The following is a 113845-nucleotide window of genomic DNA, read 5'->3' as shown; positions in this document are numbered from 1 at the left end:
CCGTCCTGCAGGCCGAGGCGCAGCGCAGCGTCGCGCGCGAACAGGTCCGCACCGTCACTGTCAACCGAGGCGGCCTGCGCGCTGGCGTCGAAGCCGCAAAGGCAGCACTCGAACTCGCTGAGATCGATCTGGCCAACACAGTGATCCGCGCCCCGCAGGACGGACGGCTCGGCGAAGTCGGCGTGCGGCTCGGTCAATATGTCACGGCCGGCTCGCAGCTGACTTTCCTCGTCCCGCCGGTGGTGTGGGTCGCGGCGAACTTCAAGGAAGCGCAAATCGCGCGAATGACGCCCGGCCAGCCCGCGCGAATGAGCGTCGACGCCCTCGGTCACGCCGAAATCAAAGGCCGGATCGAGCGGCTCGCTCCTGCGGCGGGCAACGAATTCCAGGTCATCAAGTCGGATAATGCCACCGGCAATTTCGTAAAGGTGCCCCAGCGCATTACCGTGCGGATTGCAGTAGATCGCAGCGACCCCCTTTATGCGCGGCTGCGGCCGGGCATGTCAGTCGAGGCCAGTGTCGACACCTCCGCCGGCCCGAGGGCTCGGCCGCAATGACACGCGCGTGCACTTTCGTTCTTCTGACCGTCGCCACCCTGAGCGCTTGCGCCGGGCCGGATCGTCCCGTGCCGCCCGAAGCCGCCGTCAGCACGCCAGAGGGGTGGCGCAGCAAACTGACAGCGCCTTCGGACCACAGCCAGCCGGTCAATGCCGACTGGTGGCGCAACTTCGGCGATCCGGCGCTCAGCCGCGTGGTCGAGGCTGCCCTGACCCACAATGTCGACGTCGCCATTGCCATCGCCCGCGTTCGCGAGGCGCGGGCACAGATGGATCTTGCGCGCGCGCAATTATTTCCGACCCTGGACGCCAGTGCATCGGGAACGCACAGCCGTTCCGTCAGCCCCTTTGGAACCCCGGCGGAAGGCACCTCCGGCCAACCCACGGCGCAGGCCGCATATGAGATAGATCTGTTCGGCCGGATAGACGATCAGGTTTCGGCCGCCCGCGATTCCTGGCTGGCGAGCGCGGCAGCACGCGATGCGACGCGCCTCACCGTAGCAAGTACCGCAGCATCAGCTTATCTGACGCTCGTCGGCCTCGATGCGCGGCGCGAGGTCGTGATGCAGACGATCCAGTCACGATCCGAAGCGTTGCGCCTGGCACGTTCAAGAGCGCAGGCGGGCTATACTTCGCAACTCGAACTGCGGCAGGCCGAGGCCGAATATCAGGCGGCCGCGCTGATACTGCCGCAAGTCCACCTTGCCATCCAGCAAGCGGAAAACGGACTTCGCCTGTTGACCGGCGACGTGCCCGGTCCAATCGAACGGGGCCTGCCTCTTGCAAGACTGGCGGCGCCGCCCATCCCGGACGCGGGCCTGCCTTCGCAGCTGCTGCGCCGTCGCCCGGATATCGCGCAAGCCGAATTATCCCTGGCCGCATCCGATGCGTCGCTGTCGGTCGCACGCAAGCAGTTCCTGCCGAGCCTGCGGCTATCCGCTTCGGCCAGCGCTGTCTTCAACAGCCAGTTAGCCGACCCCATCACCATCTGGTCCCTGGGCGGCAGCATCCTTGCGCCACTATTCGAAGGAGGGCGGCTAAGGGCCAATGTCGATGCCTCCGCCGCGCGCCGCGACCAGGCCGCGTTCGCCTATCGCAAGTCGGTCCTTACCGCCTTTCGCGAAGTGGAAGATGCGCTGGCCAGGGTGGCCAGCCTCGCACGGCAAAGGGACGCTGCCGAGGCGCAACGCGCCGCCGTGGCGGAAGCGCTGCGTCACGCCATCAATCGCTATCAGGCCGGCTATAGTGGGTATCTGGAACAGCTCGATGCCCAGCGCACCCTGCTCTCGGCCGATCTCGGGCTGGTCCAGTTGCAGGCCGACCAACTGAGCGCTTTCGTGACGCTGTATCAAGTCCTGGGCGGCGGTTGGGACAGCCCAAAGAATGAATGATTATCTTCCATATTAATAACTTATCTAGGGTTATGCTTCTTGCAGGCATTCATGCCGCAGGCCATGGACAATTTCCACGACGTGGAATAACCTGCCTCAGAATATCGAGAGGGAGGGTGCCGTGCGATGGAAACCCGCTGCGCGTACCAAAAAGGACGCCGTTCGAAAGATTGGGTTGGCCGCATCTGCTGCCATGCGCTGCCGTCGATCCTGCTTGCTGTCGCGGTCGCTGCCGCAACGATGACCAGTTCGCCCGCTCCCGCCAATCCGCTGGCCACCCCCGCGCAGATCGCAGCCGAAAAGAGGATGTTGCAGATCGAAACGGCACCGCCCATCCAGGCGGCGCGCGAAAAACTGCGGCAGCTTTTGCTGACCGACCCCGGCGCGCAGACGGCAGACGGCCGAGCGGCGCTCGATCGCGTACTCGATCAATGGATTCGCCATTTCATCCTGACGACGCTGACAGGCGAACAAAGGGAACCGGCCTTGCTGTGGGTGGCGGATAACACGCCGCGCACATGGTTCGGCCACCTGTTTCCCGGCGATGTGATCGCGGGCGACAATCCCGACAACAGCAACCGCATATCCTATCTGGACGGCGACAGCAGCTATTTGCTCGTCGGACGCTATGGATCGCCCAAAGCCGGTCAATTCAGCCTCAACATATCGGTCTCCCGCCTTGATGGGGGCATGGGAAAACATCTCACGACGCTGACCGACCAGAAGATCGTGCTGGAACAAGATGGCACCTTCCGGGTAACTATCGACAGCAAGCCCGCCAATGGTCGCCGCAACCATCTGCGGGTCGAGCCGGGCCGCCTGCTGCTGGCAGCGCGCGACAGCCGGTCGGACTGGAAACAGCAGGCGACAACCTTGTCGCTGCGGCTGGTATCGGGACCGGGAATGAGGCCTGCGGCAAACGACATCGCACTGATCGCCCGCATCGCCGACGAACTGCCAGCCTTCGTCGACTATTGGCGTAAGTTCAAGGATGGTTTCCTCGGCTTTCCCGAACCCAATATATTGGTGATGCCCAAGCGTCGCGACAGCGAGGGCGGGTGGGGCTATATCGGTGGCGGCCGGTTCAGGATCGCCGATGACGAGGCTATCGTCATCACGATGTGGGACGGTGGCTCCGACTATATCGGGTTCCAGGTGACCGATCCCTGGACCTTGCGCCCCGAAACCGTGTTGCGGACCTCCAGCCTCAACAAAACCCAGGCAAAGCGCAATCCGGATGGCAGCTATACCTACATCGTCGCATTGCAGGATCCCGGCGTCGCGAACTGGATCGACACGGCCGGCCTGCACGAAGGATGGATGCAATTACGCTGGCAGAATGTGCCCTCCGGCGGCAACCCGACGGCTCATTTGGTCAAGGTCGTGAAACTGAAGGACATCGACGCGATTATCGGACCAGGAGTGCCGCGGGCTGACCTCAGCTACCGGCAGGAACAGATCAGGAAGCGCGTGGAGGAATTTGCCTTGCGTACCTCGGAAACGCCCCCCGATCCTCTGCCGCACTGACCATTTCCTCGACGCTCATGTGACAGGTTGCCGGCGAAGAGGTACCGATTGACGGTCATCTGCCGATCTCATCCATCTCCACTGTGCAGCAATTTTTCTCCGACAATATCCGCAAATACTATACACCGTGGAATTTTGGATCATAATAAGCAGCAGCGTCGGCACAGTAACAAAAAGTCGGCGTCGATAGTCTTGTAGGGAGGATATCATGAAAGTAAGTTGGCTGTGGCGGTCCGCCGCGTTAGTATCGCCGTGCCTTATGGCTGCCACTGGGGCAATCGCCCAGGATACGAGCGCCCAGGAAGAGACCGCCGTTCAGCAGGGGCTTCGCGACATCGTCGTGACGGCTCGCAAAACCACGGAAAACCTGCAAACCACGCCTGTCGCGGTGACCGCACTGGATAATGTCGCGCTGGAACAACGCCAGATTGCATCCGTAAACCAGATTGCTGAAGCCACGCCCAGTCTTTCGGTGCAATCAGGCGGCACGGGCAATGCTGCGCTCATCTATCTCGCGATCCGGGGCAACGCCCAGAACAGCCCGAACTCCGCATCCGATTCCGCCGTCGGTATCTATGTGGACGGGGTCTATTATGGCCGTCCCATGGTCGGCAATCTCGGGCTGCTGGATCTGGCAACCGCCGAAGTGCTGCGCGGGACGCAGGGCACGCTGTTCGGCCGCAACACCACGGGCGGGGCGCTCAACCTGACGACTGTCCAGCCTGATGGCGAATTGTCGGGATATGTCCGGGCTTCACTCGGCAACTACAAGTTCCGATCGATCGAAGGAGCCGCGACGCTGCCGATTCAGGGGGACCAGCTTTCCCTGCGAGTGGCCGCCCGTTATGGCGAGCGCGATGGTTTCGGCAAGAATTCGGTTCGCGGGGTGAGAGCGGCCAAGCTCGATCATGACTTCACCGCGCGCGCCACCCTGAAATGGGAACCGGATGCCATGCCGCTCACCGTCACGATCGGTGCGGACATCATGCGGGTGAAGGACACCTATAATAATTTCGCGCTTGTTGGCGTCGATCCCACCGGAGCGGCAGCCAACCTTTATGGCGCCGCCAATCTCGCGCAATATATCGGGAAGAACAGCGATTTTTACCGGACATATGGCAACCCTCACGGCAATCCCAATGTCGAGGACCCACAAAATTATAATCGCGGCGGCGGCATCTATGGCACGATAAACTATCAATTTGGCGATGTGGCGTTGAAATCCATCACCGCTTACCGGGAATCGAAGACCGGTGACGGCAGCGATCTCGACGGAACGCCTTACGATGCATTTGCTTATGCATCCGACTATACGCAAAATCAGTTCAGCGAGGAACTTCAGCTTTCCGGCACTTCGGGCAAGTTGGACTGGATCGTCGGCGCCTTCTATTTCAAGGAAAAAGGCACGGAAAGCTCCGAATCGTTCACTTTCCAGAATGTCGATCTGACCCCATTCGGGATGCCGGGCGCCACGGCGAATTTCGCTCCTTCCGCGCGCGACTTTTCCGATTTCCGCTCGACATCGAAGGCGGTTTTCGCACAGGGAAACTATCACGTCACCGATGCTCTGCGGGTTACCGCGGGTTTGCGTTATACCTGGGACAAGCGCAGCATCAATCGCCATGGCGGGTCAGGGATTACCGGTGCGCCGGAAACCTTCTTCGATCCATCCTTCACGCCCATCACACTGCCTGCTGGTGGCGTTTGCGGCGTTGGTCCCAATGCCGGAATGGTTCCATTGGGGCCGGATTGCAACAATCCCGTCGGACGCAGCTTCAAATATCCCGCCTGGACTCTGGGCGTGGACTATGAATTTGGCGACAATAAATTTGTATATGCCAAGACCGGCGGCGCGGCGATGGCTGGCGGATTCAACACCCGTCCGACATTGCCTGGCTTCGATTCCTATTTGCCGGAGAAGGTCAAGGACGCGGAAGTCGGCTTTAAAGGGGATTTTCTTGATCGCCGCGTCCGCACCAATTTGGCGGGCTTCTATGTCTGGCGCAATGGCGCGCAGAACATCGTCAACATCTTCGATTCGGCCACCCAACGCATTTCGCAATTCGCCCAGAATGCCGGGGACGTGCGTTCATATGGTTTCGAATTTGAAGGAACCGTCCTGCCATGGGAAAATATGGAGATAACGACCGCCGTGTCGCGGCTGTGGTCGAAATACAAGGCTGGGTCATTCCTGGGCGTCGGCCGGAACGGCATCATCGACCGCAGCGGCGAGGCCGTGCCGCAGGCTCCGAAATGGACGTTCAATATTGCGGGCACTCAGAAAATACCGTTCACTGGAGGAACGGTGATCGCCAATCTCAGCTACGCCTATACCTCGTCACGGAACATGGGGCAGGATACGCCGGATCTCACCTATGGCACCGATCCGCTGAATCCTCTCGACACGCAGGCACATCGGATCGAAATCTATAAAGCCTATAATCGTTTCGCCACCCTCAAAGGCTATGGCCTCGTCAACGGCAGGCTGGGCGTCGAGCTGGACAATGGGCTGGAAATCTCGATCTGGGCCAAGAATCTGACCAAAAGCCATTATTATTCAAGCCTGTTCAACCTCTATACGGCAGTCGGCTTGGCCGGGCGATATCAGGCCGCGCCACGCACATTTGGGGGAACCGTCGGGTTCAAATGGTAATATGAGGCTGGCGGCCGGTCCTTTATCCACCCAGGACCGGCCCCTGCTCATGCATAGCTGTCAGACTAACGCGAACGCACCCCAGCACAGCCGCTCTTTCCATGTGCCATCACGAACCGCTGCGCTGCGAAGGCCGGGCAAACAGCGAAGCTCGCTATTCAGACGATCCCTTCAAGGATAACAATTTCTGATCGAAGCGCGCCAAAACGGCCCATTCCATTCAGGGGAGAACCGACATGACGACAATACCACGCAGGACGGCAGTCGTTACGGGCGCGAGCGCTGGCATAGGTCTTGTCGTCGCCCGCGAATTGGCAAAAAGCGGGTGGCGGGTGATCGGCGTCGGGCGGGATGCCGGCCGGGCTGCTGCAGCACAACATGCCATCAACGCCGCCGCGCCCGGCAGCAGCTTCACGATGCTGCGCGCCGACCTGTCGCTCATTGGAGATGTACGCCAACTGGCCAGGGATATTGCGGAAGAAACCGACGCCATCCACCTGCTGGTCAATAATGCCGGTGGCACGCCCGCGCGCCGCATCGTCACGCAGGACGGTTTCGAGCAATGTTTTGCCGGCAACCATCTCGGCCCGTTTCTGCTCACCCAAGAGCTGCTGCCCCTCATCGAGCGAGCCGGCGAAGGCGCGCAGATCATCAATGTGGCATCGGTAGCGCACCGTTTCATCAAGGACATTCAGTGGGACGACCTTCAGATGGAGCGCAAGTTCGACCCGGGCAAAGCCTATTCTCAATCCAAGCTGGCGAACATCCTGTTCACACGGGCGTTGGCCCGACGCCTTGCCGATATCGGAATCCGCGTGAATGCCGTCCACCCCGGTTTCGTGCAGAGTAACTTCGCCAGTCACGGCAATGCGATCGTCAGGCTCATCTATCGCCTTGGAACACCCTTTGCCCTGACACCCGAACAAGGTGCGGACACGATCCTATGGCTTGCAGCGGAGCGCAATCCAGGCACCGGGGGCTATTTCTCGAAACGCCGACTTGCTCCGCTCACGCCTGCGGCGAGCGACGAGGCGGGCGCAGAACGCCTGTGGCGCATCAGCGAAGATCTGCTCCGTGCCACCAGATAGGACATGGCATGATATAACCCATGCTGACCGTTGGGTGATCGCACCCAGTTGGCGGAATTCAGGCGTGCCACACCGCCATGCATGAAGAATGACGCTTTGCGTGGAATAGGACGCGGAAACGCTCCCATCTTGACGGTAATCAGACTGCGTTACATCTAATATAACTCAGGGAGTTGCGCGGGATCGGCATCAGCATCGGAACCCGTGGTCCAGGATGTCGATGAGTTCCATCAGACCCAGCATCCGCCCAGCGGCCGCGCCCGGCAAATTGCGTTTCAACAACATCTGGAAAAATTCAAAAAAGAGGACAGAGGCGCAGTTTTGATCCGACGCGGTAAGAAGAAGGGATCATTCCTGCGTCGTATCTTTCAGCTCTTTCTTTCCCGAGCGAGCCGGAGTTTGATCTTTCCATCGAATCCTAGCTGCATCGCGGGCAATTTCCCGCCTCCGCTCACCACTTAATGTCGCGGCCCTCGCCCGTCCGCCCTTGCTACCTAGTTCAGCAGAGGCTGATTTGACCGGCTCGCGATCATCCTTTTCCTCGTCCGTAGCGATACGGGCGATTTTAATGGCGTCGCCGATCACGTCGGCAGGGCGCTTCTCTCCGTGAGGGCCTTTAGGCAAGGGCGATCTCCACTGTCGCGGCTTGGCGGCGCATATGATCGCTGAACTTCTCGCCCTCATAGGCATCGGTCCGAACCCCATTGACCTTCCATCGCTTGCAGAACTTACACCCTGCCCGTTGATTGCGGGATCGTCCGCGCTTGTGATGCACTACCTCCTCCTTGCTTTCCGCCAAGCATGTAGAAGCGCGATCCGGATGCGACAGGTGATCCGTCAAATTTCAAACTGAGACACTACCGGCCGTCGCGGGCGCTGGCGCGGACGGGTGCGAGGCTGTGGTGCCCAGATCAAAGAATGGGGTGGCGCGCCCGAGGCTTCGATCGGGTCCTATGGCGGCAGGGTTCCAGTTCATGCCGCGGTGCTGGCGAACAGCACTATGGCGCGCACTCGATATTTGTGATTTTGCAGTGCCGGGGCAACGGCTCGGCACCGTCTATATCGACCTTTATTTCATGCACTGGTGGGATTTCACGACGCCGGTGGAGGAAGTCCAGCGCGCCCTGACCGATGCCGGTCTAGCTCCACCCACGGGCGATATCGTCAAAAAACCTTTGGGGCAGCTTAATTGCCGCCCTTTCTTTTAGGCTGGGAACTAGCTGAAACCGTCATCTTTATGTTGGCCGGGAAGCATTGAACTAAAAATTATCTAGTAAAATCAATATGGCATTGAGGTAAATGGCGGTGGGAACGAGACCGATATTCGACCTTATCCATCAGCCCTGCCAGCAGGGCCGTGTTTCCCAGTTGTCAGGGAAACCCATGGCGCGTTGATTGGCTGCCGACCGCGTTTTGATCAAATCAGCCACGCGCCCCGGGAATGTCGTGTCCGCACTTTGATGCCGCAGCATATGGATCAGCGCGACCAGCGCATTGTATATCTGGTTTGCAGGCTGGTTTTGAATACCACTTTCTGTCTTCACCTGCCCGATAACCAGATCGTCCCGGAAACGCTTGATGTACGGCAGCCGCTTCACGGTATGGCGGTTCCAAAGCCTGCCATGATGCGCGCAGATGTTCCGGATGTAGGCGAGCAGCTGCAGTGTGCCCTCAAGCACCTCGCGGGAGGGCAAGCCAAGATCTCTGGCTACCGCGCCCCTGATTTTCGGGTCTCTGGTGGCAGCAAACCATCGCGAGAGTTCGCCGAATGTCATCAGTTCGGTGACAATCCAGATCGGCGGCATGAACGGCGCGGAATATTTCCGGCGGTAATGTTCGACAAACACCTCGTTGCTGTCCTTGGCCCTGTTCGCGAGAGCAGAGAGCAACCCGATATGGTCGTAGCCGGATTGGAAGACCGAGACATCAAGGTGCGCATGAGAGCCGTGCGCCAGCGCCAACCGGTTTGTCCAACGCGAACGTAATGCGATTTCGATGCGCTCGATCGCTTCCATGACCAGCAATCGCAGCTTGCGGTCGAAAACGTAGATGTCGACAATCGTGTCAAACTGCAGGCCAGGAGCAAACTGTTTTGAACGAGTCTGGCCGTCCGCAGGCGGAACCTCGAAGGGCAACCAGTAGGCACTCAACCGGTAATAGCCGACGGTCTCCAACCAGCGACGCATCAGGGCGTCGTCACCCTGCATGCCTCGCTCTATCAGCAGGGCAATCTGTTCGTCGATTGTGGTTGGAGGCTTGTTGAAATGCATGGGGCCCCATCGAATACTCGACGAGGCCCCAAAAAGTAACCCCCCGGTATTGGGCAAGCCGAAGCTCTAGGCCTGGGGGGTGTTGTTGCCCTCCATGTATGCTCCCGGATCCTAACCGTCAATGAATGAATGGGAGGCAGCTGACATCGGCAATGCAGACCGCGATGATCCGTCATGATGCATGCCGGCCGCCTGCCCGCAGCTTCTCTCAGGATTTCGTCTTTTCCCGTAGGTTGCGAGAGGCTTCCGCGAGCTTGCTGGAAAGAGCACTACCCAGCGAGCGAGCGGTGCCGCCGATCACGCTGGCAGCTTCGCCAGCGACCAAGCCTGCCGCCTTGGTCATGTCGGCCAGACCTTCCCCAGCCTTGGCCAGAGTCAGCCGGTTTTGTTCCTGCCACATGCGCTCAATGGCCTCGATCGCCAGTTCCTCCCGTTCATCGATGACGCCGTCGGAAGCGATAAGATCACGCAAGAACTTCAACAGTTCAGCCTGCATGGCAGGCGCGTTGCAATCAGGGTTGGCAGCCTGGAATTGCGCAAGGTCTGCCGCAAGTGCTTTGACCCGCGTATCCGTGGCACGCGGAGCCAGGACATCGAGTGAACGGCTGACGTAGACTGGATCGAACCCCCAGTCCTCGACGAAGTGGTCGCGGATGCAGTCCAGTTCAGCTTGAGCGATTTGGCCGTCAATAGCGGCAACCCGTAGGGCCAAGCTCCCGAGCAGATCGATTAGCGCAGCCCCCAGCACATCTATCGGGGTATTGATGTACTTGGGGATCGTGTCGACGAACGCGCCGGTTTTGTCAGAAAACCAGCGAGAAACTCCGTAGTAGCCTCCACCTGCGACAACAGCTGCCGCCACGACCCAGCCGACAGGGGTCGCCGCCGTGGCCAAGCCAAGCCAGGCCGCCAGTCCAGTCGGTGCAAAGAACGTACCGGCTACCACCGAGGAACCCGCGATGCCGGCACCTGTGGCGGCAGCACCGGCAGTTTCCCACACAGTATAAAGCTGCTTCTTCGCGCGAAGCAGGGCGAATGCCTCCTCTCCAATCTGCAGTTGCTGCTTGAACCGCAGTGGATCGGATACAACCTGATCGATGCCAGTATCATCGATGCCCGGTTCGGGCGCATCAGCTGAATCAGGCACGGGCCATGGCCGCATCAAGCTTGGCGCCGAACAATTCAATCTGTTTGTCGATGCTGCTGTTGCGCATGTCTGCCAGCGCACCACTGGTAATCATGAATGCAGCGAGCAACGGACCGACCAAAGGGCCAAGGATGACGCCCAGGAGCGGGATTGAACTGATAAGCACCGTGACCGTGAGCCCGACGATAGCGCCGAGAGTGGTCGCCGGATACCGTTTGAACAGGTCAAGCACGAACGCGAGGATCTGACGCCCCACCTCAATAACCCGGCCGGCGACCTCAGCAGTCGTGTCGAGCAGCTTGCCCATCAAGACCTTGGCATCAGCTGGAAGGGCCAGGCGATCGAGCCTTTGGTGGAGTTCTCGTCGGCTCGGCAGATTTACCAAGTTTATCTCGATCGGCAGTTGGTTATTCATGGCTAGCACCCGGTGCGAAAATGGGGGCCATCGTGCTTGGTTGGGGCTGAAACATCAAGGGCAGACACAATGACGATGTTTAAGGTGCGCAATTCAACGGATCGGAAGGCAGAGGTGCAGCGATGCAGTTCAGACAATGCTTGCATCCAATGCATCGGCGACTCGCCGCACTGCCTTTCCACTGATTTTAGTGAAACCTTCCGACCAGTTGAGAAAATAGTCCGCGCCAGCGCTGGTAGATTGCCATTGCTTAAGCCGGATGTGGCGGTCTTCGATAACTGCGCTGGGATTCAGCGAGGCGAGCAAGAATAGGTTCTTCGACCGGTAAGGCAAAACGCGCGGAAAAACATTCGGATCGCGAAATGCATCGATAATCGATTTTATGCTCTTATTTGCTGAAAGCGCCGGCTCCAACCGGCAGATCTGTTGATTCAACCTAAAGTCAGCTTTCTCGCGGCGATAATCCTTGGTCCAAGACGCGAGTGGAGTTTGTGTGTTGATCTCCGTCACTAGGACAGCACCAACGGTGGAGCGAAACGCCAAGGCAGGTTGTTCGCGGATTGTGAAGACAGATCCTCGTTCTCGCAACTCTTCTGCCCGGGCCTTTGCTGTCGCGAGGGTGTCGTGCATGCACCTGTCGAAGTAGTGAGTTACCCAAGTGGAATGCCAAGCATTTCGTCCCCGTATGAGGTAGAAAATTTTGGTTTCAATCACATGGTCGATTATTGAAGAGACCAATCGATGATGTGAGCCGTGATGAAATTTTGCCAATGCAGTCATCAGTCGCAGTCTTAAGCCTAAAGGGGCAAGGCTACAGGGCTTCTCATCTAAATCTAGACCAATTCAGCACTCAGGTTTCCGTCTACAGCTCCCGGTTTGGGAGCCTGCTGCGCGCCTACGGCCTGGTCGGGTTCACCCCGGACCGGGATTACCGCTACATTGCCATCAACCGGGCCCTGCGCAGACTGCACCCCGATATACTGCGGCAGGTGCTTGAAGGCCTGCGCGAACAGGGCAGCGATGCCTGGCAGGACCATGCCACCGACCGCGTCGTCGTGAACAACGAGTTCAGCCTGTCGATCGTCATTGCCCGCTGCACGCCGACACCGACCGGCCTGCTGCGCTGGAAGCTGCGCTTTGATACCTCGCTCATGCCCGACATCACGATCGTGGTGCGCATGGACGCGGACAACCGCGCGCCGCTCGATTTCTACCTGTTCCCCCGGCTGGATGTGGCGTCAGATCGCGTGCGCTTGGCCGAGGAAAACGGTCTCAGTCTCGACGCCTACCGTTTTGACACGCTCGACTATCTCTTCGACATCGCCGCGCCGGTCAGCATCGTGGAGGCAGCCTGATGCCGGACATGCATGCCCAGCAGATCGAGATGATCCCAATTTCGCGGATCACGGTGCTCAATCCGCGGGCCCGCAACAAGCGGCAGCACCGCGAGATCGTCAACAACATCGAGGCGATCGGCCTCAAACGCCCGATCACGGTCAGCCGGCGTCCCGGCGATCCTTCGCAGCGGAATGCCCCGTGAGGCTTAGGATCTCCAAGGCCCCATTAAGAGCTGCCCGGCCCCAGTCGGCAATTACGATCGTCAGTTAGCCGACGCGGTCAGCCGGTCAGGTCGCCTGCAATTTCAAAATGCGTCACAAAGCCGGTCAGGTAGGGTAGACCTTTGGGGATGCCAGTTTCGCCCGAGGTGGCTGGGCTGATGGTCCAGGCCATCCAGCGGGTGATGGCGGCGTCGATCGCCGCTTCGAGACCGAGGCCTGCGTGGAGCCCGTTGTGAACGTCATCGGCGAAGTGACGACCGTGTCGGCTGTCGAGAAAATCCCGAACCCCTTCGGCGGTGGCTCCCGTCGCCTTGGCGACCGCCGGAAAGGCAATCGACCAGGCAGCGTCCGCATCGGTGAACCCGGCAGTCGAGCCGTAGAAACCCCAGGCTCCGTTCCGGGTCGGCAGGGTCGAGGCGGTCATTTCAGTCTCCGTACTTTGCGGAAATCAGTAATGCTCTGTTCGCAGGCACTATCCACTCAAATCGGCGGACTTCTGCCATTTTTCCGCTTTGACCCCCGGTCGCTAACTCGCGGGTGTAAAAACTTTGGATCGGGGGCGGTTTCCTTTGCGAACCGTCTCAAGTTTCACCCTCCCCCCCCGGGGGGCATCGATCACGCAGCCAGTTCCGGGGCCGTCACCACCTCGCAACTGGCCAGTTCACCCAAGTGATCCACAAGCCACGATCTCGGGTCCGGGATCAGGTCGAGATCGAAGGTAGCGGTCCGCGGCTTCTGACCTGCACCGACCGGTCGATAGGTTACCACGGCCGAGGACGGGGACATTCTGCTATTATAAGAGCTTCTATAATAGCAATTTGGCCTATCTGGCACCCGCCGTGCTGGATAAGCTGCTCATTGCGCGCGTACCGCCCGCGGTGTCGGTGAAGGGCCTGGCGGCGGCGGCCGAACTATCATGGGCAGTGCAGGAGGCGGTGGTATATGATCAGGGATAAAGGTCCGCTTCGCGCCCCAATGGTCTTCGTTCACGGTGCCGCGCGCAAATCCCGCAATCGGCCGTTCCTCCAAACCTACGTTGCGTGCCGCTGATCTGCGGCAGCTGGGACTTTGCTGCCGTTCCCACGCGACGCTTTGAGCCGAGGACCCGTCCGAACGGTTTGAGTTGGCGAAGCAGCTATTTTTGATTAACGAACTGCCAAACTAATTGTGCGATCATCGGACCTCGATCGCCGGGCGGGACATGGACGAGCAGAAGCACGATATTCAGCTAAAATTCGACGGTGATCCCATCAAGAAGTTGAAGGGTGCGCCGGCTGAAGCCGTGATTGCGTCGCTCAACGCGCTTCAGCGAATGGTCCATATTATTGGGATGCGAGCCGAGGGGCGCGGATTAGGCCAGCGGCTAAAGCCCACGGCGAAGGTGAAGCGGGAATACGCCGTAATCTGCCGCGCTCCACAGTTCGGTAGTCACGTCCAGCCCATAGACATTGCTTCCCAATCCGGGGCGCACACTTCGGCGACAGCCGTGGCCCGGGGCAAGTTGCTGGCGGCGCTGAAGGCTTTTGACAGTGGCGAGGACGACAAGATTGTTGCTGCGCTGCCCGACGCTCGGGAGCGTTGGTTTCTGGCTGATGCCGCCAAGGGCCTTATCCCTGATCCGAGCAGCGGCCTTCGCGTTACCTTGCGGGACGGCAAAATGGGGCGATTCGCGTTCAGTGCCGATCGTGCTCGCGATGCGATCGAACGCTTCCGCGCCGGGCCGGTGCCCGAAGCTGACGAAGAGGAAATCGTCGGCAGGGTTCAATCGATCAATTTTACTCAAACGCTCCTCGTCATAAAGCCGAGTACGAGCCGAGCGGTTCGGATGGACTATCCGCTTCAGCTTGAGCCGATGCTCGAGCACAACAAGCGTGAGCGGTTGCGGCTGCATGGTCGGCCGAAGCTCAACAATGCCGGCGATATCACCTCATTCACCGAGTTGACCTCGATCGGTGAAGTTGAGAGCCGCCTCGATCCGATCGTAGAGTTTACCTCTGGGGGGCAGCGGGTCGGCTCGAATCGTCCGCTCTCGATCCCGGCGACGTTCGATTACGAATCCCGCCTCTTCATCTTCAGCGATCCCGCGCTTGGTATCGATGCATATAGCGACCAATATGAAGCCTTGCGCGACGTTGTGCTCGAAGAGCTTGACGTGGTTTGGCGCAACTATGCCATGGCTCCTGCCTCTGAACTCGCGCCGGACGCTTTGCTCCTGAAAAAGGCTCTGCTTACGCGCTTCCGGGTGATCGAAGAATGACGCGCGAGCGAAGCGATATCGACAAGGCACTAACCCGCAAGGGTTTCGTGAAAGACGAGACGCACCATCACCAATACATCTACCATAACCTGTCCGGACAAAGAACAGCTAAGCGCACGCGAATGAGCCATGGCTCGTCGCACAAGACGATTGGCGACAATCTGTTGGGCCAGATGGCAAAGCAGCTCGGCATCCCGAAAAAGAGCTTCCTCGAACTCGTGGACTGCACGCTCGATCAGACCGGATATGAGAAGCTGATTTCCTGAAAAATCCCTGTCGGCCGTCAGCAGGTCTGAGCCCCAAGTCAGACGATTACAACCATCAGCTGCGGACGCTGCAAAACGCCCACCTCGGGTTCTCTGATTGCAACGCTAACGCGATTGCGCAGAGAACTGGGCGGCAAGGCATAAAGTGCACCTTATTGATAAAAGGCGATATTTCAAATCCGAACCTTTTCCGGCGAGGTTCGGGTGAAAAGAGACAAGAGCCGATCAGAGACTGAATTTGGCGTTTCCCGCAGTCTCTGAGGTTCGGTCGGTATCGGCAAAACCGCGCGGAAGCTGGAGATTTTTCGGCCCGGTGAGGTCCATCTCATTGATTCGCATTGAGATGTTGGCGGGCCGCGACCGATAGTGATGAGCACTACGTTTACGCCATAGCACTATAAATCAATGAGGTGCGCGTGTTTTCACAACACAATGGTCGTATGGTCACAGACCCAGCGACCCCGCCTCAGGAGACCAATCTCGTTTGTGACGACACACCTCACTCAACCAATTCTTATCTCGTATCGATCTGTGCTTATGCGACATTCGGGGCGCGTCATTCATCTCAATGAGGTTTCATTCGCTAGAAAACACGTTACACTCCGATCTCTTACGACGTTGCGAGGGAGAGTGAGGATGTTCTGCCCGGAATGTGGAACAGTGATCGGACCGGGGCCGCTGGACATGCGGCATGCCTGTCACGATAGGAGACACGGCATTGTGCAAGCCGCAAGCCGATGGTTCCGCGCTATTATCCTTCGCGCCCGGCCTCGGAAGAACTAAGCATGGCGCTGCATCATTGCCAATCCGGCGAAGTGACCCATCTCGACACCATCGGCGATGCCGCGACCGTGACGCGCGCGCTGGCGCGGACCTCATCGTTTGAGGCAATCCATCTCGTGGTGCGGGCGGGCCATTCCATACCGGCGCACCATGTCTCTGGCTCGATGACTCTCTATTGCATCTCTGGCCATGCCCGGCTCGAAGGTGACGTTGCGAGCGAATTACGGGCCGGCGACTGGCTGTTCCTGGAACCCGGAACACCGCATGCGGTCGAAGCGATGGCAGACACATCGCTGTTGCTGACAATAATGTTCGACGATGGCGACGAAAGACAAACTTAGCCCATGCGGGGCGACTGACAGGTTTTTTGGAAACGACGGGGACCGTAATGGGGGAATATCGCAAGCTTTGGTGGACGCTGATCGCCGTCCTCGTCGTTACGTTCAGCATATTGGGGTTCTACGGCACCGAGTTCTATAAAAAGCCGCCCCCGATTCCGGCGCAGGTCGTATCGGCCAGCGGCACGGTCCTAATGACCCGCGACGATATTCTTGACGGGCAAACAGCCTGGCAGAGCACTGGCGGAATGCAGGTGGGTTCCATCTGGGGGCATGGCGCTTATCAGGCACCTGACTGGTCGGCGGACTGGCTGCACCGTGAGTTGACCACCTGGCTGGACCTTACCGCGCAGGAAACCGAGGGCAAGCCATTCGACGCGCTCCTGCCGGGAGAGCAGGCCAAGCTCAGATATTGGCTGGAGCAGGAATATCGCAAGAACAGCTATAACCCCGACACCGGCACCCTGACGGTTTCCGACCGGCGGGCGCGCGCCATGGCCATGGTCGCGGACTATTATCAGCGCCTCTATGGCGATGACCCGGCGCTGCGGGAACGACGCGACAATTATGCGATGAAGGAAAACACGCTGCCCAGTCTGGAGCGGCGCGAGGACCTGACCCATTTCTTTTTCTGGACCGCCTGGGCGACCGCCACGGAGCGGCCCGGAACGAATGCCACCTATACCAACAACTGGCCGCCTGAACCGCTGATCAGCAATCATCCCACCCCTGAAAACATCATGTGGTCATTGGCCTGCGTGATGATCCTGATCGCTGGTGTCGGCGGCCTGATCTGGGGCTGGGCGTTCCTGCGCAGCCATGAACCAGAACCACAAGCGCCCGCGAACGATCCGGTGCTGTCCGTCGGGGTGACTGCATCGCAGAAGGCGGTCGGCAAATATCTGTTCGTGGTGATGGCCCTGTTCGTGGCTCAGGTGTTCCTCGGCGGCCTGACCGCCCATTACACGATCGAGGGGCAAGGTTTTTATGGCCTCGACCTCTCATGGCTCCCCTATTCGCTCAGCCGCACCTGGCACGTGCAGAGCGCCATTTTCTGGATCGCCACCGCGTTCCTGGCGGCAGGGTTGTTCCTCGCGCCGCTCATCAACGGAGGCAAGGATCCCAAATATCAGGCGCTGGGCGTCCATATCCTGTTCGCTGCGCTGCTGATCGTGGTGGTCGGCTCCTATGCCGGCACGTTCTTCGCCATCGCGCAGGTGATTCCGCCAAACTTGAACTTCTGGCTCGGCCATCAGGGCTATGAGTATCTCGACCTCGGCCGGCTGTGGCAGATTGCGCTGTTCATCGGCATCCTGTTCTGGCTGCTGCTGATGCTGCGCGCCATGATCCCGGCGATGCGCGGCGGCGGTGACAAGAACCTCATCGCCCTGCTGTGCGTATCGGTGGTCGCCATCGGATTGTTCTACGGCTCCGGCCTGTTTTACGGCGAGCGCACCCACATCACCATCATGGAATATTGGCGCTGGTGGGTGGTGCATCTGTGGGTTGAGGGCATCTTCGAAGTCTTCGCCACCACCGCCCTCGCTTTCATCTTCGCATCCATGGGCCTGGTGTCACGCCGCATGGCCACCGCAGCGGCGCTGGCGTCGGCGTCGCTGTTCATGGTCGGCGGCGTGCCGGGCACGTTCCACCACCTCTATTTTTCGGGCACCACCACGCCGGTCATGGCCGTCGGCGCGGCGTTCAGCGCGCTCGAAGTGGTGCCGCTCATCGTGCTTGGCTACGAAGCGTGGGAACATTGGAGCTACAAGGACCGTGCCCCGTGGATGCAGCGGGTGAAGTGGCCGCTGATGTGTTTCGTGGCGGTCGCCTTCTGGAACATGCTGGGTGCCGGTGTCTTCGGCTTCATGATCAATACGCCGGTGGCGCTGTTCTATCTCCAGGGCCTCAACACCACGGCGGTCCACGCCCATGCCGCCCTGTTCGGTGTCTATGGCTTCCTCTCGCTGGGCTTTGTGCTGTTGATCCTGCGTTATCTGCGCCCCGACATGGCGTTCAACGAAAAGCTGATGAAAACCGGCTTCTGGCTGCTGAACGCCGGTCTGGTGCTGATGATCTTCACCAGCCTGCTGCCGGTCGGGCTATTCCAGTTCCAGGCCAGCACCAGCGTCGGCATGTGGTATGCCCGCAGTGATGAATTTCTCCAGCAGCCGTTCCTCGAAACCTTGCGCTGGATACGGACCTTTGGTGACGTGGTGTTCATTCTGGGTGCGGTGGCCATTGCCTGGCAAGTCGTGATCCTCGGTCTCTGGCGGAAGGGCGCACGGGCGTAGTCATGAGCGCGGACAGTGCCGCCGGCGCGACCGCAGAAACCGGCTCGCCGCTCTGGCTTCGCGGCGGCTATCGCCTGCTCTTTGGCTGCGCCGGATTTTGGGCAGCACTTGTCGTCATTTTATGGGTCGGCGTGCTCGACGGTCGTTGGACACTGCCGACCGCCATGGCGCCGCTCGTCTGGCACCAACATGAGATGCTGTTCGGCTATCTTGGTGCAGTGATCGGCGGATTCGTCAGCGCGGCCATACCCAACTGGACCGGGCGCCCGACGGTGACGGGCTGGCGGGTCGCTGCGGTCGTTGGCGTGTGGTTGGCGGCGCGGCTGGCGATCCTCTTTTCCGCAAGCGTGCCGCCGCTGGTCGGTGCGGGGCTGGACGTGTTCTACCTGCTCATCCTGCTCGCCTATGCAGCACGGGAAATCTTCGCGTCGGGCAATCGTAACAAGCCGATCCTGATTATCCTCTTCCTGTTTGCCGCCGCTTGTGCACTGGATCATGCGGCAGCGATGGGCGCGAACTTCGATGCTGCGCTCGGATGGCGCCTAGGCTTTGCTCTGGTCCTGCTGCTGATCTCGCTGATCGGCGGGCGCATTATCCCTGCCTTTACCCGCAACTGGCTGGTGCAGCAGGGGCAGTCCGAAGCTTTACCGACGATGCCAAACCGCTTTGATATGATCGTCATTGGCACCACAGCTATCGCGCTCGCTGCATGGGTTGCAGATTCCGGCAGTCCTGCCGTCGCTTGGCTGCTGATCGGTGCTGGCGCCCTTCAGGCGGTTCGCCTCGCGCGGTGGGCCGGGCTGAGGGCCTTGCGTGACCCGCTGGTCTTCGTCCTCCACTTTTCCTATGCTTGGTTGCCGGTGGGGCTGATCCTGCTTGGATGCGCGATGCTGGGCCATCTCCTCCCGATGTCGAGTGCCGTGCACGCGCTTGGTGCCGGTGCGATGGGCGCGATGACGCTGGCGGTAATGACACGCGCAACGCGGGGCCATACCGGCAGGCCGCTTGAGGCCAGCCGCGGGACCGTCGTCATCTATCTTTTGGTTCACCTTGGCGCATTGCTGCGCGTGTTGGCCCCGCTCTTACCAATGGATTACATGGTGGTAATCGCGCTGGCAGGCGGATCGTGGGGCGGTGCGTTTCTGCTGTTCCTGTTCCTCTATGTTCCGATGGTGCTTCGACCAGCGACCGAAGCCAATGCCTGATATTTTCGGAACTGCTCATAGAGCCATTCAAGTTCGACGCTGGACTCTACTGATGCAAGAGGAGGCTCCAGTCTCCGGTTTGGCGGGCAGTTCGTCCGCTGCGAACGCCTGCTTCCCCTTTTCGGCCCATAGCGCCAGCGCGCGTTCGCCGTCGTCGCTCTGGAGCTTTTCCGCAGCCCAGATCAACGCGCCGAGGATGGTGGCCCGGTCATCGCCGGTCAGGTCCACGATGCCTGCCTTGACGACGAGGCCGCCGAGTTCGATCAGGTGCCGCGTGCGCTTGCGGCGTTCGACCTGCCATGTCCGCATGTCATGCCGCGCCCGTGCCGCCTGATGCCGGTTGCGCGCCGCCCGATTGCGTTGGAGCGCCGCCGTGGTCGCGGTCAGGCGCTGGTGCAGATCGCCGTGACTTCCCTTGAAAGAACGCCGCGCCGCGCGTGGCCCATGCCTCCCGCTTTCCGGCATCGGTGGTTTCCGCCAGCACGATCAGCGCCCCCGCCAGCTCGTCGGCAGTGAGGTTGTCTGCACCCGTGGCGATCACCAGTTCGCCGAGCCCGAGCACCTTGCGGGTTTTGAGTTCCTTCGCCTTGTCTTCGAGCGCCTTCAGGTCGGCATCATAGTCGCGTGGCTTGCGCATCATCATCTCCATAAGCTGTTGATGCAGCGATGATAGTTGCGCGCGTCCCGGAACGCAGTATTGTTGCCGGAACGGTCTGGGACACGCCGGTCCATCCCGAGATTTTTTCGAGGGAGGGCGCGCTTATACGTCGTTCCGACGTGCGCTTCGCCGTGCCAATGCTTGATCGCGATGGCGATCTATCATCTTCACGTCAAGGTCATTGGCCGCAAGGCCGGAAGCAGCGCGGTGGCCTCCGCCGCCTACCGCTCGGCTTCGCGGATGCGCGACGAACGCATCGACCGCGTGCAGGATTTTTCCAACAAGCGCGGGGTCGTCCATTCCGAGGTGATGTTGCCGGAACACGCGCCCGAGCAATGGAGCGACCGCGAACGGCTCTGGAACGATGTGGAGGCGTTCGAGGTCAGGAAAGATGCGCAGCTTGCCCGCGAGGTGGAGTTCGCCATTCCGCGCGAGATGACGGAGCGCCAAGGCATCGAACTTGCCCGCGATTTCGCGCAAGCCGAATTTGTCGATCAGGGCATGATCGCCGACGTGAACGTGCATTGGGACATGGCCGAAGACGGAAGCCCCAAACCTCATGCCCATGTCATGCTGACCATGCGCAGCGTGGACGAGAACGGCTTCGGCCCGAAGGTGCGCGACTGGAACCGCACGGAGATGGTGGAACGGTGGCGCGAACGCTGGGCAGAGCATGTCAATGAGCGGTTGGCGGACCTAGATATTGACGCGCGCATCGACCATCGCAGCCTTGAAGCGCAGGGTATCGGGCTGGAGCCGCAAAGCCAGATCGGCGCGCCCGCACAGCGGATCGAGACACATAGTGTCGAGGGCGACGGGATCGAGGCTGCCAATGTTGCGGATCGGGCCGAATTGCACCGCGAGATCGCGCGGAACAACGGCGCACGGATCATCGCCGATCCTTCGGTGGCGCTGGACGCGATCACGCAGCAGCAATCAACCTTCACGCGGCGCGACATGGCGATGTTCGCGCACCGGCACAGCGATGGCATCGAGCAGTTCAACGAAGTCATGGGCGCGATGCGCGGTTCGCCCGATCTGGTCGAGCTTGGGCAGGACGGGCGCGGCGAGGATCGCTTCACCACCCGCGACATGATCGAGGCCGAACAGCGCCTGCACCGCGCCGCCGAACTTATGGCCGAAAAGGAATTGCACGAGGTCAGCGACCGCGACAGGGAGGCCGCGCTTGCGCGTGCAGGGGAACGCGGCCTTGTGCTGTCCGGCGAGCAGGCCGACGCGCTGGCGCATGTCACGGACGGACGCGATCTTGGCATCGTCGTCGGCTATGCCGGAACGGGAAAGAGCGCGATGCTGGGCGTCGCCCGCGAGGCGTGGGAAGTGGCGGGCTATGAGGTTCGCGGCGCAGCCCTTTCCGGCATCGCGGCGGAAAATCTCGAAGGCGGATCGGGCATTTCTTCGCGCACCATCGCCAGCATGGAACATGGCTGGAAACAGGGCCGTGACATGCTCACTTCCCGCGATGTGCTTGTCATCGATGAGGCGGGCATGGTCGGCACACGTCAGTTGGAGCGCGTGCTGTCCCATGCGGCGGAAGCAGGCGCAAAGGTGGTTCTGGTTGGCGATCCGCAGCAGCTCCAATCCATCGAGGCAGGCGCGGCCTTCCGCTCGATCCATGAGCGTCATGGCGGCGCGGAAATCGGCGAGGTGCGCCGCCAGCGCGAGGACTGGCAGCGCGCCGCCACGCGCGATCTGGCGACCGGCAGAACCGGCGCGGCGATTCATGCCTATGACGCGCACGACATGGTGCATGAGGCGCAGACCCGCGAGCAGGCGCGCGGCGATCTGATCGACAGATGGGACCGCGACCGGCAGGCGGCACCGGACGTGAGCCGGATCATCCTCACCCACACCAATGCCGAGGTGCGCGAACTCAACGAGGCTGCCCGCGACCGGATGCGGGCGGCTGGCGACCTGGGCGAGGACGTGCGCGTCACGGTCGAGCGCGGCGAGCGCAGCTTCGCCACCGGGGATCGCGTCATGTTTCTGCAAAACGAACGCGGACTTGGCGTGAAGAACGGCACGCTCGGCACTATCGAGCAGGTCAGCACGCAGAGCATGACCGTGCAGGCCGACGATGGCCGGTCCATTGCCTTCGATCTCAAGGATTACGACCGCATCGACCACGGCTATGCCGCGACCATCCACAAGGCGCAGGGCATGACGGTGGACCGCACGCATGTCCTGGCGACGCCGGGCATGGACGCCCACGGCAGCTATGTCGCCCTGTCGCGGCATCGCGACGGTATGGACCTGCATTATGGCGGCGACGACTTCGCCGGTCAGGATAGATTGGTGAACACCCTGTCGCGCGACCGGGCCAAGGATATGGCGACGGATTACGACCAGATCGACCCGGCGCAGGACTATGCCGAGCGGCGCGGCATCACTTTCCGCGCCCGTGTCGCCCAGATCATGCGCAGGCTGATGCCGGAGCGCGTGCGCGATGCCGTCGATGATATGCTCGACAGATTGCACGCGCCCGGTGGCGGCGTGCCTGGCGGAAGTGTTGTGCAGCCGCCGGAAAGGGCGAAGGCCGGAAGGACGGAACCGGAGCGGCAAGCCGATACCGAGCCGGAAGCCGTCTTGCGCCGCGCCCGCACCAGAGCGCTTGTCCGCCATGCGCGTGCTTGCGATGCGATCATGGAGGCCAAACGCGAGGGCCATACGCCGTCCAGTGAGCAGCGGCGCGAGCTTGGCGCGGCGCGCAACGCGTTCGAGGAGGTCCGGCCCCACGGCTGGCAGGACGCGGAAGCCGCCTACAGCAAGGACAACAGCCTTGCCCGCGAAGCAGGAACCGGCAGGATCGACCGGACTGTCCGCGCGCTCTATCAGGAAACCGAACTGCGGCATGATACGCAGCGGGCCGATGATTTTGTGGAGCGCTGGCACAAACTCGACCGGGCCAGCGAGCGCCAATATGCGGCGGGCGATTATTCCGGCTACAAGGCAGCCCGCGCCGAGATGGGCAATATGGCGAAGGCTCTCGAACGCGATCCGCAGATGGAATCCCTGCTCGAAATCCGCAAGAAGCAACTCGGCATCGACATGGATTTCGACTCAGGCATGAGGCTTGGTCGGCAACTTGCCCTCAGTCACGGTCTCGGCAGAGGTCGGGGCATCGGGTTGTAGAGTGAAGAACTTTCCTATTTACCGCCGTTTCTACGCCACGGCCCTACAGCGGCTAAATATTTCTTGCACAATGATAAATCGCTGCTCTGTCTGGTCTCTGCAATCGTCAGAAACGACCAGCAGGAAGCAGCAGAACCATGCGCCAACCAGACCGCATCATCCGCTTTAACACCGTTCGCGCCCGCACCGGCCTGTCACGATCCACCATCTACCGCAAGATCGCCGAGGGCACGTTCCCCGCCCAACTCAGGATCAGCACCAATGGCGCGGGATGGCGGGAATCCGACATCAATCGCTGGATCGCCAACCCTGCAGGATGGCTGCCACGCGGCGAGATCGATTTTGATGACGTCCTCTGATCGTGCCGATGATGACGGCGCAGGCGGCGCGCGCGGTTCCCGGCGAGGCAGGCCCCCCACGGCCTCGCAGCAGCTTGAGGCATTGCTGGGCTGTCCCTGGCCGTTCCCCGGCAGACCGCCCAAGCATGACCTCAGCACATGGACCGTGACCGACGATTGGCCCGATCCCGTGCCGGTCACACAAGCCGAAATCGAGGTGTTCGAGCGATGGTTCGGCGACCTGTTCGATGAATTGTTCGGCTCATCCGACCCTTGATAAATCCGGCAATATGCCGTATGTAACGAGGGAAAGGAGTTCAGCCATGCCCAGACCCGCAAGTGAAATGGAAACCGCCCGCCTTGAGGCGCGCGTCCCTGTCAACGTCTATGAGCAGATGCAGCGCGCCGCACGGCTGCGCGGCATGACGCTGACCGGCTATCTCATCGCCACGGCAGGCGAGGACGCACGCCGCACGGTCGAGGAAGCCGACGTGCTGCGTCTGGCGGCCGAAGATCAGGTGCGCTTCGCCAAGGCGCTGATCGACCCGCCCGCGCCCAACGCCCGTCTGGCCCGCGCCGCGAAGCGTCATGCTGACCTGATCGCGCCCCGGTGAGTGCAAGGTTTGCGATAGAGCCGCTGACCAAAGGTCACCAGCGCAAAACGTTCTTATGTGGCAACGAGCGGATTGATCACTATTTCCGCGAGACGGTTACGCAGGACATCAAGCGCCGATACGCGACCTGTTTTGTCGCCCATGACCTTGAGACCGACCGGATAGCGGGCTTCTACACGCTGTCATCGAACAACGTCCCGCTGACCGCCGTGCCCAAGCCGATGGCAAGCCGGTTGCCCCGCTATCCGACTGTCCCGGCGGTGTTGATCGGCTGGCTTGGACGCGACCAGTCCTATTCCGGGCTTGGACTTGGCGAGGCGCTGCTGTTCGACGCGATCAAGACGGTCGCCGAAGCGCCGATAGGCGCTCACGCCATATTCGCCGACGCCATCGACGGGAAGGCCGCAGCCTTCTACACGGCCTTCGGATTCACGCCGCTGACTGATCGGCCCAATACCCTGTATCTGCCTGTTGCGACCGCACAGCGCCTTTTATCGGGAGAAGCGCTATGACAACTTCGAGCAATGGCGAATCCCAGCATCGGGTGATGCTACGCGCGGCCCTTTACCTGCGCGTTTCGACGGCGCGGCAGGCCGAGCATGATGTCTCCATTCCCGACCAGAAGCGGCAGGGTGAAGCCTATTGCGAATCCCGTGGTCTGCAACTGGTCGAGACTTTTGTAGAACCCGGTGCATCGGCCACCAATGACCGCCGCCCCGAGTTCCAGCGCATGATCGAGGCTGGCACCAGCAAACCCGCGCCCTTCGATGTCGTCGTGGTCCATTCGTTCAGCCGCTTCTTCCGCGATCACTTCGAGCTTGAGTTCTATGTGCGCAAGCTCGCCAAGAACGGCGTGAAGCTGGTTTCGATCACACAGGAAATGGGCGACGATCCCATGCACGTCATGATGCGGCAGATCATGGCGCTGTTCGATGAATACCAGTCCAAGGAAAACGCCAAGCACGTCATCCGGGCCTTGAAGGAGAATGCGCGGCAAGGCTTCTGGAACGGCTCGCTTCCCCCTATCGGCTATCGCACCGTCGCCGCCGAACAGCGCGGCGCGAAGATCAAGAAGAAGCTGGAGATCGACCCGCTGCACGCCGACACGGTGCGGCTGATCTATCGCCTCGCCCTGGAAGGCGATGGCGTCACCGGCCAGATGGGCGTCAAGAACATCGTCTCCTATCTTAACAGCCGCCGCATCTTCACCCGTGACGGTGGACGCTGGGGCATCGGGCAGGTTCACCGCATCCTGACCCGTCGAACCTATATGGGCGAGCACGAGTTCAACAAGCGCAGCAAGACCAAGAAACTGAAGCCGGTCAGCGAGATCGTGATGGTTCCGGTTCCGCCGATTATCGACAAAGAGACGTTCGAGGCGGTGCAGAAGCTGCTCAAGGCCCGCAATCCCAAGGTCATGCCCGCCCGCGTCATTAGCGGCCCGACCATGCTCACCGGGCTGATTCATTGCGCCAAGTGCGGTGGAGCCATGACCATCCGCACCGGCAAGGGCGGACGTTATCGCTATTACGTCTGCTCGATGAAAGCACGGCAGGGACCGACCGCGTGCAGCGGCATGGCGGTGCCGATGGAGAAGCTGGATGATCTTGTCGTCAATCACCTTGAGAAACAGCTACTCCAGCCCGAGCGGCTGGAAACCGTGCTTGCCGCTGCGCTCGACCGCAGGGAAGAACATGCCGGGCGCCGCCGCGAGCATATCGCCGAACTCAACAAGCGCTCCACCGAATCGGAACTGCGCCTCAAACGGCTCTATGACGCCATCGAGGCAGGCGTTACCGATCTGGACGACCCGGCGTTGAAAGACCGCATCGACGGCCTCAAGGCCATTCGTGATCAGGCCAAGGCCGATGCCGACCGGGCGCAGGCCATGCTCCAGAACTCAGGGCAAAAGGCCGTCACGCCGCAGATGCTGCGAAAGTTCGCCACGACAGCGCGTCAACGCATCCGGCTGGAAGGTGGAGGCTATCGTCGCGACCATCTGCGCGCGCTGGCGCAGCGCGTCGAGGTCGATACCGGCGAAGTTCGCATCATGGGATCGAAGTCCCGGCTGCTACAGGCGCTTGTGGCGGGAAGTGGCGTAAACTCAGTGCCCACTCAGGGACTGAAGTGGCGGAGCGGGAGGGATTCGAACCCTCGATACGCTTTTGACGTATACTCACTTTCCAGGCGAGCGCCTTCGACCACTCGGCCACCGCTCCGCATGCGCTGGAAGGCGGCTCCCTATCGCGAGCCAGAGCAAGAGGCAAGGCGTCACCTTTACTTTAATTCACATCCTGCGATTTTCACAAGGTCGGCCATATCCTTGCCTCCGTTCATAACCGTGGCCTTTTCACATTCAACCCTACCCATTCACGATGGTTCCGCCATTGGGATGCAGCACCTGACCCGACATATAGCTGGCATCGTCGCAAGCCAGGAAAAGGAAACTGGGCGCCACTTCATTGGGCTGGCCCGGACGGCCCATCGGCGTGGATTCGCCAAAATGCTCCAGCTTTTCCGGACTCGCGCCGCCGCAGGGGTTGAGCGGGGTCCAGATGGGGCCGGGCGCTACGGCGTTTGCCCGAATGCCATCCCCGATCAGGCTTTCGGACAGGGAGCGGGTGAAAGCGGTAATAGCGCCCTTGGTGCTTGAATAATCCAGCAGTTCGCCCGAACCCTGATACATTGTAACGGACGTGCAATTGATGACCGCGGCCCCTCGCCTCAGATGCGGGCGCGCCGCCTGGGTGAGAAAGAACATGCTGAAGATATTCGTCTGGAACGTGCGGCGCAGCTGTTCCTCGCTAATGTCGGTTATGTCTTCGTCCGGATGCTGCTCGCCCGCATTGTTGACGAGAATGTCTATGCTTCCCAATTCCTTCATGACCTGATCGACTGCCCGGCCGCAAAAGGCTTTGCTTCCCAGATCCCCGGCGATCGCGATGGCGCGGGCGCCTTCGCTTTCGACGATCTCCACGGTCTTTTTCGCGTCGTCATGCTCGCACAGATAGAGGATAGCCACGTCTGCGCCTTCGCGCGCATAAAGCGCGGCGACCGCCCGGCCTATGCCGCTGTCGCCGCCGGTGACGATCGCCACCTTGCCGGCAAGACGGCCCGAGCCGGGATAGCGTGGCTCCCATTCGGGCTGCGGCTCCAGCCTGCTTTCATGGCCGGGAAGCAGGTCTTCATGAATCATGTCGGTCATCTCGGACATCGGGATTCTCCTTCGCTTTCCAACAAACGAATCTCGCTGGCCTGAGTTCAAACGGCGTCTCGACGCCCTGCCTCACCCACGGCACGGCAGGCCTGATGATATCGTCCGCCGCGAAATGAACCTCGCGGCACGGTCGGCGTTTCTGGTCGGCATCAACCCTATGGGCATGAGGATCTGGGCCATGAATAAGTTCTTCACCAGGATCGCCGGACGCATCGCCTTCCTTGCGGGAAAGCCAGCGACGTTCATTCTGGCCGCCGCTCTTGTCCTGTTGTGGGCGGCGACCGGGCCGCTATTCGCCTTTTCGGAGGTATGGCAGCTGGTGATCAACACAGGCACGACCATCATAACCTTCCTCATGGTGTTCCTGGTCCAGAACACGCAGAACCGGGATGCCTGCGCGATGCAGGCCAAACTCGACGAACTGCTTCGGGCGATGGTGGATGCGCGCGTGGAGTTCATCGGCATCGAGCATCTGACCGATACCGAAATCGAAGCGATCCGGTCCCAGCTCGAAAAGGATCAAGAGGAAATGACGAACCGGCCACCGCCCCATGCGTCCGTCGGCCGGCTCCTTGCCCGCCGGTAGGAAAGGTCATGGAACCGCTTGTCGACCGCCTGCCTGAAGATATTGACGTCCTGGCGCGTCGCCTGCTCGAAAAGGCGTGCAGGCGGCACCTGACACTGGCGACGGCCGAAAGTTGCCCCGGCGGGCTGATCGGCGCCGTCCTCACCGATGTAGAAGGGACCAGCCACGCCTTCGAACGCGGCTTCATCGTTTATAGCGACGAAGCCAAGGCCGGCCTTCTGGGCATTCCCCGCAAGTCGATCGATGCGGAGGGCGCGGTAAGCCAGCCTATCGCGCTGGCGATGGCGAAATGCCCTCCGAAGGCATGTTCGCCCAGTGCCGCAAGACCCCAATGCCGCAGACCCCAGAGCCGCAAGACCGATGTCGATCTTGTCGCATTGCGGGACCAGTTGCTCGCGCGGAAAGAGGAACTGCTGGCGCAGGCAAAGGCCGGCGGCCCGCCCCTCGCAAAGCCCTATGCGGTGCATCTGATCGCGGCCTGAATGCGAAGGGGGGTCATGCGGGGGGCTCCCGCCCCGAATCGGCTGAAATTCATATTTCAGGAAGCCTCTGCGTGGCAAAGCCCCAACCTTTGAGGCTGTCCGCGCGGTCGATCAGTCTTTCCGCATCGCCGATGCCGAACGGATGGGCGTCTTTCATCTCCTCCAGCTCGTCCCACCCGATCGGCACCGCCACGGGCGCACCGGCACGCGCACGCGCCGAATAGGGCAGGATCGCCGTGCTGCCCCGCTGGTTGCGGAGCCAGTCGATGAAGATGCGTCCCTTGCGCTTCGCCTTGCTCATGGTCGCGACGAAGCGTTCCGGCTCGGTCACGCTCAGGGCCTGAGCGAAGCGGCTGGCAAAATCCTTGTGGCTGTCCCAGTCATGGCCCGGCGTCAGCGGCACTACCACATGCACGCCCTTTCCGCCCGACAGCATCGCGAAGGAGACGAGGCCGATGTCGCTCAGCCGGTCGTGAATATCCCGCGCGGCGCGCTTCACCGCGCCAAAATCCAGCCCCTCATCGGGATCGAGATCGAAGATCATCCGGTCGGGCTTTTCCACGGCATCGGCCCGGCTCTCCCAGCCATGAAACTCGATCGTCCCCATCTGCACGCAGGCGAGCAAGCCGTCCGCATCCTCGACATAGATATAATCTTCTGACCCGCCGTCCTTCTCCTGAATGGCGACCTGCCGGACATGCTCGCCAAAAGCGCCGCTGTCATGCTTCTGGAAGAAGCATTTCTTGGCGCGCCCCTGCGGACAGCGGACGAGGCTGATCGGACGATTGGCCGCGAAAGGCAGCATCAGGGGTGCGATGCGGGAATAATAATCGGCCAGCTCCCCCTTGGTCTGTCCGCTTTCGGGAAAGATGACTCGGTCCCGGTTGCTGATCTTGACATCGCTTCGGGGAGCGGGAGCGGTTTGGCTCTTTTCCGGTTTCACATCCTTCGCCTTCTTGTCGGCGCGCAGGCCGAGGAAACTGCCATGGCGGACCCGGCCGTCGCCCGTAAATTCGGAAAAAGCGACTTCCGCGAGGAGTTTCGGCGCTATCCAGCGTGCGCCCCTTGCGTCCTCGCGCGGGACATCGGCCGGGGGCTTCTCCACTTCCAGCGGTTCCATCGCCTCGGCCAGCTGCGCCATGCCTTGAGCGTCGAAGCCGGTTCCGACCTTCCCCTTGTAGACCAGTTTGCGGCCCTCCTGCTGCGCCAGGAGGAGCGAGCGGAAACCCCGCCCTTTCGCGTTGCTCTTAGTCCAGCCGATGATGATGAATTCCTGCCGTCGCGTGCATTTCACCTTCACCCAGCTTCTGGTCCGCTCGCCGCGATAGGGCGCGTCGACGCGTTTCGAGATGATGCCTTCCTGTCCCGCCTCGCACATCGACCGGTAAAGTGTCTCACCCGCGCCGATGACATGATCGGCGACATGAATGGGTGGCTGTGCCTGATGAAGCAGCGCCTCCAGCCGTTCCTTGCGTTCGATGGTGGACAATGGCTTCAGATCCGCACCGTCCAATGACAACAGATCGAACGCGAAGAAGCTCAAGGGCGCATCCTCCCGTTCCGCTCCGCGGCCGCGCTTGAGCACCGCCTGCAATGCGGAGAAGCTGGGATTGCCATCCGGGCCGAAGGCGACGATCTCCCCGTCGATCAGCGCGGGCGGCAGGGCGAGCGCGGCCATCGCCCGCACCAGCGGCCCGAACTTTTCGGTCCAGTCCAGTCCGCTGCGAGTAAAGACCGTCACCTTTTCGCCCGCCACTGCGATCAGGGCGCGATAGCCATCGAACTTGATTTCATGCAGCCAGTCATTGCCGGCCGGCACGCTGTCCACAAGCGTGGCCAGTTGCGGCTTGACGAAACGAGGCAGGGTCGCGGCGCCTTTGCGCGCCTTTGGCTTCAGTTTCGCATTATGATCCCGCGCGGCCTGCATCTTCTGCGCGAAGGCCTTGCCCTTTGCGCCCGCAAGCGACTGCGCGCCCTTCTTGTCGGCGGCGATTTGCGCCATCGACCGGCCGGTCAGAACGCTGGTCAACGCCCGGTCGACCAGAACCGTTTGCGTGTCCGCCTGATCGTCGTCGATCTTGCGAAGCAGCCAGTTTTCGCGCTTCTCGCCGGATCGTCCCTTCATCTTCACCAGCAGCCATTCCCCCTTCATCCGCTCGCCATGCAGGATAAAATGGAGGTGGCCCTTGTCGATGTCGGCGGCGCTCTTGCCCTCGACCGGCTCCCATGTGCCTCGGTCCCATAGCATCACCGTGCCGCCGCCATATTCGCCCTTGGGAATGATCCCCTCGAAATCGCCATAGCTCAAGGGGTGGTCCTCCGTCCGTACCGCCAGCCGCCGGTCGGCGGGATCGAGGCTTGGCCCCTTGGTCACAGCCCAGCTTTTGAGCACGCCGTCCACTTCCAGCCGGAAATCCCAGTGGAGCCGCGTCGCTTCATGCTTCTGCACGACGAAGCTGTTGCCGCCCTTTTTCGCGAGCACACCCTTGGGCTCGCGCGTGCGGGCAAAATCGCGCTTGGCGTTATAGGGGGCCAGGGCGTCCCGGTCCGCCATCAATCGTTTCGCTTCCCAGGATCTATCCAGCGGTCCTCCACCACGCGCAGCAGAGTGAGCATGACGACCGCGACGATCGCCGCGCTCACGACCAGCGGCCATTGCCCGGCGCCGCTGGCGATGCCGATCATGCCTGCCAGCCAGATATGGGCAGCGGTGGTGAGATTCCTGATCTCGCCCTTGTTGAACATGATGAGGCCGGCCGCGATGATGCCGGTAAAGGCGGCGGACGCCTCGAACACGCGCAAGGGGTCGATATTGCCCTCGCCATGAAGCTGTTTATGCAGGGCTATGGCGCTGATCGTCATCAGCGCGCAGGTGAAGCAGATGATGCCATGCGTCCGCATCCCGGCCGCATGGCCCCGCAATTCCCGGTCAAGGCCCAGCAGCAATCCCAAAAACGCCGCCGTCCCCAACCGCCCGAGAATCGGCCAGTCAATGAAATGCAGCGGCGTCGCGGGGTTCAGTTCCATTCATGCCTTCTTGCGTTTCGGCGGAGCAGCCCGCTTCGTCGAAGTCTTCGCCTTGGTCGCAGGCTTGCTGGCTGGTGGACTGCGCTTGCCGCCGTCCACCGACTTTTTGAGCGCCGCCATCAGATCGATGACATTGCCGCCCCGATGGGTGGCGGGTTCCTCCACATCCTCGATGATGCGCTTGCCTTTTGCCTTTTTCTTCTTGTCGATCAGCCTGCGGAGCGCATCGACATAGCGGTCGTGAAATTCTTCGGGTTTGAAGGGCGCGGTCTTCTTTTCGATGATCGTGGTGGCAAGGTCGAGCATGTCCGCATCGGCCTTCGCATCGGGGAGGCCGCGGAAATAGCTTTGCGCCTTCGTCACCTCATCGGCATAGCGCAGCAGTTCGAGCACCAGTCCGCGTCCGCAGGGCTTGAGCGACACGAGCTGCTCCCGGCCGCGCACGGACAATTGGCCCAGGCCGACCTTCTTCGTCTGCCGCAGGGCATCGCGCAGCACCGCATAGGCCTCCTCCGCCAGATCGTCGGCAGGCAGCACGAAATAGGGTTTTTCATAATAGAGGACGTCGATGGCGTCCGCCTCGACGAACTGCACCAGTTCGAGCGTCTTGCGGCTTTCGATCTTTACCGCTTCGATCTCTTCCTCTTCCAACAGGACATAATTGCCCTTCGAGACCTCATAGCCTTTCAATATCTCGTCGCGGTCCACCGGGCCGATGCCCGCCACGACCTTTTCATATCGGATGGGCTTGCCGGAAGGCTCATGAATCTGGCGAAAGGACACAGCCGCGCCCGATCGGGTGGCCGGATAGATTTCAACGGGTATCGACACCAGCGCCAGCCTGATCTGGCCCTGCCAATATGCGCGCGCAGCCATAGGCAACCTCCGCTGCATCAGCGTGCGGCGGCGCAGGAAGTTCCCGTTCGATCGCATGAAGATTGGCTGGCGGTGATCGGGATGGGCAAACGCCGGGCGGCGTGCGGAAAGGACAGCCGCAATCCGATCGGCGCGCGCCGCTTTTCAGGGCCGCTCTTCGAACAATGTGTCCAGAAATGCCTGCCCCGTAGGCGAAATATCCTCATTATAGATCAACCAGAGCGAACTGGGGACAGGGGGATGGAAAGGGCGATTGACGACATTGTCCATGTGCAGCCTGACCATGGACTGAGCCATAATCGTCGGGCCGAAACCCGCGGCTACCAGACCCAATAATGTCGCGAGGCTGCGGGCCTCATGCGCGATCTGCGGCACAAAGCCCGCCTGTTCGCACCGCGCGAAGAAATACTCGGTAAAGCCGGTGCCGTTGGCCGCGCCGAAAAGAACCAGCGGTTCGTTGGCCAGGTCCTGGATGCGCGGCGGTTCGGGACGTACCGCCAGCCGATGATCCGCCCGCAACGCCAGCACCATGTCTTCCTGGAGCAGGCATTGCGTGACCAGCCCATCGGGCAGGATCGGCCTTTGATAGTCGCGCACCATGCCGATATCGAGCTGGCGATTGCGGACATTTTCGATCTGCTCGCCCCGTTCCTGTTCCTGGAGGATCAATTCGACATCGGGGTAGAACTGGCGGAACCGATACAACGCCCGCGCCACCGACGGCACGAAAGGCCCCGATACGGTGAAGCCCAGCACAAGCCGCCCGATCTCCGCGCGATGCGCCATGCGGGCGATCTGCACTGCCCGTTCCGCCTGCATCAGGGTCTGGCGCGCTTCCGGCTCGAACAGCCGGCCCACTTCGGTAAGGCGTACGCGGCGGCTGGTCCGGTCGAAGAGGCGTACGCCCAGTTCGTCTTCCAGCGCCCGAATCTGCTGGCTGAGGGGCGGCTGCGAAATGCCGAGCCTGAGCGCCGCGCGGCCGAAATGCATTTCTTCCGCGACACAGAGGAAATAGCGCAAATGCCTCAGCTCCATAATTAAGTCGTCCTGAATATCAATCAAGCCATATTATATATTAGACGCAGATAATACAAACCGCCATGGACGATGCGAATGTGGCGTCGTGACGGGAATGTCCTACCGCATGCCGAGCGCGGGCTTTGCCCCCTAAAACCGCGCGCGCTTCTGGGCTTCCCGAGCGATGTCACATTCAAGTATCCAACCTGTTGGCCCCGCCTTTTGGACGCCAGGCATCACCATGTTTCCGCCTCCAGCAGCTCTCGCCATGAAAGAAACAGAAAGCGTCCTGGCCTTCGTCCGCGATGCTTTCGGGGAGTCGTGAATGATCGGTATCGTCAAGATTGCGCTCAACAGGCCGCTGACCTTCATCGTCATGGCGATCCTGATCGCGGTCATCGGCGTCCTGACGGCGATACGGACGCCGGTCGACATCTTCCCGAACATCCGTATCCCGGTGATCGCGGTGGCGTGGCAATATGCCGGATTGCCGCCGGAAGACATGGCGAACCGCATCACCGATCCCTATGAACGGGTGCTGACGACGACCGTCAACGATATCGAGCATATCGAAAGCCAGTCCTTCCAGGGCGTCGGCATCGTCAAAATCTATTTCCAGCCGGGCGCGGACATCCGCACGGCAACGGCGCAGGTGACATCCATATCGCAGACCGTCCTGCGTCAGATGCCGCCGGGCATCGCCCCGCCCCTCATCCTGAACTACAACGCATCGACCGTCCCGATCCTGCAACTCGCGCTGTCGGGCAAGGGCATGTCCGAACAGCAGCTTTTCGACATGGGGCAGAACCAGATTCGCCCGCAGTTGGTGACCATTCCCGGCCTTGCCATGCCTTATCCTTCCGGCGGGCGGCAGCGTCAGGTCCAGATCGACCTCAATCCGCTGGCGCTGCAATCCAAGGGGCTGTCGGCGCAGGATGTGGGCAACGCGATCGCGGCGCAGAACCAGATCAACCCGGCCGGTTTCGTCAAGATCGGCGACACGCAATATAGCGTGCGGCTGAACAATGCGCCCGCTTCCATCGAAGCGCTCAACGACCTGCCCGTGAAGGTGGTGAACGGCGCGACCATCACCATGCGCGACGTGGCCCATGTCCGGGACGGCAGCGGTCCGCAGCAGAATATCGTGCATGTCGAAGGCAGCCGGTCCGTGCTGCTGACGATATTGAAGAATGGCGCGACGTCCACCCTGTCCATCGTCGCCGGCGTCAAGGATGCCCTGCCCAACATCGCCGCCACCCTGCCTGACACGCTCAAGATCCTGCCCTTGGGCGATCAGTCGCTGTTCGTGAAGGCGGCGGTGCAAGGCGTCATCCATGAAGGCGTGATCGCCGCCGCGCTGACGTCGCTGATGATCCTCCTGTTCCTTGGCTCCTGGCGTTCGACGGTCATCATCGCCCTGTCTATTCCCCTAGCGATCCTGGCGGCTGTCGCGGCTTTGGCGGCATTCGGACAGACGCTGAACGTCATGACGCTGGGCGGGCTGGCGCTGGCGGTCGGCATCCTGGTCGATGACGCGACCGTGACGATCGAGAATATCAACTGGCATCTGGAGCAGGGCAAGGGCGTGCTGGACGCCATTCTCGACGGCGCGGCGCAGATCGTGACGCCCGCCTTCGTGTCGCTGCTATGCATCTGCATCGTGTTCGTGCCGATGTTCCTGCTGCCGGGCGTCGCGGGTTTCCTGTTCGTGCCGATGGCCCTGTCGGTCGTCTTTGCGATGGTCGCTTCGTTCGTCCTGTCGCGCACATTGGTGCCTACAATGGCGATGTATCTGCTGAAGCCGCATCATGCGGGCGAAGGCCATCTGGCGGGCAGGCCGGACTCCCGCAATCCGCTGGTCCGTTTCCAGCGCGGCTTCGAAGCGCGTTTCGAGAGGGTGAGGACCGGCTATACCGGCCTGCTCCATCGGGCGCTGGCTGCGCGCAAGCCGTTTCTGCTGGGCTTCCTTGCGGTCGTGATTCTGTCCTTCGGCCTGTTGCCGATATTGGGCAGCAATTTCTTCCCGGCCGTCGATTCCGGCCAGATCGCCATGCACGTCCGCGTGCCGGTGGGATCGCGCATCGAGGATACGGCCGTCCGCTTCGAACATATCAGCCGCGAGGTGCGTAAGATCATCCCGGCGGCCGAACTGGCATCCCTCACCGATAATATCGGCCTGCCCGTCAGTTCGATCAACACCGTCTACAACAATAGCGGCACCATCGGCCCGCAGGACGGCGACATGCTGATCGCCCTGAAGGAAGGGCATCGTCCGACCAGCGAGATCGTCTCCATCCTGCGGCGCGAGCTGCCCCGCCGCTTTCCCGGAACGAGCTTTGCCTTTCTGCCCGCCGACATCACCAGCCAGATCCTGAACTTCGGCGCGCCCGCGCCGATCGACATCCAGATCGCGGGCAAGAACGGGCAAGCGAACCGCGCCTATGCCCAGAAACTGCTGGCGAAGATTTCGACCATTCCCGGCCTGGCCGACGCGCGCATCCAGCAGCCCGCCCGCGCGCCGCAGATCAACGTCGACGTCGACCGTTCCCGCGCCAGCCAATATGGTTTGAACGAACGGGATGTCACCACCAGCCTCGCCGCGCAGCTTGCCGGCACGTCGCAAACCGCGCCCGTCTTTTTCGTGAACCCGGAAAATGGCGTGCAGTATCCGGTCGTGGCGCAGGCGCCCGAATATCTGGTGCAGTCGATGAGCGACCTGTCCAACGTGCCGGTATCCAGCGCGGCGGGCGCGGGCGTGACGCAGCCGCTGGGCGGCGTCGCCACCATAACGCGGTCGAACACCGTGCCGGTCGTATCCCATTATAATATCGCGCCGGTGCTCGACATTTACGCCAATACCCAGAACCGTGACCTGGGCGCGGTCGCGGGCGACATCCAGCGCGCGATCCGGTCGCTGGAAAAGGAATTGCCCAAGGGCGCTACCGTCACCATCCGCGGGCAATACGCCACCATGAACACGGCCTTTTCCGGCCTCGGCTTCGGCCTTCTGGGCGCAATCGTGCTGATCTATCTGCTCATCGTCGTGAATTTCCAGAGCTGGGTCGATCCCTTCGTCATCATCACGGCGCTGCCTGCGGCATTGGCCGGCATCGTGTGGATGCTGTTCGTCACCGGCACCACATTGTCGGTTCCCGCATTGACGGGGGCCATCATGTGCATGGGCGTTGCGACCGCCAATTCGATCCTGGTCGTCAGTTTCGCGCGGGAAAGGCTCGCCGAACTGGGCGATGCGACGAAAGCCGCGATCGAGGCGGGCACGGTACGTTTCCGTCCGGTGCTGATGACCGCGCTGGCCATGATTATCGGCATGGCGCCCATGGCGCTGGGGCTGGGCGATGGCGGCGAACAGAACGCCCCGCTTGGCCGCGCCGTCATCGGCGGCCTGTTCTGCGCCACTATCGCCACCCTTTTCTTCGTCCCAACCGTCTTTGCGCTGGTCCATCGCAGGCATGGACAAGAAGCCACTCTTCCGGAAATGCAGCCAAGCCATGTCTGATCCCCATAGCCCTTCAATCGAAAATGACATTCCCCCCGCGGGGCCTGACAACCGCACGCTGAAGCGTGTGGGCATCGGTGCGGCCGTAGTGGCGATCATCATCGTCGCGCTGGGCGTGGCGTCACGGATCAACGCGACGAACGAACTGAAACAGGTGGCGGCCGATACCGCCATCCCCACCGTCGCGGTCATCGCGCCCACCGCCAATGGCGATGCCGGCGCGCTGGTCCTGCCGGGCAGTCTGCAAGCCTATAACAGCGCCGCCATCTATGCCCGCACCAATGGCTATGTGCGCCGCTGGCTGGCCGACATCGGCGATCATGTGCGCGCGGGGCAATCGCTGGCCATTCTCGATGCGCCGGAAGTCGATCAGCAACTGGCGCAGGCACAGGCCGATTATCAGACCGCGCTCGCCAATCAGCGGCTTGCCGCGATCACGGCCAGGCGATGGAGTTCGATGCTGGCGCAGGACGCCGTGTCGCGACAGGAGGCGGATGAAAAGGCCGGCGATCTGGCGGCCCGCACCGCGCTCGCCAATGCCGCGCTCGCCAATGTGAAGCGTCTTCAGGCGCTTCAGGGCTTCACCCGTCTGTCCGCGCCGTTCGACGGCATCGTCACCAGCCGATCGGCCCAGATCGGCGCGTTGGTCGTGTCCGGCAATGCTGCTGCCCAGCCCCTTTTCACCGTCTCCGACATCCATCGGATGCGTGTCTATGTGCGCGTGCCTCAGGCCTATTCGGCGTCGCTGCGTTCCGGCATGGCCGCAACTCTCGCGCTGCCCGAATTTCCCGGCCGGACCTTTACCGCCGCACTGACCCGCAGTGCCGACGCGGTCGATACGCAGTCGGGCGCCGTGCTGGTGGAGTTGCAGGCGGACAATGCCGATGGCGCGCTCAAGCCCGGCGCTTTCACGCAAGTCAGTTTCAAGGTCGTCCCCGGTCACGGCAACGGCCTGACCCTGCCGGGGAGCGCCATACTCTATGGCGGTAACGGACCTTCCGTCGCTGTGGTGGGCAAGGACGGGCGCGTCACCGTGAAGCCCGTGACCATCGCGCGCGACGAAGGCAATGTGGTCCAGCTTTCGGGGGGCATCAGCCCTGCCGACCGCGTCATCGACAATCCTCCCGATGCGATCCACAATGGCGATCGCGTCCATGTGCAGAAGCCCGCCGGTGGAAAGGGGGATCGCGCATGATCGCCCGCCGCCGGATCGCGGCGGTTGCGCTGGCGCTGCTGACGGGCTGTTCGATGGCGCCGGCCTACCAACCCCCGAATATAGGTGTCCCCCAGAATTTCAGCGAAGCCGAGGGCTGGACCGCCGCCCAGCCGATGGACGGCCTGCCGCGCGGCAATTGGTGGGAAGTCTTCAACGATCCCATACTCAACGATCTGGAAGCGCGCAGCGCCGCGGCCAGTCCCACCCTGGCGGCCGCCCTCGCGCGATACGATCAGGCACGGGCCGCCGCGCGGGCGGAGACAGCGGACCTGTTTCCCGAAATCGCCGCGGGCGCCGACGCCAGCCGCCAGCGTCTGTCCGGCAATCGTGTCGGCGGAAACGGCAACGCATCGACCTACGATGATTTCACGGTCGGCGGTTCGCTGGACTATGAACTGGATCTCTGGGGTCGTATTCGCAACAGCGTGAGGGCGGCGCGCGCCGACGCGCAGGCGAGCGGAGAGGATCTGGCCTCCGCGCGCCTCAGCCTGCAAGCCGCCGTCGCGGATGCCTATGCGCGGTTGCGGGGTCTGGATGCGGAGGCGGAATTGCTGCGCGCGACGGTCGATGCCTATGACAAGGCTCATGCGCTGACGGTCCGGCGACATGACGGCGGCATCGCTTCGGGCATCGACGTCAATCGCGCCCGGACCGTGCTGGACAATGCCCGCGCGCAGATTTCCGCCGTCGCCAATGAACGCGCCGCTACCGAGCATGAAATCGCCGCGCTGGTGGGCGCTGTCGCATCGGATTTTCGCATTGAGCGGCAAACGCAATCCCTTGCCGCGCCCCTCATGCCCACGGGCGCGCCGTCGCAACTGCTTCAACGGCGCCCCGACATCGCCGCTGCCGAGCGGCGCATGTTTGCGGCCAATGCGCGTATCGGGGTCGCCAAGGCAGCCTTTTTCCCCACGGTCACGCTGGGCCTTGGCGGTGGATATGAAACCACCCATGGCGATCTGTTCAAGACGCCCAACAGCTTCTGGGGCCTCGGTCCCGCATCGGCGATCCTGTCGCTGTTCGACGGCGGACGCCGCAAGGCGCAGCTTCGCATCTCCCGCGCCGAATATGAAGAACTGGCCGCCGGTTATCGCGACACGGTGCTGACGGCATTCCGCCAGGTGGAGGATGCGATCGCCGCCAACCGCTATCTGGCCGATCAGGCGATCAGTCAGGAAAGCGCGGCCAATGCCGCCGAACGGACCAGCGAACTGGCGCTCACCCGCTATCGCGACGGCGCATCGGATTATCTGGAGGTGGTGACGGCACAGACGGACGCTCTTTCCGCGCAACGCGCCCTGCTTCTGGTCCAGACGCAAAGGATGCGCGCCGCCATTTCATTGGTGAAGTCGCTGGGTGGTCCTGTCTGAAGGGATCGCCGCACCGGCCCTGTCCACCCGGCGACGGATATGCAAAGCGGCCCTCCATTGCGTGAAGGGCCGCTTTTTCCACATGCAGCTTTTCTGAAGGCCCCGCCCGCCACGGACGGACGAGCCCTTCTCCCGCTTCAATCGCGCAGCAGGTCGTTGATGCCCGTCTTGGACCGGGTCTGCGCGTCCACGCGCTTGACGATCACCGCGCAATACAGGCTCGGCCCCGGTGTGCCGTCGGGCAGCGGCTTGCCGGGCAGCGATCCGGGCACGACCACCGAATAGGGCGGGACCTGCCCCATGAAGATTTCGCCGGTGGTGCGGTCGACGATCTTGGTCGACTGGCCGATGAAGACGCCCATCGACAGCACCGATCCCTTGCCGATCCGCACGCCTTCCACCACTTCGGATCGCGCGCCGATGAAACAGTCGTCTTCGATGATGACCGGGTCGGCCTGCAACGGCTCCAGCACGCCGCCAATGCCGACGCCGCCCGACAGATGGACATTCTTGCCAATCTGGGCGCAGCTTCCCACCGTCACCCAGGTATCGACCATCGTGCCTTCATCCACGAACGCGCCGATATTGACGAAGCTGGGCATCAGGATGACATTCTTCGCGATATGCGAGCCCGCCCGCGCGAAGGAGCCGGGAACGGCGCGGAACTCGGCGGCGCGGAAAGCGGCTTCGTCCCAGCCCGCGAACTTGCTGGGCACCTTGTCCCACCAATGGCCCGCGCCCGGACCATTGTCGATCATCGCATTGTCGTTGAGGCGGAAGGACAGCAGCACCGCCTTCTTCAGCCACTGATTGATCTGCCAGCCGTCGCCCTTCGGTTCGGCGACCCGCGCTTCGCCACTGTCCAGCAGGCTGAGCGCCTTGTCCACCGCCTGCCGCACCGGGCCTTGCGTGGACAGGGTCACATTAGCCCGGTCCTCCCAGGCGGCGTCGATGGTGGCGATCAGGTCGGTCATTATGTTTCCCCAATGATGTCGGCCAGAAATGGCGTCAGATGATCGGTTTCGAAATCGATGAAATCGGGATGGTGATCGTGGCTGCCGCCTTCCGATCCGTTATTGACCCAGACGGTCGTCATGCCGATCGCCTTGGCGGGCTTCAGGTTGCGGGCCATATCCTCGAAAAAGGCCGCGCGCACCGGATCGACCCCATGGGTGGAGCAAAGCGCGGCATAGCCGGACGGATCGGGCTTGGGCACATATTGGCAGGCATGGATGTCGTGGATCAGCTCGAACGCTTGCCCCAGCCCCAGCCGGTCGAGCACGCGCCCCGCATAGTCCGCATCGCCATTGGTGAAGATCAGCCGCCGCCCCGGCAGCGCCGCGATGCGGGCGTTGAGCGCCGCGTCCACCTCCAGCCGCTCCATTGAAATATCGTGGACATAGTCGAGGAAGGCGCGCGGCTCGATGCCGTGATGCCGCATCAGGCCCGAAAGCGTCGTGCCATGCTCCATGAAATAGCGTTTCTGCACGGCCTTCGCCTCGACCGGATCGCAACCCAGCAGCCCCTGAATGAACTCGCCCATCTTCACGTCGATCAGGGCGAACAGGTCCGCCTTCGCCGGATAGAGGGTATTGTCCAGATCGAAGATCCAGCAATCGATATGGGCAAGGTCCGCGCGCATGACCGCGCCCTATCCCCGCCGGTGGGCAAGGGCAAGGCGAGTTGCGCTTTTCAGTCGCAACCCGGCGCGTCCATATCCTCGTAAAAGGCTTCGACCGCCGCCCATGCTTCCTCCGCCGTTTCGACCCAGGTGATGAGGTTGAGGTCGGACGGCGCGATCACCCCTTCGTCGGCCAGCGCCTCGAAATTCACCACGCGGTTCCAGAAATCCCGACCGAACAGCAGGATGGGGATAGGCTTCATCTTGCCGGTCTGCACCAGTGTCAGCAGCTCGAAAAACTCGTCGAACGTGCCGAAGCCGCCCGGAAAGACCGCGAGCGCCCGCGCGCGCAGCAGGAAATGCATTTTGCGGAGCGCGAAATAGTGGAACTGGAAGGACAGCTCCGGCGTCACGAACCGATTGGGCGCCTGTTCATGCGGCAGCACGATGTTCATGCCGATGGTCTGCGCCCCGATGTCCGCCGCGCCCCGGTTGGCCGCTTCCATGATGGACGGGCCACCGCCCGAACAGACGACGAAATGGCGGCATCCGGCGGGATTGGGCGGATAGGCGGCGGCGATGCGCGCCAGTTTGCGCGCTTCGTCATAATAGCGCGCCTTCCGGCCCAGATTCTCCGCGATCCGCCGCTGTTCCGGCGTGGTCGCGGCGTCAATTCGCGCCTGCACCTCTTCGGGTTCGGGGATGCGGGCCGATCCGTAAAAGACGAAGGTCGATTCGATCTGCGCTTCGGTCATCAACAGTTCCGGCTTGAGCAGTTCCAGCTGGAACCGGACGGGCCGCAAATCTTCCCGCAACAGGAATTCATTATCCTGAAAGGCCAGACGATAGGCCGCGCTGGTGGTCTGCGGCGTTTCGATCGCCTTGCGGGCGTCATCGGCTTCCTGCTTTGCCGGACGGAATTTACGTTCGGCGATTTCTTTCTTGGTCATGCCGACCCACTAGGCAGCAAAGGCGGGCATGCCAAGGGGGCTTGTCAGCGGCAGAAGCCGCCCTTGCCGCCCATGTCGAAATGAAAATGGTCGTGATGCGCGGCATTATAATTGGGACTGAGCACCGTGCGGAACCGCTTGCAGGCGCTGGCGTGGATGACTTCCAGGAACTGTCGCGTGCGCCGGTCGCCGCTCCAGTCTTTCTCAATCGAAATGCGCCGCCCGTCCGACAGGACGAAGGCCGATACGTCGATTGCATTGCTGTGGGCATGTTCGGAAAGCTTGCCGCTGCCCGCGATGGGGCGGCAATTATAGGTGCCGAATGTTTCGATCCGCACGATCTCCGCGCCCAGGATCAACCGGGCGGCGGGCTGCACGCCAAAACGCGCCCATGCCGCGAAATTGGCGGCGAGATTGCACGTCATCGCGCCCAGATTGGTCGCGGGCACGCCGATGTCGAGCAGCTTGACGCTGCCCAGGGCGCTGCATCCGCCGCCGAAATTCTGATCGGGCAGTGGCGTGAAGGCGACGGATTGCGATTGCAGCTTCGCCATGCACTGCCGCACTTCCATCGTCGGCGGAGCGGCGGGACGGGCCGTTTTGGCTTTATGCGGTTTGGACGCGCTGCTCACCCGGCCGCGCGGCACCAGGTCGCCGCCGCATGCCGCCAACGCCAAAGTCATTGTCAACAGCGCGGCAAGGCCCGCGCCGCGTCGAAACAGATTGTCCCACGCCCGCTCTTCCATGAATCAAGCATTTAGCACGTTCTTTTCAGACGGTGGTTAACGCGGGCCTCGATTCGTCGCATTTTGTTCTGCTCTTGACTCTCCCGCCGATCTCTTTAGGGCGACCGGCGGGCCACGCGGTCCCAACGCCGCGCGTGCTCTCTGTAAGGAGAAGCATTACATGACTGATACGACTGCCGCAGACGCCACTCTTGCGCCTGCCGCCAAGCCCGCCACCAAGCCGGCTCGCCCCTTTTTCTCTTCCGGTCCCTGCGCCAAGCCTCCGGGCTGGAGTGCCGCTGCGCTCGCCACGGATTCGCTGGGCCGCTCGCACCGCTCGAAGATCGGCAAGAACCGCCTCGCTTATTGCATCGACCTGATGCGCGAGCTTCTGAACCTGCCCGAAACCCACCGCATCGGCATCGTGCCGGGTTCCGACACCGGCGCCTTTGAAATGGCGATGTGGACGATGCTGGGCGCGAAGCCCGTCACGACGCTGGCGTGGGAAAGCTTCGGCGAAGGCTGGGTGACGGACGCCGCCAAGCAATTGAACCTCAACCCCACGATCATCCGCGCCGACTATGGCCAGTTGCCCGATCTGTCGGCAGTGGATTTCAGCAACGACGTGCTGTTCACCTGGAACGGCACGACCTCGGGCGTGCGCGTGCCGAACGCCGACTGGATTCCGGCGGACCGCGAAGGGCTGACCTTTGCCGACGCGACCAGCGCGGTGTTCGCCTATGACATCGACTGGGCGAAGATCGACGTCGCCACCTTCTCCTGGCAGAAGGTGCTGGGCGGCGAGGGCGCGCATGGCGTGCTGATCCTCGGTCCCCGCGCGGTCGAGCGCCTCGAAACCCACACCCCCGCCTGGCCGTTGCCCAAGGTGTTCCGCCTGATGAGCAAGGGCAAGCTGGCCGAGGGCGTGTTCAAGGGCGAGACGATCAACACCCCCTCCATGCTGGCGGTCGAGGACGCGATCTTCGCGCTGGAATGGGGCAAGTCGGTCGGCGGCGCGAAGGGCCTGATCACCCGCAGCGACGCCAACGCGGCGGCTCTGGACAAGATCGTGGCGGACCGCGACTGGCTCGGCCATCTCGCCGCCGACACCCCCTCGCGCTCGAAGACCAGCGTGTGCCTCACCGTCGCGGGCGCCGACGAAGCCTTCATCAAGAGCTTTGCGGCCCTCCTCGAAAAGGAAGGCGCGGCCTATGACGTCGCGGGCTATCGCGACGCCCCGGCCGGTCTTCGCATCTGGTGCGGCGCGACTGTCGACACCGCCGACATCGAAGCGCTCGGCCCCTGGCTCGACTGGGCCTACGCCCAGACCAAGGCCGCTTGATCCAACCTGTCATCGTTCGGGCTGAGTCTGTCGAAGCCCTTCATTGTCCGGCTCTTCCGACCGGCTCAACCGAACGGACCATATTCAAGGAGCATTCCCATGCCCAAGGTACTCATTTCCGACAAGATGGACCCCAATGCCGCCGCGATCTTCCGCGAACGCGGCGTGGAGGTCGACGAAATCACCGGCAAGACCCCGGAAGAACTGAAGGCGATCATCGGCCAGTATGACGGCCTCGCCATCCGCAGTTCGACCAAGGTGACGAAGGAGATCCTCGACGCCGCCACCAACCTCAAGGTCGTGGGCCGCGCAGGCATCGGCGTCGACAATGTCGACATTCCGGCGGCGTCGGCCAAGGGCGTCGTCGTCATGAACACGCCCTTCGGCAATTCCATCACCACCGCCGAACATGCCATCGCGCTGATGTTCGCGCTCGCCCGCCAGCTTCCCGAAGCCGACGTCTCGACCCAGCAGGGCAAGTGGGAAAAGAACCGCTTCATGGGCGTCGAAGTCACCGGCAAGACGCTGGGCCTGATCGGCGCGGGCAATATCGGCTCCATCGTCGCCAGCCGCGCCTTGGGCCTCAAGATGAAGGTCGTCGCCTTCGACCCCTTCCTCACCCCGGAACGCGCCGTCGAAATGGGCGTGGAGAAGGCCGATCTCGACACGCTGCTGGCGAAGGCGGATTTCATCACCCTGCACACGCCGCTCACCGACCAGACCCGCAATATCCTGAGCCGCGAAAACCTTGCCAAGACGAAGAAGGGCGTCCGCATCGTCAACTGCGCGCGCGGCGGCCTGATCGACGAGGCGGCGCTCAAGGATGCGCTCGACAGCGGCCAGGTCGCGGGCGCGGCGCTGGACGTGTTCGAAACCGAACCGGCCAAGGATTCGCCGCTGTTCGGCACGCCCGGTTTCGTCTGCACCCCGCATCTGGGCGCGTCGACCACCGAAGCGCAGGTCAATGTCGCGCTTCAGGTGGCTGAGCAGATGGCCGATTTCCTCGTATCGGGCGGCGTCACCAACGCGCTCAACATGCCCAGCCTGTCGGCCGAGGAAGCGCCCAAGCTCAAGCCCTATATGGCGATCGCCGAAAAGCTCGGCTCGCTGGTCGGCCAGCTTGAAGGCGACGCTATCACCGGCGTTGCGGTAGAGGTTGAAGGCCATGCCGCCGAACTCAACCAGAAGCCGATCACCGCGGCGGTGCTCGCGGGTCTGATGCGCGTCTATTCCGACACGGTGAACATGGTGAACGCGCCCTTCCTGGCCAAGGAACGCGGCCTTGACGTGCGCGAAGTCCGCCACGACCGCGAAGGCGATTACCAGACCCTCGTGCGCGTCACCGTCACCACCGAATCGGGCGACAAGTCGGTTGCGGGCACGCTGTTCGGCCATGCCCAGCCGCGCCTTGTCGAACTGTTCGGCATCAAGGTGGAGGCCGACCTCACCGGCACCATGCTCTATATCGTCAATCAGGACGCGCCCGGCTTTATCGGCCGTCTGGGTTCGACGCTGGGCGAGGCGGGCGTCAATATCGGCACCTTCCATCTGGGCCGCCGCAACCAGGGCGGCGAAGCCGTGCTGCTGCTGTCGGTCGACGGTGCGGTGACGGACGGCCTGCGTGAGGAGATCGGCAAGCTGACCGGCGTCAAGACGGTGAAGCCGCTGCACTTCGCATAAGCCCGGCAAAGCCCTCTCCCTTTGGGGAGAGGGTCGGGAGAGGGGGAGCGCCGATGCGTCTGGATGCAACCTTGAAGGAACGCGCAAAATCCATGCGCTCCACCTCCACACCCGCCGAACAAAAACTCTGGCTCGCTTGGCGGGCCAACCGCTTCGAAAATCGCCAATTCACCCGCCAGACGATCATCGCGCCCTATATCGTGGATCTCGCCTCCAAAGCGGCCAGACTCATCCTGGAGATCGACGGGGATACACATTCCGCCGAAGATCGCTATGACACGCGGCGAACAGAGTTTCTGGAATCGCTGGGGTATCATGTGATCCGTTTTTCGAATCCTGACGTGATGGGGAATATTGAGGGAGTGTTGAGTGTGATTGCTCAAGCGTTGCGCGATGCCCCCTCTTCCCAGCCCTCCTGCCAAGGGGTGAGGGGGCTATGAGCTTTCCCCCCGGCCTCCTGCCTGAAGGATTGTCCGACCGCCTGCCACCGCAGGCGGAAGCCTCCGCGCGGCTTGCGCGCCGCGTGCTCGATACCGTGGCCACCCACGGCTATGAACGGGTCATGCCGCCCCTCGCGGAGTTTGAGGACACGCTGGTCGGCCGCCTCAAATCCATGCGCGCACAGGATCTGGTGCGCGCCATCGACCCGGTATCGCAGCGCAGCCTGGCTCTTCGCCCGGACATGACCGCGCAGGTGGGCCGCATCGCCGCCACCCGCCTTGCCAGCGCGCCGCGCCCCTTGCGTCTTTCTTATTCCGGCCCGGTCCTGCGCCTGCGCGCCAACCAGCTTCGCCCGGAGCGCGAACGCCTTCAGGTCGGCGCGGAGCTGATCGGCAGCGATAGCGTCGCCGCCGCCGTCGAGATCGTGAATGTCGCGATAGAGGCATTGCAGGCGGCGGGCGTCACCGGCCTCACCATCGACTTCACCCTGCCGGACCTGATCGACACGCTGGCTGCAGGCCCCCTGCCGCTTGCCCCGGAAGAGATCGAAGCCGTCCGCAACGAACTCGACGCCAAGGATGCGGGCGCGCTCGCCGCGATCAGTCCCGCCGCCGCCGCCTATCTCCCGCTGATCGAGGCGACCGGCCCCTTCCACGCCGCGATGGAGCGCCTCGAAGCCCTGAACGCGCAGCTTGGCGGCGCCATCGACAGCCGCATCGCGGGCCTGCGCGCCATCGCCAAACCGATTGGCTGGGACATCACCCTGACGCTCGATCCGACCGAGCGCCACGGCTTTGAATATCAGAACTGGTTCGGCTTCTCGGCCTTCGCGGACGGTTTCATCGGTGAAATCGGGCGGGGCGGCAGCTACGCCATCACCCGCGCCGATGGCGCGGACGAACCGGCCATGGGCTTTTCGCTCTATCCCGATCCGCTGATCGACGCCGGTTTCGGCAGCCAGCCGGTGCGGCGCCTGTTCCTCCCCATCGGCCATGATGCGGACCGCGCCGCCGCGCTGCGCGGCGAAGGCTGGCATACGATCGCCGCCCTGACCGGCGATGAGAATGGGGAGCGCCTGCGCTGCTCGCACTGGCTCGACGGCATGGAGCCGCGCGCTTACTGACTTGACTTTACGGGGCTGGCGCGGCTAACCGCCGCCCCGCACAGGGCGACACGCGCCCACCCTATTCCGCCCGCTTGCCGAGTCCCGTCGAAGGGCAAGCCGGGTCCGCGCGGCGGGGCGAAGGACTATATCCATGGCAAATGTTACGGTGATCGGCGCCCAGTGGGGCGATGAAGGCAAAGGCAAGATCGTCGACTGGCTGTCGGAACGCGCCGACGTCGTCGCGCGCTTTCAGGGCGGCCATAATGCGGGCCATACGCTGGTCGTGGGAGAGAAGGTCTACAAGCTCTCGCTGCTCCCCTCGGGCATCGTGCGCGGCACGCTGAGCGTCATTGGCAACGGCGTCGTTCTGGACCCGTGGCACTTTCGCGAAGAAGTCGCCAAGCTCAGGGGGCAGGGCGTCGCCATCACGCCGGAAAATCTCCAGATCGCGGAAACCTGCCCGCTGATCCTGCCCTTCCACCGCGACCTTGACGGCCTGCGGGAGGATGCATCGGGCGCGGGCAAGATCGGCACCACCCGCCGGGGCATCGGCCCGGCCTATGAGGACAAGGTGGGCCGCCGCGCCATTCGCGTGTGCGACCTTGCCCATCTCGACGATCTCGGCCCGCAGCTTGACCGCCTCACCGCGCATCACGACGCGCTGCGCGCCGGGTTCAACGAAGCGCCTATCGACCGCGACGCGCTGATGGCGGAATTGCGCGACATTGCGGACTTCATCCTGCCCTTCGTCAAGCCCGTCTGGCTGACGCTCAATCAGGCGAAGGCGCAGGGCAAGCGCATCCTGTTCGAAGGCGCGCAGGGCACGCTGCTCGACATCGACCATGGCACCTATCCCTTCGTCACCTCCTCCAACACGGTGGCGGGCACGGCGGCGAGCGGCACCGGCCTTGGTCCTTCGGGCGCGGGCTTTGTGCTCGCCATCGTCAAGGCCTACACCACCCGCGTTGGTTCCGGTCCCTTCCCGACCGAGCAGGAAAACGAAACCGGCCAGCGCCTGGGCGAACGCGGTCATGAATTCGGCACCGTCACGGGCCGTAAGCGCCGCTGCGGCTGGTTCGACGCGGTTCTGGTGCGCCAGTCGGTCGCCGTGTCGGGCGTCACCGGCATCGCCCTCACCAAGCTCGACGTGCTCGACGGGTTCGAGGAACTGCAAATCTGCGTCGGCTACAAGATCGGCGAGACGACCTACGATTATCTTCCCGCCCACGCGCAGGATCAGGCGAAGGCGCAGCCGATCTACGAAAGCATCGAAGGCTGGCAGGACACCACCGCGGGCGCGCGGAGCTGGGCCGAACTTCCCGCGCAGGCGATCAAATATATCCGCCGGATCGAGGAACTGATCGGCTGTCCGGTCACGCTGGTTTCAACGTCCCCGGAACGCGAGGACACCATCCTCGTCCGCGACCCCTTCGCGGACTGATCCGATGGCTGGAGATCGCTTCGAGCGCCACAAGCAACCTTGGACGGCGGACGAGCTGCAAAAGCTCCACACGCTCGCGAAGAAGGGCATGGCGCTCAAGGCGATCGCCAAGGCCCTCACCCGCAGCGAGGAATCGGTGAAGGCCCGCGCCAAGCAGGACGGGCTTTCCATCGCGAAGCTGCGCTGATCGCTGCCAATCGTTTCGCGCAAAGTTGAGAAACGCACAGGCCGTCCGTTCCGGTCTGGACGCCGCCACGCGCCAATGCGACACTTTCTACAGACAAGGGAGGCTCGCATGGCGCTCGACATACTCATCCTATACGGTTCCTACAGGCGCGGCCGCCTGGGAATCCGTTTAGTTGACTATTTGCTTCATGGTTTTGCGGAACTGGGCCATCGCGCCGAACTGATCGACGCAAAGGAAATCGGTCTCCCGATGCTGGACCTGCGCCATAGCGACTATCCACCGGGACAAGCGCCCGCCGCCATGTCCGCTCTTGCCCAGCGCCTCTCCGCTGCGGACGCCTTCGTCTTTGTCGCGGGCGAATATAATCGCGGCGTCCAGCCGGGCCTCAAGAATCTGGTCGATCATTATCTCAAGGAATTCGACCGCCGCCCCGCCGCCATCGCCAGCTATTCGGCAGGCCGTTTCGCTGGCGTCAACAGCCATGCCGACTGGACGGTGACGCTGTCCGCCATGGGCATGACGGTGATCCCCGAACGCCTCAGCGTCGGCCAGATTGGCGATGCGCTGGATGAAGCGGGACGGCCGCAGGGCGATGGTGGCGCGGCGCTGGACCGGGGCTTCCCGAAATTCGCCGATACGCTGATCTGGTGGACGCGGGCAGCGCAGGCTGCCCGCTGACGCTCACCGAAACCGCCGGTCGATCCATATAAGCAGGTGCCCGGCCATCAAAAAACCGATGGCGATCAAGACCGCATTCAACAGCACCTGTCCAAGGCCCAGCTTCGCCACATCAATGAAGGGATAAGCGTAAGTTTCCTCCAGCGCGCCACGCACCAGCGCGTAGGGCAGATAAGCAGCGGGGAAGGCCGCCCATAACCATGGATCACGCCATGAAAGGCCCCTGGGCGCCCATCCGGTCCACCACAGCGCCGTCAGTATCGGCGTCGCCTTGTGCAGAAGCGTGTCGGCCAGCAGCGCCCCACCGCTCAGGCTGAGAAGGCCACGCAGCAACAGGCCATAAATCACCCCCACCAGCAGGATCGCCAGCGTCACGCCGCCGATCAGGCGAGGTGTCACTCGCACTCCGCACGCGATCTTTCCGAAAACGAGCAGCACAGCCATATTGGTGAGGACGGTGAAGAAACGGACAAGTATCCAGAGCGTTGCTCCGACCGATCCCATCTGTTCCAAAGTCGTGCTGAACTGGATCGCGAGCCCCGCTCCGGCGGTCAATGCGATGACAGCCGCCCCGATCCGCTGCGCGCCCTTCATCATTTGCCGTCTTCAGCCCGGTCGATCATCGTCTACCATATCCTCCGCCAGTTCCAGCCCTGCGCGGCCATGCGACGGAGTATGAGCAGGTGCCTTGGGCGGGATTCCGTATTCGGGCTCCTCCACTTCCAGCATACCTTCCCATTTGGTGACGACCGATGTGGCGATGGCATTGCCCAGCACATTGGTGGCGGTGCGGCCCATGTCCATGAAATGATCGACGGCCAGAATGAAGGCAATGCCCTCGACTGGCAGGTTGAACTGCCCCAGCGTCGCGGCGATGACGACCAGCGATGCGCGCGGCACAGCGGCGATGCCCTTGCTCGTCACCATCAGCACCAGCAGGATGGTAATCTGCGTCGCGATCGGCAGGTCGATATTATAGGCCTGCGCGATGAAGATGGTGGCGAAGGACGCATACATCATCGACCCATCAAGGTTGAAGCTGTAGCCCAGCGGCAGCACGAAGCTGTATATTCGGCGCGGGACGCCGAAGCGGTCAAGCTGCTCCAGCATCTTGGGATAGGCCGCTTCGGACGAAGCTGTTGAAAAGGCGATCAGGACCGGTTCGCGCACATAGCGCAGCAAAGTAAATATCCGTCTGCCCAGGAAGATCGCACCCGCCCCGCAGAGCAGCAGCCACAGCGCAAGCAGCGACAAATAGAATTCGCCGACCAATTCGCCGAACGTCTTGAGCACGCCCAATCCCTCGGTCGTGATGGCCGACGCCAACGCGCCGAACACGGCGACGGGCGCCACGCGCATCACATAGCCCGTCACCTGCAGCATCAACTCAACCATCGCCTCGATCACGGTAACGATGGGCTTGCCCCTGTCGCCGATGGCGGTCAGCGCCACGCCCACGAACAGGGAGAAGACGACGATCTGGAGGATGGAATTTTCCGCCATCGCCCCCACCATGGACGTAGGAAAGACGTGCAGCACGAAATCACGGAAATTGAGCGCCTCGGCATTGACGCTGGAAGCCGCGCCCGACCGCACCAGGTTCAATCCCTCGCCCGGCGCGAAGAAATTGACGAGGATCAGGCCCAGCGCCAGCGAGATGAGGCTGGCGATGATGAACCATCCCAGCGCTCGTCCGCCGATCCGTCCCAGCGCGGCGCTGTCGCCCATATGGGCGATGCCCGCGACCAGCGTGGAAAATACCAGCGGCGCGATAATCATTTTGATGAGATGCAGGAAAATGTCGGCCAGAAGATGAAAGTAGCCTGCCACCTCCTTGGCCAGCGCCTTGTCGCCGCCGACCCACAGATTGGCGGTGAATCCCGTGGCAATGCCCAGGATCATGCCCACCAGAATGAAGGTCGTCAGTCGATTTCGCATGCATGTCCTTTGTCAGTGGGCTCAGGCTGTGTTTGTCCGCTATCCTGCCAAGGAAAGACACCTAACAGTCGCAGCGCAAGCCTGCAATTGCACGACAATTCCTTCCCGCGTCCGACCGCCTGCCTTGACCGGCGAACCGAAACAGCCGATGCCGCTTTGCATCAAGGCGCGTGACCGTCCCGGCTGCGCCGTTCATGACGTGTCGGAGTCTGAACCAGATGACATTTTCGAAGATGCTGCCCTTGCTGCTCGCCGCTGCCCCCCTCGCCATTGCCGTCCCCGCCCTCGCGCAGGGACAGCCCGGTCCGGCCGCGACGGTGACAACGCAATTGCCGCGCGGCGCGGCTCCCAGCCACTATGCGATCACGGTCACGCCGGATGCCCCGAACCTCAAGTTCACGGGCAGGGTGGCGATCGACCTCAACGTGACGCAGGCCATGCCCGTTCTGGTGCTGAACGCGGCCGACCTCAATTTCGGGGCGGTGACACTGACCCCCGTCAAGGGCAAGCCGGTGAAGGGCATCGCCAAAGTGGACGCCGCCGCACAAACGGTGACGCTGAACTTCGGCAAGGCGCTTGCGCCGGGCGGCTATCGGCTCGACATCGCCTATGATGGCGTTATCGCCACGCAGGCGAACGGGCTTTTCGCGCTCGACTATACGGACAATGCGGGACAGGCGAAGCGCGCTCTCTTTACCCAGTTCGAAGCGCCCGACGCGCGGCGCTTCGTACCGAGTTGGGACGAACCCAGCTATAAGGCGACTTTCGATCTGTCGGCTATCGTCCCCACGGGCGAGATGGCCGTCGGCAACATGCCGGTAAAGGACAGCAAGGATCTGGGCGGAGGCAGGACGCAGGTGACCTTCGGCACCACGCCCAAAATGTCCTCCTACCTGCTGTTCTTCGGCCTTGGCGAACTGGACCGCGCCACCAAGATGGCCGGCGCCACCGAAGTCGGCGTCATCACGGGCAAGGGCAACACCGGCAAGGCGCAGTTGGCGCTGGATGCCTCCGCCGCCATCTTGCCTTGGTTCAACGACTATTTCGGCGTCCCCTATCCACTGCCCAAATTGGACAATGTCGCGGGGCCGGGTCAGAGCCAATTCTTTTCCGCCATGGAAAATTGGGGCGCGATCTTCACTTTCGAGCGCGCCTTGCTGGTCGACCCGCGCTTCACCACCGAAGCACAGAAGCGCCGCATCTACGAAACGGTCGCGCATGAAATGGCGCATCAATGGTTCGGCGACCTCGTGACGATGGCTTGGTGGGACGACCTCTGGTTGAACGAAGGCTTTGCGAGCTGGATGGCGACCAAGGTGACGGACAAGCTGCAACCGGAATGGGAAATGCTGCTGAACCGGGTCGGTGGCCGCGAAAGCGCCATGGGGCTGGATGCGTTGGCGACCACCCACCCCGTCGTCCAAAAGATTGCGACGGTCGATCAGGTCAATCAGGCGTTCGACGCGATCACCTATGAAAAAGGCGAAGCCGTCATCACCATGCTAGAGGGCTATGCCGGGGAGGATGTGTGGCGCAGCGGCATCCGCGCCTATATGCAGCAACATGCCTATGGCAACACGGTAACCGACAACCTGTGGCAGGCGGTCGAAGGTGCGGGGGCCAAGGGACTGGTGTCCATTGCCCACGACTTCACCAGCCAGCCGGGCATCCCGCTGGTCACGGTGGAAAGCGCGCAGTGCAAGGGCGGCAACACCATATTGTTCCTGACGCAGGGCGAATTCAGCCGCGACCGGAAGGGCGGGACGCCACTGCACTGGAACGTACCTGTCATGGCGCAGACGCTAGGCGGTGCGACGCAGCGCATGATCCTGAGCGGCAAGGGGCAAATCACCCTGCCAGGCTGCGGTGCCTATGTCGTCAATGCGGGGCAGTCGGGCTATTATCGCTCGCTCTATCCGGCCGCCAATGTGCAGGCGCTGGCGAAAAACTTCACGAAATTCCCCTCCATCGACCAGATCGGCCTGCTGGCGGACAATTGGCAGCTTGGCCTTGGCGGCTATCAGCCGATGGACCTCGCGCTCGATCTTGTCGATGCGGTGCCCGGCAGCGCTAGTCCCGCCGTGCTGGCGCAAGTGCCGGATTATCTGGAAAGCGCCCATGAGATGCTGGATGGCGACGCCGCCGCGCAGGCCAGGATCGCGGCCTATGCCTCGGCAAAGCTGACGCCGCTTCTGGCCGCCATCGGTTATGATGCGAAGCAGGGCGAAGGCGCGCAGATCCCTGTGTTGCGCTCCAGCCTCGTTTCGACGCTGGGCGCGGTCGGCGACAAGACGGTGGCGGTTGAGGCCAATCGCCGTTTCGCTGCGCTAGGTTCCAACCCGGCGGCTTTGGATGGCCCCCTCCGCAATGTCTGGCTGGGTATCATCGCCAAAAATGCCGATCAGGCGACATGGAACAAGCTGCGCGCCATGGCGAACGGCGCAAAGACCGATCTCGACAAGAGCCAGCTCTTTGCGCTGCTGGGGAGTACGAAGGATGAGATGCTCGCTGGCCAGGCGCTCGACCTCGCGCTGACGGACGAGCCGGGCAAGACCACCAGCGCAGCCATCATCGCGCAGGTGGGTTATGAGCATCCGATGCTCGCTGTCGACTATGTGCTGGCCCATCGCCAGCAATATGAGGCGCTGATCGATGTTTCGGCCCGTTCGCAGGCGTTGGCGCGGCTGGGCGGCGGTTCTGCGGACCCGGCCATGGCGCAGAAGCTGGACGGTTATGCGGCCCAATATCTGACGCCCGAATCGCGCAAGGTGGTGGATCGCGCCATTGCGGGCATCAAGACGCGGATTGAAACCCGTGCGCGGCTGAAACCAGCGTTGCAACGCTGGTTCGCAACGAAGAAATAAAAAAGGAAAGGGCGGTGGATGCCCACCGCCCTGTTTTCATGTGTGAAAATAGGGGCTTATTTCGTCAGCCCCAATGCGCGGGCGATATCGTCCCAGGCCACCAGCTTGAAATTTTGCGCGACGGTCGCGTTGTGGCCATCCTGCGCGATGAAGAGTCCGCCAGGATAATCGGGACCGAAATCGCCCAGCATCAGGTCGATGCCATCGGTTTCCTCTGCCCCACCGATGACGCCATTGGCGATACGGAAGCGCCCGGCATAGCTGTCATCGCTGATCCGGTAGGCCACATAAGCGTTGTCGCCCTGACTGGAAACAAGGACATAGCCATCCTTTTCCCCGATCGGTGCGATGGCGACGCCCTCGGCATCGGCAACCAGATTCCGACCATCGGCGGCGGCGATCTTTGTCGGGGTGGTTGATCCGTCGGGACGGGCATCGAAACGCCAAAGGCCGACATCTTCCTCCGCGACATAGAGAATGCCCGTGCGGTCATCTACGGCGCAGCCTTCCGACTGAGTGCCAAGCTTCATGGTGCGGACGATCCGGCCGGCGGGTGTCGCCGCAGAGGTGTCGAGCGCGACCTGATTCACCGTGCCATCCTTCAGGACGATGAAGGCGTAGGTAGTTCCCCCCTGGCGGGACATACAAATGCCATAGGCCTCACCCGTGCCCGCTTCGACTTTCCCCAAAGCCGTCAGCCTGGCGGTCGTGGGATCAAGGCGGAAAAGGGCAAGCCTGGCATTGGCGATATCGTTGCGGTCACTCGCGACCACGAGGATGCCGTTACTGCCGTTGATCGGCACATCGTCGCGCAAATCGACGTTATTGACCCGGCCCGCGTCGAGAAAGTCACGAGCCTTGCCGTCCAACCCATAGACATAAAGACCGGCCTTCTTGTCGGTGCCGACAATCAGGCTTTGCGCCGGATCGGCGGCGTTGCGCCAGATTGCCGGATCGTCCGCCGCGTCCGCATTGGCGGTTCCCACCGGAACGGTTTCACCACGCGCCGTAACGTTTACGGCCGGCGCGGCGTTGGCGATGCGCCGGGCCATGAGGATTTCCGTCTCGCCAGTTGTGCACGCTGTCATCGTAATAAAACTGACGCATAATATCATAAAACTGCAATGATTCCTACACGATCCGGTCATTGTTGCCTCATATCCGCTAAATCAGATGCGCTAGATACAACAGTAATTCCGTGCGTCAATTTATCTCGATAAACAGGGGGTGATAATGGTCACGAATAAGTGGGTCATGTTTGGCTGCGCGTCTGTCGCGCTTCTTTCTGCTTCTGCTATGGCGCAATCCATACCCGCTCCGGCCGACGAAGGAACACGCGCAGACGGACCGATTACTTCGGCCAATGAGATCGTCGTCATCGCAGGGATCGGCTACCGCGACCGTACCGATACGCCAGAGCCGGTGCTGAAATATGGCACAGACTATTTCCAGCGCTTTGAACCGCTGACCGCCGGCGACGCGCTGAAGCGCGTGCCTTCCGTCACCTTTCTGTCGGACGTGATCGAAAGCGATGCTCCGCGTCTGCGCGGTTTGCCCCCGGGCTATACCCAGATCTTGATAAACGGTGAGCGTGTGCCGGGTTCGGCCGCCGACCGCAGCTTTTTCCTCGACCGTATTCCCGCTGAACTGATCGACAGCGTGGAAATCATCCGCTCCTCCTCCGCCCGGCGCACCGGGGACGCGGTGGCGGGGTCGCTCAACATCAATTTGCGCGACGGTTATGAACTGGACGGTGGCTATGTCCGCGCGGGCGGCTTGCTGTTCAACGACGACGAGCTGGAGCCGAGCCTGGGTCTGGTCTGGGGCGGCAAGGCCGGACCAGGCCGCCTGCTGCTGGGTGCGAACCTGCAGGGCCGCCATAACCCCAAACGCAAGAAAAGCCTGCGCTATGGTGATTCGCCGGAAAATAATCCTGACTATGCGACCGACGATTTCGACAATCGCGAGGATCAGACGGACACCCGCGATGGCAAGGATTACAGCTTCAACGGCACCTATGAGATTGACGGCGAAACCACCGATTTCAAGCTGAATGGTTTCTATGTCCGCACCGACCGCAAGGAAACGGAGCGTAGCTTCGAATATGACGATGCGACTGCGGTGATTGGGCCGGTGCCAGTGGGCAATCTGCTGACCGACAATAGCAATATCGCCGATATCGATCAGGAAAACTACACTATCGACGGCAAGCTGAGCCATGAATGGTCGGCGGGTAAGAGTTCCGTCCGCGTTGGCTATGCGCGCTTCACCGAAGATCGCATCGAAACCGAAAATGAGATCGATTTCGAGGATCTGGAATTTTCGGGCCAGCGAACCCGGACCGATATTCGCGACACCGAATTTTCCGTGAAACTGGAGCATGAAGTGCCGCTGGGCGAGCAGGCGAAATTCGTTTTCGGCGGCTATTATCAGGATAAAAGGCGCCGCACCGGCATGTTCGAAAGCGAGCAGGAGAGCGACGCCAGCGCAACCTGGGATCAGTTCAAACAGAACCCGGACAATCTGGCGGCGGCGTTCGACGATTTCGAGCCGGTTGACGGCGGTGACAACCGCATCCGCGAAAAGCGCCGTGATGTCTTCGCACTGGTCGAAGGTGACACCGGCAGGCTGAAGTGGGAAGCGGGCCTGCGTTACGAAACGACGAAGGTACGCTTCACCGACTATACGGTAGCGGCCGCGCTCGCCGATCAAAGGGCCGATTATGAAAAGCTGCTGCCCTCCGCCTCGTTCAAACTGTCATTGAGCGAGAGCGACCGCATCATCGGATCGGTCGCGCGGACGCTGCGCCGTCCCGATTTCAACTATATCTCCCCGGCGCTGCTGGAGGAAGAAGTGGGCGACAGCGACCTGCTAGGCAATCCGCAGTTGCGGCCCGAAAGCGCCTGGGGCTTTGACCTGGGTTATGAGCATCGGATGGGCACGGGCGGCATTTTCGGTGCCAATATCTTCTATCGCAAGGTCAAGGACCTGATCGAATTGACCAACACCGGGGTCGAAGGTTCAGAAGGCGAAGGCACCTTCGTCTATCAGCCGCGCAATGTCGGCGACGGCAAGGTATGGGGCGTCGAATTCGACCTGTCGACCGACCTCGGCTTTGTAGGGTTGCCCAATACTGGCGTGTTCGGCAACCTGTCCTGGCTGGACAGCGAAGTGCGGGATTTTATCGGCAAGCGCAGGTTCAACGATCAGTCCAAATATGTCTATAATTTCGGCTTCATTCAGGATTTCCCCGACTTTGGCGCGGCTTTCGGCGCGACATACCGCAAGCAGGGCAGCGCCTTTGGCCGGGTGATCGCGGAGGAAGTGACCACCACCTATGGTGCGGAACTGGAAATCTTCGTCGAAAAGCGGTTCGGCAAGACTTTCACCATCCGTGCGGTCGGCTCCAACCTCCTGAACGGCAGGAAAAGAGAAGCTTTCAACAAGTTCGACAATATCGCGGACCAGATCGACCGCGACTTCGACGAATATGAGCTGGAAAGCGAAAAAGCCGGACCGGTGTTTCAGATCATGGCGCGCTACGCCTTCTGATCCGCGGACGGGTTCGGGAAGAAGGAAGGGGGTCGCGTGAAACGCGGCCCTCTTTTGTTAGGTGGGGAACGACGGCGGCCAATCCTTATCCCAGCGACGCACTCGCCCAACGCCGCAGCCTCGCATAAAGCGCCGCGATCACGCCGAAGAAGGCGATAACCGAAAGCGGCACGGCCCAGCCATTTTCCGCCACCAGCGCCAGCGGCGCGTCACTGTTAGTCGCTGCGACTATGCCCGCGAAGGCTACCCCGAACAGGCTCTCCCCGACGATGAAGCCCGTCGCCATCAGCACGCCCATGCGCTCGGCAAAGTCGGGATTGGACTGCCGCATGGCCCAGCGGTTATAGAAATGGCCGATGACCGCGCCCACCGGGATCAGCAGCGTCAGCGCCATGGGCAGATAAATGCCCATGCCCACCGCGAGCGGCGGCAGGCGCAGCTTGCCCGCTTTGCCCAGCAGTTCGTCGATGGCCACCACGATCGCGCCGATCAGCGCACCGAAACCAATCAACCCCCAGTCCAGATTGCCGCCCAGAACGCCCTGCGCCAGCGCGGAAATCAGCGCCGCTTGTGGAGCGGGCAACGCGTTCGGCCCCGCGCCCGGTGCGCCCGCGAAGCCGAAGGCGCTGTTAAGCAGATCGAGGATTGGCGGAATGACAATGGCTCCGAAGATCACGCCTAGCACCAACGCAATCTGCTGCTTCCATGGCGTTGCGCCGACAAGCTGGCCTGTTTTCAGGTCCTGAAGATTATCGTTGGAAATAGTGGCGATGCCGAAAACGATGGCAGTCACGAACAGGGCATAGGCGATCAGCGCCTGAGTCTGCGTCATATCTCTGCCTGAACCGTAGATCCCCGCGAGGATCAACGAAGCGCCTAGCACGGCCAAGATGCCGACGCCCGATATCGGACTGTTGGACGCGCCGATCAGACCCGCCATATAGCCGCAGACCGACGCGATGACGATGCCCGCGACCAACACATAGGCCAGCGTCAGCGCAATGACGGGAAGCGGATTGGCAGCGATCGGCCCGCCCTGCGCGAAGACCCACAGCAATATACCGATGGGGATCAGCGAGGCAATGATCGTGCCCCCAACGATGCTGATGGGCAAGTCCCGCTCGGTCAGCTCCAGCAATCCCGCATTGCCGTCCTTCCGCATCCGGTTGGCGGCAAGGGCGGAACGGATGCCGCTGATGATCGGGCCAAGGATCTTGAGCAGAGTCCAGATTGCGGCGATGCCGATGGTGCCCGCGCCGATGAAGCGCGCCTTCATGCGAAAGGTCGTGCCGACTACCTCCGCTAGGTCCGCGCCAGCAGCCAAGGGTGCTGTCAGATAAGGAACGATGGCTGTCCAGCTTATCAGCAGGCCGACAAACATCGCCAGACCGACCGACAGGCCGACCAGATGTCCCACGCCGATCAGGGCCATGGAAAAGCTGGTCGACATGGATGTCGCACCCGAACCGAACTTGAAGAAGGTGGCGGCTTCCTCCGCGATCAGGCGGGTCTTGGCGATGATGGAGAAACTGGCGGCGGCAAACGCGCTCATGACGATGGCGGCAAGGCCTCGCTTGTTTTCCTCCAGCCCTTCGCGGGAACCCGCGCCGACCTTCAGCACCTCGGCGGCAGCGACGCCCTCGGGATAGGGGAGGTCGGAGCCGGTGACGAGTGCGCGGCGCAGCGGCACGGAATACATGACGCCCAGTATGCCGCCCAACGCGATGGTGCAGGCCGACAGCCAATAAGGGAAGCCCTGCCACCAGCCAATGATGACGAGGCCAGGCAGCACGAAGATGATCGCCGAGAGCGTCCCTGCGGCCGAGGCGATGGTCTGGACGATGTTGTTCTCCAGAATCGTGCCGGTAGCGAACAGCCGCAGCACCGCCATGGAAATGACAGCCGCCGGGATCGAAGTCGCGAAGGTCAGGCCGATCTTTAGGCCCAGATACACATTGGCTGCGGTAAAAAGCAGCGTGATGAGCGCCCCCAGGATGACTCCGCGGATCGTCAGTTCCGCCATGGGTGCGGCCTTCGCCGGATCGCTTGTCACCTGATGTTCCCCCGCAGTGGTTATATCCTTAGTGGATATCGTAATAATATTGCTTTTCGTTGGATCAATAGGAAAGTGCCCAGACTGGATCCCTCTCGCCAACTTTGCGATAAAATGGGCGGATCAGGACGCTGCCGTGCCACGGCTATCGTCGATCCCCACATGGTCGAGATAAGCATCAACCATATGGGTCCAGCGGTCGTAGCCACGCGCGTTCATATGCAATCCATCCTTCCGGAACAGGGAAGCATCGGGCAGGCCATCAAGCGCAAGCAGCGTCTTGCTCACATCGATATAATCGAAGCCCTGAACGCGCGCGCGCGCCGCGATCGTCATGTTGACGGCGGCCATTTTGGGCCAGAGCGTCCAACGAATCGGGCTGGGCTTCAAGGAAAGATAGGCGATATGGGCCTTGGGATAATCGGCGCGAAGCCGCTTGAGCAATACCAGCACGTCGCGCGCTACATCCTGTGGATGGGCGCCGGCCGCCAAATCATTTTCCCCGACATAAACGATCACGGACCGGGGTTTGGCAGGCGGGAGCAGCCGCGGATAATAATGCAGCACGTCACGGGTGGTGGCGCCGCCGAACCCGCGATTTACCGTGCCGACATCTGGAAAGCTGGTTTGGATATCCCAGAGACGGATGCTGGAGCTGCCCAGGAAGAGCGTGGCGTTCGAAACGGCCGCGCCCTTCTCGTTCGCTTGGGCGAATGCTTCAATCTCGCGAGAAAAAGGGAATGTGGGATCGGCGTTGACCCGGACCTGAGAGGAATCCTGCTCCGCCGCCTGAGAAAGCGCAAAGGCGGGGAAGACCAGCGCGACAAGGGCCGCAACCAGCAGCCTTCGCCCCCATGGCTTCCCACCATTTCTAGTGGCGGTGAAGCGGGCGCAGCTTGTATTTGCCGTTTGCATAGGCTCCAAACATGCCGGCGATCGCCGGATGGTCCACAGGTTCCTCACTATCGTCGGTTATCAGATTCTGCTGGCTTACATAAGCGACATAGCTGGCTTCGCCATTTTCAGCGAGAAGATGATAAAAGGGCTGCTCCTTGTCGGGGCGCAATTCCGCAGGAATCGATTCATACCACTCCTCGCTGTTGGCGAAGACTGGATCAACGTCGAAAATCACGCCGCGAAATCCGAACATGCAGTGCTTCACCACATCGCCGATACTGAAGCGTGCATGGGCGATGGACGGAGCGGTAACGCCTGCGCCAAAAATCTGAATCGCGTCTGTCATATTTCCAATTTAGGATTCTATTGCGCCCGCACAAGAAAAATAGCCCCCAGGCTGCTTGGCAAGGCGGCAATCATTCGCTAATGGCCGCCCCTCGACTAGGCGTGGCTGGTTCGGTTCCCGCGTGGAACGACTTGTCCCGGCATCTGCGGAGAGGTGGCAGAGTGGTCGAATGCACCGCACTCGAAATGCGGCGTGCCGGCAACGGTACCGAGGGTTCGAATCCCTCCCTCTCCGCCATCTAGTCCTATCTATTGATATTTCTTGGTAATTTCCCAATTCTAGGCGCAATTCCGCGCCTTTTCCGGATGAGAGCCGCACTGCGGAGAGCGGGATGGGACCTCTCAGGAGGGAATTTATCGGCGTTTTCTCTGTGCCGCTTCCATGCAGTACGGTTTGGCCCGCTCGCGGGCGAAACGAACGGGCCCCCGATCTTGCCCATTCAAATTGGCGGTTCATGTGGATTGAAGCGCGTCACATTCCCTGCCTGCAGCGAAATCTACAGGGAATTCATCCGTTCACCCGAAGATATGCTCCGATGCTCCCCGCTGGAGGTCGCAGAATTCTGCCAGCGCAGCGCAAATTCCCTGAGTTGGCTTGCAGGGAATTTTCCGCCGGGGCGCAGGGAAGGCGACCTGCCGTCATGACGCTGGCCTGACCCACTCCCACATTGCAACCCATATGAGGTCGGCAAGCCATAGCGGTGTATGTGGCTGTCGAGTTTGCGGGTGAAAGCGTAATCAACACCCGTGCCAGCGTGCTTGATTTTGGCGTGACGGAGAATCGCGCCGAACGCCAGTTCATCAAGCTGCCGTTCTATCTCGGCGGGATCGACGGCGATTGCCTTGATCTCAGCCTCGACGTCCTTTTCCTCATTGGTGAGGAATTCATAGACCTCACCGTTGCGCTGGATGAGCGTCTGGCGTTCCAGAAGGGAGAGAGCCTCCTCGATATTGCGGCGCTGCTCAGTCTGGTCCGCCTCGAACCGGGACAGCAGGAGGATCGATATGTTGCGGGCAGTCGGCTTGAATTCCTTGACGTATTTCACAAGGAACAGAACTTTCAGAACCCGAACGGCAAATTCATCACCAAGGTTTTTCTCGGCCAGTTGGATAGACTGCTGAACCGATGATTTCAGGGCGGTGCGAATCCCCTCGAACATCAGGTCGAAGGTCGCCAGCCCCCCAACCGGCGTATCTGCCAGCTTTTTGGCCACCTCCTGAAACACTCCCAGCATGGAGCGCTCGCCGACCGAACTGTGCTTGCCCTCAAACGCGTTATGCTGCGAAAGCGGGATGATACGCGCGCGCAGCTTGATGAGGGGAAAGATCACTCCGTGGTCAAGAAGCTGCGGATCGAAGCCAATCTGGAGGCATCGCGCAACACGTTCGAGCGCGTGGCGCGCGAATGGCATGAGAAGGTGAAAGGGCAATGGGCGGCGATCCATTCCAACGATGTGCTGCGTAACCTGGAGCGAGACGTGTTCCCGATCATCGGAGAGTTGCTGCACGGCTGGCCGCAGCCGTTAAACCTCATCATCCATAGCCTTGACGATGTGAACTATCAGCTTCGGCGCGGCCGTTACTTCTGGGTCGACATCGTCAAGGAAGGGATTGCGCTATTCGAGGAACCGGGATTTCCTTTCGAGAAGCCCGGCGAACTCACCGAGGAAGAGGCGCACGAAGAAGCCCAGCGTTACTATGATAGCGAGTTCAGCGGAGTGGAACGCTTTCTGAGGACAGCCGAATTACAGCATGTCGAAGTTCGAAGGTCAAATGATCCCAAAGAACAGGCAAAATGGCGTAACCAAGCAGCGTTCAATCTCCATCAGGCGATGGAGCGGGCCTATTATTGCATCATGCTGGCCCTGCTGCTCTACCAACCGAAATCGCACGATCTCAATTTTCTGTCGAAGCGTGCGGAGCATCTGGACGAAAGGCTGATCGATATCTGGAAGACCGACACCAAGTTCGGCAAGTGCTGCTACGAATTGTTGCGCGCCGCCTATGTGAAAGCGCGCTATTCGCCGCACTGCAAGATCGGCGACGTTGAACTGGATTGGCTGACCGAACGCATCGCCGAATTGCAGGCAGTGACCAAGACCGTTTGCGAGGAACGTCTGGCGAGGTAAGTGACAGCTCGCCTTGGACAGAGCGTCATGGCCGTTGCAAATATTTTGCTTTTCCCGGCTTGGATGCGATAGCCGCTGATATGCCGAGGCGTAAGGATATCTGGAGATGTGGCCTGGCCGCCAAGCCAGTGGAAGCCATCCTTGCCGATGGCCGTATCGGCGAGTCCGTGACCTGGTTCGCCGAAGAACCCGCCTTCCAGTTTCTGGCCGATCCCTTCGGATGGCGCGATCAAGGCGGAAGGCTTCATGTCTTCACGGAGCAGTATGACTATCGCACGCGGCATGGGACGATCGAAGCGCTGATCTTTGACACCGCCATGCAATTGCTTGATCGCCGACCTTGCCTGAGGGAATCATGGCATTTGTCCTATCCCCAGATATTCGCCGGAGAAGGCGCTGTCTGGATGCTACCCGAAGCGCATCGGTCCGGAGGCCTGACACTCTACCGCGACCATGGAAATCTGACCGACTGGCGCACCGAATGCCGCATCTTTCTCGATTGCGTGCCAGTGGACGCCAGCATCATGCGGCATGAGGGTCGGTGGTGGCTTTTCTATGCGCCTGCCACCAGCAAGCTCACGAAGATTTCCCATTTGCATGTGGCCTGGGCCGACAGTCTGTGCGGCCCCTGGACCCCGCATGAGGGTAATCCCGTGCGTATCGATCGCCGTTCCGCGCGCCCCGGGGGCATGCCGCTCCGCATCGGTGAGAGGATCATGCTGCCCGTGCAGGATTGCACGGCAACCTATGGCGGCGCACTGCGGCCCCTGTGGATCAGCCGGCTGGACGAAGGGCATTTCGATGCGGAAGCGGGCGAGGCGATTGCGCGGCCGGATAGTGCGGGCGTCTACAGTGAAGGAATGCACACGCTGTCAGCATGTGGGGATGTGACACTGTTTGACGTAAAGCGTATCGATACATCGCTCCATGGACTGGCGCTTGATGTCAGGCGGATGCTTGGCGGAGATGATTGACGATCGCCGCGCCGGTTGTGGCAAAGCGGTCCCAGGAGAAACGCTCCAGCATGTCGGCCCTTGCTGCTGCGCCCATGACTTGCAACCTTTCGGGATCATGGAGCACCGCCCGTAGGGCGAGGGTAAGCGCTTCGGCGTCTCCGGCCGCTACGGTCATGCCCGTGATGTTCTGCCGGATGCTATGGGGGAGTTCGCCCACGGCGGATGCAATCACGGGCAGGCCCGTGGTGAGCGCTTCATGCGCCGCGATACAAAAGCCTTCGGATCGGGATGGCTGTACATAGAGATGTAGCGCTGAGAGAAATGCCTGCGGATCGCCGGTATAGCCGGTAAACCGGATGTCGGTCAGCCCGGCATCGCGGACAAGGGCCGCAAGCCGGCCGCGTTCCGCACCATCGCCTGCGATCTCGACCGACACAGGAACGGGCATCGCGAAACCGTCCGCCTGCAACCGCGCAAGCGCGGCGATCAGCACATCATAGCCCTTGACCGGGTGCAGCCTGCCCAGACTACCGATACGCAGCATTTGTCCCGGTCGCCAAGGCGTGGCGCGGGGCGTTTCCGGGTTGGCGGCGAAGATTGGCCAGCATGCCAGACGGTCGGTTGGCACCGCCAGCCGCTCGGCCGTCAGTTTCGTGACTGATTGCGAATCCCCGACCCACATCAATGCGCGCGATTGCAGGGCGCGCATCAGGCGTCTGTTCCACGGCTTCAGGAAGGCGGCATGTTGCCAGCAGATGACCGGAAGGCCGAGCATCGGTCCGAGGACAAGCCCCAATATGGTCGCGCGGCTGAGCGAGGTCCACATATGCGTCGCGCCCCATTGGATGAGTGCGCGCCGCAGCCAGAGCGCCGCAGCCAGATGATCGGCAGGGCCGCCTTCGCGCACCATCGGATCAAGGCCAGCCTCGATCATGGCAGGTAGTCCGCGCCGGTCTCGCGGCGTCAGGGCAAAGACGCGCACCTGCGCGCCTGCATCCTGCAGCACGCGGGCGATAGCGGGAACGGGCTGCGCCGCGCCTCCCCCCTCGACGGAATTGATGACATAGGCGATCCGCATCGATTTCAATGGTCGAGGCTCCGTCGCCAGACCAGCCCGACCAGCAGGGCGCTGGCCAATATCGCCTGCCCGACAGCCTGCACACCTGCGCCCATGAGGCCCGCCTGATGCAGCAGCCAGGGGAGGACCGGCAGAAAGATCAGGCTGGCGAAAAGATTTGCAGTCATCGACAGGGCGGGATGGCCCATAGCCGAGAGGGCGGAGCTGCATGGCGGGCCGATCACGGCGATCATGCGCGCGATGACCAGCACGACCATCAATCCACCCGCAGCCTTGAACGCCGGTCCTGCCAGCAGCGTGACGATGGGCGTTGGGAACAGGGCAACAAGGATCACGACCGGCATGGCGGCGAGCAGGGCAATGCCGATCACCCGGCGCAGGGTGCGGCGGAGCGGCGCTCCGCCTTGTCCGGCAGCGACCATGCGCGCCAGTTCGGCATAGGCTGTATTGCCCAATATCTGCGCGGGCTGGGCGATGATGACGGTGGCGCGCTGCGCGACCGCGAAAAGCCCCGCCATGGCCGGTCCCAATATCCATCCCACGATCAGAGGTGCGATGCGCCCGGCCAGCTCGCTCAAGGTGACGTCGGCATTGCTGGCGACCAGGAAACGCCAGATGCCGGGATTGTCGGCCTTCGCGCTGCCCCGTTCGGGGTGCAGTAATATGGAACCCAGCCGGCGGTGGGCGCACCACAGGCCCATTCCCCAGAGCACCGCGAATTCAGCAAGAGCGGCGATCAGCCAGGCGACAAGAAAGCCCTTCAGTCCCCAGCCCATCAACAAAGCCAATGTGGCCCCGATCAGTCGGACCATGGGTTGCACGATATTGTGCAGGCCGATGAGATCGAAGCGGTCGATCAACTGAAGATAGCCAGCAGGCGCGGACCGAACCGATCCCAGCACAGCGAAACTGTAGGGGATGGCGAAAGCCACTGTTTCCGGCGGCCAGCCCAGATGCGGCCCGACAAACGGCGCGAGTAGCATGGCCGCGAGAATCGCAGCTGCTCCGCCTGCCAGTTCCACGACCGTCCCGAAGCGGAGCAGGCGCGCCAGCCGGTGCGGCATGTCCGCTTCGGCCGCTTCGGCGCCATAGCGGACGATGGCCTGCCATGCGGGAAATTCGACGATGCCGCAAACCGCCGTCACATAGCCATGGACCAGCACCAATATGCCATAGTCCCGCGGGCCAAGCGCGCGCGCTGCGATGATGAGATAGACAAGGCTGATGAGGCCAGCGCCGGCCTTTCCGCTCAGCACCAGTCCCAGTCCCTTGAAGATGCGCCTCGTAATGCCCGCGCGGTCCGTCATGCCTGTGCCGAAGACCAGTCTTTCTGCCGTAATGCAATGCCCAAACTCTTGCGCGCGGCGAGGCGGGGGCCAAGGAAGCGATAGAAATACCAGTCCAGCGCGGTGGCCGGCGTGTAACGATAGAGCAGGCGTTCGGCGCGCGTCCAGCTCACCGCGTTGCGAGACGCCCGCCGGTCCGATGGAAAGCAGACATGATCGGCATGATAGCGCGCCCGGCCATGGTGCATGACCCGGTGGACGATCTCATGATCTTCCAGCACATAGGGCCATCGCCCGGTGTCGAAGCCCCCGGCGGCAAGAAGCGCATCGGTGCGGAACGCCTGGGCATAGCCTCCTGCATGGCATTTGCGTTGAAAGCGCCGGCTCTTGTGCATGATCCATGCAGCGCGTTTTCGGGATTGGGGATCGTCCTGCGCCGCATAGAGATCGATTGCCATCACCGCGGCCGCCGATGGGTCGGTGTCGAACAGGGCGATAACATGCCGCACATAATCGGGCGGATAATGGGTGTCGGCGTCGCATGTGGCCACCAGATCGGTTTCGACATGCGAAAGACCGGCGGCCAATGCTTCGATTTTCCCTGGTGTCGGGCAGAAAAGGATTGTTGCCCGTTCGCCAAGCGGCGCGGTGTTGAGGGCGGCTTCCTCCGCGCCCCGGTCAGTCGATCCATTGTCCACCAGGAGCAGCCGGAACCGTTGGTCCTTCTGCGCTGTGAGGCTGGCGACGGTGCGACCGATCCAGCCTTCCTCATTGAAGAAGGGCAGGATGATGGTGAGGCGTGGCATCATGCCGCGACCCCGGTTCGCTGGCGTTTGATGCGGTGCCCTTCCCCAAGTTTCGCAATGATGTCGGCCGCGCGTTCGGAGGACGGGCGACCATCGAGATCGAAACTCTCGGCGAACATCCTTTCCTGCACGGCTCGATAATGATCCTGGTGCAGCTTGTCGGCCCGGTCGAGCGCGCCTTGCAATTGGGCGGGACCGGAAATGACTTCGCCCGCATGCCAATGGGCGAAATTGGGATCACCCTGCCAGTCGATGCCATGGCTGTTGAAGAAGATGCATGGGCGGGGGCGAAGCAGGAATTCATAGACCTGGCTGCTCGCGTCGCCCAGATAGAGATCCGCTGCCATGGTATAGCTCATGTCGGTGGAAGCGCGGCTGCCTAGATCGATATGGATGTTGTCGCCATGGAGGTAGCGGTTCTGGATGGTCCCCGCGCGCCGGACCGTGAGCTTGTCGATAGTCAGCACGAAAGGCCGCTCGAACAGCATGACATGCGGTGCGAAGATCAGTTCGCGTTCGGGATGGCGGCCGAAGAAATCGAGCACCTTGCGGCCATGTCTGTACCAGGAGGACAGATGCGGGGACGGGTGTGGGTTATAAAGTATGACGGGCCTATCGCGTTCGATATGATGGCTCCGGCCTGACGCGCGCACCAGATCGAACTTCGGATAGCCCACGATGCTGATGATATCGGGATCGACGCCGGCATCCACGATCAGGCGGCGGCGGATTTTTTCACCCGAACAGAGTATATGATCGAAGCCCGCGCTGGCCTTGTCAAAACCGATCGCCCGATCCCCGGCGCCATGGCGGGTGTGGACCATGAAAAGGTTGGACAGTCCGTATCGGGACTTCAGCAGCAGCGATGTCTTTTCCGCAACCACGAGCATGTCGAGGCTTCGGAAGAAATCCAGATTGTCCCGATAGACAAGCAGCTTGGCAGCCGGGACCACGCTGCCCAGCATCTTCACAATCCTGCGTGATCGCGGGGACAGTGACAAAGGGATATGCCGGATTCTGGAATGGAGCAGGTTTCCCGCGATCCGCCGCACTTCGCTCGCCAGGCGTTCGTTGGTCGTTGCGACCAGGATGTCTCCATCAAAGCCGTTCCTTCCAAGGGCGAGGGCGATTGGCAGGCTATGGCCAACCTGATGAATTTGATCGTGGTTGAACAGGAATCCTACGCGCATCTCTGCCTGACGGCACGCTGTGAACCGCACCTCAGTCGAAAAAATCGTCAGATAAAAAATTCTCTGATTCCAGCCGGGAGCCGACTATCAGGCTTTGTGACCGACAATCTCTGGTCACCGCATGCGGGCCTGATCTTCAAGCCGGTGGAAAGTGCTTCCATCTATGCCAGCTATTCGCGCACCTATCAGCCGCGTGGTGGCGACCAGCTGACTGGCCTGTCGCTTTCCAATGCGAGCCTCGCGCCCGAGAAGTTCCAGAATTACGAAATCGGCGCCAAATGGGACATTGTGCCCAGTTTCAACGTCTCGGCCGCCATATTCCAGCTCGATCGCGACAATGTGCTGGCGTTGCAGGATCCCAACAATGCCAGTTCACCCACGGTGCCGATCGGCCGTCAACGGACCAAGGGCGTGGAATTGAGCCTTGCTGGCAGCATCACAAAGCAGTTGAGCATGGTCGATGCCTATACCTATTCGGACGGAACCTTCCTCGACAATATTTCCGGTAATGGCGGGACCGTAACCGTGCGCGCTGGCAACCAGCTTCCGAATATACCCAAGCACGCTGCCTCGCTCTGGACGCGCTTCGATCCGATCGAACAGCTCGGCATTGGCGCGGGTGTGATCTACCAGGGCAAACGCTACGCGGCGACCGACAATCAGGTGGCTATGCCTGGCTATACCCGGGTTGATGGGGCGCTCTATTACACCGTTGCGCCCGAATTCAGCCTGCAGGTCAATGTCGAGAATATCTTCGGCAAGCCAGCCCGACGAAAGATGCCACCAGTTGAGCCGGTATGCCTGCTTCCCATCCATAGCGGTTCTGCAGCGTCGCTGCGGCGGAAAAGGCTAATGACGTGTGCATGGATGGAAAGCTTCTGCGGTCGCTGCCATCGGGGCGGGTTTCCGGGAAGGCTTTCTTGAGGCCGGTTGAAACGAGCGCGGCGGCAGTCATGCTGCCGCCTGCCTGAATGCTCCCGTTCCAGTCACTCTGGATGGCCGGTGCGACCAACGCGGTCGCCAGCAGTGCGTCCAGGCCGACAGTGCTCGCCTGACTCCAACTCCTGTCACTTGCCATTGCGGCGGAGGGCGCAAAGGCGCAACAGGACATCGCGACCCAATATGTTCTGCCCAATTTCATGCCATCTCCCCGAGCTTCGGCACAGACGGCAGGCAGAGATCTGGACCTCAGTTCGTCATCCGGAATTATTTTTACTTTCGCTGGGCCATGACACTCTGCAAACAGGCGCAATGAGTCCGATTGACCAAGATGAGCTGGAGGTTGCCTATGGTGTGCACCGTTCGGATCTGATGCGATTGTTGCTGGCAAGGACCGGCAATCGGGAAGAGGCTGAGGACCTGTTGCAGGAGCTTTGGCTCAGGGTGAAGCAAAATCCTGCCGGCCCGGTGCTGAATGGCCGGGCCTATCTGTTCCGCATGGCGCAAAATCTGGTGATTGACCGCCTGCGTGAACAGCAGCGCCGTATGCAGCGGGAGCGCCGCTGGTCCGATACGACCACGGATTTCGCCGCAGCCGGTGTCGAACCGGTCGATCAGCGGCGGTCCGCCGAAGAAGCCATATTGGACCGCGAGGAGATCGCAGCTCTCACTTCCGCAATCGCCAATTTGCCGGAAGGTGCGCGCCGCGCCTTCGAACTACACAAGATTCAGGGGCTCAGTCACGTCGAGGTCGCTTCCATTCTGGGGATCAGCCGGAGTGGCGTGGAAAAGCATATGGCGGTGGCCATGAAATATCTCAGACGCGCTTTGATGGACTGAGGTATGACAGGATGATGACGTCTGAATTGCACAGGGACAATGGGAAGGGCTGGCCATGACGGCGCGGTCGGAGAGTGACGAGACGATGCTGGAACAGGCTCTGGCCTGGCAGGCGGCGCTTGAACGGGATGATGCTGATTGGGACGGCTATATGGCATGGCTGGAGGCTGATCCACGCCACCGCGAAGCGTTCGATTCCGTCGCGCTGGTCGCTGCGGCGGTGGCCGATCATAGCGGTGAAATCGGAAACCTCCTTGCGGCACAGACGTCTGCGGAACAGCCGCGCAAGCGCCTTTCGCGCGCCTTCGCTTATGTTGGTGGCGGTCTGGCGGCCGCGATCGCACTCATGGTAGCCGTGCCGGTTCTTCAGCCGCCACCCATTCAAACCTATCGTGCGGATGACGGCAGCAGCCGGTCCATCGCATTGACGAACGGCATTCATGTCGTCCTGTCGCCCGCGAGCGCCATTGATGTCCATGGGGGGGATGCAAGCCGGATCGAACTGGTCCATGGAGAGGCCTTTTTCGATGTCAGGCATGATCCTGCCCGATCCCTTACTGTATCGGCGGGGGCCTACAGCATATCCGACATAGGTACGCGTTTTTCGGTCAATCGCGCCGGTGACGACTTCCGTGTGGGTGTATCGGAGGGCCGGATTTCCGTAGGTTCTGACCATGTCGAACGGGATGTAGAGGTTTCAGCGGGTCACCAGCTCATCGCAAGCGGCGATGGCCTTACCCTTTCCCCCATAGCGGCAGCTGACGTAGGCAGTTGGCGCGGAGGGCGTTTATCCTACAGCAATGCTCCGCTTGGCCTCGTCATTGCGGATATTTCCCGTTATTCGGGCAAGCTCGTCCTGATAGATCCATCGCTGGAGAAAACGCATTTTTCGGGGACTTTGGTCATTGGTGACGGATCGAAGCTGCTGCCCGACCTTGCCACGGTCATGGGATTGGAGGTTCGCGCGGAAGGGCGTGGGGTTCGCGTCGGCGCTGCTCCTTCTCGCTGAAGCCGGGGGGCACAGCCCTCCCGCGCAGGGCCGCGATACCGTCTATCGGATCGACATAGCGGCAGGGCCGCTCAGCGTCAGTCTGGCGCGTTTTTCGGAGATCACAGGGATTTCGGTGGGTTTGCCGGGCGACATGCCCCGGATAAGTACGCGGCGCGTGGCGGGCATCATGTCCCCCGATGCGGCGTTGCGCCATTTGCTGGAAGGCAGTGGATGGCGCGCGCGGCGCATGGGAGACATTTATCGTATAGTAGCAGAGGCACCTGAAAAGCGGGCGCCCCGTCCCGCGTCTGCACCAGTCCCGCCATCCTCGGTGGGCCCACTGCCGGACATCATCGTAACGGCCCAGAAACGCCCGCAAATTCTGACATCGGTTCCCCTGTCAGTCTCGATCATATCGCTTGGTCCGCTGGCCAGCGGTTCAAGAACGCTCTCGAGCCGCGATATCAGTTTCGGCACCGAAGGGCTGGCGATGACCAATCTGGGACCGGGGCGCAACCGGCAGTTCATACGCGGTGTGGCCGACAGTCCGTTCAATGGGCAAAGCCAATCCACCGTGGCCGTTCAGGTCGATGAAGCGCGTGTGACGTTCGACGCGCCCGATCCCGATCTCCGGCTAATAGATGTGGACCGTGTCGAGATACTGAAGGGGCCGCAGGGACCGCTTTATGGGTCGGGCGCTCTGGGCGGCATCTATCATATTGTCACCCGCCGCCCGGAACTGGATCGCACCTCGTTGTCCGTCCGACTTTCCACTGAGGGCGTCCAGCATGGCGGGATCGGTACAGGTCTGGAGGGGGTCATCAATGTCCCACTCGTCGAAGATCGTCTGGCCTTTCGTGCCGTGGGTTATCGCCTCATCAATGCAGGCTGGATCGATAACAGGGACGGCCGTACGGACAGTAATTCGGTCGAGACGGTAGGGCTGCGGCTGGGGCTGCGCGGGCGTCCTGCGGATGGCTGGACGGTCGACGGGGGAATCGCGCTTCAGGACATCAACGCGCGCGATAGCCAATATGTCGTGGCCGGCGCCAAAATGCTTGAGCGCACCAATCGCATTGCCGAACCGACGGACAATGATTTCAAGATGGCGCATCTGGCTGTCGAGGGTAATCTTCGCGGGATGCGACTTGTTTCCGCGACAAGTTATGTGGATCATGGTTTTGACTATACGCTCGATGCCAGCAGCGCGGCGGCCAGTTTTGGCCTGACCGGAGCCGCGCGTTTCAACGACAGCCGGGCCTATACGCTCTTCAACCAGGAACTGCGCCTATCGTCCGACGGCGTCAATCACTGGCTGGCCGGGGCATCCTTCCTGCGGGCGACCACGCAGGGCATTTCCACGATCACGGGAGAGGACGACGCTCCGCAGGTCGTCGAGGCTCTGGACCGCAGGACGACGGAATATGCCATTTTCGGCGAAGGCACATGGCGGCTCTTCGCGACGGTCGATGCGACCCTCGGCGTCCGGCTGTCCCATTCGGTTTCCGAAGATGAGGCGTCCCAGCAATCCGGGCAACGTGCCCTCAAGCGAGGCAAGACGATCCTGTCGCCCAGCGCCGCCCTGTCCCTTCCTCTGCACGGCCAAGGCATCCTCTATCTGCGTTATGCGCGGGCGATGCGGCCCGGGGGCCTCGCACCTTCCGGGATGACATTGTCCGGCCGGTTCGATGCCGATGAACTAAGCACGGTCGATCTGGGCTTCCGTCAAGCTTCGGCGGACGGGCACGTGTCGCTATCGGCCAGCACCTATTATACCCGGTGGAACGAGATTCAGTCGGACTATCTGCTGCCCAATGGGCTGGTTTCCACGCGTAACGCCGGACGCGGCCGGATATATGGGGTCGAGGCCTCGCTGGACTGGAACCTGGGCGCGGGTTTCAGCCTTTCCGCAGGCGGCACGGCCCAAAGCGCGCGACTGACCCATATGTCCGATGGCACGGAACTGGATGACCGGCGGCTGCCTGTCACACCGGGCCTGAACGGCAGGCTCTCGTTGGCCAAGACTATCGCGGTGGCGCGATGGCGCGGGCAGGCCAGCATACAGGCCAATTATATCGGCGGTGCCCGGCTGAGTTTCGACAGCGATCTGGACCAGAAGATGGGAGAATATACGGTGCTGGGCACCCACGCGGAACTGGCGCGGGGCGCCTGGACCGTCGGCGCGCGGCTCGACAACCTGCTGGATATCAAGGGTGACAGCTTTGCTTTCGGCAACCCCTTTTCGATCCGGAAAGGGCAACAGTTCACGCCCGTGCGTCCGCGAACGCTGACGCTTTCGATCGCGCGAAGCTGGTGACGGTCGGGGAACGGTGGGATAGCCTGAATATGGCGGTATAGCCCACATGATCGGACAACATGCTGCCGTTGGCGGCATGGCCGAATGGCACGTCAATCTTCAGCAGGTTCATGTCGGTCGCCTGTCCGGGAGCATAAAAGACCCAATCCTTTGCCCGGTTGCGGGAAAAAAGCGCGTCGGACGACAGCACGATGCGGGCCTTGTCCGCCGCGCCATAGGCATCGCGCAGGACATCGCCGTTAGCCAACCACCGGGTTCCGGCATCCGTCAGAAGGGCGGTGCGGCGCGCCATCACCCTGCCGACGTTGAAATCCCCCGCGACGATCAGGGTGCGCTCGGGGCTATGCCTTTTGCGGATGAAGTCGGTGAGGCAGGCTATCTGGAGACGAAAGGCTCTAAACGAACGGCCATCGGATACTTTCGAGGCATGCCTGCTGTTGAGATGCGTCGTCACAACATCGATGGGAACGGGATAGCCGGGCAGCCGAATCGCAGCCATCAGCGCGCCTTTGTTGGCAAGACAGTCATAACCGGCGCAGGCGGACGCCGGGTAGGCGACGCGGTGGACCTCCATGACGGGATAATCCGACAGGATCTGAAGCCCGCTTCCAACATATTTGCCTATTCCTTCGCCTTTCATCCAGAAATCGCTGCTCGACGGCGCAAGATGCGCGTCGCCAGGGATCGCGGCCCCCGCCATGTCGGCGGACGGCCCATCGGCGATGTAGCGATAACCCGCTGCCCGGCCGACGGATTGCGCTTCCTGCGTGAAGGCTTCCTGCAGGACGACGATATGCGGATTGCGTCCTTCGCGGCGCAGGACGCGTAATGTAGTCGCGATGCTCGCTAGCTTGGCGGGTCGGTCCCATGCCACCGGCCAAGGCGCTCCATGGATATTATAGGTCATGACAGACAGTTCGCCGGTGAAGGGCGGCGGTGTCGCCGGTGGTGGGGATGGGGGTAATGTCTGCGGCCGGGATGCGCCCATGGGTAACGCGACCGTCAGCGCCAGCAAAGCCAGTTGGACCTTCCGCAACCTCTGTCTCCCGCTTTGGATGGCATGAAGACGGCGGGCTGGTAGCGCGACCTCAGTTGCAGAACGAAATTTTGCCGCCGGGCCGGGCTGCGGTTGCGGCGGGCGAGGCCGTCTTGCTGGAACACAGGTACGCCATTTCACATCCGGTCACTGTTTTATGCGAAGACTTCTGCTTGCCATCCACGATGTCGGTCCCCGCTTTGAGAGGGAGACGGATCTGCTGCTCGAACGGCTTGCCCGCCATGCTCCGCCCGATTGCCTCGCGATGCTGGTCGTGCCTGACCATTGGGGCGAAAATCCCATCCATCCCGGCATGCCCTTTGCACGCCGTCTACGCGCATGGTCGGACATGGGCATCGGTATGTTCACCCATGGCTGGTTTCACAAGGACATGACCGACCACCGCGGCGCCATGGCACGGTTCAAGGCGCGGCATATGACGGCGGGAGAAGGCGAATTTCTGGGAATCGACCGGGAAATCGCCGCTATTCGCATGGCGGCCGGACGCGATCTGGTGGAAGGGATCACGGGACGTCCCGTGTCGGGCTTCGTCGCCCCCGCTTGGCTTTATGGCAGGGGAACGCTGGCCGCACTGGCGGTTTCGGACTTCGCTCTGGCTGAAGATCATCTGAAGGTCTGGCAACCGGCAACGGGCCGGGTCGTGGCGCGCGGTCCCGTCATTACTTGGGCCAGCCGCAGCCGTGCGCGGATCGCATCCTCTCTGCTTGCGGCCCGAATGCTGCCGCCGATCCTGCGTTTCGCCTCTACCGTGCGCGTGGCGGTCCATCCGGGCGACGCACATGTGCCGTCCCTGCTTTCCAGCATCGACGACGCGCTGCGCCGCCTGTCCCGGACCCATCGGCCCGCGGCTTATTCCGACCTCCTCCCCGATGTGGAGATGGCCCGTGCGCGTTCTCACCTTCCTGCACAGCTTTGAACCGGGCGGCGTGGAGCGCATCGCTCTGCGTCTGGTGCACTATTGGCGCGAGAAAGGCATCGACGCCCCCTTGTTCATGGGGCGTGCGTCAGGCGCGATGCGGGCAGAGCTTGCCACCGGCCTCACTTGTCATGTCCCGCGCCAGCCGCCTTTTCCCATCGGGCGGTATGAGACATTATGGATGATCGCGACCCTCCCTGCTTTCATCCGGCGCAACCGGCCCGACATCCTGTTCTGCGCGGGCAACAGCTATGCCGTAGTGGCTGTGGCGATGAAGTTGATCCTGGGGCGCCGCTGCCCACCCGTGCTGGCAAAGATCAGCAACGACCTCGACCGTGAGGACATGATCTGGCCCGCCCGCCGGATTTATCGGATATGGCTACGCATCCAGGGCCGCTTCATGGATCATTTCATCGGTATGGAGCAGCCGATGGAAGAAGAGATCGCCGCCGCCATAAGACCGCGATCCGGGCGGATCACGATCATTCCCGACCCCGCTTTGTCCTGTGTGCAGATTGACCGTCTGCGGGCCTTGCCTCGAAGCAGGAACGGCCTGTCGGCGGGACGCCGTTTCGTGGCTGTGGGGCGTTTGGCGGCTCAGAAGAATTTCGCGCTGATGATCCGTGCCTTTGCACGCGGGGCCGCGCCTGCCGACACGTTGGTCATCTTCGGCGACGGACCGGAGCGCGCGGCCCTCGCATCCCTGGCCGACAGGCTTTCCCTGGGGGAGCGCATCCGGTTCGCCGGTCATGTTCCTGATCCGGCAAGCCGCCTCGCCGATTTCGACATCTTCCTTCTTTCCTCGCATTATGAAGGCGTCCCCGCTGTTCTTCTGGAGGCGCTGGCGGTCGGCCTTCCCATCATCACGACGCGGTGCAGCCGCAGCATATGCGCGATGATGGGCGGCGGCCCGCTAGCCCGGATCGTGCCGCCCGGCGACGAAGCCGCTTTCGCTCGCGCCATCGGCGATACAGGCGCATGGCCGCAGGATGGCGAGGCCAGCCTGATGCAGGCCCGCCGTTTCACGATAGAGATCGCTTCGGACGCCTACCTCGCGGCCTTTGCCACCACGGCACGAGGGGAAACTGCCAGCGAGAAAATTCTCGCCTCCGACTGAGGCGCGATGGGGAACATGCCGTCTCAGCGGTCGAGGCAACAGCAAAGAGCAGTTTATGACCGGCATCCATTCTTCCGGCGCCCTCCTCCCCGTTCCTGCCAGCCATCTCGACAATGCTTCCATCGCTCAGGTCATCGACCCCGAACCGCTTATCCGTTCCGGGCGCAACTGGACCCGGTGGGCAGGCCCCGCGATCTCCGTGCTCATTCTCGTCGTGGCTCTTCACCAGTTCGGGGGGCTGAAGCTGGGCAGGCTCTGGTCGCTCATGCCGACGGGCATCGCCTTCTGGATCGCATTCCTGCTCTATTATGCCGCCGGGCCGATCTCCGAATGGGTTATTTTCCGTCGCCTGTGGAATATTCCGCTCAGCGGTTTCGGCGCTTTGCTGCGCAAGCTGGTCAGCAACGAAATCCTGCTCGGCTATCTTGGCGAAGTCTACTTCTATGCCTGGGCGCGGCGAAGCGCACAGATCACCACCGCGCCCTTCGGAGCGCTCAAGGACGTGACAATCCTTTCGGCGCTGGTCGGCAATATCATCACGCTGCTCATGGTCGCCTTGGCAATCCCGCTCTTCCATGCGCTGGACATCGGGACGGGGCATGGGGACATCATCCTGTCCGTGCTGTTCGTGCTCGGCACCTCGCTGGCGGCGATGCTGCTGCGAAAGCGGCTCTTCACGCTGCCGCGGTTCGAATTGTGGCGCGTGTCCGCCATCCATTTGATCCGGATCATTGCCACGACCTTCCTGGCTGCGGCCATGTGGCACATGCTGTTGCCGACCGTGGAGCTGAGCTGGTGGCTGCTGCTGGGAACCCTGCGTCAACTGATTTCGCGCCTGCCGTTCCTGCCCAACAAGGATGTCGTGTTCGCGGGCATGACGGCGTTCCTGATCGGTTCGAGGAATGAAATCGCATCGGCCATGGCGCTGATGGCGACCCTCATCCTGTCGGCGCATCTGATGGTCGGCATTGTTTTGGGCGCAAACGGATTGCTCAGGGAGGGGCGAATCTGATGATGGATCTGTTGCTGATAGGCGCTGCGCTTGCATCGTCGCCGGACCTTGGAAAGGCCGAAGGCCAATGCCGCGCCCTGGAACATGGATCGGCATTTCTTGTGGAAGTACATGGCCTCAAGGATCGGCAGGGCCAGTTGAAGCTGGAACTCTATCCGGCGAATGATCAGGATTTCCTCGCCGACGACAATATCCTTCTCTCCGCCGGCAAGGCCTTTCGCAGGGTGGAAGTCCCTGTGCCCAGATCGGGGCCGGTCATGCTCTGTATCCGTGCGCCGGGACCGGGCAGCTACGCGCTCAGCCTGCTCCACGACCGCAATTCCAATCGCAGATTCACGCTGTCGACCGATGGCATCGGCTTTGCCGGTAATCCAAAGCTCGGCCTGTCCAAACCTTCGGCTTCGGCCGCAAGCACCATCGTTGGCGCGGCGCCTGCCCGCATAGCCATCATCCTGAACTATCGAAGGGGCCTGTTCTCCGTCGCCCCGCTGGAGCATTGAATCATGCGTATCGTCGATGTCTGCCCCTTCTATGCGCCGCAGGGAGGGGGCGTTAAGACCTATGTCGAGCGTAAGCTCAGCGCCGGGGCGGCGGCCGGGCATGAAATCATCATCCTGGCCCCGGGAAGCGCGGAGGCGGTCACCGACCGGGCCGGGGGGCAAATCATAACCCTGCCTGCGCGCCGCTTTCCGCTGGATCGGCGTTACCATTATTTCGATGACGAAGCCTCGCTCCATAGCATGCTCTGCCGATTGCAGCCCGATCTGGTGGAAGCCTCCTCGCCCTGGTCGAGTGCGGCGATGGTCGGGCGATGGCCGGGCAGAACGCCGCGAGCCCTTATCATGCATGCTGACCCGCTGTCTGCTTATGCCTATCGCTGGTTCGGGACGGTGGCTTCGCGGGAGGCGATAGATCGCGGCTTCGACTGGTATTGGCGGCACCTGCTCCGCCTCGACGCGGCTTTTGATCTAGTCGTGAGCGCCAGCGACAGTCTTTCACGGCGATTGCGTGAAGGCGGTCTGGCGCGGGTCGAAACCATGCCCATGGGCGTGGAGCCGGGGATATTCTCCCCCAGCCGGCGCAGTGAGGTGTTACGTGCGCGATTGCTTGAACGATGCGGATTGCCTCCCGAAGCGAACCTGCTGATCGGCGTGGGACGGCACGCGCCGGAAAAGCGATGGCCTCAGGTGATAGAGGCGGTCACATCCGTCGGTTACAGGCAGCCCGTTGGGCTGGTGATCGTGGGCGACGGTCGCGACCGTGGGCGGGTCAAGCGCGCCGCTGCCCATAATCCGCATATCCAGTTGCTCGCTCCGGTGCGGGATCGGGCGGCTCTGGCCGATCTGCTGGCCAGCGCGGATGCTCTGGTGCATGGTTGTGAGGCAGAGACATTCTGCATGGTCGCGGCGGAAGCGCGCGCCAGCGGCCTTCCCCTGATCGTGCCGGATGAAGGCGGAGCCTCCGATCAGGTCGGACCGACCAACGGCCTGCATTACCGCGCCGGCCAGTCGGATAGCTTGGCGCATGTCATCAGCCGCTTTCTATCGGCAGGCGCCGACATCTATCGGGCGCGTGCCGCGCGGGCGGCAGGATCGGTCATGACGATGGACGATCACTTCCAATCCCTGTTCAAGGCCTATGCCCGCTTTGGCGGAGCGCATCGCCATGCCGCATGATCTGTCTTTCGTCGAAGATGGAGTATCGCTCGCTCCAGTGGCTATGCGTTCGCGGAAAAGCACTACAGCGCCGATCGAACGCAGCGTGCGGAAGGCCCATCCCGACCAGCCAGGATTTCAGCGGCAATTCAGTTGCCGATGTTGGCCTCTCATGGTTCGAATCATCTGGTGGGCACTTAGAAACGACAGGTAAAACACGGGAGCGATCACGGCCCGGCCTAGCTCCCCATCATTGGGTAAATATGATTAGCTAATGTCCTTATCATTTCATAAGCCTGTCGGATCGCCATACAGGGCAATGCTTTTGTGACGGACCTTCATTCCATCATTCTTGCCGGACTGATGTCATTGGCCCTTACGGGGTGCGCGCATTACGCTTCCGATCCCTTGCCTTCCTCGCTGGAGGCCGCTGGTTTGGACAATGCCGATTTCGTCCAGGCCTACCCCGCCGGCGAGAATATGGAGAGTCGCCGGTTTGCGATTGACCTCTCCGCGCCTCTCGGCGCGCAGGCCGTCGCATCGCTGGCCGTAATGGCCAATCCCGATCTTAAGGCGCTTCGCGCGCGGGCGGGCGTGAATGATGCACAGGTGTATGCTGCGGGCCTGATGCCCGATCCGACCATCTCGATGGGGATCGACCATTTGCTATCGGGAAGCGACCCGGTCGATGCCCTTGCCGGGGCGTTGGGAATGGACATCCTTGCACTTCGCGCGCGCAGCGCGGTTCGGCAGAAGGCGGAAGCGGAAAGGCGTCAGGTCCGCACCGACCTGCTGTGGGCGGAATGGCAGACGGCGGGTCAGGCCCGCTTGCAGGCCGTTCGCATCACCGCACTGGAAGAAAGACGCGCACTCGCCGTGCAGAGCCGCCAGTCGGCTGATGCCCTGCTGGCGCGCTATGCCGCCGCGGCGGGGCGGGGCGACATGGCCGCCGATCCGCTGCAAACCGCCCGGATCGCCGCGTCCGACGCAACCGATGCGGCGCAACAGGCGGAGAAGGACCTGGCGACGGCACGCCTGGAACTCAACAGAGTGCTGGGCTTGCCGCCCAAGACCATGCTGGTGATTGCCCCGCTTGCGTCCGCCGATGCGCTGCCGGATGCCGACCACCTGTTTGCGATCGCGCGGCTGCAGCGCGCCGATCTTCGGGCATTGCGGGAAGGCTATGCAGCGCAAGAAGCGGCTCTGCGCAAGGCAGTGCTGGATCAGTTTCCAACGCTTGATCTGACGATCAATGCAGGCCGGGATACCGCGCGGAACGTAACGCTGGGACCGGCGATCGGCTTTACCCTGCCGTTGTGGAACCGGAACAGGGGCGGGATCGCCGTCGAAAAGGCGACGCGCGATGCACTCAAGGTGGAATATGAAGCGCGCCTGTTCCAGACGCGGGCGGATATCGCCGCGGCTGTATCGGCGCTCACGATCGCACGCACGCGCTATGCCGCCCAGCAGTCCGTTCTTTCCGGCGCGCTCCGCCTTGCGGCCGCGAGCCGCCGGGCCGCTTCGCACGGCGACTTGGCGGATGCGGTGGCGCAGGTGGCCGAACAGGTGGCGCGGGACCGGCAGATGCAGAGCGCGCAGGCCGCGCAGGATATCGCCGAACAGATGATCGCACTGGAGCTATTGACCGGTCTGCCGAGGGAGCAATGGATGTGAGGGCCCTGAGCTTCATGGTCGTTCTGGGTCTGCTCAGCGCGTGTTCCTCACCCATCGAAGAAGAAGCGCCAGCGCCTGAGGCATTGGTGACGACAGCCCCGGTCACCAGACAAAATGTCGATGAAACGGTGCAACTCTACGGGGTGGCGGATAGCGGTCCGGGCGGCAAGGCCAGTCTGGTAGCGCCCATCGAGGCGCGGCTTGTGGCGATCGACGCGCCCGTGGGGACAGCGGTCATGCAAGGGCAGGCCGTCCTGCACCTGTCGCCGGGGCCGACCGCCGCGCTCGACATCGCCAAGGCGCGCACCGAGGCGCAGACGGCCAACGCCGCCTATGCCAGGGCACTGCGATTGCGGAGCGATGGACTTGTCAGCGATGCAGATGTCGAAACGGCGCGATCCGCGCAGGCCAATGCGAATGCGGCGGTGCGGAGCATGACCGGCAAGAGCCTGGTCCTTCGCGCACCCTTGGCGGGACATGTCGAAGCGATCAGCGCGGCGCCGGGCGACGTCATTGCCGCCGGAACGACCATGGCATTTGTGAGCGGCAATGGCGCGGCGCGCGCGCGCTTCGGTATGGAGCCAGGGCTGATCGGCCAGGTGAAGGTCGGCGCGCGCATATCCATTGCCCGGGCTGGCGAAACAAAAGGTGGGTTGGTCTCTGTCGTCAGTTCGGTCGATCCGGCAGTCGATAGCCAGACGCGGCTTTCGTCCCTCTATGCCGATCTGCCAACCGGATCGATCCGGCCGGGCGAGTCATTGACGGGCGCGGTAGCAACAGGCGGAGGCGCGGCTTCGCTCGTCATCCCCTATGGCGCGCTGCTGGACGATGCGGGCCAGCCTTATGTCTATGTGGTGGCAAGGGGCATTGCCTATCGGCGCGACATCGTGACAGGCGCAAGCGACGGCAGGCACGTTGCTGTCCTTCACGGTCTTGGCGTCGGGGACAATGTCGTCCTCGAGGGCGCCGCAGCGCTGGAAGACGGCATGAAGGTCCGCCTGAAATGACAGGCCTGCTGGAACGGCACGCCCGTTCAATCTGCCTGGCGGTCATCCTGTTGACGCTGGGCGGACTGCTGGCTGCGCGATCCATGCCGATCAGCCTGTTTCCGCATATCGACTATCCCCGCATCGTCGTCACCATCGACGCGGGAGATCGCGACGCGGCCCAGATGGCGGCAGAGATCAGCCGCCCGGCCGAAATCGCCCTCCGCTCCGTGTCGGGCGTCACCCGGATACGGTCCACCACCAGCCGGGGAACCGCCGAAATCGCCCTGAATTTCGGCTGGGGGCAGGACATGGTGTCTGCGACACTGGCGACGCAGGGTGCTTTGGCGACCCTGCAGCCCGACCTGCCCGCCGGCACGCGCTTCGAGGTTCGGCGCTCCGATCCAACGATTTTCCCAGTCCTGGGTGTCGCGCTTACCTCCCGGACGCTGGATCAACAGGCGTTGAGGCAAATCGCCGAACTGAAGGTTCGGCCCGCACTGACCGCGGTTCAAGGCGTCGCGGCGGTGGATATACTGGGCGGCGCGCCGCACGAGCTGGCGGTCGATATCGATCCGGCCCGCTTGCAGGCATATGGCATCGGCATTTCGGATGTGTCCGCCGCCCTGGCGCGATCCAACACCATACGCGGCGCAGGCAGGCTTGAGGACAGGCACCGGCTCTATCTGGTGCTGGTCCAGAGCCAGCCAGCCTCGGCAGCGGATCTGCTGGCCACACCGATCCGCGCCACGGCAGGCAATGGTGCGGCGGTGGTGACTTTGCGGCAGGTCGCGACGGTGCGTCCTGCCGCGCAGCCGGAGTATGTGCGTATATCGTCCAATGGTCGCAGCGCCGTCCTCGTCAACGTGCGTCAGGCGCTGTCGGGCGACACGGTAGCCATCGTGGCGGCCGTCGACGCGCGGTTGAAGATGCTGGGCCTGCCCGTCACAGTGGCGGTCACACCCTTTTACGATCAGTCCGAACTCGTGACAGGGGCCGCCGACGCGGTGCGCGACGCGATCCTGCTGGGCGCGCTGCTGGCCGGCTTGATACTGTTCCTCTTCCTGCGTTCAGGGAGGTTGATGCTCATCACCGGGCTGATGCTCCCCGCCGTGCTCGCGGGCACATGCCTGCTGCTCTATGCGTTCGGTCTCAGCTTCGACATGATGACGCTGGGGGGCATGGCCGCAGCGGTGGGCCTGATCGTGGACGATGCCGTGGTCATGCTCGAACATATGATGCGGCGGATGCAGGAAGGGACAGCACCCGATGTACAGGGCCGGCTGGCGGCGGCAGCGGAAATGGGCCGCCCGCTTGTCGGATCGACATTGGCGACGATGATCGTCTTCCTGCCGCTCAGTTTTATCAGCGGCGTGAGCGGCGGTTTCTTCAAGGCGCTCGCCATCACCATTGTAACGGCTCTGGGTCTTTCGCTACTCTATTCGCGACTTGTCATTCCGCTCCTCGCAGCCCGTTGGCTGCGTGACAGGGACAGAGAAGCGGCAGAGCAAGCGGGCGGGTTCATGGCTTGGATCGACCATGTCCATGCCCGGATCGGTGATCGGGTCTTCGCCCGGCCCGGTCTTGCGGCAGCGATCATGGCGCTGCTTTTCGGCGCGGTCGGTATACTGTCCTGGTATCAACTGCCATCGGGATTCATGCCTGCCATGGACGAAGGCGGTTTCGTGCTCGACTTCAAGGCGCGGCCTGGGGCGGCGCTGGCCGATACCGACCGGCTGGTGCTGCAGGTGGAAGGGATCATTTCCGCGACGCCCGAAGTCGCCAGCTATTCGCGCCGATTGGGCGCGCAGCTTGGCGGTGGGCTGACCGAAGCGGACGAAGGTGATTTCTTCATCCGGCTGAAGAATGGACCGCGTCGCCCGATTGACGCGGTGATGAGCGACATACGCCAGCGGATCGAAGCCAGAGTGCCAGGCCTTCAGGTGGAGCTGATCCAGTTGATGGAAGACCTGATCGGAGATCTCACGGCCGTTCCCCAGCCGATCGAGGTCAAGCTTTTTGGCGATGATCCTGCTGCATTGGGGGAAGCCGCATCGAGAGTCGGCAAAGCGCTGGGCGAGGTGCAAGGCGTGGTTGAGATCGTGGATGGCCTTCGCGTTGCAGGTGATGCGGTTGCTGTGAGGGTGGATAGCGGTCTTGCGGCGCAGCAAGGGTTGGATCCCGATATGGTCGCTGACCAGGTCGAGGCTTTGGTAGGTGGCAATGTCGCCACCAGCCTTCGCATGGGCGATCAACTCGTCGGGGTTCGCGTACGCGGGAGCGAGGGGAAGCGCCAACGGGTCGATCAGATTGCCAGCCTTTCGATCATGACGCCCGATGGCCGTCCCGTGCGCCTGGGCTCTATTGCTCGGGTAGAAATTGCAGGCGGACAGCAACAGATTACGCGTGAGGATCTGTCCTCGCTTGTCGCTGTGACGGCACGTCTTGAAGGGCGCGATCTGGGTTCGGCGATGCAGGACGTGAAGTCCGTGGTCGCGGCGCTCCATCTGCCCGCCTCCATCCGCATCGATTATGGCGGACTCTATGCGGAGCAGCAGAAAAGCTTTGCCGACATGACGATCGTCTTTGTCACCGCGCTACTGTTGAGCGCATTGCTGCTGACTTTTCTCTTCGAAAATGTCGCTTGGACCCTATCTGCCATCGCCGCCGTGTTGCTGGTTGTGGGGGGCGCTTTGTTCGGGCTGTGGTTGACCGGGACGGAACTCAATGTTTCTGCACTGATGGGTCTTACCATGGTGGTAGGAATGGTGACGGAACTGGTCGTTTTCTTCCTCGCGGAGATTGACCGGAGCAAAAAGACAAGCCTAGCGGAATTTCGCGATGCTGCTTCCAAACGCCTCCGCCCTATTCTTATGTCTGCTTTTATCGCGATGTTGACTTTGGCTCCTTTGGCGCTGGGTCTTAGTCGAGGCGCCGGTCTTCAACAGCCGCTCGCGATCGCAATCATCTTCGGACTGATGGCAGCCATGCCCATCATAATGCTATTCATGCCCGCCGCGCTCCATTTGGTGCAGGACAAGCCAGATTGAGGCGCGCATTTCAAGGTGCGCCTAGCGACGCCTCGCCGATCGCTAGAGACGTAAGCGTCATCTGCAGGTTTGCACAAGCCGATTCTGGAACAGCCCAGTGGAGATGACGTTGCAATGACATGACCACGCACCGGCTGCATGGTCATGTTTTCACAGCCAAAAGATTACAAGCGTATTGAGATGGAAATCTTCACCGCCATCGGCAAATCCTGCGCCAGAAGGCTCGAAACGGTCGAGGTCCAGTAACGCTTGCCGGTGATATTCTCGGCATATACCCGCAGCGTCGTATCGCTGCCGAGTATATCGAAATTATAGCTCGCACCCAGATCGAAGGTTTCATAGCCGGGCACGAACGCCTGATTGAGCGCGTTTACGGCTCGGCGTCCGGCGTGGAAAATGCCGCCCTACACACGCAGGCCTTCGATCGTGGGGACACGGTATTCGAGAAACAAGGAGCCTGAGAATTTAGAAACATTCTCGATCCGTTTACCCACGACCGTCGCATTGCCGGACCGCTGTTCCGCATCCAACCACATGGCGCTGGCGGCAATTGACAGGTTGTGCGCCAACTCGCCAACGATACTGAATTCCACGCCTTTGTAGGCGGCCTTGGCGTCCTGCACGAAGAAATTGGCGCTGTTGAGATAAGCACGTTATCACCATGGCCTGGGCCATGCTGCACAGCTATGAGCGCTCATAAGGTCTCCTTACGAGCGCAGCTTCCCGGCGACCTCCTTACTTATCAAGGCGGCCCCTGCCGGAAGCTTACGGATAGCTTTTCGGGTGTCTGAAAACATGTGATATCCGACGGGCGGGCGCATTTGAGTTATTCGACCATATCGAGGACCAACGCGAATGATCAGCCTTTCAGGAGTTTCCCTTCAAATGTTGCCGCAAAGTTCACAACCATCGGCCAAACAACTGGCGAATAGCGCGCGCTGCAGCGGCCTGATCCTGAGCAGCGAGATGCGCCCTCAGTTGTTTGACAGCTCCCACATCTATCTGCTGCGGCCCTTCGCTTCCTTGATTCATCGCGAACATCGAGAGGAAGGTTGCCAGAGTGCGATTGCCGGATAGCACGGCGACGACGTTCGCCAACGACTTGAGTAGCCGACCGAGATCAGAGCCATCGCACAGCTCCTCGAGCCTATTGAAGGAGGCAGTGGTCGCCTGACAGAGGAGGTCTATATGAGTAAGGGAGCTTTTGGCGACTATGTGGGCGTAATTGTCGAACGACGCGCCTTGCCCGTTCAACCAGGACGCGATCATCTGCTCAGCGCGGATCCCATCGGGGCTGGCGACATAGATACCACCACCAGAGCCACGCCGCGATGTCACGGCGGGATGTTCCTCGAGCAATCGGAGCGCTTGGCGCCATGTGCCCCGCGCTACGCCGAACCTACTCAGCAATTCAGGTTCGGTGCCGAGGAAGGTACCCGAGGGCAGGCTGCGCGTGCGGATTTCGTCAATGATCTGGCGGGCGAGCCATACCGGCCGGCTGGTGACGAAAGCGCCGTCGTCCGGCTTTCGGGGTGCCGATCGCCATTCTTCAAGCCTCTGGAACATTGCTGCTACATATGCATCGGCTATGCGGTTGGCTTCACCGCTATCGCCGGCAACTAACGCCTCCACCCATTGATCGGTCTTATCAGGCCGGTCGCTAGGGGACAGGTCCAAATATTCGAATGGGACCATGTTGCGAATGAAGCGCGTTGAGATTGCGTGGCTCAGAACGAGTAACGGATTTCCGGATAGTGACGCGATGTAATCCTCGCGTCGGATCGCAGCTTGGCTCCGTGCCAGTTGATCGGGTGCTGCGTGGCAATCCTGCTGCAGGTGTCGCAGGTGATAGGCTTCCTCGAGCGTCATTCTTTTGCTGGCGGCATTGAAGGTCATTGTCCGGAACAGCGCCTGCGTGGTGGCCAGATCGTTCAGTTGGATCCCATCGAGCTCCCATAAGGTCGCAACGTAGCCAGCAACAGTTTCGAGTGAGGTCTTCCGCACGTAAATGCCACCGGAGGTACCGCGTTTCGTGCTCACGATGTCGCGGGCTTCGAGTATCCGAGTCGCCTGGCGCAATACCGCCGGCGTCACCAAGAAACGTGTGCACAGCTCCCGCTCGGTGCCAAGCAGCGCGCCGTTCGCCAGCGAATGCTCGGCGATCTCCTTCTCGATACGTGCCGCCAGCGCGCTGCCCGCCGTCATCCGCCTTTCCCTTCCAGCTTTCATGTCCGGAATCCCTAGCTCAATAGCACCCCGGCTGCCATCAACTCACCGCAATAGGACCATATATTTTCAACGGGATCATATTTGGGTGGCTTCACCCATTGACTCCGGGGTCAGTTTGGCAAATAACCGGGCAAATAGGATCATATATAAAAGGTGGGCAATGCAGGTTGATCGACGGACCCTGTTGCAGGGCGCCTGTGTGGCCGCTGTGGCGGGAGCGGTGAGCGTACGGGCTGCCGCGGGAGAAATCGCAGAACTGACGTGGACCCCGGCATGGAAGCTGGTGGACATGATCAAGAGGAAGACCATCTCGCCCGTCGAACTCACCAAACATTATCTTGCGAGGATCGATCGCATCAATCCGAAGATCAACGCCTATGTCACGGTGGATCATGAGGGCGCTCTCGTGCAGGCGAAGGTGGCCGAACAAGCCGTCATGCGCGGCGATGCTCTTGGTGCTTTGCATGGCATCCCGATCTCGATCAAGGATCTGGCCCTCACCAAAGGACTGTGCAGCACCGACGGCTCTCTGATCTTCAAGGATCGCATTCCCGACCATGACGACATCTTCGTCGCTCGGCTCCGTAAGGCCGGCGTCGTCATTCTCGGCAAGAACAACACGCCCGAATTCGGCAAGTTCGCGCGCTCGATGAACCGGGTCATAGGCGAGACTCGCAATCCCTGGGATACACGCCGTATCACAGGTGCATCGAGCGGCGGTGCCGGTGCCGCATCGGCAGCAGGCATCTCGCCCTTTGCCATTGCAAGCGACGGCGGCGGCTCGACAAGGATCCCGGCCCATTTCAACGGCGTATTCGGTCTTCAACCAAGCCCAGGCCGGCTGCCGCTGCTGGAGCCGATTCTGGCCGGCCCCCAACAAGCATCGTTCGGGCCGATGACGCTCGATGTGATGGATGCCGCAATCATAATGAATGCAATGGCTGGCCCTGATCCGCGCGACCCGAGCGCCATCCAGACGCCTACGCCCGATTTTACCGCTGGGCTTAACGACGGCATCAAGGGCTTCAAGATCGCCTGGAGCGACGATTTCGGGCATATCCCGATCCTCGATCTGCGCGTGTTGAAGACGCAAAAATCGTCCGCCTACCTGCTGGAGCGCGCGGGTGCGACGGTCGAGGATCCGGCCATCAAGCTGTATGATTTCTTCGAGCCTTGGGCAATCAGCAATGCGGCGCTGGGCAGCGTCGCCAAAATTCGGGGTTTCTCCGAGGAACAGAAGGCACTGATATCGCCGCCGGTCGCCCAAACCATGCTGCGCGACCGCCCCATTCCGACAGCGGACGACATCGCCAAGGCCGAGCGAGTCCGCGCGGATATCAGAACCCGTTTCGAAGCATTGTTCGACCGCTACGACGTCATTTGCACTCCGATATCGACGACCATCGCACCGATCGCGCCCGCTGGATGGGAGCAGCCCTATGCCGATCCGACCTATGGCGCGCAATTCGGCACACCCTATACGCATGTCGTGAATTTCCTCGGGCTCACCGCTGCTTCGGTTCCCTGCGGCTTCGTCGACGGTTTGCCCGTGGGTTTACAGGTGATCGCGCGCCGGATGAACGAGACCAAGGCATTCCGTGTCGCGCAGGCGCTTGCCCTCCTGCAGCCGTGGGACAGTAAGCATCCCGCGCTAGCGATCTGACTAATTCACCCGCCGGAAACCGTAGGCTCGAATTTCATCAGACGGAACAGTTAAGTTCCGTCAGCAATCACGCCTGTCCGCAATGGCTGAGAACAAGGACCAGTTTCGACACTCAAAAAAACAGGGGGCGTATATGCAAAAATCGGATCTTCGCCTTATTGTTTCCCGCACCGCAGTGCTTGTCGCGATGATAGAAGCACCATCGGCGGTGCTTGCCCAATCCCAGCCGCGGCCCTCAAGTCTGTCGTCTCCGTCGGAAACCGCCGCCGAAAACGTTTCGAGAGACGAGATCATCGTCACGGCCCGTAAACGCAACGAATCTTTTCAATCCGTGCCGGTGGCCGTAGCGGGCTTTAGCGCCGAGGCGCTGCGGCAGAAGACGAAAGGCGGCTGGGACGGCGACATCGATACGCTCCCCGTACAAAAACGCCGAATCAGGCTGGTGCCGAACGACAACCGCGAGAGCGATGAAACCCCTGCGTTTCGCGTGATGCCGGGATGGAACCCCATAGGCGATGCGTGGGAGAAGAAATCCCGCAGCGATCCCGCGCGCGATTATGTGCGCGTTGAGATCGACGATCCGTTTTATCCGCTCAAGGCTATATTGCTCCCCGACGCGGAAGGTATGACCGCGCAGATGGTATTGCCCTTTACCTATCCGCCAGCCGTTCGCTCGAACATGGCGGGGTAGGATGGATGACATGGCAGAGTTTACCGATCCCCCCGAACGGCTCTTGAAACTTGCCGAGGTCACTCGGCGCGTCGGCCTCGGAAAGTCTATGATCTATCGGCTGATCGTCCAGGGGCGTTTTTCGGCCCCCCTATAAATATCATCCTATGCCTCCCGTTGGAGCGAGCATGAGATTGTCGCGTGGATCGACACAGTGAAAGACGGATTTGAAGGGAAGCGCCGCAAGTTCTGGTAGCTGGTTCGGATGCTATCGAGATTGGATGAGCGCCGTGTGATGCTTCGCGGCAGGAATCATCCGTTCGTTGAGCTTGAGAAGCTTGGTCAACGCTTCGGCAAAGCGAATTTGGTCAGCACCAGAAAGGCGCAAAACACTGTCTTTTGGCGGCGTGACTTTGATCTTGCCGCACTGCAAAGCGTGTCCCGATTTCACTTGCGGGTATATCGTGGGTTCGATTACCATGCCCCCCGCCGAAGCCTGACGGCAAGTATCGGTTTTATGATAAAAAAACACCACGTGGTCTTTTTCGTGGTCTGGCCGGTGAGGGGCTGATCGAAATAGGTTGAAAATCAACCGATTATTGGTTCAGCTCGAATCCCTCCCGCTCCGCCAACCAACAGGCAATGCTTATCTTCCCCATGCAGTCGGATGCTGAATATTCTTTCCTCCGACCGGAAGTTTGTTGCAGCGCGGTCCTGCATGGCATCCCCCATCCATAGGATCGCCGATCTCGATTTTCGCGATATCGCAAGAGGCTTGGTCCCGTTTTCATCGGAGGTTGTTAACTATTGGACGATAGGCTTTTCAAAGCAGTAATATGAGCTTGGATTGGGATGCATTTGCGACGGTTACCTGTTAACAGGTTGACGGCATGGCTTTTGGGTTCACGGTTGGTCGTTCCCGAATCCGTCGCGGTTCAGCTGAGGAACGGCCTGTTTGCGTCGGTTCCCATCTTTCTAGGCGGCATCATGAACATCGCAGCGGTTGCCACCGTCGCGGTATGGCGTCATCCCTCACCTGCGTTCATCGGCTGGCTGCTGTTTGAGATCATGCTTGGCGCGATTCGCCTGGCTGTCCTCGTTCACGGTCGGCGCGTCATCCGGACCGGACGGACACCACCACTGTTGCTGCTGTCCGCTCTATTGTCCTGTGCCTGGGCCAGCTCGGTAGGATTCGGCACATATCTTTGCCTCACAAGTGGCGACTGGGTCTTGGCGACGATAGCATGCCTGTCGGCCGCGGCGATGGTGTGCGGCATATGTTTGAGGAATTTCGGCACGCCAAGGCTGGCGGCGATGATGGTCTTCATGGCGTTGCTGCCCTGTGTCGTTGCGGGATTTCTGACAGCCGAACCGGTCATGCCGATCATTAGCGTGCAGCTGCCGATATTCTTCCTGACGATCTTTTCAGCATCATTCTCGTTGCACCAGATGATGGTGTCACGAATGATCGCATTGAACGATCTTCAGCGCAGCGAGTCCTTGAATCAGACCATCCTGCAAGCCAGTCCCGATTACACGCTCATCCTTGACGCGACGAATAGGATCATCTTCTGCAACCAGCCCAATTCGGTCGATTACGATCAAGATACGCTGATCGGCCGGGAATGGTTGAGCCTGCTGCCCGAAGAAGATCAGGCATTGGGCGTCCGCGCCCTTGAACGCGCCAAGACTGGTAAATCGGCAAATCTGGTCACCCACCACTTCGATGCAAGTGGCGGGAAGCATTGGCTCGACATCATCATCAACCAGATTTGCGACGGCTCCGGACGCCTGATCATGGTGGCGCGAGACATCACGCATCAGAAGAAATCCGAGGAGGAGGCCATCTGGATGGCGCAGCATGATGCGCTGACAGGCCTGCCGAACAGGGCCGTGCTCCAGGATCGTCTGGACAGGATGCTCAATAACGCCGATCACGCGATGGTAGGCGCCCTGCTCATCGTCGATGTCGACAATTTCAAATCGGTCAACGACACGCTGGGTCACGACGCAGGCGACGCACTGCTCTGCGCTTTCGCCGATCATCTCCGCGCGGCGGTAGCCGGCGATGAGATTGTCGCGAGGACCGGCGGAGATGAATTCGCGCTCATCCTGACTGCCCGATCGGCGACGGCGGTCGATCGCACGGCGCAGATGATATTCGACCGGTTGCGCCAACCGTTCGTTCATGGCGGCCGCTTGATCGATTGCAGCGCCAGCATCGGCGCAAGCTTCATCCCGCGAGACGGCAGACTGCGTTCGGAAATCATGAAGGCAGCCGATATCGCGCTTTATGCCGCGAAAGCCGGCGGCAGAGCGCAACTGCGGATTTTCGAACCTGCGATGATGGTCGAGGTCGACAGGCACCAGGCCATGATCGCGTCAGCGCGCTATGCGCTCCAGTGCGATACCATCATTCCCCACTATCAACCCAAGGTTTCGCTCCGCACGTCGCAGGTCGTCGGCTTCGAAGCCCTCCTGCGGTGGAGGGATCGCGACGGCGAACTACAGCATCCGGGTCTTATTCAGGCCGCATTCGACGACTCCGCCCTGAGCGGTCCCCTGAGCGAACGGATGCTGGAAAGAATTCTGGACGATGTCGAGCGTTGGGTGCAGGCCGGAATCGCATTTGGCCATGTCGCAATCAACGTTACCGCCGCAGACTTCCGAAGGGGTGGCTTTGTCGAAACCATCCTGCTTCGGCTGGACGCAAGAGGCGTTCCGCCATCATGCATTCAGATCGAAGTAACGGAAACCGTGTTCCTGGGCCAAAGCGCCGACGGCGTCAAAGACGCGCTGCGGCAGCTTAGCGATCACGGCATCCGTATCGCCCTCGATGATTTCGGCACAGGTTATGCCTCGCTGTCTCATCTCAACCAGTTTCCCGTCGATCTGCTCAAAATCGACCGTTCCTTTATCGAGAAAATCGGATCGAATCCGGATGCTGAAGCCATTTCGGCAACGGTCATCAACCTTGGGCATTGCCTTGGCCTCGAAGTCGTGGCGGAGGGCGTCGAAACTGTGGATCAGGAAGCGCACCTTATGGGCATGGGCTGCGATACCGCGCAGGGCTTCCTTTATTCCAAAGCCATGCCGATGGAAGATGTCGCGACATTTCTGGCGTTCAGGAATACGCCTCCCCGCCAGATGCACAGAGCCTGACCGACAGGATCGGATGCGCGTATCGGCCGCAAATGATGACGAAGATGAGAACTGGCTGATTATCGTCTGAAATAGCGAAGGGGCATATTGCCTCTGCGCGACTAGCCTCTGGCCGATAAACGATAGCCTACGGCCAGCTCATTGACGATCAAACGCGGGCGGGATGGGTCGGGTTCCAGCTTCTGGCGCAGGCCGCGTACCGCGATACGGAGATAATCGACGCGATCCTCCTGTGCAGCTCCCCAAACCGCGCGGAGCAATTGTGCATGACTCACCACCCGATCGGGGCGTCGGCTTAGTTCGGCAAGCACGCCGTATTCCTTGGGCGTAAGGTGAACGTCCTGGCCGTCGCGCTCGACCCGGCGATGCGCGAGGTCGATCCGCACGTCGCCCGTTTCGATCACCCGCTCCGTCTCCTGGTCGGGAGTGCGATGACGCATGGCCGTGCGGATGCGGGCCAGCAGTTCCTCGGTATCGAAAGGCTTGGTCAGATAGTCGTCCGCGCCAAGATCGAGGGCCGCCACTTTCTCCGCCGTGTCCTCCCGCGCTGAAACGACAATCAGCGTCGCATTCGACCGGCTGCGCATCGCTGGATCAATTCCAGCCCATCACGATCGGGAAGGCCAAGATCGAGCAGCACCACATCGGGCTTCTCGATGTCCAGCAATGAAAGCCCCTCGCGCGCGCTCGTCGCCTCCACGACGCCGTGACCGGCGCGCTGAACAGCCGCGCGCAATAGTCGCCGAATATGGGCGTCATCTTCGACAATCAGGATTTTCGCGACCGATGCCATAGCCCGAGATTAGTTGCCCTTCGTCTCCCCGTCGAGCGCGCGATTGAGCGCGAGAACATTGACGCGAGGCTCGCCGATGAATCCTAGAAGGGGGTATTCGATCTGCGCCTGGACCAACGCGCGCACTTGTTCGGCCGGCAAGCCCCGCACCTTGGCGACGCGATCGACCTGATACAAGGCCGCCTCGGGACTGATATGGGGGTCGAGTCCCGAGGCGGAGGTCGTCACCAGATCGGGCGGGACGGGGCGACCCGGTGCGATGGCGGCAAGCGCTTGCGCTTCATTGCGAACACGCTCGGCCAGCACCTTGCTGGCGGGGCCAAGATTGGAACCTGCGGAGGCGGCGGCATCATAGCCCCTCGCACCGGCGGCGGAGGGTCGTCCGTGGAAATAGCGGTCACTGGCAAATGCCTGTCCGATGAGCGCAGAGCCGATAACTCGGTCGTCTTCGCGGACCAGGCTGCCGTTTGCCTGATAGGGGAAGAGCGCCTGACCTATGCCGGTGAGCGCCATTGGATAGGCAAGGCCCAGCAGCAGTGCGAAGAGCAAGGTGAGCACCAGCGCGGGGCGCAATGCGGAACGAAGGTCGGAAAGCATTGGAACGATCCTCAAGCGAGATGGAGGCCGGACACGGCTAGGTCGATCAGCTTGATGCCGACAAAGGGCGCGACCAGGCCGCCGAGGCCATAGATGGACAGATTGCGAGCGAGCAACGGTCCCGCTGCCATCGGCCGGTAGCGCACGCCTTTCAGCGCCAGCGGCACCAGCAGCGGTATAATGAGCGCGTTGAAGATGATCGCGGACAACACCGCGCTCTGCGGCGTCTCCAACCCGCACATCGACCGGGAGAGCTATCGCCGGCAGCTCCTCGCCTCGACGGGGAGCGACCGGGCGCTGGCGGACGCATGGCTGGCGGGCAAGTGGGACGTGCTGGGTGGCGTCATGTTCGACGTGTTCGACCCCGCCGTGCATATCATCAAGCGTCCCACCTATGCCGAGTATCGGATGATTATCGGCGCGGACTGGGGCACCGCCGCGCCCGCGACCGGCATCCTCTTGGGCAGGTTGAGGGAGCCGCTGGGCCACTTGCGGCAGGGCGACATCATCGCGCTGGACGAGACGGACACGGCGGACCCCGCCGACCTCTCGCTGGGCACCGGGGCCAGCGTCCATACATGGGCGGAGCAGCTCCCCGAGATGATGGCCCGCAACGGGCGGCGCGGCGTGGTCGTCGTCACCGACGACGCGCGCGGGCTTAACGGCGACACGGTCGTCCGCGAGCTGGTCAACTGCCAGATCAGCGCACATCGCCCGCACCGCAAGGATCGCGTCGGCACGTGGACGCTCATTCGCTCCATGCTCCAGGCGGCGGCGGACGGCTCCGACCGACCGGCGCTGTGGATCACCGACCGCTGCCCGCACCTCATTGACACCCTGCCGGAGGCCCCGCGCGGCACACTCCGGCCCGAGGACATCGACCCCAAGTGGCCGCGCGACCACTGGCTGGACGGCCTCGGCTACGGCCTGCGGGAGCTGCACCAGCACCGCGTCGGCCATGGCCGGGCCATCGGCCTGTTCTAGGAGGAAGCACATGACAGAGAAGGCACCCATCGACGCCGCGCTGGCAGTCCGCGGACGCCCCCCGGCGCGCCCGGTCCCGGCGCGGAGCAACCGCGACATCACCGTGCCCATCGACCACCACCCCGGCACCATTCAGGGCGAGGGCGCGAGCGCTCAGTCCGCCCGCGCGGCGATGACGGCGATGCACGACGCATGGACGCGGATCGCAGAGGCGGCGGACAGCAACATCGATCCACCCCGGCTCGCAAATATGCCTCGGCTTTCTTGACCAGCCGACCAGTGTTTGGGTCAGCCTCATCCAGCTTCTTGATCGTAAGTGCGTGGTCGCCCTTTAGGTCGTATGCCTTGTTCACGATTTGCACAAACAGCGCCGGGTCAAAGAAGTCCTCAATGTCGGCCTCTTCCTTGTTCGCGATCTCTGTGGCGAGAATGATTCGCTCTTTCCCCGAAAAGATCGCGTATTGGTACTGGCTGTTCACCATTGACCACGACCTCGAGCCCGAGCCGTTCATCGAGTTCCTCGCCCGGCGGGAACGCGGTTTGAAGCGGGAGCCGGGAGAACGGGAGAAGGAACGGGGCCTGAAATCACGCCGGGGGCATACCTCTCAATGGCAGGGTCTCCGGGCGGCCGCGTTCGTTCTGCTCGACTGGCACGATGCCCAAGAGGGGGAGGACGTGCGCGACATGGCCGTGCTGCACGTGGACATTGATCCTAGGAAAGGCGAGGACCCGGCCGCCGCCCGCGCCGCTGCGATCGCTCGACTGGACGCCTTCTCGCCCCCACCCTCCATCGTGATCGACAGCGGCGGCGGGGTGCAGGCGCTGTGGCTGCTGGATGAGCCGTTATTCATCGGCGGCCACGTTCCACGGGCCGAGGAAGCGGAATGTTACAATCGGCACCTTGAAATCGCGTTCGAGGCCGATAGCTGCCACAATGTTGATCGTATCCTCCGCCTCCCCGGCACAATAAACTGGAAGCGTAAGCCCGGGCGGGAGCCCCGGCTGGCGAACCTGCTCCAATTTCATAATGAGCGGGTCTATTCGCTGGCAGAATTCACCGCCGCGCAGCCTAGGAATGTCGCTCCGACAACCGGACAGGCTACGGTCCAGCTAGATGGCATCCCGGCCCCTCTCGCCAGCCTAGACGAGCTTCCCCCGGCCGTGACGCCGCGCACCCGAATGCTGATCGTGCAGGGGTGCGACCCGGACGATGAGCTTCGGTATGATTCCCGGTCTGAGGTGACGTTCGCTGTTGTCTGCGAGATGGTGCGCGCGGGCTGCAAGGATGAGCAAATCGCCGCCGTGCTTCTCGACCCGGACATGGGCATCTCTGCCCACACGATGGCGCAGAAGCGGCCACTGGACTATGCCGCCCGGCAGATCGCGCGGGCGCGGGCCGAGGTTGATGAGCCGATGCTCGCTCGGCTGAATGCCGACCATGCGGTGATCGAGCTGTATGGTGGCAAGACCAAGGTGGTGTCGTGGGAGCCCAGCGAGATTGACCCCAGCCGTAAGGAGATCATGGCGCAATCGTTTGACGACTTCCGCAATCGCTACATGAATGTCCCCGTCCAGACCGGCACGGATAAGGACGGCAACCCGAAATACACGCCCGCCGGGAAGTAGTGGCTGGAGCACCGAATGCGGCGGCAGTATCGCAGTGTCGTGTTCCGGCCGAATGGTCCCGTGGACGAACGCGAGTGGAACATCTGGCAGGGACTGGCGGTGAAGCCGGAGCCGGGCGAATGGCCGCTGCTGCGCCGCCTGATAGTCGAGGGCTTGGCCGGGGGTGACGAACATCTGGCGGACTATATCATCCGATGGTCCGCATACGGGGTCCAGCACCCTGAGAAGCCTGCCGAGGTGGCCCTGACATTCATCGGCGGCAAGGGAACCGGAAAGAGCACGTTCGGTCGCATCATGTGCCGGATATTCGGCCAGCACGGCATTGCCGTGGCCGGAGAGAAGAGCCTGACGGGCAACTTCAACAAGCATCTGCACGGCTGCGCCAGGCGCAACGCTCGTGTCATGCTCGGTGAGGTCGCCAAAGGCGCGGACCCGATCGAAGAGATCAAACAGCAACCAGTTGGCCATACCATCGGCGAGATATGCGACTGGTATCTGGAGCGCGCCGAGGCCGGTAAGATCATTGGTCGCAGTCGCAAGGCGATTAAGCCATCGACCTTGGCGATGGACCGCAGCCGCATTGAATCCCATATTCGACCGTTGCTTGGTCATCGCATCATCGAGACACTCAAGTTGGGGGATATCGAAGCGGCCCAGGCCGACATCGCGGCAGGTGCGACTTCAAAACCCCGGGTTGGAAGCCGTGGCGGCGCGACAAAAGGCGGCGATGGCGTGGCTGCCCGGACGATGTCCACCCTGCATTCTATCCTGGAGCATGCCGTTCGACTTGGGGAAATTGAGAAGAATCCTGCCCGGGGCATCCGCCGGATTGCTAGCGCACCGCGGATGAGATGGCTCTCCCAGGCGGAAATCCGCAAGCTCGGCGCCGCACTCCGGGAGGCGGAGGATGACCTGGAGCATCCCAAGGGGATCGCGGTCATCCGGCTGTTGCTACTGACGGGGTTTCGGCGCCTTGAGGCGTTGGGGCTTGAACGGAAATGGCTGCTGGAAGAGGAGAACGCAGTTCACTTCGCGACAACGAAAACAGGTGCACAGCGCAGGGTTATTGGCGCAGCGGCCGTCAACCTCCTTCTGACCCAACCTGACACCGGGTCGAAGTTCTTTTTTCCGGCTGATTGGGGTGACGGTCATTTCATCGGAGTGGTCCGCGTACTCGATCGTGTCTGCTACAAGGCAGGCCTTGAGGATGTGACCCCACATGTGCTCAGGCACACGTTTGCCAGTATAGCGGGCGGTCTCGGCTACTCGGAACTGACGATCGCCGCACTGCTCGGCCATGCCTCGCGCGGCATTACTCAGCGCTACATCCACATAGATGAGCCGCTTCGAGCAGCAGCGACAGCCGTTTCCGATCACATCAGCCGCCTGCTTGATGGCAAGGGCTAATTGCGCGCCTTGTCGATCGCGGCGACCACATCCACCAATTGTTCCCTGAGCCCCAGGATTCCGACGGCTAACACCAGATCGGGACGGTCTGCCATTTCCAGCACAGCCTTGAGGACGATGTTGGAATGCCGCATCAGAACGACCAGATTGTCGGAACTGGGGCCGTTCTTGCCATCGAACCAGTTACGCACCGCCCGCTCATTTGAATGCGTCAGGCGGGCAACTGTCTTGACCGCCGATGGCGTTGCACCAAATTCTGCCCGTAGTGCCGCCGCAATCACTTGAGCCAGTGAATCTGGCGTTATCGCAGGAAAAGTTTTTCCTGATTCTGACTGAATCTTTCGGTCCTTCTTGGTGAACGACATTCGCCCCTCCTCCCGATAAATTTCGGAGGAATTTAGCGTGTCCCCTGGGAGCGAACTGAAAGCATCGGCCGTGACGAACACTTCGGGCAATAGCGAAGAGATGCCTGAGCGCCTGATCCGGGCGGCGCAATATATGCGCATGTCGACCGAGCATCAGAAATATTCGACCGAGAACCAGGCTGAGATCATTGCGGACTACGCTGCGCGTCGGGGCTTTGAAATCGTCCGGACTTACGAAGATTCGGGGAAGAGCGGCCTCAAGTTGGATGGCCGCCTTTCCCTTCAGAGGCTTATCGCCGATGTCCGTTCGGGGAACACCGACTTCGAGGTGGTGCTCGTCTACGATGTCAGCCGATGGGGCCGCTTTCAGGACGCCGACGAAAGCGCTTACTACGAGTTCATCTGCCGCGAGGGCGGGGTCAAGGTCCATTACTGCGCAGAGCAATTCGAGAACGATGGCAGCCTGAGCGCGACGATCATCAAGAGCATGAAACGGGCGATGGCCGGCGAATACAGCCGGGAGTTGTCCGCCAAGGTCTTCACGGGACAGTGCCGCCTCATCCGGCTTGGATTCCGGCAGGGAGGACCAGCGGGCTTCGGCCTGCGACGGGTTCTTGTTGATGAGCATTGCAATCCGAAAGCCACGCTCCAACGCGGAGAGCAGAAGAGCCTGCAAACCGACCGCGTCGTTCTACAGCCCGGCCCACCCGAGGAGGTCGAGATCATCCGGCGCCTCTACCGGATGTTCGTCGTCCAGCAGCGAAGCGAGAGCGAAATCGCCGGGATACTCAATGCCGAAGGGCTTGTGACCGATCTCGGTCGCCCGTGGACCCGAGGTACGGTCCATCAGATCCTGACCAACGAAAAATACATCGGCAATAATGTCTACAACCGGCGCTCGTTCAAGCTGAAGGCCAAGCGGGTTAACAATCCACCTGACATGTGGGTCCGCCATGACGGCGCATTCGAGCCGATAGTCGAGCGCGACTTCTATGAGGCGGCACAGCGCATCATCGATGCCCGCAGCAAACGCTACACCGACCAGGAACTGCTCGACAGGCTCTCTGCCTTGTTGGCCGAGAAGGGATGGCTTTCCGGGCTGGTCATCGACGAAGTCGAGGACATGCCGTCGAGCATGACGTTTCGTCACCGGTTCGGCAGCCTGGTGCGAGCCTATGAGCTGGTCGGCTATTCACCAGCGCGCGACTATCGCTACATCGAAACCAACAGGGCCTTGCGAGCGCTCCATCCAGACGTTGTCCAAGAGGTCATTGGGGGAATCGAGAGCGCGGGCGGTTCGGTCCGACGAGACCCCGTGTCCGATCTGCTGCACATCAACGAGGAGTTCACGGCGGCGCTGGTCATCGCCCGTTGCCAGGTTAGCCCGGCAGGCAGCCTGCGCTGGAAAATCCGGTTCGATCAGGGTCTGCGACCAGGAATTACCATCGCGGTCCGGATGGAGGCCGATAACCGCTCGATCCGGGACTACTACCTTCTGCCCTGGCTCGATCTCGGCAAGAAGCCTGACCTTAGGCTGGCGCCCGAGAATGGCATCCTGCTCGATGCCTACAGGTATGAGACACTGGATGCTTTCATGGATCTGACGCGCCGCACAGCATTGAGTGCTGCGGCATGAGCGATTCTGCCCCCGAAATCCGCTTGGTGCCGGTCGACCTCATCACGATCCTCAATCCGCGCGTGCGGAACAAGCGGATCTTCCAGGAACTGGTCGACAGCATTGCCCATCTCGGACTGAAGAAGCCGATCACGGTTAGCCAGCGCCCAGGCAAGGCGCGCTACGATCTCGTTTGCGGACAGGGGCGTCTCGAGGCGTTCATCGCGCTGGGGCAGTCCGAAATTCCAGCCATCGTCGTCGAGGCCTCGGAAGAGGACTGCTACGTGATGAGCCTGGTCGAGAATCTCGCCCGGCGGCAACACAGCCCTCTGGAACTCGTTCATGCCATCGGGGCGCTTGCCGCCAGAGGCTATTCCCACAATGAAATCGCGACGAGAGTCGATTTCTCGCCCGAGTACGTTTCGGCCATTTGCGTGCTCCTCGAAAATGGCGAGGAGAAGCTGATTTCTGCGGTCGAGCGCGGCGTCATCCCGCACACCATCGCGATGGAGATCGCCCGCGCCAAGGACGGTGAGGTCCAGCAAGCCCTAGCGCAAGCCTATGAGGAAAAGGCGATCCCCGGCAATCAGGTCCTGGCAATCCGCCAGATCATCGAGCAGCGCAACAACAGCGGCAAACAGATGCACAAGCGCGGACGTGGTCCGTGGCCATCGCGACCGGTGACATCCGAAGGCCTGATCCGTTCGTATCAGCGAGAAACGGAGCGGCAGAAGCTGTTGATCAAGCGCGCCTCCCTGGCCCGGAGCCGCCTCCTGTTCGTGACCAATGCGATGCGGCGCCTTTTGGCCGACGAACACTTCGTCACGCTTCTGCGCGCCGAGGGCCTCAACAGTATCCCGCAGGCTCTGGCCGAACGGATCGGACCGGTGGAGCGAGCATGAACAGCCCCGTCAAAATCGCGTTCGAGCAGCAGGTGCATCAAATTCCGATCAGCAAACTGCTCCCGACACGATCCCTCCCCAAAGGTGTGCATGAAAGCGTGAAATATCGCCGTATCGCAGCCTCGGTCGCAGAAGTCGGGCTGATCGAGCCGATTTCGGTCGCACGCCAGCGCGACGGGAACTTTCTGATCCTCGATGGGCATGTTCGTCTCGATGCTTTGGTCGCGCAAGGCGCGTCGGTCGCTGCCTGTGTCGTTGCCAGTGACGATGAATCCTTCACCTACAACAAGCGCGTGAACCGGCTCGCGACGATCCAGGAACACTACATGATCGTGCGAGCGCTCGAGCGCGGGGTCTCGGAAGAGAAACTGGCCCGCGCGCTCAACGTCGATGTGAAGGTCATCCGACAGCGGCGGCATCTCCTTTCAGGGATCAGCCAGGACGTCGCTGAACTTCTCAAGGACAAGCCTGTCGGACATAACGCATTCCAGAAGCTGCGAAAGATGAAGCCTATCCGCCAGCTCGAAGTCGCCGAACTCATGGTGTCGGCCAACAATTACACATCCTCCTATGCAAAGGCGCTGCTGGCGACGTCAAAACCCGCCGATCTCCACAAGCCAGACGATCTCAGGAAATCGACAGGTCTTTCCACCGAACAGATGGCTCGGCTGGAACGGGAAATGGCTTCGCTAAACGCGGATTACAAAGAGCTGGAGGTCTCCTACGGGGATGACATGCTGGTTCTTGTCGTCGCGTCCGGTTTCCTCGAGCGATTGATGGCAAAGCCCGAGATCGAGCGATTTCTGGAGACGCGGCACCCTGAGTTTTCCGAGAACTTTCGTTCAATCGTGCAGGCAACGTCGCTTGATCACGCGTCCACCGTTTGAAGGCTGGCAGCGTTTAGGGGACCGGGACCCACAAGCGCCGGGACCGTCGGAGAAGCCGCCGAGAGGGGCGGATCGAGGGCGGCGGCGGGAATGGCGGCGAACCCGCAGGAAGCCCGCTAGGTCAGTCGTCATAGGACTGGCTGCATGCCGAACCCTCGGCATGTCATCAGAAGGAAGGGCGCGCCGGTACAGGGGCTAACGGCCACCGGCGCGCCCGCTCACGTCTTGGCGTGCAGACGATCGTCTTCATCCACTCCGTCCACTTGGCACGCATAACGCTGCCATTGAGGAAAAACGCCGGTAGAGTTTCGCCGCCACGCTTTCCACGGTGACGTCTGCGACTGCCCGGTGCGGATTAAAACATCGCCGATTTCCAAACCGGTAAGACGGCACGATGGAAGCTCGCTTTGCTGTGCCTGACTGCACCCGCCGACGCCTTGCGCCTCCTCTGGCAGTCTTTTCAACAATTCGCCCCGTTCGAAGACATTGAAGGCAATCCGCATCATGCAAAGCAATCAGAGTTCAAGTTTTCCACCTATCGCTACATGGCGAATTCATTGCATTCGCTTGGTATTCCTACTGATGGCTGGTTTCATGGGATACTTTGTCTGGTATAACCTGCTCTTTGCATCTGCTGACGTGCCGGTTCCGCAAACGCTTTCCCGCTCGATGCTTGCTGCTCTTGCGCTGCTGAGTTTGCTCGGGGTCCGCTATCCCATCCAGATGTTGCCTCTCATGATCTACGAAGTCGCCTGGAAAACCATCTGGCTCCTGTTGATCGCACTTCGCGCCTGGCTCGCGGGAAGATGGACGCAGGATATCGAGAACCTCTTCCAGGATTGCATCGGGATCGTGTTGGCCTACGTCTTCATGCCGTGGCGCTATGTCTGGGCCCGCTATGTGGCACAGCCCATGGAGCCGCTACGCCAGACGAAGTAGGTGCGTGCGCAGGAACTCGCCGAGTTCCTGCCGGCTCGATAGCCCCAGAATCAACAGGATCTGCGACAGGTGATTGCGGACAGTGAAATGCGAGATGCCGAGTTCGCGACCAATGTCCTTGTTCGAGAGACCGCGGGCCACGCCGAGGGCAATCTCCAGCTTCCGCTGGGTCAGGTGGTCTCGCCAGGTGGCGTCCATCGGGGCGGCAACGAACGATAACCCAACCGGGTCATGCTCGCCGGCAAGGCTCTCGATTTCGATGCAGGTGGAAGCGAGTTCCTTGATGCGTGCAATCGTGTGCTCATCATCGGCTACAAGAACGAAGAGCCTGGCCTTCCCCTTGGCCTGGCATCCGGGCTGGTCAGGATGGGATTTGGGCTGTCCTACCCTCTGGAATTCCCCCCGCCTGCCGATAGCGCTCATGAAGCAGGCTCATGGGAGCTGGATGTGAACCCCATCGCCATTGGCGGAAGTGTCCTTAAATCCAGGCTGGCATGAGCGCGCGCCGAGCATGGTCCTGAAGAGGCAAATCTCCGCATCGGCAACCTACGCCTCGCTCTCACGAATCCCGAAAACCAGCAGCCAGAGCGCCAGGGCCAGTTCGCCCAGCAGGGTCGGCATTGTGAAATATTGCGGAAGGCGTGCAGCCCATTCCGGCGCTCCAAGCCAGGCAAGGCTGTTGACGACGTTGCACGCGCCGGCAGCAGCGACTGCGAAGCTCACGGCCTTCGGCAACAGGCGCCCAGACCAGATCAACCAGCTGAGCAGCAGGCAATATGCGCCAAAAAACACGAGGCTGATCTTGTAGCCATCGCCATGGACGCGAAGCATCAGATAGGCGGCGTCGGTCAGAGATTGTTGAGATTGCGTCAGGTCACGCATTCGCAAGATCATCGTCAGAAGCAGGGTGTCGCATGTGAGAACCGCGATTCCGATCATGCTGAACGCTGCGGCTATCGCAGAAACCCTGGGTGAAGCTCTGCCGAAAAGACCGAAGAGGAGAATGGTGACAACGATGTAGCAGGCAAGCATCGCAAGATCCGCGATGAGGCCGACGCGGAACAGCGGTTCGGATGCGAATATGGCCTGCGCCGTCGCGGCGGCATCGCCGCGCACGGCCAGGGCGCCCCGCACGAACACTTCTGCGTAGACGCCGCAGACGATCGTGCCCAAATAGGTTACTCCTGCCAGCCGGGCATATTTGGCGTCTGCCGTCACATCCCATCTCCTTTGGCGACTGGCCATGTCCAGGCCACCAGCATGACCGAAGCGGTCAGGAACATCTCGATGATGGCCAAGGCGATGTAGAACGGCTCCGCGCCGGACATGCTGATCGCTACGATCGCAGTGTAGAGAGCCCCGAATGTGATATTGCTCCACCGGCATGCGGCTTCCGGGACAAGCAATGTGGACGCGATGAGCAGGCTGGGAATCGCCATCATCAGGGACACCGCGACGAGTGTTCCGGGCGTGGCTGCTCCAAGCGGCCCCATGGTTCCCTGAGCGACCGACGCCAGCTTGTTCGGAACGTAAAGCCCGAAGTAGTCGCCATAGACATAGCAGAACATTGTCGCCGTCCACATGGCCGACAATTTGAGCCGTGTCGGAACGGGGTTTTCTTGAAGTCTTCTCATCCAATGGACCATATTGCGTTGGGCGGGGCGACTCATGCCTCAAACGTCACGACGTGAGTTTCGTTTGAGACTGTGGGCTGCCGTTCGTTCGGTACGGTTTGTCTGCTCAGCAGGTGCCGCCGTCGATGGCAGTCTTGACAGATCGGGTCCGTCCGATTTGGAAATCGGCCATAGTTTTTTCAGGAATTTTCGGGGCAGCGCCTTCATGGGATCGATTTTGCAGCTTGGCATCAGCCCACGGAATCCAAACCCGGCCAAAGTCGACCCGTCAGTCGTCTACGGCGCTGTGTTCATGTGTGCGTCGCTCGCGTTTTGCCTGAAGTCGCTCCTTGCCATCCAACTGGGGGCGACCATCGACTTTTTCGCCATCATCGGAAATGCAACTTGCGGATGGTCATGGCTAGCGACCCGGTCGCTATTCCGGCGCGAGGTCGGGCCTCATAGTTTGTGGCCGCTTGGGGCCGTACTGCTGGTCATGGCATCGTCCGCGGTGACGTCCTTCGTGCCGGTGGACGATGTCCCGCTTCGCATTCTCGATAACCTGGCGAGACTGGGCAGTTCTGCCATGTTGCTGCTGGCCATCGCCGAGCCATTGCTGGATCTGCGCGCGCAGGGTGACAAGACGGAGCGGCAGTTCCGCATCTTGTATGCGGCAGGTTACGTCGCGATCCTGGGGGTTGCGGTCCTGGCGGTGGACGGTGCCCCTCGGGACTCACTCGCCTCCCAGTTGAGCATCCCCATCAAGGCGATTTGTGCGATCGCAGCGGTTTTCGGGTACGGGTGGGCACTGAGCCACCGCAGGCAGCATCCCCTCGAATGTGCTACGGCCCGACCTAAGCGCAAGGCGGTCGCCCCTGACCTCCAGCTTGGCGAGCAACTGGTCAGTCTCATGCGTGAGAACCATTTGTACGTGGAAGCGGACCTGCGCGTTGCAGACCTGGCAAGGCTCACGGGAGAGCCGGAATACAAGGTCACCCAATGCATCACGGGGATGCTGGGATTTCCCAATTTCAATCAGATGGTGAACAGCTATCGTATTGCAGAGGCAAAGCACCGCCTGATTGATCCGGCGCTTGCCCATCTGCCGATCCTGACAATTGCGCTGGACTGCGGATTTGGGTCGATCGGCCCGTTCAACAGAGCCTTCAAGACCGACACTGGGATGACGCCTCAGGAATATCGTCGGCGGTGACAAGGTCATGTAGCCAGCGGTGATACGGCCCTGCATTGCCAGATTGATGGCTGGTCCGGATTTGTCCATTCCGTCCACTTGGCCGGCGGTCGCCGCTTACATTGCAGGCAAGGTTGAAACCGATACGGCTTCCGCCCGGCCATTCCTGAACCAGACGCTGATGGTGTAAGATTTGGTCCGGCTGCAGTTGACCTCAGTCGATTGCAGATAGCCAGCGCCCGCATCCTCGGCATCATCCCAGTAGCGTGTCGCAAGCCCCGTACTCGCCCGAACCTTGCCGGCGGTATTGGCGCGACTTTCGCCCCTGAGCAATCCGAAGGGGTTGGCCGAGCGCGGGCCAGCGCGAAGGCTTACCCGCTTTTCGAGCACGATCCCGTTCTCGATCAGATATTCCGTTCGCATGCCTTTGGCTGTCAGGAAGAACCGGCATTCTCCGCTGAGAGGCGAACGGCTGTTGCACTCGCTCGGCCGATAGCCACGAGGCATCGCGTTCAACCTCGAACAAATCGGCAGTCCGCCAAAATCTCCGCTACGCGCGGCCATGGCTGGCTCAGCAAGGATACATGACATGATCCCAGCTACTGCGACACGCGAAAACGGCATGACTGAACTCCGACAATCTGCCTGGGCGACGCCCAATGCGCAGGCCCACATCCTTGAATAGATAGCTTGCGGCGGCAGATCAGCTTTGGCGAGGTACCGGTACGCCAGTCTCGCCGCTGCTTCGCTTTATCGCAGCGGATGACCCGCCCGATGGTTGGTTGACCCAAGATGTACCGGTATCGCGGTACTGTCGCCCCAGCACCTGCCGGGATGTTAGCTTTGACCGATGAATGCATCCCGACAGGAAATAGCCCGAAAACGCAGGGCACATGTTGGCTGGGTCTTTGCCGTTTTCCTGACGTCGGCCTGCACTGGCATTCCTTCGGGTCGCGAAGGAAGCGTTGACGCGGGTGCGGGGCATCGTCACGCCGTTACCCGCGTCAGCGATCCCGATGCGCGAGAACCGGAGACAGCGCGAACGCCCTTGAGGACAGCGATTCTGGCTGGCCGCCGCGATCAGGTTGTGGTGCTGTTAACGGCAGGCGCCGATCCGAACCAGCCGGATAGCGTGGGCAATACCGCCCTGCACATAGCAGCCCAGACAAACCAGCCCTGGGTCGCGCTGGACCTGCTGGCGGCCGGCGCCTGCCCGGACATCCGCAATGCGCAAAACAAGACCTTCCTGCCTTACCTTAACCTGATGAAGGATGACCTGCTTTCGCCAGATGCGCGCAAGGGAAAACAGGCGGTAATCGACTGGATCGCACAGCACGACATCCCGAACGCGCCATGCCGTTGATTCCGGTAGCCTGACTACGGCTCACGTGCACTTCAGGTCCTTGCTCCACCGCCGTTGATAGGCCCCGCATCGCCATTTGCAGATTAAGCTGATGCCTGCCGGTCCGACGTCGCGTTCTGCAAGATGACGGATAGTCGCGCGGGGCAACCACGTTACCATTTTCCGGCCAGCTGATGGTTCGCCAAGGACATCGCGAATTACAGGCGGCAGACCCATGACGTGAACAAGGAAAAAACCATGCGAAAAATGGCTATCGCCGCCACCGTATGCAGCGCTGCCTTACTGGCCTCTGCTCCCGTTTCTGCTGCGATTAGCGCGGCAAATCCGAATGTGGCGGCCATGAAGCTTCAGCAACAGCCCATAACGGCGGCAAGCTTGGTCAATCGGCCGGTGTATCAACCGGCGGCGGCGAACCTGGCGAAGACGTGCTCTGATCCTTGGTGGCAAATGAGCGGGATCCAGGCTCTCACCTGCCTCTACATGGCGGCGCGCTAGAAGCACCTCAAGGCTATCGGAAACGCGCATTTTACTTCGATGCATCGACATCGAAGATTCAGTGTCGCGTTTCCGGTCCCGCCTGCAGAGGTTCGAAACTTTCGTTGGTAAAGCCGCGCGACGTCCTCGAGACCAACTTTCGTCCCCGGCATTCGTAAATGTGCTCTTCCCAGTTCGCGCGATATTCCAATTGCCCCAGATCCGGTCGGGGCCATCCGTTCACATACCAGACGCGGGCCGCATAACGCGCGCGACCATGACCGATGCGTTCAACGCCCTTGCTTTTCGCCTCGACGGTCACCGTCTGCCGGCTGCCGTCGGCGGCCACAGTCTCGGGCTTAGGCAATTGCGCGTCCTCCGCCGCGCGATCCCGAAGAAAGGCCAGGCACGCTTTCTGGCTCGCCATCCTTTCTTCCAGTGGGGGCATTTCGATCATCCCGCTAGCACCTGCGAGCGAAGGCCAAAGCAGGAGCGCGGGGCCAAGCGTTTGAGCAATCCATTTCAACCGTCCTGACTCCCGGCAGCGTTAGCGTAAGGGTTTAGCCTTGCGGCTGTGGCGCGTCACGGCGCAGTGGCGTACTGGTGCATTCAGCGGCGCGGCGCGCGCACGGCCGTTTCGCGGCGGTAGACGGTGATATAATCGATGCTGCGCCGGCACTCGCCCATGTCGGCCTCTTCAACCAGGACGAACTGATCGCCATCCCAGACGAACGCATGCTCCTGGCCGCAATCGGCGAAGGCCCGCCCGCGTCCGAAGCTGTGCAGACGCCGCGTCTTTTTGTCCCAGTAGGAGGAGATAACCTGCGGTAGTTCCAATTCGAGATCCTGGGCCGTCAGCCGCACCGGCGCGGGGCGGATTTCCCGATCCTCGCCAATCAGGAATACATAGCCTTCGCCATTGTAGGATGAACAGTTAGCGAAAAGCAGCAGCATGGTGGTGCGTTCGTCCAGGCGTTCGAACGTCACCTCGGGCAGACCTCTGTCCGTGCCTTGGCAGCGATACTGGATTTGCAGCGCGTTCAGCTTTTCATCCGATATCCGGACAGGCGGCAAATCGGACGGCGGCGGCACATAGATGAAGGGTTCGGGCGGCCTTGGGGGCACCAGATAGGCTGCGGCCGTGCCTCGCGCGACGAGTGCCGTGACATTGCCGAGCCGGTGTTGATCCTCATCCATATGGCGCATGGCGCCGTTCAGCCCCCGCAACGAAATCGCCGTCATGGAACCGCTCTTGCCGTCCAGAACCTCGACCGTTTCGCCCTGGGCCAGTGCTGCGATCAGAGCGGGATCGTTGGGCAGCAACAGGCCATCGTCCGAGGCAAGGCGGACAGCCTCGTCCCTGGTAAAGTCCTTGCGCGCCAGAAGCCTGCCGTCCTTGTCCTTCACGCGCAATTGCCGGGCCAACGCGGGTTCGCGCCCCTTTTCAGCTTCGCACATATAACAATCCATCAATCGGAGCCGAGGCGCATCGTGCATCCCGCCGCCGCGTCGTAGCGACAGGGCGAAGAAATTGTCGGCAATCGGCTCGTCGCCGGCCTGGATTTCCTCTTCCGTGGGTTCTGGGTACAGGGTCGTGGCATGGCAGGCGTGCAGATTGTCGCAGCCGACGATCCAGTCCCGGAATGTCCGCAGTTCGCCGATCGGACTGGCAGCAGCCGCAGCGGCAAGCAGGGGTATCAGCACGCAAGACCCTCCCGTCAGAACATGTGCATGATATGCGCCGCTGCCATGCTGCACAGTCGTTCCGATGTACCAGTGCTGCATGCCGTGGCCTTGATCAGGCCGTCAGCCCTCGATTCCGCACGCGGACAGGCCGAAGCTGTCATCCCAGTCGGCCAGATCGATGCGTTGTCTGCCGGTTGTGATTTGCTCGCCATTGCGTATCCCCCGCCCGGTCAGGAGATTGAGATCGCAACTGCCAGCCTGATCATGATCGATCGTATCGTTGAAGGTGTAGGTAAAGCCGGCAACGAGCATCCGGGCATTGCGCCAGACGAGCGTATAGGTTCGTTCCCAATGTTCCCGGCCGAACGCCATGTTTTCGGTATGCACGGTGATCGACCGGTTTTCGAGAATGGCGATTTGCGGCTGCTGTCCAGCACTACTGGTTCCCCAGAAACGGGCCGGAAGCAGGATGGTGCGCTTCAAGGTCGGCAGAGTGGGATCACGCAGATAGACTGCTATGCCAACATCGTTACGGCTTTTTCCGGTCGGCAGCGTCAGGATGGCAAGGTCTTGACGGCCATCACCGTCGATATCGCCCATCGCGGCATCGACGATGCTATCCTCCGCACGCGCCGAGGGCACGTAACCAAACAAGATGAGTGTGGCACACAGGAACGGCGCCGCCATCCGCCACTTTGCCAGTGGTTTGGGTATGATCATGGGCTTCTCATTGCCTCTCACGCAGTTCGCCAGGGCAATTCCAGCGACACGCAAAACCGGTCATCCGCGACAGGCCCGGATCGGATCGCGCAATCTTCCCCGAACCGGGCGTGCAGTCGCTCGCCAACATTCTTGAGGCCCACGCCAAACCCGTCCGGGCGCGCCATCGCCATGTGCCTGCCCGGCATTCCGTTCTCGATCGTGATGCACAAATGCTGACCTTGCCTGTATCCCTTCAGACTTATGGCTACCTGGCCGCGCGTCATGCCGACGCCATGCTTGATCGCGTTTTCGATGAGTGGCTGCAGGATCAGGCTTGGCACCAGCACAGCCGCGGCTTCGGCCTCCACGTCGATTGTGAAGCTCATCCGGTCGGAAAAGCGTTCCCGCTCTATGCCCAGATATTCTTCCTGCAGCGCGATCTCGTCGGCAAGCGGCACATCGTGAAACGGATCGAGCGCCAGCGTGGTCCGAAGGAAAGTGGACAGGGAAAGCACCATACGTTCGGCCTGCGTGGCCGCGCCTTCCTCGATCAATCCTGCGATGGAATTGAGTGTATTGAACAAGAAGTGCGGATTGATCTGGTATCGCAAGGCTCGCATCTGCGCCCCCAGCGCCTCTTCACGGATCGCCGCCAGGCGCTGTTTGCGATCGTTGAGTTCAAAGGCAAAGACCAGCGTGACGAACAGGCTCGACCAGCCGAACAGAAACCCCCACGAAATGACGACAAGGCCGCCAAAGTTATCAAGCGAGCCAGGCTCGGGAGGCGGCGTTCCGAGCAGGGCGGGGTAAAACTGATGCGCCCCGGCCCACAGCGCGGCCCCGATAAGCGAGAATACGAATGATGAAATGACTAATATCGGAAGGGAATCTTCCGACGTTCGAATTTTTATCAGCTTTTCATGAAGGCGGAACAGAATATACGATATCACCGACGACAAAATGATAATAGATATGAATTGAATGAAGCGCAGAGCGATAAAATTTGCGGAAATTTCGTCGACCGATGACAGGAATGCAAAAACAATTACCATCAATAGGAATAGGTAAAACGCGCCAAATCGCAAAGTTGCAATTCTTATGCCCCGCGAATTTGTCTGGCCATTCCGGAATTGGCCTTGCGAGATAATGTCATCCAGTGTCATGAACACTCCTTTGAAGCGCCCTGCCTGCCTGGAGCCATGTCAGCGCACGCGTTCAGGGTAACTGCACCCCGAATAGTAGATTTTGCAGCTTGTTGTCCGCTTGGAGCAGTTTTCGACCGCTAGCCGCTCTGCCTGCCCGATGTCCGGCGCCGAGACCGAGTTGCTCCCCTTCTGTCCCCATGCAAGCGCTATGCATTGGTCATAGTAAGACAGACTAAGCGTACAGGTGGCCCCGCCAGCATCACGACTGCATTGTGATAAGGCTTCTTCAATTGCCTGATGTTCCGTGGGCCAGGAGTGCGAATAACCAAATGCGCCATTGGTTACGGCCACTGCTCCCCAGCGCGTTTCCCACTGTGGTTGAGATCTCCCGGCTCCTTGATCCGGATCACCACCCATCGGCGCACAACCTTCCCAGCCAGCCCCACCTCCGCCAATCGGAAAATATCCGTCAGGACATCTGCCCTCTGCCTCGGCGAGGCGCGGCATGAACATCAATACCATGCCGAAAGCGAGCGCAAGAGACACTAACCTCTCTTATTCACGACGCTCGGTTTCGGGCCCGCTCTGGGCATTTGCTGCGGCTGGCTGTATTGCGCGGACGACCGGCATCGCTGGCGTTTGTTTCACCGCATTCGGATTGATGGGCTTTTCGGGTTGAAGGGCTGGGCTCGGAGTTCTGCGGCGCTGCCGCATGGGCTACGTCGGCGCAGGCTTCAGCCGGAGAACGAGGGCGCGGAACAGGTCGGCATCCGGACAGGCGGAAGCGAAGGCAATGCGGATGCGGCTAGCACTTTCTACGACGCGCGCAGCGACCTTGAGCAGCCGCAGGCGCAAGGTGGTAAACTCCGCGCTTGCCAGAGCAGCGGTCCTGGGCATCGCCTGCTGGATGCGCCATAGCAGCCAGTATGCGGCAGTGTGCAGTATCAGGCGCATCTGATTGGCATTGGCCGAGCGGCACGAGGTTCGGTCGCTGGCGAGCTGGGACTTGTGGCGCTTGATCAGGTTCTCGGCCTGACCACGCGCGCAGTAGAGCGTGTCGTAGATGTGCTCGGCCGATCCTGTTGCCAACGAGGTGACGACATAGCGGATGTCCATGCCCAGCGTGCTGGCCTCGATCCGTGCAACGACGCGACGCTGGCACTTCCAGGTCTTTGCCCCATAGCGGGTCTCGGCATAGTTGCGCAGGACGGGACACTGACGCTGGGCGCGCTTGACCGCGCAGGCATCGGCGACCGCAACAATGGCGGGATCGGCGCGCAGCGCTGAATTGGTGGGCAGGCCGAACACGTAATCGACGCGGGCCGCATCGCAGTAGGCCATGACCTCGGGTCGACCATAGTGCCCGTCGCCGCGGATAGTGATGTGGGTATCGGGCCAATTACGGCGCAGGTGACGCACCAGGCGTCGGATGTGCCCCGCCGCCTCCTTTCCAGAAGGCGTCTTGCCTGTGCGCAGCAGCATGGCCACCGGCCTGCCGGTCGCGGTGTCGTAGATATGGATCGGTAGGAAGCAGCGCTCCCCATGATGCCCGTTCCAGAACGAGAGCTGTTGATAGCCATGCACGACGTCGCACGTGTCGTCGATATCCAGCGTGACCGCTGTCGGAGGGGCGGGATAGCTGGCGCAGTAGATGTCGATCATCGCGGCCATCATGCTGGCCAGTTCGCGCGTAGTCGGTGCATTTTCCCACCGGCTCATCGTCGGTTGGCTGGCCAGCCCCGCGCCCGATTCCGGCAGCTTGCCGAGCGCCAGGCGGAAGCCTGGATCGTCGCGCAGAGCATCGAGATCATCGGCATCCTCATAGCCGCACGCAATCGCGAACACACGGGCACGCAGAATGTCATCCAGGCGATGGATCACCCGCGCTGGATCGCGCGGATCGGCAATACAAGCCGCCAGGCGCTGGCAAATCCCCATCGCGCGCTCGGCCTGTGCAAGCAGTAGAACACCGCCATCCGAGGTAAGCCGGCCACCGTCGAACGCAGCTGTGATTTTCTTGCGGCCGACTGCTGGGAATCCAAATGAGCTTGCGATATCATCGTTCATGGCGGGTGTGGCCCGTGGCATTTTCTGCCCTGCGGCAGGTTCGGCTTAGACACCCAGTTCCTAATTCAGATCAGAGGCTTACGCCACTCCCGCCAACCCTTCAGGACACTTTTGGTGAATAAGGCGGG

General features: G+C 61.5%; 107 protein-coding genes, 2 tRNA genes and 4 pseudogenes (1 of these 113 cut by a window edge). 64 read left to right on the top strand and 49 right to left on the bottom strand.

The genetic code is table 11. From position 1 onward, the window contains the following. The 5 genes from LDB26_RS00560 to LDB26_RS00540 all read left to right on the top strand — a co-directional run. Positions 1–557, top strand: the 3' portion of a protein-coding gene (locus tag LDB26_RS00560; RefSeq protein ID WP_257539728.1) for an HlyD family secretion protein. 604 nt of this gene lie to the left of the window's left edge; 557 of the gene's 1161 nt are visible here — the last part of the coding sequence; its start codon lies off the left edge, out of view; the stop codon is at positions 555–557. After that, the gene (locus LDB26_RS00555) at positions 554–1948 is read left to right on the top strand and encodes an efflux transporter outer membrane subunit (protein ID WP_257539726.1); all 1395 of its coding nucleotides are present in this window, start codon (positions 554–556) and stop codon (positions 1946–1948) included. The genes LDB26_RS00560 and LDB26_RS00555 overlap by 4 nt, the downstream gene beginning before the upstream one ends. A 126-nt stretch (positions 1949–2074) precedes the next feature. Next, the gene (locus LDB26_RS00550; protein WP_257539724.1) at positions 2075–3475 is read left to right on the top strand and encodes a hypothetical protein; all 1401 of its coding nucleotides are present in this window, start codon (positions 2075–2077) and stop codon (positions 3473–3475) included. Between the two features lie 208 nt (positions 3476–3683). Then, positions 3684–6128 (top strand): TonB-dependent receptor, encoded by a 2445-nt coding sequence (locus LDB26_RS00545; RefSeq protein ID WP_257539722.1) that lies wholly within the window; start codon positions 3684–3686, stop codon positions 6126–6128. A gap of 236 nt (positions 6129–6364) precedes the next feature. Then, the gene (locus LDB26_RS00540) at positions 6365–7216 is read left to right on the top strand and encodes an SDR family NAD(P)-dependent oxidoreductase (RefSeq protein ID WP_257539720.1); all 852 of its coding nucleotides are present in this window, start codon (positions 6365–6367) and stop codon (positions 7214–7216) included. A 348-nt stretch (positions 7217–7564) separates the two neighbouring features. Here the strand turns inward: LDB26_RS00540 and LDB26_RS00535 are convergent, their stop codons facing one another. Further along, a complete protein-coding gene (locus LDB26_RS00535; RefSeq protein ID WP_257539718.1) occupies positions 7565–7801 on the bottom strand; it encodes a hypothetical protein in 237 nt (78 codons plus the stop codon). Positions 7802–8169: 368 nt separating this feature from the next. Here LDB26_RS00535 and LDB26_RS00530 point away from each other — a divergent pair, with 368 nt between their 5' ends. Next, positions 8170–8424: an aldo/keto reductase gene (locus LDB26_RS00530; RefSeq protein WP_257539716.1), complete on the top strand. Its 255-nt coding sequence runs from the start codon at positions 8170–8172 to the stop codon at positions 8422–8424. A gap of 129 nt (positions 8425–8553) precedes the next feature. Here LDB26_RS00530 and LDB26_RS00525 read toward each other — a convergent pair whose 3' ends face one another. The 4 genes from LDB26_RS00525 to LDB26_RS00510 all read right to left on the bottom strand — a co-directional run bounded on the left by LDB26_RS00525 (position 8554) and on the right by LDB26_RS00510 (position 11678). Next, a complete protein-coding gene (locus LDB26_RS00525; RefSeq protein ID WP_257539714.1) occupies positions 8554–9486 on the bottom strand; it encodes an Abi family protein in 933 nt (310 codons plus the stop codon). A 208-nt stretch (positions 9487–9694) separates the two neighbouring features. Next, positions 9695–10633: a TerB family tellurite resistance protein gene (locus tag LDB26_RS00520; RefSeq protein WP_257539711.1), complete on the bottom strand. Its 939-nt coding sequence runs from the start codon at positions 10631–10633 to the stop codon at positions 9695–9697. Then, positions 10626–11048: a hypothetical protein gene (locus tag LDB26_RS00515; RefSeq protein ID WP_257539709.1), complete on the bottom strand. Its 423-nt coding sequence runs from the start codon at positions 11046–11048 to the stop codon at positions 10626–10628. Before LDB26_RS00515 ends, LDB26_RS00520 begins: the two co-directional genes overlap by 8 nt. Positions 11049–11177: 129 nt before the next feature. Continuing rightward, positions 11178–11678, bottom strand: a complete 501-nt coding sequence (locus LDB26_RS00510) for a hypothetical protein (protein WP_257539707.1) — start codon at positions 11676–11678, stop codon at positions 11178–11180. A gap of 116 nt (positions 11679–11794) precedes the next feature. On the opposite strand from LDB26_RS00510, the gene LDB26_RS00505 reads away from it, so the two are divergent. Both LDB26_RS00505 and LDB26_RS00500 read left to right on the top strand, forming a co-directional pair. Further along, the gene (locus tag LDB26_RS00505; RefSeq protein ID WP_257539705.1) at positions 11795–12403 is read left to right on the top strand and encodes a recombinase; all 609 of its coding nucleotides are present in this window, start codon (positions 11795–11797) and stop codon (positions 12401–12403) included. Next, positions 12403–12567: pseudogene (locus tag LDB26_RS00500) on the top strand (chromosome partitioning protein ParB); the annotation flags it as partial. The gene LDB26_RS00505 and the pseudogene LDB26_RS00500, both read left to right, overlap by 1 nt. 98 nt (positions 12568–12665) lie before the next feature. On the opposite strand, the gene LDB26_RS00495 reads toward LDB26_RS00500, so the two are convergent. Further along, complete coding sequence (locus LDB26_RS00495; RefSeq protein WP_257539703.1) at positions 12666–13031, bottom strand: hypothetical protein; 366 nt, start codon at positions 13029–13031, stop codon at positions 12666–12668. Positions 13032–13425: 394 nt separating this feature from the next. Here LDB26_RS00495 and LDB26_RS00490 point away from each other — a divergent pair, with 394 nt between their 5' ends. The 6 genes from LDB26_RS00490 (at position 13426) to LDB26_RS00465 (ending at position 19750) form a co-directional block, all read left to right on the top strand. After that, positions 13426–13563 carry a hypothetical protein gene (locus LDB26_RS00490; protein ID WP_257539701.1) on the top strand — a complete coding sequence of 46 codons (138 nt, stop codon included), beginning with the start codon at positions 13426–13428 and terminating at the stop codon, positions 13561–13563. A gap of 245 nt (positions 13564–13808) precedes the next feature. Beyond that, positions 13809–14864 carry a hypothetical protein gene (locus LDB26_RS00485; RefSeq protein WP_257539699.1) on the top strand — a complete coding sequence of 352 codons (1056 nt, stop codon included), beginning with the start codon at positions 13809–13811 and terminating at the stop codon, positions 14862–14864. Further along, positions 14861–15130, top strand: coding sequence for a hypothetical protein (locus LDB26_RS00480; protein WP_257539697.1), 270 nt, complete (start codon positions 14861–14863; stop codon positions 15128–15130). The genes LDB26_RS00485 and LDB26_RS00480 overlap by 4 nt, the downstream gene beginning before the upstream one ends. Positions 15131–15915: 785 nt before the next feature. Further along, positions 15916–16254 (top strand): cupin domain-containing protein, encoded by a 339-nt coding sequence (locus LDB26_RS00475; protein ID WP_062068410.1) that lies wholly within the window; start codon positions 15916–15918, stop codon positions 16252–16254. A 47-nt stretch (positions 16255–16301) separates the two neighbouring features. Further along, positions 16302–18545 (top strand): nitric-oxide reductase large subunit, encoded by a 2244-nt coding sequence (locus tag LDB26_RS00470; protein WP_257539694.1) that lies wholly within the window; start codon positions 16302–16304, stop codon positions 18543–18545. A gap of 2 nt (positions 18546–18547) precedes the next feature. Continuing rightward, complete coding sequence (locus LDB26_RS00465) at positions 18548–19750, top strand: NnrS family protein (protein WP_062062801.1); 1203 nt, start codon at positions 18548–18550, stop codon at positions 19748–19750. Positions 19751–19777: 27 nt separating this feature from the next. On the opposite strand, the gene LDB26_RS00460 is transcribed toward LDB26_RS00465, so the two are convergent. Beyond that, complete coding sequence (locus LDB26_RS00460) at positions 19778–20059, bottom strand: conjugal transfer protein TraD (RefSeq protein WP_062062803.1); 282 nt, start codon at positions 20057–20059, stop codon at positions 19778–19780. A gap of 1 nt (position 20060) precedes the next feature. Beyond that, complete coding sequence (locus LDB26_RS00455; RefSeq protein WP_373886148.1) at positions 20061–20393, bottom strand: conjugal transfer protein TraD; 333 nt, start codon at positions 20391–20393, stop codon at positions 20061–20063. A gap of 165 nt (positions 20394–20558) precedes the next feature. Here LDB26_RS00455 and traA point away from each other — a divergent pair, with 165 nt between their 5' ends. The 6 genes and pseudogenes from traA to LDB26_RS00425 all read left to right on the top strand — a co-directional run. Then, positions 20559–23558, top strand: coding sequence for a Ti-type conjugative transfer relaxase TraA (gene traA, locus LDB26_RS00450; protein ID WP_062062808.1), 3000 nt, complete (start codon positions 20559–20561; stop codon positions 23556–23558). Positions 23559–23695: 137 nt separating this feature from the next. Then, positions 23696–23917 (top strand): AlpA family transcriptional regulator, encoded by a 222-nt coding sequence (locus LDB26_RS00445; protein ID WP_062062810.1) that lies wholly within the window; start codon positions 23696–23698, stop codon positions 23915–23917. Further along, positions 23904–24173 carry a hypothetical protein gene (locus LDB26_RS00440; RefSeq protein ID WP_062062813.1) on the top strand — a complete coding sequence of 90 codons (270 nt, stop codon included), beginning with the start codon at positions 23904–23906 and terminating at the stop codon, positions 24171–24173. The genes LDB26_RS00445 and LDB26_RS00440 overlap by 14 nt, the downstream gene beginning before the upstream one ends. Before the next feature lie 46 nt (positions 24174–24219). Further along, positions 24220–24510: a DUF1778 domain-containing protein gene (locus LDB26_RS00435; RefSeq protein WP_062062815.1), complete on the top strand. Its 291-nt coding sequence runs from the start codon at positions 24220–24222 to the stop codon at positions 24508–24510. Continuing rightward, the gene (locus LDB26_RS00430) at positions 24507–25022 is read left to right on the top strand and encodes a GNAT family N-acetyltransferase (protein WP_062062818.1); all 516 of its coding nucleotides are present in this window, start codon (positions 24507–24509) and stop codon (positions 25020–25022) included. The genes LDB26_RS00435 and LDB26_RS00430 overlap by 4 nt, the downstream gene beginning before the upstream one ends. Beyond that, positions 25019–26074 (top strand): annotated as a pseudogene (locus tag LDB26_RS00425) (recombinase family protein); the annotation flags it as partial. The gene LDB26_RS00430 and the pseudogene LDB26_RS00425, both read left to right, overlap by 4 nt. A gap of 564 nt (positions 26075–26638) precedes the next feature. On the opposite strand, the gene LDB26_RS00420 reads toward LDB26_RS00425, so the two are convergent. Together LDB26_RS00420 and LDB26_RS00415 are read right to left on the bottom strand one after the other, a co-directional pair. Further along, positions 26639–26729, bottom strand: a tRNA-Ser gene (locus LDB26_RS00420). A 143-nt stretch (positions 26730–26872) separates the two neighbouring features. Further along, on the bottom strand, positions 26873–27724 hold the full coding sequence (locus LDB26_RS00415) for an SDR family oxidoreductase (protein ID WP_257539692.1): 852 nt from the start codon (positions 27722–27724) through the stop codon (positions 26873–26875). 181 nt (positions 27725–27905) lie between these two features. Here LDB26_RS00415 and LDB26_RS00410 point away from each other — a divergent pair, with 181 nt between their 5' ends. Both LDB26_RS00410 and LDB26_RS00405 read left to right on the top strand, forming a co-directional pair. Beyond that, positions 27906–28313, top strand: a complete 408-nt coding sequence (locus LDB26_RS00410; RefSeq protein WP_257539690.1) for a low affinity iron permease family protein — start codon at positions 27906–27908, stop codon at positions 28311–28313. Positions 28314–28321: 8 nt separating this feature from the next. After that, complete coding sequence (locus LDB26_RS00405; protein WP_257539688.1) at positions 28322–28795, top strand: CinA family protein; 474 nt, start codon at positions 28322–28324, stop codon at positions 28793–28795. Positions 28796–28844: 49 nt separating this feature from the next. Here LDB26_RS00405 and ligD read toward each other — a convergent pair whose 3' ends face one another. The 4 genes from ligD to LDB26_RS00385 form a co-directional block, all read right to left on the bottom strand. Next, positions 28845–31349 (bottom strand): DNA ligase D, encoded by a 2505-nt coding sequence (ligD, locus tag LDB26_RS00400; protein WP_257539685.1) that lies wholly within the window; start codon positions 31347–31349, stop codon positions 28845–28847. Beyond that, entirely contained in the window at positions 31349–31822 is a 474-nt protein-coding gene (locus LDB26_RS00395; protein ID WP_062062880.1) for an MgtC/SapB family protein, read from the bottom strand. The genes ligD and LDB26_RS00395 overlap by 1 nt, the downstream gene beginning before the upstream one ends. Beyond that, entirely contained in the window at positions 31823–32698 is an 876-nt protein-coding gene (locus tag LDB26_RS00390) for a Ku protein (RefSeq protein WP_257539683.1), read from the bottom strand. A 144-nt stretch (positions 32699–32842) separates the two neighbouring features. After that, the gene (locus tag LDB26_RS00385) at positions 32843–33733 is read right to left on the bottom strand and encodes a LysR substrate-binding domain-containing protein (protein WP_062062875.1); all 891 of its coding nucleotides are present in this window, start codon (positions 33731–33733) and stop codon (positions 32843–32845) included. 307 nt (positions 33734–34040) lie between these two features. On the opposite strand from LDB26_RS00385, the gene LDB26_RS00380 reads away from it, so the two are divergent. From LDB26_RS00380 to LDB26_RS00370, 3 genes are read left to right on the top strand one after another with little or no spacing between them, the layout of a single operon-like run. Then, a complete protein-coding gene (locus LDB26_RS00380) occupies positions 34041–37232 on the top strand; it encodes an efflux RND transporter permease subunit (RefSeq protein WP_257539681.1) in 3192 nt (1063 codons plus the stop codon). Continuing rightward, positions 37225–38427, top strand: a complete 1203-nt coding sequence (locus tag LDB26_RS00375) for an efflux RND transporter periplasmic adaptor subunit (RefSeq protein WP_062062870.1) — start codon at positions 37225–37227, stop codon at positions 38425–38427. Before LDB26_RS00380 ends, LDB26_RS00375 begins: the two co-directional genes overlap by 8 nt. Next, positions 38424–39818, top strand: a complete 1395-nt coding sequence (locus LDB26_RS00370; RefSeq protein WP_257539679.1) for an efflux transporter outer membrane subunit — start codon at positions 38424–38426, stop codon at positions 39816–39818. The genes LDB26_RS00375 and LDB26_RS00370 overlap by 4 nt, the downstream gene beginning before the upstream one ends. A gap of 137 nt (positions 39819–39955) precedes the next feature. Here the strand turns inward: LDB26_RS00370 and dapD are convergent, their stop codons facing one another. From dapD to LDB26_RS00350, 4 genes are read right to left on the bottom strand one after another with little or no spacing between them, the layout of a single operon-like run. After that, complete coding sequence (gene dapD / locus LDB26_RS00365) at positions 39956–40792, bottom strand: 2,3,4,5-tetrahydropyridine-2,6-dicarboxylate N-succinyltransferase (protein ID WP_257539675.1); 837 nt, start codon at positions 40790–40792, stop codon at positions 39956–39958. After that, positions 40792–41460, bottom strand: a complete 669-nt coding sequence (locus LDB26_RS00360) for a pyrimidine 5'-nucleotidase (RefSeq protein ID WP_257539673.1) — start codon at positions 41458–41460, stop codon at positions 40792–40794. Before LDB26_RS00360 ends, dapD begins: the two co-directional genes overlap by 1 nt. 50 nt (positions 41461–41510) lie before the next feature. Then, positions 41511–42389, bottom strand: a complete 879-nt coding sequence (locus LDB26_RS00355; protein ID WP_257539670.1) for an LOG family protein — start codon at positions 42387–42389, stop codon at positions 41511–41513. Between the two features lie 44 nt (positions 42390–42433). Continuing rightward, positions 42434–43135 carry an extensin family protein gene (locus tag LDB26_RS00350; RefSeq protein WP_062062856.1) on the bottom strand — a complete coding sequence of 234 codons (702 nt, stop codon included), beginning with the start codon at positions 43133–43135 and terminating at the stop codon, positions 42434–42436. 160 nt (positions 43136–43295) lie between these two features. Between LDB26_RS00350 and LDB26_RS00345 the strand changes: the two genes are divergently transcribed. The 7 genes from LDB26_RS00345 (at position 43296) to LDB26_RS00315 (ending at position 49988) form a co-directional block, all read left to right on the top strand. After that, the gene (locus LDB26_RS00345; protein WP_257539668.1) at positions 43296–44456 is read left to right on the top strand and encodes a phosphoserine transaminase; all 1161 of its coding nucleotides are present in this window, start codon (positions 43296–43298) and stop codon (positions 44454–44456) included. A gap of 99 nt (positions 44457–44555) precedes the next feature. Continuing rightward, positions 44556–46136: a phosphoglycerate dehydrogenase gene (serA, locus tag LDB26_RS00340; protein ID WP_062062851.1), complete on the top strand. Its 1581-nt coding sequence runs from the start codon at positions 44556–44558 to the stop codon at positions 46134–46136. Between the two features lie 53 nt (positions 46137–46189). Next, the gene (locus LDB26_RS00335; protein ID WP_257539666.1) at positions 46190–46576 is read left to right on the top strand and encodes an endonuclease domain-containing protein; all 387 of its coding nucleotides are present in this window, start codon (positions 46190–46192) and stop codon (positions 46574–46576) included. Continuing rightward, positions 46573–47700: an ATP phosphoribosyltransferase regulatory subunit gene (locus LDB26_RS00330; protein ID WP_257539664.1), complete on the top strand. Its 1128-nt coding sequence runs from the start codon at positions 46573–46575 to the stop codon at positions 47698–47700. The genes LDB26_RS00335 and LDB26_RS00330 overlap by 4 nt, the downstream gene beginning before the upstream one ends. 133 nt (positions 47701–47833) lie before the next feature. Continuing rightward, positions 47834–49123, top strand: a complete 1290-nt coding sequence (locus tag LDB26_RS00325) for an adenylosuccinate synthase (RefSeq protein ID WP_257539661.1) — start codon at positions 47834–47836, stop codon at positions 49121–49123. Between the two features lie 4 nt (positions 49124–49127). Further along, positions 49128–49310 (top strand): hypothetical protein, encoded by a 183-nt coding sequence (locus LDB26_RS00320; protein ID WP_021245469.1) that lies wholly within the window; start codon positions 49128–49130, stop codon positions 49308–49310. Positions 49311–49418: 108 nt separating this feature from the next. Beyond that, the gene (locus LDB26_RS00315; RefSeq protein ID WP_257539657.1) at positions 49419–49988 is read left to right on the top strand and encodes an NADPH-dependent FMN reductase; all 570 of its coding nucleotides are present in this window, start codon (positions 49419–49421) and stop codon (positions 49986–49988) included. A gap of 3 nt (positions 49989–49991) precedes the next feature. On the opposite strand, the gene LDB26_RS00310 is transcribed toward LDB26_RS00315, so the two are convergent. Continuing rightward, a complete protein-coding gene (locus tag LDB26_RS00310; protein WP_257539654.1) occupies positions 49992–50585 on the bottom strand; it encodes a Pr6Pr family membrane protein in 594 nt (197 codons plus the stop codon). A gap of 9 nt (positions 50586–50594) precedes the next feature. Further along, positions 50595–51926: a dicarboxylate/amino acid:cation symporter gene (locus LDB26_RS00305; protein ID WP_257539652.1), complete on the bottom strand. Its 1332-nt coding sequence runs from the start codon at positions 51924–51926 to the stop codon at positions 50595–50597. Positions 51927–52144: 218 nt separating this feature from the next. Here LDB26_RS00305 and LDB26_RS00300 point away from each other — a divergent pair, with 218 nt between their 5' ends. After that, positions 52145–54790, top strand: a complete 2646-nt coding sequence (locus tag LDB26_RS00300) for a M1 family metallopeptidase (RefSeq protein ID WP_257539650.1) — start codon at positions 52145–52147, stop codon at positions 54788–54790. A gap of 56 nt (positions 54791–54846) precedes the next feature. Here LDB26_RS00300 and LDB26_RS00295 read toward each other — a convergent pair whose 3' ends face one another. Beyond that, positions 54847–55878: a phytase gene (locus tag LDB26_RS00295; RefSeq protein WP_373886147.1), complete on the bottom strand. Its 1032-nt coding sequence runs from the start codon at positions 55876–55878 to the stop codon at positions 54847–54849. A 145-nt stretch (positions 55879–56023) separates the two neighbouring features. On the opposite strand from LDB26_RS00295, the gene LDB26_RS00290 reads away from it, so the two are divergent. Further along, the gene (locus tag LDB26_RS00290; protein ID WP_257539646.1) at positions 56024–58342 is read left to right on the top strand and encodes a TonB-dependent siderophore receptor; all 2319 of its coding nucleotides are present in this window, start codon (positions 56024–56026) and stop codon (positions 58340–58342) included. A gap of 85 nt (positions 58343–58427) precedes the next feature. Here the strand turns inward: LDB26_RS00290 and LDB26_RS00285 are convergent, their stop codons facing one another. The 3 genes from LDB26_RS00285 to hspQ form a co-directional block, all read right to left on the bottom strand. Beyond that, positions 58428–60365, bottom strand: a complete 1938-nt coding sequence (locus tag LDB26_RS00285; RefSeq protein ID WP_373886217.1) for an OPT family oligopeptide transporter — start codon at positions 60363–60365, stop codon at positions 58428–58430. Positions 60366–60518: 153 nt separating this feature from the next. Continuing rightward, positions 60519–61310, bottom strand: a complete 792-nt coding sequence (locus LDB26_RS00280; protein ID WP_062062822.1) for a GDSL-type esterase/lipase family protein — start codon at positions 61308–61310, stop codon at positions 60519–60521. Continuing rightward, positions 61267–61638, bottom strand: coding sequence for a heat shock protein HspQ (hspQ, locus tag LDB26_RS00275; RefSeq protein ID WP_062062820.1), 372 nt, complete (start codon positions 61636–61638; stop codon positions 61267–61269). The genes LDB26_RS00280 and hspQ overlap by 44 nt, the downstream gene beginning before the upstream one ends. Before the next feature lie 147 nt (positions 61639–61785). On the opposite strand from hspQ, the gene LDB26_RS00270 reads away from it, so the two are divergent. Continuing rightward, positions 61786–61875, top strand: a tRNA-Ser gene (locus LDB26_RS00270). Positions 61876–62134: 259 nt separating this feature from the next. On the opposite strand, the gene LDB26_RS00265 is transcribed toward LDB26_RS00270, so the two are convergent. After that, positions 62135–62968, bottom strand: coding sequence for a hypothetical protein (locus LDB26_RS00265; RefSeq protein WP_257539642.1), 834 nt, complete (start codon positions 62966–62968; stop codon positions 62135–62137). A gap of 3 nt (positions 62969–62971) precedes the next feature. Between LDB26_RS00265 and LDB26_RS00260 the strand changes: the two genes are divergently transcribed. Further along, a complete protein-coding gene (locus tag LDB26_RS00260; protein ID WP_257539640.1) occupies positions 62972–63766 on the top strand; it encodes a HEPN domain-containing protein in 795 nt (264 codons plus the stop codon). A gap of 80 nt (positions 63767–63846) precedes the next feature. Further along, positions 63847–64740 (top strand): formyl transferase, encoded by an 894-nt coding sequence (locus LDB26_RS00255; RefSeq protein ID WP_257539638.1) that lies wholly within the window; start codon positions 63847–63849, stop codon positions 64738–64740. Here the strand turns inward: LDB26_RS00255 and LDB26_RS00250 are convergent. Genes LDB26_RS00250 through LDB26_RS00235 form a run of 4 tightly spaced genes read right to left on the bottom strand, consistent with a single transcriptional unit; the run spans position 64712 to position 68857 of the window. Beyond that, the gene (locus LDB26_RS00250) at positions 64712–65800 is read right to left on the bottom strand and encodes a glycosyltransferase family 4 protein (RefSeq protein WP_257542213.1); all 1089 of its coding nucleotides are present in this window, start codon (positions 65798–65800) and stop codon (positions 64712–64714) included. The genes LDB26_RS00255 and LDB26_RS00250 overlap by 29 nt on opposite strands. A 5-nt stretch (positions 65801–65805) precedes the next feature. Next, entirely contained in the window at positions 65806–67107 is a 1302-nt protein-coding gene (locus tag LDB26_RS00245; protein WP_257539636.1) for a lipopolysaccharide biosynthesis protein, read from the bottom strand. Continuing rightward, a complete protein-coding gene (locus LDB26_RS00240; protein ID WP_257539633.1) occupies positions 67104–67895 on the bottom strand; it encodes a glycosyltransferase family 2 protein in 792 nt (263 codons plus the stop codon). Before LDB26_RS00240 ends, LDB26_RS00245 begins: the two co-directional genes overlap by 4 nt. Beyond that, the gene (locus LDB26_RS00235; protein ID WP_257539631.1) at positions 67892–68857 is read right to left on the bottom strand and encodes a hypothetical protein; all 966 of its coding nucleotides are present in this window, start codon (positions 68855–68857) and stop codon (positions 67892–67894) included. Before LDB26_RS00235 ends, LDB26_RS00240 begins: the two co-directional genes overlap by 4 nt. Positions 68858–68914: 57 nt before the next feature. Here LDB26_RS00235 and LDB26_RS00230 point away from each other — a divergent pair, with 57 nt between their 5' ends. The 4 genes from LDB26_RS00230 (at position 68915) to LDB26_RS00215 (ending at position 74169) form a co-directional block, all read left to right on the top strand. Next, entirely contained in the window at positions 68915–70006 is a 1092-nt protein-coding gene (locus tag LDB26_RS00230; protein ID WP_257539629.1) for a TonB-dependent siderophore receptor, read from the top strand. A 327-nt stretch (positions 70007–70333) separates the two neighbouring features. Then, the gene (locus LDB26_RS00225; protein ID WP_257539626.1) at positions 70334–70861 is read left to right on the top strand and encodes an RNA polymerase sigma factor; all 528 of its coding nucleotides are present in this window, start codon (positions 70334–70336) and stop codon (positions 70859–70861) included. A gap of 55 nt (positions 70862–70916) precedes the next feature. After that, the gene (locus LDB26_RS00220; RefSeq protein WP_257539624.1) at positions 70917–71870 is read left to right on the top strand and encodes a FecR domain-containing protein; all 954 of its coding nucleotides are present in this window, start codon (positions 70917–70919) and stop codon (positions 71868–71870) included. Then, positions 71836–74169 (top strand): TonB-dependent receptor, encoded by a 2334-nt coding sequence (locus tag LDB26_RS00215; protein ID WP_257539621.1) that lies wholly within the window; start codon positions 71836–71838, stop codon positions 74167–74169. Before LDB26_RS00220 ends, LDB26_RS00215 begins: the two co-directional genes overlap by 35 nt. On the opposite strand, the gene LDB26_RS00210 is transcribed toward LDB26_RS00215, so the two are convergent. Beyond that, complete coding sequence (locus LDB26_RS00210) at positions 74117–75205, bottom strand: endonuclease/exonuclease/phosphatase family protein (protein ID WP_257539619.1); 1089 nt, start codon at positions 75203–75205, stop codon at positions 74117–74119. The genes LDB26_RS00215 and LDB26_RS00210 overlap by 53 nt on opposite strands. 157 nt (positions 75206–75362) lie before the next feature. Between LDB26_RS00210 and LDB26_RS00205 the strand changes: the two genes are divergently transcribed. The 8 genes from LDB26_RS00205 to LDB26_RS00170 all read left to right on the top strand — a co-directional run bounded on the left by LDB26_RS00205 (position 75363) and on the right by LDB26_RS00170 (position 85636). Then, positions 75363–76142, top strand: coding sequence for a polysaccharide deacetylase family protein (locus LDB26_RS00205; RefSeq protein ID WP_257539617.1), 780 nt, complete (start codon positions 75363–75365; stop codon positions 76140–76142). Beyond that, positions 76111–77259 (top strand): glycosyltransferase, encoded by a 1149-nt coding sequence (locus LDB26_RS00200; RefSeq protein ID WP_257539615.1) that lies wholly within the window; start codon positions 76111–76113, stop codon positions 77257–77259. The genes LDB26_RS00205 and LDB26_RS00200 overlap by 32 nt, the downstream gene beginning before the upstream one ends. Positions 77260–77314: 55 nt before the next feature. Beyond that, entirely contained in the window at positions 77315–78271 is a 957-nt protein-coding gene (locus tag LDB26_RS00195) for a hypothetical protein (protein WP_257539613.1), read from the top strand. Beyond that, positions 78271–78771: a DUF2141 domain-containing protein gene (locus tag LDB26_RS00190; protein ID WP_257539611.1), complete on the top strand. Its 501-nt coding sequence runs from the start codon at positions 78271–78273 to the stop codon at positions 78769–78771. The genes LDB26_RS00195 and LDB26_RS00190 overlap by 1 nt, the downstream gene beginning before the upstream one ends. Before the next feature lie 3 nt (positions 78772–78774). Then, positions 78775–79947, top strand: coding sequence for a glycosyltransferase (locus tag LDB26_RS00185; protein WP_257539610.1), 1173 nt, complete (start codon positions 78775–78777; stop codon positions 79945–79947). Positions 79948–80253: 306 nt separating this feature from the next. Next, positions 80254–81600: a TolC family protein gene (locus LDB26_RS00180; RefSeq protein WP_257539609.1), complete on the top strand. Its 1347-nt coding sequence runs from the start codon at positions 80254–80256 to the stop codon at positions 81598–81600. After that, on the top strand, positions 81597–82607 hold the full coding sequence (locus tag LDB26_RS00175; protein ID WP_257539608.1) for an efflux RND transporter periplasmic adaptor subunit: 1011 nt from the start codon (positions 81597–81599) through the stop codon (positions 82605–82607). The genes LDB26_RS00180 and LDB26_RS00175 overlap by 4 nt, the downstream gene beginning before the upstream one ends. Then, positions 82604–85636 carry an efflux RND transporter permease subunit gene (locus tag LDB26_RS00170; protein WP_257539607.1) on the top strand — a complete coding sequence of 1011 codons (3033 nt, stop codon included), beginning with the start codon at positions 82604–82606 and terminating at the stop codon, positions 85634–85636. The genes LDB26_RS00175 and LDB26_RS00170 overlap by 4 nt, the downstream gene beginning before the upstream one ends. A gap of 164 nt (positions 85637–85800) precedes the next feature. On the opposite strand, the gene LDB26_RS00165 is transcribed toward LDB26_RS00170, so the two are convergent. The 3 genes from LDB26_RS00165 to LDB26_RS00155 all read right to left on the bottom strand — a co-directional run bounded on the left by LDB26_RS00165 (position 85801) and on the right by LDB26_RS00155 (position 87841). Beyond that, positions 85801–85986, bottom strand: a complete 186-nt coding sequence (locus tag LDB26_RS00165; RefSeq protein WP_373886143.1) for a hypothetical protein — start codon at positions 85984–85986, stop codon at positions 85801–85803. A gap of 54 nt (positions 85987–86040) precedes the next feature. Beyond that, positions 86041–86259, bottom strand: coding sequence for a M10 family metallopeptidase C-terminal domain-containing protein (locus LDB26_RS00160; protein WP_257539606.1), 219 nt, complete (start codon positions 86257–86259; stop codon positions 86041–86043). 277 nt (positions 86260–86536) lie between these two features. Continuing rightward, the gene (locus LDB26_RS00155; protein ID WP_257539605.1) at positions 86537–87841 is read right to left on the bottom strand and encodes a FadR/GntR family transcriptional regulator; all 1305 of its coding nucleotides are present in this window, start codon (positions 87839–87841) and stop codon (positions 86537–86539) included. A gap of 22 nt (positions 87842–87863) precedes the next feature. Between LDB26_RS00155 and LDB26_RS00150 the strand changes: the two genes are divergently transcribed. The 3 genes from LDB26_RS00150 (at position 87864) to LDB26_RS00140 (ending at position 90355) form a co-directional block, all read left to right on the top strand. Further along, the gene (locus LDB26_RS00150) at positions 87864–89528 is read left to right on the top strand and encodes an amidase (protein WP_306812071.1); all 1665 of its coding nucleotides are present in this window, start codon (positions 87864–87866) and stop codon (positions 89526–89528) included. Between the two features lie 133 nt (positions 89529–89661). Continuing rightward, positions 89662–90219, top strand: coding sequence for a DUF736 family protein (locus tag LDB26_RS00145; protein WP_257539604.1), 558 nt, complete (start codon positions 89662–89664; stop codon positions 90217–90219). Position 90220: 1 nt separating this feature from the next. Continuing rightward, on the top strand, positions 90221–90355 hold the full coding sequence (locus tag LDB26_RS00140; protein ID WP_306812044.1) for an AlpA family transcriptional regulator: 135 nt from the start codon (positions 90221–90223) through the stop codon (positions 90353–90355). Positions 90356–90466: 111 nt separating this feature from the next. Here the strand turns inward: LDB26_RS00140 and LDB26_RS00135 are convergent, their stop codons facing one another. Further along, complete coding sequence (locus tag LDB26_RS00135; RefSeq protein ID WP_257539602.1) at positions 90467–90733, bottom strand: hypothetical protein; 267 nt, start codon at positions 90731–90733, stop codon at positions 90467–90469. Positions 90734–91185: 452 nt separating this feature from the next. Here LDB26_RS00135 and LDB26_RS00130 point away from each other — a divergent pair, with 452 nt between their 5' ends. Then, on the top strand, positions 91186–93360 hold the full coding sequence (locus LDB26_RS00130; RefSeq protein WP_257539601.1) for a bifunctional diguanylate cyclase/phosphodiesterase: 2175 nt from the start codon (positions 91186–91188) through the stop codon (positions 93358–93360). 101 nt (positions 93361–93461) lie between these two features. On the opposite strand, the pseudogene LDB26_RS00125 reads toward LDB26_RS00130, so the two are convergent. The 3 genes and pseudogenes from LDB26_RS00125 to LDB26_RS00115 all read right to left on the bottom strand — a co-directional run. Continuing rightward, positions 93462–94153: pseudogene (locus LDB26_RS00125) on the bottom strand (response regulator). Between the two features lie 9 nt (positions 94154–94162). Further along, positions 94163–94750: a potassium-transporting ATPase subunit KdpC gene (kdpC, locus tag LDB26_RS00120; RefSeq protein ID WP_062062787.1), complete on the bottom strand. Its 588-nt coding sequence runs from the start codon at positions 94748–94750 to the stop codon at positions 94163–94165. A gap of 11 nt (positions 94751–94761) precedes the next feature. Continuing rightward, positions 94762–94986: pseudogene (locus LDB26_RS00115) on the bottom strand (potassium-transporting ATPase subunit B); the annotation flags it as partial. On the opposite strand from LDB26_RS00115, the gene LDB26_RS00110 reads away from it, so the two are divergent. From LDB26_RS00110 to LDB26_RS00095, 4 genes are all read left to right on the top strand, one after another. Continuing rightward, the gene (locus tag LDB26_RS00110; RefSeq protein WP_257539600.1) at positions 94946–95734 is read left to right on the top strand and encodes a hypothetical protein; all 789 of its coding nucleotides are present in this window, start codon (positions 94946–94948) and stop codon (positions 95732–95734) included. The pseudogene LDB26_RS00115 and the gene LDB26_RS00110 overlap by 41 nt on opposite strands. Before the next feature lie 10 nt (positions 95735–95744). Further along, positions 95745–96002, top strand: a complete 258-nt coding sequence (locus tag LDB26_RS00105) for a hypothetical protein (RefSeq protein WP_257539599.1) — start codon at positions 95745–95747, stop codon at positions 96000–96002. Between the two features lie 161 nt (positions 96003–96163). Further along, a complete protein-coding gene (locus LDB26_RS00100) occupies positions 96164–97360 on the top strand; it encodes a RepB family DNA primase (protein ID WP_257539598.1) in 1197 nt (398 codons plus the stop codon). Between the two features lie 15 nt (positions 97361–97375). Continuing rightward, on the top strand, positions 97376–98767 hold the full coding sequence (locus LDB26_RS00095) for a tyrosine-type recombinase/integrase (protein WP_257539597.1): 1392 nt from the start codon (positions 97376–97378) through the stop codon (positions 98765–98767). Here LDB26_RS00095 and LDB26_RS00090 read toward each other — a convergent pair. Further along, positions 98764–99132 (bottom strand): hypothetical protein, encoded by a 369-nt coding sequence (locus tag LDB26_RS00090; RefSeq protein ID WP_257539596.1) that lies wholly within the window; start codon positions 99130–99132, stop codon positions 98764–98766. The two genes, LDB26_RS00095 and LDB26_RS00090, sit on opposite strands and share 4 nt — an antisense overlap. 100 nt (positions 99133–99232) lie before the next feature. Here LDB26_RS00090 and LDB26_RS00085 point away from each other — a divergent pair, with 100 nt between their 5' ends. From LDB26_RS00085 to LDB26_RS00075, 3 genes are read left to right on the top strand one after another with little or no spacing between them, the layout of a single operon-like run. Beyond that, positions 99233–100768, top strand: a complete 1536-nt coding sequence (locus tag LDB26_RS00085) for a recombinase family protein (RefSeq protein WP_257539595.1) — start codon at positions 99233–99235, stop codon at positions 100766–100768. Further along, positions 100765–101649 (top strand): plasmid partitioning protein RepB C-terminal domain-containing protein, encoded by an 885-nt coding sequence (locus LDB26_RS00080; protein WP_257539594.1) that lies wholly within the window; start codon positions 100765–100767, stop codon positions 101647–101649. Before LDB26_RS00085 ends, LDB26_RS00080 begins: the two co-directional genes overlap by 4 nt. After that, on the top strand, positions 101646–102536 hold the full coding sequence (locus LDB26_RS00075) for a plasmid partitioning protein RepB C-terminal domain-containing protein (protein ID WP_257539593.1): 891 nt from the start codon (positions 101646–101648) through the stop codon (positions 102534–102536). Before LDB26_RS00080 ends, LDB26_RS00075 begins: the two co-directional genes overlap by 4 nt. A 218-nt stretch (positions 102537–102754) precedes the next feature. Here the strand turns inward: LDB26_RS00075 and LDB26_RS00070 are convergent, their stop codons facing one another. Beyond that, the gene (locus LDB26_RS00070; RefSeq protein WP_257539592.1) at positions 102755–103042 is read right to left on the bottom strand and encodes a hypothetical protein; all 288 of its coding nucleotides are present in this window, start codon (positions 103040–103042) and stop codon (positions 102755–102757) included. Between the two features lie 76 nt (positions 103043–103118). On the opposite strand from LDB26_RS00070, the gene LDB26_RS00065 reads away from it, so the two are divergent. Continuing rightward, positions 103119–103475 (top strand): hypothetical protein, encoded by a 357-nt coding sequence (locus tag LDB26_RS00065; protein WP_257539591.1) that lies wholly within the window; start codon positions 103119–103121, stop codon positions 103473–103475. On the opposite strand, the gene LDB26_RS00060 is transcribed toward LDB26_RS00065, so the two are convergent. The 3 genes from LDB26_RS00060 to LDB26_RS00050 form a co-directional block, all read right to left on the bottom strand. Then, on the bottom strand, positions 103458–103898 hold the full coding sequence (locus LDB26_RS00060; protein ID WP_257539590.1) for a response regulator transcription factor: 441 nt from the start codon (positions 103896–103898) through the stop codon (positions 103458–103460). The two genes, LDB26_RS00065 and LDB26_RS00060, sit on opposite strands and share 18 nt — an antisense overlap. A gap of 123 nt (positions 103899–104021) precedes the next feature. Further along, on the bottom strand, positions 104022–104693 hold the full coding sequence (locus LDB26_RS00055; protein WP_257539589.1) for a DUF4386 domain-containing protein: 672 nt from the start codon (positions 104691–104693) through the stop codon (positions 104022–104024). Continuing rightward, entirely contained in the window at positions 104690–105109 is a 420-nt protein-coding gene (locus tag LDB26_RS00050) for a DUF6326 family protein (protein ID WP_257539588.1), read from the bottom strand. Before LDB26_RS00050 ends, LDB26_RS00055 begins: the two co-directional genes overlap by 4 nt. Positions 105110–105266: 157 nt before the next feature. Between LDB26_RS00050 and LDB26_RS00045 the strand changes: the two genes are divergently transcribed. Then, positions 105267–106301, top strand: coding sequence for a helix-turn-helix domain-containing protein (locus tag LDB26_RS00045; RefSeq protein WP_257539587.1), 1035 nt, complete (start codon positions 105267–105269; stop codon positions 106299–106301). Between the two features lie 96 nt (positions 106302–106397). Here LDB26_RS00045 and LDB26_RS00040 read toward each other — a convergent pair whose 3' ends face one another. Beyond that, positions 106398–106703 carry a hypothetical protein gene (locus LDB26_RS00040; RefSeq protein WP_257539586.1) on the bottom strand — a complete coding sequence of 102 codons (306 nt, stop codon included), beginning with the start codon at positions 106701–106703 and terminating at the stop codon, positions 106398–106400. 427 nt (positions 106704–107130) lie between these two features. Between LDB26_RS00040 and LDB26_RS00035 the strand changes: the two genes are divergently transcribed. Both LDB26_RS00035 and LDB26_RS00030 read left to right on the top strand, forming a co-directional pair. Next, entirely contained in the window at positions 107131–107643 is a 513-nt protein-coding gene (locus LDB26_RS00035; RefSeq protein ID WP_257539585.1) for an ankyrin repeat domain-containing protein, read from the top strand. A 219-nt stretch (positions 107644–107862) separates the two neighbouring features. After that, a complete protein-coding gene (locus LDB26_RS00030; protein ID WP_257539584.1) occupies positions 107863–108138 on the top strand; it encodes a hypothetical protein in 276 nt (91 codons plus the stop codon). A 58-nt stretch (positions 108139–108196) separates the two neighbouring features. Here the strand turns inward: LDB26_RS00030 and LDB26_RS00025 are convergent, their stop codons facing one another. The 6 genes from LDB26_RS00025 to LDB26_RS00005 form a co-directional block, all read right to left on the bottom strand. Beyond that, on the bottom strand, positions 108197–108544 hold the full coding sequence (locus tag LDB26_RS00025) for a hypothetical protein (protein WP_257539583.1): 348 nt from the start codon (positions 108542–108544) through the stop codon (positions 108197–108199). A gap of 182 nt (positions 108545–108726) precedes the next feature. Beyond that, positions 108727–109821 (bottom strand): DUF1176 domain-containing protein, encoded by a 1095-nt coding sequence (locus LDB26_RS00020; RefSeq protein WP_257539582.1) that lies wholly within the window; start codon positions 109819–109821, stop codon positions 108727–108729. 102 nt (positions 109822–109923) lie between these two features. Continuing rightward, positions 109924–110523 (bottom strand): hypothetical protein, encoded by a 600-nt coding sequence (locus LDB26_RS00015; protein ID WP_257539581.1) that lies wholly within the window; start codon positions 110521–110523, stop codon positions 109924–109926. A 17-nt stretch (positions 110524–110540) separates the two neighbouring features. Continuing rightward, on the bottom strand, positions 110541–111668 hold the full coding sequence (locus tag LDB26_RS00010) for a sensor histidine kinase (RefSeq protein ID WP_257539580.1): 1128 nt from the start codon (positions 111666–111668) through the stop codon (positions 110541–110543). A 39-nt stretch (positions 111669–111707) separates the two neighbouring features. Then, positions 111708–112067 carry a DUF4189 domain-containing protein gene (locus tag LDB26_RS21580; protein ID WP_373886216.1) on the bottom strand — a complete coding sequence of 120 codons (360 nt, stop codon included), beginning with the start codon at positions 112065–112067 and terminating at the stop codon, positions 111708–111710. Between the two features lie 300 nt (positions 112068–112367). Next, entirely contained in the window at positions 112368–113717 is a 1350-nt protein-coding gene (locus LDB26_RS00005; protein ID WP_013039775.1) for an IS1380-like element ISSp1 family transposase, read from the bottom strand. Positions 113718–113845: the final 128 nt, after the last annotated feature.

The sequence above is a fragment of the Sphingobium sp. CFD-1 genome, assembly GCF_024611115.1.
Lineage (GTDB): Bacteria > Pseudomonadota > Alphaproteobacteria > Sphingomonadales > Sphingomonadaceae > Sphingobium > Sphingobium baderi_A.
The sequence above is the reverse complement of the archived record's forward strand: the minus strand, read 5'-3'. Positions and strand labels throughout refer to the sequence as shown.

Excerpts from the sequence above, each read along its gene's own strand:
- LDB26_RS00305 (WP_257539652.1), bottom strand. The coding sequence starts at position 51,926 with ATGCGAAATCGACTGACGACCTTCATTCTGGTGGGCATGATCCTGGGC.
- LDB26_RS00445 (WP_062062810.1), top strand. The coding sequence starts at position 23,696 with ATGCGCCAACCAGACCGCATCATCCGCTTTAACACCGTTCGCGCCCGC.
- LDB26_RS21580 (WP_373886216.1), bottom strand. The coding sequence starts at position 112,067 with ATGGGTGGTGATCCGGATCAAGGAGCCGGGAGATCTCAACCACAGTGG.
- LDB26_RS00470 (WP_257539694.1), top strand. The coding sequence starts at position 16,302 with ATGGGGGAATATCGCAAGCTTTGGTGGACGCTGATCGCCGTCCTCGTC.
- LDB26_RS00370 (WP_257539679.1), top strand. The coding sequence starts at position 38,424 with ATGATCGCCCGCCGCCGGATCGCGGCGGTTGCGCTGGCGCTGCTGACG.
- ligD (WP_257539685.1), bottom strand. The coding sequence starts at position 31,349 with ATGGCGGACCGGGACGCCCTGGCCCCCTATAACGCCAAGCGCGATTTT.
- dapD (WP_257539675.1), bottom strand. The coding sequence starts at position 40,792 with ATGACCGACCTGATCGCCACCATCGACGCCGCCTGGGAGGACCGGGCT.
- LDB26_RS00245 (WP_257539636.1), bottom strand. The coding sequence starts at position 67,107 with ATGACGGACCGCGCGGGCATTACGAGGCGCATCTTCAAGGGACTGGGA.
- LDB26_RS00280 (WP_062062822.1), bottom strand. The coding sequence starts at position 61,310 with ATGCAAACGGCAAATACAAGCTGCGCCCGCTTCACCGCCACTAGAAAT.
- LDB26_RS00220 (WP_257539624.1), top strand. The coding sequence starts at position 70,917 with ATGACGGCGCGGTCGGAGAGTGACGAGACGATGCTGGAACAGGCTCTG.
- LDB26_RS00010 (WP_257539580.1), bottom strand. The coding sequence starts at position 111,668 with ATGACACTGGATGACATTATCTCGCAAGGCCAATTCCGGAATGGCCAG.
- LDB26_RS00070 (WP_257539592.1), bottom strand. The coding sequence starts at position 103,042 with ATGATGCGGATTGCCTTCAATGTCTTCGAACGGGGCGAATTGTTGAAA.
- LDB26_RS00085 (WP_257539595.1), top strand. The coding sequence starts at position 99,233 with ATGCCTGAGCGCCTGATCCGGGCGGCGCAATATATGCGCATGTCGACC.
- LDB26_RS00550 (WP_257539724.1), top strand. The coding sequence starts at position 2,075 with ATGGAAACCCGCTGCGCGTACCAAAAAGGACGCCGTTCGAAAGATTGG.
- LDB26_RS00100 (WP_257539598.1), top strand. The coding sequence starts at position 96,164 with ATGATTCGCTCTTTCCCCGAAAAGATCGCGTATTGGTACTGGCTGTTC.
- LDB26_RS00460 (WP_062062803.1), bottom strand. The coding sequence starts at position 20,059 with ATGCGGACATGGCAGGTCGAACGCCGCAAGCGCACGCGGCACCTGATC.
- LDB26_RS00335 (WP_257539666.1), top strand. The coding sequence starts at position 46,190 with ATGCGTCTGGATGCAACCTTGAAGGAACGCGCAAAATCCATGCGCTCC.
- LDB26_RS00025 (WP_257539583.1), bottom strand. The coding sequence starts at position 108,544 with ATGGCGAGCCAGAAAGCGTGCCTGGCCTTTCTTCGGGATCGCGCGGCG.
- LDB26_RS00345 (WP_257539668.1), top strand. The coding sequence starts at position 43,296 with ATGACTGATACGACTGCCGCAGACGCCACTCTTGCGCCTGCCGCCAAG.
- LDB26_RS00410 (WP_257539690.1), top strand. The coding sequence starts at position 27,906 with ATGAATAAGTTCTTCACCAGGATCGCCGGACGCATCGCCTTCCTTGCG.
- LDB26_RS00195 (WP_257539613.1), top strand. The coding sequence starts at position 77,315 with ATGACCGGCATCCATTCTTCCGGCGCCCTCCTCCCCGTTCCTGCCAGC.
- serA (WP_062062851.1), top strand. The coding sequence starts at position 44,556 with ATGCCCAAGGTACTCATTTCCGACAAGATGGACCCCAATGCCGCCGCG.
- LDB26_RS00250 (WP_257542213.1), bottom strand. The coding sequence starts at position 65,800 with ATGCGGATCGCCTATGTCATCAATTCCGTCGAGGGGGGAGGCGCGGCG.
- LDB26_RS00190 (WP_257539611.1), top strand. The coding sequence starts at position 78,271 with ATGATGGATCTGTTGCTGATAGGCGCTGCGCTTGCATCGTCGCCGGAC.
- LDB26_RS00300 (WP_257539650.1), top strand. The coding sequence starts at position 52,145 with ATGACATTTTCGAAGATGCTGCCCTTGCTGCTCGCCGCTGCCCCCCTC.
- LDB26_RS00330 (WP_257539664.1), top strand. The coding sequence starts at position 46,573 with ATGAGCTTTCCCCCCGGCCTCCTGCCTGAAGGATTGTCCGACCGCCTG.
- LDB26_RS00545 (WP_257539722.1), top strand. The coding sequence starts at position 3,684 with ATGAAAGTAAGTTGGCTGTGGCGGTCCGCCGCGTTAGTATCGCCGTGC.
- LDB26_RS00130 (WP_257539601.1), top strand. The coding sequence starts at position 91,186 with ATGAACATCGCAGCGGTTGCCACCGTCGCGGTATGGCGTCATCCCTCA.
- LDB26_RS00230 (WP_257539629.1), top strand. The coding sequence starts at position 68,915 with ATGGAGCAGGTTTCCCGCGATCCGCCGCACTTCGCTCGCCAGGCGTTC.
- LDB26_RS00485 (WP_257539699.1), top strand. The coding sequence starts at position 13,809 with ATGGACGAGCAGAAGCACGATATTCAGCTAAAATTCGACGGTGATCCC.
- LDB26_RS00515 (WP_257539709.1), bottom strand. The coding sequence starts at position 11,048 with ATGAATAACCAACTGCCGATCGAGATAAACTTGGTAAATCTGCCGAGC.
- LDB26_RS00465 (WP_062062801.1), top strand. The coding sequence starts at position 18,548 with ATGAGCGCGGACAGTGCCGCCGGCGCGACCGCAGAAACCGGCTCGCCG.
- LDB26_RS00350 (WP_062062856.1), bottom strand. The coding sequence starts at position 43,135 with ATGGAAGAGCGGGCGTGGGACAATCTGTTTCGACGCGGCGCGGGCCTT.
- LDB26_RS00495 (WP_257539703.1), bottom strand. The coding sequence starts at position 13,031 with ATGACCGCCTCGACCCTGCCGACCCGGAACGGAGCCTGGGGTTTCTAC.
- LDB26_RS00205 (WP_257539617.1), top strand. The coding sequence starts at position 75,363 with ATGCGAAGACTTCTGCTTGCCATCCACGATGTCGGTCCCCGCTTTGAG.
- LDB26_RS00385 (WP_062062875.1), bottom strand. The coding sequence starts at position 33,733 with ATGGAGCTGAGGCATTTGCGCTATTTCCTCTGTGTCGCGGAAGAAATG.
- LDB26_RS00525 (WP_257539714.1), bottom strand. The coding sequence starts at position 9,486 with ATGCATTTCAACAAGCCTCCAACCACAATCGACGAACAGATTGCCCTG.
- LDB26_RS00235 (WP_257539631.1), bottom strand. The coding sequence starts at position 68,857 with ATGCTGGGCAGCGTGGTCCCGGCTGCCAAGCTGCTTGTCTATCGGGAC.
- LDB26_RS00080 (WP_257539594.1), top strand. The coding sequence starts at position 100,765 with ATGAGCGATTCTGCCCCCGAAATCCGCTTGGTGCCGGTCGACCTCATC.
- LDB26_RS00295 (WP_373886147.1), bottom strand. The coding sequence starts at position 55,878 with ATGACAGCGTGCACAACTGGCGAGACGGAAATCCTCATGGCCCGGCGC.
- LDB26_RS00415 (WP_257539692.1), bottom strand. The coding sequence starts at position 27,724 with ATGTCCGAGATGACCGACATGATTCATGAAGACCTGCTTCCCGGCCAT.
- LDB26_RS00475 (WP_062068410.1), top strand. The coding sequence starts at position 15,916 with ATGGCGCTGCATCATTGCCAATCCGGCGAAGTGACCCATCTCGACACC.
- LDB26_RS00050 (WP_257539588.1), bottom strand. The coding sequence starts at position 105,109 with ATGAGAAGACTTCAAGAAAACCCCGTTCCGACACGGCTCAAATTGTCG.
- LDB26_RS00315 (WP_257539657.1), top strand. The coding sequence starts at position 49,419 with ATGGCGCTCGACATACTCATCCTATACGGTTCCTACAGGCGCGGCCGC.
- LDB26_RS00380 (WP_257539681.1), top strand. The coding sequence starts at position 34,041 with ATGATCGGTATCGTCAAGATTGCGCTCAACAGGCCGCTGACCTTCATC.
- LDB26_RS00290 (WP_257539646.1), top strand. The coding sequence starts at position 56,024 with ATGGTCACGAATAAGTGGGTCATGTTTGGCTGCGCGTCTGTCGCGCTT.
- LDB26_RS00185 (WP_257539610.1), top strand. The coding sequence starts at position 78,775 with ATGCGTATCGTCGATGTCTGCCCCTTCTATGCGCCGCAGGGAGGGGGC.
- LDB26_RS00225 (WP_257539626.1), top strand. The coding sequence starts at position 70,334 with ATGAGTCCGATTGACCAAGATGAGCTGGAGGTTGCCTATGGTGTGCAC.
- hspQ (WP_062062820.1), bottom strand. The coding sequence starts at position 61,638 with ATGACAGACGCGATTCAGATTTTTGGCGCAGGCGTTACCGCTCCGTCC.
- LDB26_RS00015 (WP_257539581.1), bottom strand. The coding sequence starts at position 110,523 with ATGATCATACCCAAACCACTGGCAAAGTGGCGGATGGCGGCGCCGTTC.
- kdpC (WP_062062787.1), bottom strand. The coding sequence starts at position 94,750 with ATGCTTTCCGACCTTCGTTCCGCATTGCGCCCCGCGCTGGTGCTCACC.
- LDB26_RS00170 (WP_257539607.1), top strand. The coding sequence starts at position 82,604 with ATGACAGGCCTGCTGGAACGGCACGCCCGTTCAATCTGCCTGGCGGTC.
- traA (WP_062062808.1), top strand. The coding sequence starts at position 20,559 with ATGGCGATCTATCATCTTCACGTCAAGGTCATTGGCCGCAAGGCCGGA.
- LDB26_RS00310 (WP_257539654.1), bottom strand. The coding sequence starts at position 50,585 with ATGATGAAGGGCGCGCAGCGGATCGGGGCGGCTGTCATCGCATTGACC.
- LDB26_RS00285 (WP_373886217.1), bottom strand. The coding sequence starts at position 60,365 with ATGGCGGAACTGACGATCCGCGGAGTCATCCTGGGGGCGCTCATCACG.
- LDB26_RS00555 (WP_257539726.1), top strand. The coding sequence starts at position 554 with ATGACACGCGCGTGCACTTTCGTTCTTCTGACCGTCGCCACCCTGAGC.
- LDB26_RS00155 (WP_257539605.1), bottom strand. The coding sequence starts at position 87,841 with ATGACGGCGGGCAGCGCGCTGGCGGCACGTATCGAGAAGGAGATCGCC.
- LDB26_RS00440 (WP_062062813.1), top strand. The coding sequence starts at position 23,904 with ATGACGTCCTCTGATCGTGCCGATGATGACGGCGCAGGCGGCGCGCGC.
- LDB26_RS00075 (WP_257539593.1), top strand. The coding sequence starts at position 101,646 with ATGAACAGCCCCGTCAAAATCGCGTTCGAGCAGCAGGTGCATCAAATT.
- LDB26_RS00530 (WP_257539716.1), top strand. The coding sequence starts at position 8,170 with ATGGCGGCAGGGTTCCAGTTCATGCCGCGGTGCTGGCGAACAGCACTA.
- LDB26_RS00455 (WP_373886148.1), bottom strand. The coding sequence starts at position 20,393 with ATGATGATGCGCAAGCCACGCGACTATGATGCCGACCTGAAGGCGCTC.
- LDB26_RS00375 (WP_062062870.1), top strand. The coding sequence starts at position 37,225 with ATGTCTGATCCCCATAGCCCTTCAATCGAAAATGACATTCCCCCCGCG.
- LDB26_RS00150 (WP_306812071.1), top strand. The coding sequence starts at position 87,864 with ATGTCCGGAATCCCTAGCTCAATAGCACCCCGGCTGCCATCAACTCAC.
- LDB26_RS00140 (WP_306812044.1), top strand. The coding sequence starts at position 90,221 with ATGGATGACATGGCAGAGTTTACCGATCCCCCCGAACGGCTCTTGAAA.
- LDB26_RS00095 (WP_257539597.1), top strand. The coding sequence starts at position 97,376 with ATGCGGCGGCAGTATCGCAGTGTCGTGTTCCGGCCGAATGGTCCCGTG.
- LDB26_RS00390 (WP_257539683.1), bottom strand. The coding sequence starts at position 32,698 with ATGGCTGCGCGCGCATATTGGCAGGGCCAGATCAGGCTGGCGCTGGTG.
- LDB26_RS00395 (WP_062062880.1), bottom strand. The coding sequence starts at position 31,822 with ATGGAACTGAACCCCGCGACGCCGCTGCATTTCATTGACTGGCCGATT.
- LDB26_RS00355 (WP_257539670.1), bottom strand. The coding sequence starts at position 42,389 with ATGACCAAGAAAGAAATCGCCGAACGTAAATTCCGTCCGGCAAAGCAG.
- LDB26_RS00090 (WP_257539596.1), bottom strand. The coding sequence starts at position 99,132 with ATGTCGTTCACCAAGAAGGACCGAAAGATTCAGTCAGAATCAGGAAAA.
- LDB26_RS00105 (WP_257539599.1), top strand. The coding sequence starts at position 95,745 with ATGACAGAGAAGGCACCCATCGACGCCGCGCTGGCAGTCCGCGGACGC.
- LDB26_RS00435 (WP_062062815.1), top strand. The coding sequence starts at position 24,220 with ATGCCCAGACCCGCAAGTGAAATGGAAACCGCCCGCCTTGAGGCGCGC.
- LDB26_RS00540 (WP_257539720.1), top strand. The coding sequence starts at position 6,365 with ATGACGACAATACCACGCAGGACGGCAGTCGTTACGGGCGCGAGCGCT.
- LDB26_RS00255 (WP_257539638.1), top strand. The coding sequence starts at position 63,847 with ATGCCGAGGCGTAAGGATATCTGGAGATGTGGCCTGGCCGCCAAGCCA.
- LDB26_RS00325 (WP_257539661.1), top strand. The coding sequence starts at position 47,834 with ATGGCAAATGTTACGGTGATCGGCGCCCAGTGGGGCGATGAAGGCAAA.
- LDB26_RS00510 (WP_257539707.1), bottom strand. The coding sequence starts at position 11,678 with ATGCACGACACCCTCGCGACAGCAAAGGCCCGGGCAGAAGAGTTGCGA.
- LDB26_RS00480 (WP_257539697.1), top strand. The coding sequence starts at position 14,861 with ATGACGCGCGAGCGAAGCGATATCGACAAGGCACTAACCCGCAAGGGT.
- LDB26_RS00360 (WP_257539673.1), bottom strand. The coding sequence starts at position 41,460 with ATGCGCGCGGACCTTGCCCATATCGATTGCTGGATCTTCGATCTGGAC.
- LDB26_RS00060 (WP_257539590.1), bottom strand. The coding sequence starts at position 103,898 with ATGAGCGCTATCGGCAGGCGGGGGGAATTCCAGAGGGTAGGACAGCCC.
- LDB26_RS00405 (WP_257539688.1), top strand. The coding sequence starts at position 28,322 with ATGGAACCGCTTGTCGACCGCCTGCCTGAAGATATTGACGTCCTGGCG.
- LDB26_RS00110 (WP_257539600.1), top strand. The coding sequence starts at position 94,946 with ATGATCGCGGACAACACCGCGCTCTGCGGCGTCTCCAACCCGCACATC.
- LDB26_RS00040 (WP_257539586.1), bottom strand. The coding sequence starts at position 106,703 with ATGCGAACGGAATATCTGATCGAGAACGGGATCGTGCTCGAAAAGCGG.
- LDB26_RS00320 (WP_021245469.1), top strand. The coding sequence starts at position 49,128 with ATGGCTGGAGATCGCTTCGAGCGCCACAAGCAACCTTGGACGGCGGAC.
- LDB26_RS00035 (WP_257539585.1), top strand. The coding sequence starts at position 107,131 with ATGAATGCATCCCGACAGGAAATAGCCCGAAAACGCAGGGCACATGTT.
- LDB26_RS00240 (WP_257539633.1), bottom strand. The coding sequence starts at position 67,895 with ATGATGCCACGCCTCACCATCATCCTGCCCTTCTTCAATGAGGAAGGC.
- LDB26_RS00065 (WP_257539591.1), top strand. The coding sequence starts at position 103,119 with ATGGCTGGTTTCATGGGATACTTTGTCTGGTATAACCTGCTCTTTGCA.
- LDB26_RS00145 (WP_257539604.1), top strand. The coding sequence starts at position 89,662 with ATGCAAAAATCGGATCTTCGCCTTATTGTTTCCCGCACCGCAGTGCTT.
- LDB26_RS00005 (WP_013039775.1), bottom strand. The coding sequence starts at position 113,717 with ATGAACGATGATATCGCAAGCTCATTTGGATTCCCAGCAGTCGGCCGC.